General features: G+C 37.6%; 98 protein-coding genes, 2 tRNA genes, 1 rRNA gene, 1 pseudogene and 1 other annotated feature. Of the genes and pseudogenes, 83 read left to right on the top strand and 19 right to left on the bottom strand.

Features of this window, described 5'->3' with window-relative positions:
* Positions 1 to 73 (top strand): 5S ribosomal RNA (gene rrf, locus K4422_RS13665); the annotation flags it as partial.
* 72 nt (positions 74 to 145) lie between these two features.
* Here rrf and K4422_RS12830 read toward each other — a convergent pair.
* The 3 genes from K4422_RS12830 to K4422_RS12820 form a co-directional block, all read right to left on the bottom strand.
* The gene (locus tag K4422_RS12830; RefSeq protein ID WP_230711398.1) at positions 146 to 1,621 is read right to left on the bottom strand and encodes a C69 family dipeptidase; all 1,476 of its coding nucleotides are present in this window, start codon (positions 1,619 to 1,621) and stop codon (positions 146 to 148) included.
* Between the two features lie 304 nt (positions 1,622 to 1,925).
* Positions 1,926 to 1,998 (bottom strand) — tRNA-Thr (locus K4422_RS12825).
* A gap of 204 nt (positions 1,999 to 2,202) precedes the next feature.
* A complete protein-coding gene (locus K4422_RS12820) occupies positions 2,203 to 3,423 on the bottom strand; it encodes a serine hydrolase domain-containing protein (RefSeq protein WP_230711397.1) in 1,221 nt (406 codons plus the stop codon).
* 133 nt (positions 3,424 to 3,556) lie between these two features.
* Between K4422_RS12820 and K4422_RS12815 the strand changes: the two genes are divergently transcribed.
* The 6 genes from K4422_RS12815 to K4422_RS12790 all read left to right on the top strand — a co-directional run bounded on the left by K4422_RS12815 (position 3,557) and on the right by K4422_RS12790 (position 9,241).
* A tRNA-Asn gene (locus K4422_RS12815) sits at positions 3,557 to 3,630 on the top strand.
* A 230-nt stretch (positions 3,631 to 3,860) separates the two neighbouring features.
* Positions 3,861 to 4,853: an acyltransferase family protein gene (locus K4422_RS12810; protein ID WP_230711394.1), complete on the top strand. Its 993-nt coding sequence runs from the start codon at positions 3,861 to 3,863 to the stop codon at positions 4,851 to 4,853.
* Between the two features lie 242 nt (positions 4,854 to 5,095).
* Positions 5,096 to 6,424 (top strand): aminopeptidase C, encoded by a 1,329-nt coding sequence (locus tag K4422_RS12805; RefSeq protein WP_230711390.1) that lies wholly within the window; start codon positions 5,096 to 5,098, stop codon positions 6,422 to 6,424.
* Between the two features lie 259 nt (positions 6,425 to 6,683).
* Positions 6,684 to 7,466 (top strand): tyrosine-protein phosphatase, encoded by a 783-nt coding sequence (locus K4422_RS12800; protein ID WP_230711388.1) that lies wholly within the window; start codon positions 6,684 to 6,686, stop codon positions 7,464 to 7,466.
* 16 nt (positions 7,467 to 7,482) lie between these two features.
* Positions 7,483 to 8,316, top strand: coding sequence for a fructosamine kinase family protein (locus K4422_RS12795; protein ID WP_206904329.1), 834 nt, complete (start codon positions 7,483 to 7,485; stop codon positions 8,314 to 8,316).
* A gap of 190 nt (positions 8,317 to 8,506) precedes the next feature.
* A complete protein-coding gene (locus tag K4422_RS12790) occupies positions 8,507 to 9,241 on the top strand; it encodes an acyl-ACP thioesterase domain-containing protein (protein ID WP_206904327.1) in 735 nt (244 codons plus the stop codon).
* A 128-nt stretch (positions 9,242 to 9,369) separates the two neighbouring features.
* Here K4422_RS12790 and K4422_RS12785 read toward each other — a convergent pair whose 3' ends face one another.
* Positions 9,370 to 10,338, bottom strand: coding sequence for an asparaginase (locus K4422_RS12785; protein WP_230711387.1), 969 nt, complete (start codon positions 10,336 to 10,338; stop codon positions 9,370 to 9,372).
* A gap of 168 nt (positions 10,339 to 10,506) precedes the next feature.
* On the opposite strand from K4422_RS12785, the gene K4422_RS12780 reads away from it, so the two are divergent.
* Both K4422_RS12780 and K4422_RS12775 read left to right on the top strand, forming a co-directional pair.
* Positions 10,507 to 11,346 (top strand): Cof-type HAD-IIB family hydrolase, encoded by an 840-nt coding sequence (locus K4422_RS12780; protein ID WP_230711386.1) that lies wholly within the window; start codon positions 10,507 to 10,509, stop codon positions 11,344 to 11,346.
* Between the two features lie 40 nt (positions 11,347 to 11,386).
* A complete protein-coding gene (locus tag K4422_RS12775) occupies positions 11,387 to 11,917 on the top strand; it encodes an HAD family hydrolase (RefSeq protein ID WP_230711385.1) in 531 nt (176 codons plus the stop codon).
* 28 nt (positions 11,918 to 11,945) lie between these two features.
* On the opposite strand, the gene K4422_RS12770 is transcribed toward K4422_RS12775, so the two are convergent.
* A complete protein-coding gene (locus tag K4422_RS12770; RefSeq protein WP_206904318.1) occupies positions 11,946 to 13,295 on the bottom strand; it encodes an aspartate kinase in 1,350 nt (449 codons plus the stop codon).
* 397 nt (positions 13,296 to 13,692) lie between these two features.
* On the opposite strand from K4422_RS12770, the gene ezrA reads away from it, so the two are divergent.
* Complete coding sequence (ezrA, locus tag K4422_RS12765; protein ID WP_230711384.1) at positions 13,693 to 15,417, top strand: septation ring formation regulator EzrA; 1,725 nt, start codon at positions 13,693 to 13,695, stop codon at positions 15,415 to 15,417.
* A gap of 195 nt (positions 15,418 to 15,612) precedes the next feature.
* Here ezrA and K4422_RS12760 read toward each other — a convergent pair whose 3' ends face one another.
* Complete coding sequence (locus K4422_RS12760; RefSeq protein ID WP_230711383.1) at positions 15,613 to 17,409, bottom strand: glycoside hydrolase family 2 protein; 1,797 nt, start codon at positions 17,407 to 17,409, stop codon at positions 15,613 to 15,615.
* 101 nt (positions 17,410 to 17,510) lie between these two features.
* Here K4422_RS12760 and K4422_RS12755 point away from each other — a divergent pair, with 101 nt between their 5' ends.
* The 11 genes from K4422_RS12755 to K4422_RS12705 all read left to right on the top strand — a co-directional run bounded on the left by K4422_RS12755 (position 17,511) and on the right by K4422_RS12705 (position 30,819).
* Positions 17,511 to 18,320 (top strand): AraC family transcriptional regulator, encoded by an 810-nt coding sequence (locus K4422_RS12755; RefSeq protein WP_230711381.1) that lies wholly within the window; start codon positions 17,511 to 17,513, stop codon positions 18,318 to 18,320.
* Positions 18,321 to 18,473: 153 nt separating this feature from the next.
* Positions 18,474 to 19,616 carry a cysteine desulfurase family protein gene (locus K4422_RS12750; RefSeq protein ID WP_230711379.1) on the top strand — a complete coding sequence of 381 codons (1,143 nt, stop codon included), beginning with the start codon at positions 18,474 to 18,476 and terminating at the stop codon, positions 19,614 to 19,616.
* Between the two features lie 18 nt (positions 19,617 to 19,634).
* Positions 19,635 to 20,846 carry a tRNA uracil 4-sulfurtransferase ThiI gene (thiI, locus tag K4422_RS12745; RefSeq protein ID WP_230711378.1) on the top strand — a complete coding sequence of 404 codons (1,212 nt, stop codon included), beginning with the start codon at positions 19,635 to 19,637 and terminating at the stop codon, positions 20,844 to 20,846.
* Between the two features lie 344 nt (positions 20,847 to 21,190).
* Complete coding sequence (locus tag K4422_RS12740; protein ID WP_230711377.1) at positions 21,191 to 22,783, top strand: SpaH/EbpB family LPXTG-anchored major pilin; 1,593 nt, start codon at positions 21,191 to 21,193, stop codon at positions 22,781 to 22,783.
* 250 nt (positions 22,784 to 23,033) lie between these two features.
* Positions 23,034 to 23,699, top strand: a complete 666-nt coding sequence (locus tag K4422_RS12735) for a redox-sensing transcriptional repressor Rex (RefSeq protein WP_230711402.1) — start codon at positions 23,034 to 23,036, stop codon at positions 23,697 to 23,699.
* Between the two features lie 84 nt (positions 23,700 to 23,783).
* Complete coding sequence (tpx, locus tag K4422_RS12730) at positions 23,784 to 24,275, top strand: thiol peroxidase (protein WP_230711373.1); 492 nt, start codon at positions 23,784 to 23,786, stop codon at positions 24,273 to 24,275.
* Between the two features lie 41 nt (positions 24,276 to 24,316).
* Positions 24,317 to 24,527 (top strand) — a binding site (T-box leader).
* A 238-nt stretch (positions 24,528 to 24,765) separates the two neighbouring features.
* Complete coding sequence (locus tag K4422_RS12725; RefSeq protein ID WP_230711372.1) at positions 24,766 to 27,405, top strand: valine--tRNA ligase; 2,640 nt, start codon at positions 24,766 to 24,768, stop codon at positions 27,403 to 27,405.
* Between the two features lie 361 nt (positions 27,406 to 27,766).
* Positions 27,767 to 29,086 carry a bifunctional folylpolyglutamate synthase/dihydrofolate synthase gene (locus K4422_RS12720; RefSeq protein WP_230711370.1) on the top strand — a complete coding sequence of 440 codons (1,320 nt, stop codon included), beginning with the start codon at positions 27,767 to 27,769 and terminating at the stop codon, positions 29,084 to 29,086.
* A complete protein-coding gene (locus tag K4422_RS12715; protein ID WP_206904292.1) occupies positions 29,076 to 29,732 on the top strand; it encodes an HAD family hydrolase in 657 nt (218 codons plus the stop codon). The genes K4422_RS12720 and K4422_RS12715 overlap by 11 nt, the downstream gene beginning before the upstream one ends.
* A 57-nt stretch (positions 29,733 to 29,789) precedes the next feature.
* A complete protein-coding gene (gene radC / locus K4422_RS12710) occupies positions 29,790 to 30,467 on the top strand; it encodes a RadC family protein (protein WP_206904289.1) in 678 nt (225 codons plus the stop codon).
* A 151-nt stretch (positions 30,468 to 30,618) separates the two neighbouring features.
* A complete protein-coding gene (locus tag K4422_RS12705) occupies positions 30,619 to 30,819 on the top strand; it encodes a cold-shock protein (RefSeq protein WP_016172708.1) in 201 nt (66 codons plus the stop codon).
* 200 nt (positions 30,820 to 31,019) lie between these two features.
* Here the strand turns inward: K4422_RS12705 and rnjA are convergent, their stop codons facing one another.
* The 3 genes from rnjA to K4422_RS12690 are packed head-to-tail and all read right to left on the bottom strand — an operon-like array spanning position 31,020 to position 33,181.
* Positions 31,020 to 32,696 carry a ribonuclease J1 gene (rnjA, locus tag K4422_RS12700; protein WP_206904288.1) on the bottom strand — a complete coding sequence of 559 codons (1,677 nt, stop codon included), beginning with the start codon at positions 32,694 to 32,696 and terminating at the stop codon, positions 31,020 to 31,022.
* Between the two features lies 1 nt (position 32,697).
* Positions 32,698 to 32,910, bottom strand: a complete 213-nt coding sequence (locus tag K4422_RS12695; RefSeq protein ID WP_206904283.1) for a DNA-directed RNA polymerase subunit epsilon — start codon at positions 32,908 to 32,910, stop codon at positions 32,698 to 32,700.
* A 19-nt stretch (positions 32,911 to 32,929) separates the two neighbouring features.
* Positions 32,930 to 33,181, bottom strand: coding sequence for a hypothetical protein (locus K4422_RS12690; RefSeq protein ID WP_206904280.1), 252 nt, complete (start codon positions 33,179 to 33,181; stop codon positions 32,930 to 32,932).
* A 268-nt stretch (positions 33,182 to 33,449) separates the two neighbouring features.
* Here K4422_RS12690 and K4422_RS12685 point away from each other — a divergent pair, with 268 nt between their 5' ends.
* The 4 genes from K4422_RS12685 to K4422_RS12670 all read left to right on the top strand — a co-directional run bounded on the left by K4422_RS12685 (position 33,450) and on the right by K4422_RS12670 (position 38,772).
* Complete coding sequence (locus tag K4422_RS12685) at positions 33,450 to 35,183, top strand: ABC transporter ATP-binding protein (RefSeq protein WP_206904277.1); 1,734 nt, start codon at positions 33,450 to 33,452, stop codon at positions 35,181 to 35,183.
* On the top strand, positions 35,180 to 36,943 hold the full coding sequence (locus K4422_RS12680) for an ABC transporter ATP-binding protein (RefSeq protein WP_230711369.1): 1,764 nt from the start codon (positions 35,180 to 35,182) through the stop codon (positions 36,941 to 36,943). Before K4422_RS12685 ends, K4422_RS12680 begins: the two co-directional genes overlap by 4 nt.
* 228 nt (positions 36,944 to 37,171) lie before the next feature.
* Positions 37,172 to 37,660: a gamma carbonic anhydrase family protein gene (locus K4422_RS12675; RefSeq protein ID WP_230711367.1), complete on the top strand. Its 489-nt coding sequence runs from the start codon at positions 37,172 to 37,174 to the stop codon at positions 37,658 to 37,660.
* 173 nt (positions 37,661 to 37,833) lie between these two features.
* Positions 37,834 to 38,772 carry an NADP-dependent oxidoreductase gene (locus tag K4422_RS12670; protein ID WP_230711365.1) on the top strand — a complete coding sequence of 313 codons (939 nt, stop codon included), beginning with the start codon at positions 37,834 to 37,836 and terminating at the stop codon, positions 38,770 to 38,772.
* Between the two features lie 134 nt (positions 38,773 to 38,906).
* Here K4422_RS12670 and clpP read toward each other — a convergent pair whose 3' ends face one another.
* Positions 38,907 to 39,488, bottom strand: a complete 582-nt coding sequence (clpP, locus tag K4422_RS12665; RefSeq protein WP_206904265.1) for an ATP-dependent Clp endopeptidase proteolytic subunit ClpP — start codon at positions 39,486 to 39,488, stop codon at positions 38,907 to 38,909.
* Positions 39,489 to 39,754: 266 nt separating this feature from the next.
* Here clpP and K4422_RS12660 point away from each other — a divergent pair, with 266 nt between their 5' ends.
* The 7 genes from K4422_RS12660 to glnA all read left to right on the top strand — a co-directional run bounded on the left by K4422_RS12660 (position 39,755) and on the right by glnA (position 46,518).
* On the top strand, positions 39,755 to 40,267 hold the full coding sequence (locus K4422_RS12660) for a hypothetical protein (protein ID WP_396140065.1): 513 nt from the start codon (positions 39,755 to 39,757) through the stop codon (positions 40,265 to 40,267).
* Between the two features lie 150 nt (positions 40,268 to 40,417).
* The gene (locus K4422_RS12655; RefSeq protein ID WP_230711363.1) at positions 40,418 to 41,164 is read left to right on the top strand and encodes a glycerophosphodiester phosphodiesterase family protein; all 747 of its coding nucleotides are present in this window, start codon (positions 40,418 to 40,420) and stop codon (positions 41,162 to 41,164) included.
* An 8-nt stretch (positions 41,165 to 41,172) separates the two neighbouring features.
* Positions 41,173 to 42,096 carry a tRNA (adenosine(37)-N6)-dimethylallyltransferase MiaA gene (gene miaA / locus K4422_RS12650; RefSeq protein WP_206904259.1) on the top strand — a complete coding sequence of 308 codons (924 nt, stop codon included), beginning with the start codon at positions 41,173 to 41,175 and terminating at the stop codon, positions 42,094 to 42,096.
* 1 nt (position 42,097) lies between these two features.
* Entirely contained in the window at positions 42,098 to 43,342 is a 1,245-nt protein-coding gene (hflX, locus tag K4422_RS12645) for a GTPase HflX (protein ID WP_230711362.1), read from the top strand.
* Positions 43,326 to 44,588, top strand: coding sequence for a methionine gamma-lyase family protein (locus tag K4422_RS12640; protein WP_230711357.1), 1,263 nt, complete (start codon positions 43,326 to 43,328; stop codon positions 44,586 to 44,588). Before hflX ends, K4422_RS12640 begins: the two co-directional genes overlap by 17 nt.
* Before the next feature lie 169 nt (positions 44,589 to 44,757).
* Positions 44,758 to 45,135 (top strand): MerR family transcriptional regulator, encoded by a 378-nt coding sequence (locus K4422_RS12635; RefSeq protein ID WP_016172695.1) that lies wholly within the window; start codon positions 44,758 to 44,760, stop codon positions 45,133 to 45,135.
* A 42-nt stretch (positions 45,136 to 45,177) separates the two neighbouring features.
* Complete coding sequence (glnA, locus tag K4422_RS12630; protein WP_206904245.1) at positions 45,178 to 46,518, top strand: type I glutamate--ammonia ligase; 1,341 nt, start codon at positions 45,178 to 45,180, stop codon at positions 46,516 to 46,518.
* A 98-nt stretch (positions 46,519 to 46,616) separates the two neighbouring features.
* On the opposite strand, the gene K4422_RS12625 is transcribed toward glnA, so the two are convergent.
* The 4 genes from K4422_RS12625 to K4422_RS12610 are packed head-to-tail and all read right to left on the bottom strand — an operon-like array spanning position 46,617 to position 48,895.
* Positions 46,617 to 47,747: a tyrosine-type recombinase/integrase gene (locus K4422_RS12625; RefSeq protein WP_230711356.1), complete on the bottom strand. Its 1,131-nt coding sequence runs from the start codon at positions 47,745 to 47,747 to the stop codon at positions 46,617 to 46,619.
* Between the two features lie 13 nt (positions 47,748 to 47,760).
* A complete protein-coding gene (locus K4422_RS12620) occupies positions 47,761 to 48,075 on the bottom strand; it encodes a hypothetical protein (RefSeq protein ID WP_230711355.1) in 315 nt (104 codons plus the stop codon).
* Between the two features lie 40 nt (positions 48,076 to 48,115).
* Positions 48,116 to 48,550, bottom strand: coding sequence for an ImmA/IrrE family metallo-endopeptidase (locus K4422_RS12615; protein WP_230711354.1), 435 nt, complete (start codon positions 48,548 to 48,550; stop codon positions 48,116 to 48,118).
* 6 nt (positions 48,551 to 48,556) lie between these two features.
* Positions 48,557 to 48,895: a helix-turn-helix domain-containing protein gene (locus tag K4422_RS12610; RefSeq protein ID WP_230711353.1), complete on the bottom strand. Its 339-nt coding sequence runs from the start codon at positions 48,893 to 48,895 to the stop codon at positions 48,557 to 48,559.
* Positions 48,896 to 49,170: 275 nt separating this feature from the next.
* Here K4422_RS12610 and K4422_RS12605 point away from each other — a divergent pair, with 275 nt between their 5' ends.
* The 15 genes from K4422_RS12605 (at position 49,171) to K4422_RS12540 (ending at position 56,417) form a co-directional block, all read left to right on the top strand.
* Complete coding sequence (locus K4422_RS12605) at positions 49,171 to 49,359, top strand: helix-turn-helix domain-containing protein (RefSeq protein ID WP_230711352.1); 189 nt, start codon at positions 49,171 to 49,173, stop codon at positions 49,357 to 49,359.
* Between the two features lie 384 nt (positions 49,360 to 49,743).
* Positions 49,744 to 49,935, top strand: coding sequence for a helix-turn-helix domain-containing protein (locus K4422_RS12600; protein WP_230711351.1), 192 nt, complete (start codon positions 49,744 to 49,746; stop codon positions 49,933 to 49,935).
* Positions 49,936 to 49,938: 3 nt separating this feature from the next.
* Complete coding sequence (locus K4422_RS12595; RefSeq protein WP_230711350.1) at positions 49,939 to 50,193, top strand: hypothetical protein; 255 nt, start codon at positions 49,939 to 49,941, stop codon at positions 50,191 to 50,193.
* A gap of 15 nt (positions 50,194 to 50,208) precedes the next feature.
* Positions 50,209 to 50,403, top strand: a complete 195-nt coding sequence (locus K4422_RS12590) for a hypothetical protein (protein WP_230711349.1) — start codon at positions 50,209 to 50,211, stop codon at positions 50,401 to 50,403.
* 14 nt (positions 50,404 to 50,417) lie between these two features.
* The gene (locus K4422_RS12585) at positions 50,418 to 51,125 is read left to right on the top strand and encodes a Rha family transcriptional regulator (protein ID WP_230711348.1); all 708 of its coding nucleotides are present in this window, start codon (positions 50,418 to 50,420) and stop codon (positions 51,123 to 51,125) included.
* Positions 51,118 to 51,246 (top strand): hypothetical protein, encoded by a 129-nt coding sequence (locus tag K4422_RS13595; RefSeq protein ID WP_268991046.1) that lies wholly within the window; start codon positions 51,118 to 51,120, stop codon positions 51,244 to 51,246. Before K4422_RS12585 ends, K4422_RS13595 begins: the two co-directional genes overlap by 8 nt.
* 38 nt (positions 51,247 to 51,284) lie before the next feature.
* On the top strand, positions 51,285 to 52,019 hold the full coding sequence (locus tag K4422_RS12580; protein ID WP_230711347.1) for an ERF family protein: 735 nt from the start codon (positions 51,285 to 51,287) through the stop codon (positions 52,017 to 52,019).
* Positions 52,016 to 52,993: a DUF1351 domain-containing protein gene (locus K4422_RS12575; protein WP_230711346.1), complete on the top strand. Its 978-nt coding sequence runs from the start codon at positions 52,016 to 52,018 to the stop codon at positions 52,991 to 52,993. Before K4422_RS12580 ends, K4422_RS12575 begins: the two co-directional genes overlap by 4 nt.
* Positions 52,990 to 53,634 (top strand): putative HNHc nuclease, encoded by a 645-nt coding sequence (locus K4422_RS12570; protein WP_230711345.1) that lies wholly within the window; start codon positions 52,990 to 52,992, stop codon positions 53,632 to 53,634. The genes K4422_RS12575 and K4422_RS12570 overlap by 4 nt, the downstream gene beginning before the upstream one ends.
* A gap of 38 nt (positions 53,635 to 53,672) precedes the next feature.
* Positions 53,673 to 54,482 (top strand): replisome organizer, encoded by an 810-nt coding sequence (locus K4422_RS12565; protein WP_230711400.1) that lies wholly within the window; start codon positions 53,673 to 53,675, stop codon positions 54,480 to 54,482.
* Complete coding sequence (gene ssb, locus K4422_RS12560) at positions 54,479 to 54,964, top strand: single-stranded DNA-binding protein (RefSeq protein WP_230711344.1); 486 nt, start codon at positions 54,479 to 54,481, stop codon at positions 54,962 to 54,964. Before K4422_RS12565 ends, ssb begins: the two co-directional genes overlap by 4 nt.
* Before the next feature lie 11 nt (positions 54,965 to 54,975).
* Positions 54,976 to 55,482, top strand: coding sequence for a hypothetical protein (locus K4422_RS12555; protein WP_230711343.1), 507 nt, complete (start codon positions 54,976 to 54,978; stop codon positions 55,480 to 55,482).
* Positions 55,483 to 55,545: 63 nt separating this feature from the next.
* Positions 55,546 to 55,773, top strand: coding sequence for a hypothetical protein (locus K4422_RS12550; protein ID WP_230711342.1), 228 nt, complete (start codon positions 55,546 to 55,548; stop codon positions 55,771 to 55,773).
* 132 nt (positions 55,774 to 55,905) lie between these two features.
* A complete protein-coding gene (locus K4422_RS12545; RefSeq protein ID WP_230711341.1) occupies positions 55,906 to 56,136 on the top strand; it encodes a hypothetical protein in 231 nt (76 codons plus the stop codon).
* A gap of 68 nt (positions 56,137 to 56,204) precedes the next feature.
* Positions 56,205 to 56,417, top strand: a complete 213-nt coding sequence (locus K4422_RS12540; protein WP_230711340.1) for a hypothetical protein — start codon at positions 56,205 to 56,207, stop codon at positions 56,415 to 56,417.
* A gap of 165 nt (positions 56,418 to 56,582) precedes the next feature.
* Here K4422_RS12540 and K4422_RS12535 read toward each other — a convergent pair whose 3' ends face one another.
* Positions 56,583 to 56,702: a DUF3955 domain-containing protein gene (locus K4422_RS12535; RefSeq protein WP_230711339.1), complete on the bottom strand. Its 120-nt coding sequence runs from the start codon at positions 56,700 to 56,702 to the stop codon at positions 56,583 to 56,585.
* Between the two features lie 236 nt (positions 56,703 to 56,938).
* Between K4422_RS12535 and K4422_RS12530 the strand changes: the two genes are divergently transcribed.
* The 7 genes from K4422_RS12530 to K4422_RS12500 all read left to right on the top strand — a co-directional run bounded on the left by K4422_RS12530 (position 56,939) and on the right by K4422_RS12500 (position 59,347).
* The gene (locus tag K4422_RS12530; protein ID WP_230711338.1) at positions 56,939 to 57,151 is read left to right on the top strand and encodes a hypothetical protein; all 213 of its coding nucleotides are present in this window, start codon (positions 56,939 to 56,941) and stop codon (positions 57,149 to 57,151) included.
* A gap of 10 nt (positions 57,152 to 57,161) precedes the next feature.
* Entirely contained in the window at positions 57,162 to 57,671 is a 510-nt protein-coding gene (locus K4422_RS12525; RefSeq protein ID WP_230711337.1) for a DUF1642 domain-containing protein, read from the top strand.
* Entirely contained in the window at positions 57,668 to 57,874 is a 207-nt protein-coding gene (locus tag K4422_RS12520) for a hypothetical protein (RefSeq protein ID WP_230711336.1), read from the top strand. The genes K4422_RS12525 and K4422_RS12520 overlap by 4 nt, the downstream gene beginning before the upstream one ends.
* The gene (locus tag K4422_RS12515) at positions 57,871 to 58,098 is read left to right on the top strand and encodes a hypothetical protein (RefSeq protein WP_230711335.1); all 228 of its coding nucleotides are present in this window, start codon (positions 57,871 to 57,873) and stop codon (positions 58,096 to 58,098) included. The genes K4422_RS12520 and K4422_RS12515 overlap by 4 nt, the downstream gene beginning before the upstream one ends.
* Positions 58,095 to 58,490 carry a hypothetical protein gene (locus K4422_RS12510; RefSeq protein ID WP_230711334.1) on the top strand — a complete coding sequence of 132 codons (396 nt, stop codon included), beginning with the start codon at positions 58,095 to 58,097 and terminating at the stop codon, positions 58,488 to 58,490. The genes K4422_RS12515 and K4422_RS12510 overlap by 4 nt, the downstream gene beginning before the upstream one ends.
* Positions 58,490 to 58,714, top strand: coding sequence for a hypothetical protein (locus K4422_RS12505; RefSeq protein WP_230711333.1), 225 nt, complete (start codon positions 58,490 to 58,492; stop codon positions 58,712 to 58,714). The genes K4422_RS12510 and K4422_RS12505 overlap by 1 nt, the downstream gene beginning before the upstream one ends.
* A gap of 120 nt (positions 58,715 to 58,834) precedes the next feature.
* On the top strand, positions 58,835 to 59,347 hold the full coding sequence (locus K4422_RS12500; protein ID WP_230711399.1) for a hypothetical protein: 513 nt from the start codon (positions 58,835 to 58,837) through the stop codon (positions 59,345 to 59,347).
* 147 nt (positions 59,348 to 59,494) lie between these two features.
* Here the strand turns inward: K4422_RS12500 and K4422_RS12495 are convergent, their stop codons facing one another.
* The gene (locus K4422_RS12495) at positions 59,495 to 59,722 is read right to left on the bottom strand and encodes a hypothetical protein (RefSeq protein ID WP_230711332.1); all 228 of its coding nucleotides are present in this window, start codon (positions 59,720 to 59,722) and stop codon (positions 59,495 to 59,497) included.
* 335 nt (positions 59,723 to 60,057) lie between these two features.
* Between K4422_RS12495 and K4422_RS12490 the strand changes: the two genes are divergently transcribed.
* The 24 genes and pseudogenes from K4422_RS12490 to K4422_RS12375 all read left to right on the top strand — a co-directional run bounded on the left by K4422_RS12490 (position 60,058) and on the right by K4422_RS12375 (position 82,084).
* The gene (locus K4422_RS12490; protein ID WP_230711331.1) at positions 60,058 to 60,642 is read left to right on the top strand and encodes a helix-turn-helix domain-containing protein; all 585 of its coding nucleotides are present in this window, start codon (positions 60,058 to 60,060) and stop codon (positions 60,640 to 60,642) included.
* Positions 60,635 to 62,023 carry a phage terminase large subunit gene (gene terL / locus K4422_RS12485; RefSeq protein ID WP_230711330.1) on the top strand — a complete coding sequence of 463 codons (1,389 nt, stop codon included), beginning with the start codon at positions 60,635 to 60,637 and terminating at the stop codon, positions 62,021 to 62,023. The genes K4422_RS12490 and terL overlap by 8 nt, the downstream gene beginning before the upstream one ends.
* Positions 62,024 to 62,034: 11 nt before the next feature.
* Positions 62,035 to 63,486: pseudogene (locus K4422_RS12480) on the top strand (phage portal protein); the annotation flags it as partial.
* A complete protein-coding gene (locus K4422_RS12475; RefSeq protein WP_230711328.1) occupies positions 63,482 to 65,365 on the top strand; it encodes a phage head morphogenesis protein in 1,884 nt (627 codons plus the stop codon). The pseudogene K4422_RS12480 and the gene K4422_RS12475, both read left to right, overlap by 5 nt.
* A gap of 13 nt (positions 65,366 to 65,378) precedes the next feature.
* Positions 65,379 to 65,591: a hypothetical protein gene (locus tag K4422_RS12470; protein WP_230711327.1), complete on the top strand. Its 213-nt coding sequence runs from the start codon at positions 65,379 to 65,381 to the stop codon at positions 65,589 to 65,591.
* A gap of 171 nt (positions 65,592 to 65,762) precedes the next feature.
* Positions 65,763 to 65,960 carry a hypothetical protein gene (locus tag K4422_RS12465; RefSeq protein WP_230711326.1) on the top strand — a complete coding sequence of 66 codons (198 nt, stop codon included), beginning with the start codon at positions 65,763 to 65,765 and terminating at the stop codon, positions 65,958 to 65,960.
* Positions 65,961 to 65,963: 3 nt separating this feature from the next.
* Positions 65,964 to 66,242 carry a hypothetical protein gene (locus tag K4422_RS12460; protein WP_230711325.1) on the top strand — a complete coding sequence of 93 codons (279 nt, stop codon included), beginning with the start codon at positions 65,964 to 65,966 and terminating at the stop codon, positions 66,240 to 66,242.
* On the top strand, positions 66,242 to 66,505 hold the full coding sequence (locus tag K4422_RS12455; RefSeq protein ID WP_230711324.1) for a DUF6275 family protein: 264 nt from the start codon (positions 66,242 to 66,244) through the stop codon (positions 66,503 to 66,505). Before K4422_RS12460 ends, K4422_RS12455 begins: the two co-directional genes overlap by 1 nt.
* A gap of 141 nt (positions 66,506 to 66,646) precedes the next feature.
* Entirely contained in the window at positions 66,647 to 67,261 is a 615-nt protein-coding gene (locus K4422_RS12450; protein ID WP_230711323.1) for a capsid assembly scaffolding protein Gp46 family protein, read from the top strand.
* Positions 67,262 to 67,275: 14 nt separating this feature from the next.
* Positions 67,276 to 68,169, top strand: a complete 894-nt coding sequence (locus tag K4422_RS12445) for an SU10 major capsid protein (protein ID WP_230711322.1) — start codon at positions 67,276 to 67,278, stop codon at positions 68,167 to 68,169.
* A gap of 46 nt (positions 68,170 to 68,215) precedes the next feature.
* Positions 68,216 to 68,464: a hypothetical protein gene (locus K4422_RS12440; RefSeq protein ID WP_230711321.1), complete on the top strand. Its 249-nt coding sequence runs from the start codon at positions 68,216 to 68,218 to the stop codon at positions 68,462 to 68,464.
* 10 nt (positions 68,465 to 68,474) lie between these two features.
* Positions 68,475 to 68,816, top strand: a complete 342-nt coding sequence (locus tag K4422_RS12435; protein WP_230711320.1) for a hypothetical protein — start codon at positions 68,475 to 68,477, stop codon at positions 68,814 to 68,816.
* On the top strand, positions 68,816 to 69,181 hold the full coding sequence (locus K4422_RS12430; protein WP_230711319.1) for a hypothetical protein: 366 nt from the start codon (positions 68,816 to 68,818) through the stop codon (positions 69,179 to 69,181). Before K4422_RS12435 ends, K4422_RS12430 begins: the two co-directional genes overlap by 1 nt.
* Entirely contained in the window at positions 69,174 to 69,572 is a 399-nt protein-coding gene (locus K4422_RS12425) for an HK97 gp10 family phage protein (protein WP_230711318.1), read from the top strand. Before K4422_RS12430 ends, K4422_RS12425 begins: the two co-directional genes overlap by 8 nt.
* Entirely contained in the window at positions 69,569 to 69,946 is a 378-nt protein-coding gene (locus tag K4422_RS12420; RefSeq protein ID WP_230711317.1) for a phage tail terminator family protein, read from the top strand. The genes K4422_RS12425 and K4422_RS12420 overlap by 4 nt, the downstream gene beginning before the upstream one ends.
* Positions 69,946 to 70,548 carry a major tail protein gene (locus K4422_RS12415; protein WP_230711316.1) on the top strand — a complete coding sequence of 201 codons (603 nt, stop codon included), beginning with the start codon at positions 69,946 to 69,948 and terminating at the stop codon, positions 70,546 to 70,548. The genes K4422_RS12420 and K4422_RS12415 overlap by 1 nt, the downstream gene beginning before the upstream one ends.
* Entirely contained in the window at positions 70,548 to 70,889 is a 342-nt protein-coding gene (gpG, locus tag K4422_RS12410) for a phage tail assembly chaperone G (protein WP_230711315.1), read from the top strand. Before K4422_RS12415 ends, gpG begins: the two co-directional genes overlap by 1 nt.
* Positions 70,890 to 71,104: 215 nt before the next feature.
* Positions 71,105 to 73,834, top strand: a complete 2,730-nt coding sequence (locus tag K4422_RS12405) for a phage tail protein (RefSeq protein ID WP_230711314.1) — start codon at positions 71,105 to 71,107, stop codon at positions 73,832 to 73,834.
* A complete protein-coding gene (locus tag K4422_RS12400; protein ID WP_230711313.1) occupies positions 73,834 to 74,574 on the top strand; it encodes a phage tail protein in 741 nt (246 codons plus the stop codon). The genes K4422_RS12405 and K4422_RS12400 overlap by 1 nt, the downstream gene beginning before the upstream one ends.
* A complete protein-coding gene (locus K4422_RS12395) occupies positions 74,571 to 77,384 on the top strand; it encodes a phage tail spike protein (protein WP_230711312.1) in 2,814 nt (937 codons plus the stop codon). The genes K4422_RS12400 and K4422_RS12395 overlap by 4 nt, the downstream gene beginning before the upstream one ends.
* On the top strand, positions 77,384 to 77,908 hold the full coding sequence (locus K4422_RS12390; protein WP_230711311.1) for a CHAP domain-containing protein: 525 nt from the start codon (positions 77,384 to 77,386) through the stop codon (positions 77,906 to 77,908). Before K4422_RS12395 ends, K4422_RS12390 begins: the two co-directional genes overlap by 1 nt.
* A gap of 6 nt (positions 77,909 to 77,914) precedes the next feature.
* Entirely contained in the window at positions 77,915 to 80,179 is a 2,265-nt protein-coding gene (locus tag K4422_RS12385) for a glycerophosphodiester phosphodiesterase (RefSeq protein WP_230711310.1), read from the top strand.
* Between the two features lie 290 nt (positions 80,180 to 80,469).
* A complete protein-coding gene (locus tag K4422_RS12380) occupies positions 80,470 to 80,856 on the top strand; it encodes a phage holin family protein (RefSeq protein ID WP_442896733.1) in 387 nt (128 codons plus the stop codon).
* Between the two features lie 61 nt (positions 80,857 to 80,917).
* Complete coding sequence (locus K4422_RS12375) at positions 80,918 to 82,084, top strand: SH3 domain-containing protein (RefSeq protein WP_230711308.1); 1,167 nt, start codon at positions 80,918 to 80,920, stop codon at positions 82,082 to 82,084.
* A 38-nt stretch (positions 82,085 to 82,122) separates the two neighbouring features.
* Here the strand turns inward: K4422_RS12375 and K4422_RS13640 are convergent, their stop codons facing one another.
* The 3 genes from K4422_RS13640 to K4422_RS12360 all read right to left on the bottom strand — a co-directional run bounded on the left by K4422_RS13640 (position 82,123) and on the right by K4422_RS12360 (position 84,328).
* Positions 82,123 to 83,337, bottom strand: coding sequence for a LysM peptidoglycan-binding domain-containing protein (locus K4422_RS13640; protein ID WP_230711307.1), 1,215 nt, complete (start codon positions 83,335 to 83,337; stop codon positions 82,123 to 82,125).
* Between the two features lie 356 nt (positions 83,338 to 83,693).
* Entirely contained in the window at positions 83,694 to 83,963 is a 270-nt protein-coding gene (locus K4422_RS12365; RefSeq protein ID WP_230711306.1) for a hypothetical protein, read from the bottom strand.
* A gap of 2 nt (positions 83,964 to 83,965) precedes the next feature.
* On the bottom strand, positions 83,966 to 84,328 hold the full coding sequence (locus K4422_RS12360) for a hypothetical protein (RefSeq protein WP_230711305.1): 363 nt from the start codon (positions 84,326 to 84,328) through the stop codon (positions 83,966 to 83,968).
* A 395-nt stretch (positions 84,329 to 84,723) separates the two neighbouring features.
* On the opposite strand from K4422_RS12360, the gene K4422_RS12355 reads away from it, so the two are divergent.
* The 5 genes from K4422_RS12355 to K4422_RS12335 all read left to right on the top strand — a co-directional run.
* Positions 84,724 to 86,466 carry a sensor histidine kinase gene (locus K4422_RS12355; protein ID WP_230711304.1) on the top strand — a complete coding sequence of 581 codons (1,743 nt, stop codon included), beginning with the start codon at positions 84,724 to 84,726 and terminating at the stop codon, positions 86,464 to 86,466.
* Positions 86,466 to 87,191 (top strand): LytR/AlgR family response regulator transcription factor, encoded by a 726-nt coding sequence (locus K4422_RS12350; RefSeq protein ID WP_206904235.1) that lies wholly within the window; start codon positions 86,466 to 86,468, stop codon positions 87,189 to 87,191. Before K4422_RS12355 ends, K4422_RS12350 begins: the two co-directional genes overlap by 1 nt.
* A 200-nt stretch (positions 87,192 to 87,391) precedes the next feature.
* Positions 87,392 to 87,811, top strand: coding sequence for an antiholin-like murein hydrolase modulator LrgA (gene lrgA, locus K4422_RS12345; protein ID WP_206904231.1), 420 nt, complete (start codon positions 87,392 to 87,394; stop codon positions 87,809 to 87,811).
* 1 nt (position 87,812) lies between these two features.
* Positions 87,813 to 88,499: an antiholin-like protein LrgB gene (gene lrgB / locus K4422_RS12340; protein ID WP_230711303.1), complete on the top strand. Its 687-nt coding sequence runs from the start codon at positions 87,813 to 87,815 to the stop codon at positions 88,497 to 88,499.
* A 20-nt stretch (positions 88,500 to 88,519) separates the two neighbouring features.
* Positions 88,520 to 89,052: pyruvate formate lyase family protein (locus tag K4422_RS12335; RefSeq protein ID WP_329957735.1), on the top strand; the 533-nt coding region annotated here is incomplete at its 3' end.

Raw genomic sequence — 89,052 nt, 5'->3', positions numbered from 1 at the left:
ACACAGAAGTTAAGCTTCTTAGCGCCGATTGTAGTGAAGGGTTTCCCTTTGTGAGAGTAGGACGTCGCCACGCAAATGTTAAGCCAAGTCAGTTTGACTTGGCTTTTTTTATAGTAAAATTGTAAATAGAAACAACTATCTGGCATTAGAGATTGTCATTGTGTTTTGTTGGGGTTAGTTCGGTCATTTTAACAAGTAGTTGTTTGTTTAATTCTTTGTATTTCTCCAAAGAGTACTTCGCAAATTTTTCAGTTTGCTCATTTAAATAAGTTGGAAGATTATCAGGAGTATCTTTTATAATTTGTTTAGCTTCTGTATCGATTTTTGCTACCTGTTTTGCCAAATAGTCACGTACTTCTTGGCGTAGCGGTAATGTTTCTTTTGTTTTAAATTCTTGATAGTTTGTTTTTGTTAAAATATTTGTTACGCGATAAGTCCAGTAAGCAGAATTTCCATCTGGAAGATCAGTCCCTGCTTGATAATAGGCAGGCGTTTTGGTAATACCACTATAAAATGGGACATAATTACTTGTATCTGTCACACCTAATGCCAACCAATGAATACCACTTAATTCTTCAGGAACGTCACTACGAAATTGTAAAATATGAGACTCCATCGTATTCGGTACTGAAATCGGCCGATATTTATCAGCTTTTGATCCTGTCATGGTGTCGTATTTTGTCCCGTTGAAATGAAGGGTTAGGATATATGCAACTTTTGCAAAAGATATTGGTTCATCTGGTTTCTCAAATAGATTGAAATCAGTATCGGTGATTTTTTTCTTTTTAGATGGTGTCAGCATCCGTTGTCCGTCCCACATTCGTGGTAAATTGTACTGGGCATCTTCTTTTGTATCTGCAAAAATATCCCGGACAGAGAATTTTTCGGAATTTTTTGCGAGTTTATTCGTCTCAACAAAGTTTTTTAAGCCGGTTGAAACTTGAACGTTTCCTTGATCTGTTGTATCGATGTCCCCAATCGTCAGGGTATTGGCAATGACAGCATACTGATTATCTGGTACGCGAACGGCTACCCAATGATGTCCAGAAACAATCTCCATATACCAAATTTCTTCTTTATTTGAAAAAATTACCCCATTTACCTCAGCAGCGCCTTTTTCTTCAACGATTTTCCCTAAGCGTGCAACACCTTCTTTAGGAGAAGTAATATAAGGCAAGACAACGGTTACAATTGAATCTTCTGCAATGCCGTTTTCAACTAACGGGTCTAGTTTTAATACTTTTTCTTTTGTGGTAGCAGATTCTGTACCACTCATGGCAACGTTCGCACTGTTAATTCCAGCTTCCTCGTAAAGGCCCTCACTAGTATCCCATTCTGGTGTGGCACTATATTTTAATTGTTTGCTTGGTAGTGTAAGGGCAAATTTATTTCCCTTAGAAACATAATTAGTCGGATTTGTGTTAGCTTGACGAATGACAAAGTGTTTGGCCCAAGCAGTCCCCATATCTTCATTGCGGGCGATCATTGTTGAGCCATCGTTACTGGCATCTTTTCCTACTAGCACCGTTGTACAAGCATTTGCTGTTGAAGAGATGGCTAAGGATGCGGCCGTTATTGCCAAAGTTATTCCCAATTTCTTCAACGATTTTGTTTTGAACATTTTTTTTCACTCCTCTTATTCTTTTTTACGAATTGAGCATAACAATAAATGTATACGCTTACAATTAAAATCGAGGCCTTTGTGAAAGAAAAAGCAAATAGATTAGCTGACAATGATTAGGCTTTATAATTGTAATAGTATTGTGAATATAGCGACAATTTAACTATATAAAAACTAAAAAAATTAAAAAGTTAACAGACTATATTTTTCTGCGGGATAAATTATTATTAGTTTATGTCATTTTATCTAGCTTGAAGGAATTGTAAATAAAAAAAGAACCTTGATATATCAAGGTTCTTAGAAGAGCCACCTGCCGGGCTTGAACCGGCGACCCCCACCTTACCATGGTGGTGCTCTACCAGCTGAGCTAAGGCGGCAAAATTGTTATTTCTTTCAAGCACAAGAAATATTATAGCTAAGCAAAATCATAAAGTCAATAATTTTTGCTGATAAATTAGTCACGCTACGTGATTGGGTATAATCGATAAAGTTTATTAAGTCATGACATGTTTCAAAATTAGAAAAGCTAACAGCAACTCATGCAGTAGAAGAGTTGCTGTTAGCTATTAAAAATAAGATTTTTAAAACTTAGCCGATACGCCGGTTAAGTCAGTGTAGAGGTTAGCGATCAAGGTTTGATAATTTGTTACATTCCCGTGATTGCTCAAAAGAAAAACGGCATCATTGCCATCTTTACTAATAAGTACCATGCAATGTTGGGAGGCGATCATGCCATTTGCTCGCAGGTACATGCCCTTATCATACTGTCCACCAGTATAAGTTGCTTTGGTTTCTCTCTGCCATGCTGCATTCAAAACATCTGGCGTTACTAAATTTCCGGATAGTAACTGATGATAGTACCAATATAAATCTCCAGCTGTCATGCCCAGATTACCTGTACCTAATTCGCGGACAAATTGCCCAGTCTTTTCTGTCACGATTTGATTATAATCAGCTGCATCTTTACCGCCATAAGAAACGGTATGATTAGCATTTTGATACCAGTTTGGATAGGTGACTAATTGTCTAAGGCCTAATTGACTCTTAAAAGTATTTTCAACAAGTTGTGCATAACTAGTATGGGTAATTTGGCGTAAAATACCAGCTAATAAGACATAATTGACCGGAGAATAGAAGAAACGGCCACTGTATTTTAACTGTGCATTATTGACAGCAAAATTTACAACTTCAGCTTCATTGGTCACAGTCAAAGGAATTTCTGACAATGTAAGTCCTGACGTCATATGTAGCATTTGACGAATTGTGATATTTTCACTGCCAAAAACCTGCGGGAAAAACTGACTTAAAGGTGTCTCTAGACTTAAGCGGCCCGCTTCAATTTGCTTATAAATCAGAGTAGCGGTAAAACTTTTTTGAACAGAACCAATTTGGTAAAGTGAGTGAATACTATTTCGTTTTTGTTCAGCAAAGTTTTGATAACCATATCCTTGGTGTAAGATAATCTGCCCATTTTTTACAATCAGCGCCGTCCCGACAAAGTTGCCCAGTTTTAAACTATTATCATAGTTATCGCTGCTGGCAAGTAAAACATCTTTATCTAGATTTTGATAATCATTCGCAGTAAGAGGCGTGGTGATAGTCGGATCATTTTCAGCGTCAGGCTGCTCGGTGTTGCTACTTTCAATTGTTGCTTCTTTACTAGCTTCAGTGGTACTAGCCGTAGCAAAAAAGAGATTGTGTCGATTGCCGTACAGCCAGTAGCTTAATAAAGTGAAGATTAACAAAAATAATATAGGATAAATCAATCTTTTTTTCTTATTCTTAAAATGACGTCCGCGCATAATTCAACCTCCAAAATTCAATTCATTTTACTCGTCTTTGAGCGAAAAGAAAAGTATTTTAAAAAAACTGGAGAAATTTTTTAAAATTATCTTGCGCAAATTTAAAAGTATTGCTATCATAATATTACATTATTCCGGCATAGCTCAGTTGGTAGTAGCGCATGACTGTTAATCATGATGTCGTAGGTTCGAGTCCTACTGCCGGAGTTTAACTCTCGATTTTTTAATCGAGAGTTTTTTTGTTCTTCATTGGCTAATTTCTGTCTGTTGGCACAGTTGAAAACATAGGTAAAGTATTTGTCTTTTTCGTAAAAAAGCTGTTAAGTAAATGATATTCAAATTGAAGGTAACTTTAAGTTTTCTCTGCTATCCTTTTAATTGCATCACAAATCAAGTTTTGATTACAATTAAGCTATGAAATAAAAAAGGAGAGCGTTATGAAGCAGCGTATGGCTTTTTTTGATAATGCGAAGTTTATCTTGATGGTTTTGGTGGTATTTAGCCATTTATTGGAACCTTTTATTGAAGATTGGCAAGGTTATCACAATCTGTACTATTTTATTTTTATGTTTCATATGCCTGCCTTTATTTTGATTGCGGGCTATTTTTCGAAAGGATTGCAAAAGGGAAAAGTAGGGAAAGTAATGAAAAAGACGTTACTCCCGTACCTGATTTTTCAATTGGTTTATTCCAGTTATTATGCCTTAATAGGATTAGAAAATCGTTTTTCCTGGGATGTTCTTGTCCCCAATTGGTCATTGTGGTTTTTAGTCAGCCTTTTTTGTTGGCAGTGTTCATTGGGATTGTTTAATAAAATGCCTCCTTGGTTGGCACTTACCATTGGTACCATACTTGCTTTAATTGTGGGATATTTACCATTTATTGATCGTAATCTTGCCATGCAGCGCACCTTTGTTTTTTTACCCTTCTTTTTAATTGGCCATTATTTCTCGTGGGAAAAACTAGTTGCAATTCGAAAACACCACCGCTATTCCATAGCTTTAATTGGTTTTGGGAGTATCTTTGCTTTTATCAATCAATTTGAAACCTTTAATAAGTATTTAGTTTTTGGTTCAAAACCTTATGAAGATTTTTTAAGTGCGCCACAACTGGGAGCTTTTGTTCGTTTATTAGTAATGATATTGGGATTTGTTGGGATTTTGTCTTTTCTCTTACTCGTGCCAAGACAAAGGACCTTTTATACGGATTTGGGGAAAAACACGTTAACTGTCTATTTATTACAAGGTTTTATCGTAAAAGGGCTGCGGGCACTAAATATTGCGGATATTAATTTAGGAATTATGGGTTTTATCGGGGTACTTCTTTTTAGTATCCTTTTAACGTTTTTACTTGCAGCTTCTAAATGGCAGCAGTTGTACCTTAAAGTTAAAGTAGGAATTCAAAAGAAGGCGTTAAAAAAATATGGCTAAAAGGTGCGAATAAAAAATAAGACAAAAGTTACCCTTCTACTTTGCAAAATACCAAAGTACTCTATGTACATGACCAAGATCGCGGGACTAAATTTGGTGTTTAATGAAGGGAGGTTGAAACTTTTGTCTTTTTTGTGTCATAAAAGTAAACTGATTTGTCAGAATTTTCACATCAGTTGTAATTTTCAATTGTCAGGGGTAGAATGAAAAAGTATGTTATTTCAATCGAGAGGATGAAGAAAATGTCAGCAATTAAAAAAGAATTGACAGCCAAATTTGCTGCTGCCTTTAAAGAAAATAATAAGCAAAACGCATTACAACGAGGTGTAGTAAAAAATGGGATCAGTGCCTCAGCAGAAAATATGAGCGCGCACGTAAATAACGTGCCAGTCTTTTCTGTTGATCTTGCCACTGGGAAAGTTGCAAATCAAATGCAATCAGGACGTTGCTGGATGTTTGCAGCACTAAACACTTTCCGCCATAAAATGTTGAATGCTTTTAATTTAAAAGATTTTGAATTATCCCAAAACTACACTTTTTTCTGGGATAAGTATGAAAAAGCAAACTATTTTTATGAAAATATTTTAGCGACTGCAACAGAAGAGTTAAATAGCCGTAAAGTGGCCTTTTTATTGCAAACACCACAACAAGATGGTGGGCAATGGGATATGATCGTTTCTATTTTTGAAAAATACGGCGTCGTTCCTAAAACAGCTATGCCTGAAAGTAGCAATTCTTCTAATTCTCGTGATTTGAACAATTATTTAAACAAAAAATTACGTAAAGATGCGGTGACGCTACGCAACTTGGTAGCCCAAGGAAAAGATGCAGCAGAAATTAAAAGTGTTAAAGAAAAAATGTTGGAAGAAGTTTATAACTTTTTGGCGATTTCTTTAGGAAATCCACCAGAAACATTTGATTTTGAATACCGTGATGAAGAAAAAAATTATCATCTGGATCAAAATTTAACGCCCCAAAGTTTTTATGAAAAATATGTTGGGGTTAACTTAAATGACTATGTCAGCATTATCAATGCACCAACTGCAGATAAACCTTACAATCAGTCGTATACGGTGGAAATGTTAGGAAACGTAGTGGCAGGCAAAGAAGTAAAATATTTAAACGTTGATATGGCTACTTTTAAAAAATTGGCAATTGCTCAATTAGAACAAGGAGAGTCTGTCTGGTTTGGCTGTGACGTAGGTCAATCTTCAACAAGAGATTCTGGAATTATGGCACTAGATGCCTATGATATGAATGATCTATTTGATATCGATTTTACTATGACAAAAGCCCAACGCCTAGATTATGGCGAAAGCTTAATGACGCATGCCATGGTTTTAACAGGTGTTGATTTAGTAGCTGGCCAATCAACAAAATGGAAAGTTGAAAATAGCTGGGGTGAAAAAGTTGGAACAAAGGGCTTTTTTGTAATGAGTGATGAATGGATGGACGAATACACGTATCAAATCGTCGTTCGTAAAGATTTATTATCACCAGAACAATTGGCCGCTTATGAAAAAGCACCAACTGTTTTGGCACCATGGGACCCAATGGGCGCTTTGGCATAAGCGTAATTTTCTTGCATAGAAGTGTTAAACAAAGACTAAGCTACGATTAGTGTAAAAGAGGACTTGTGATTGTGGACAATTGTTGGCAATCATAAGTCCTTTTTGTTATGAAAGCTAGAAGAAGGAACCTTTATTGCTTCTTTTATTGCAGAAGTTCTTTTACTGGAAAGGAAAATAAATACGCCACTTTGATTTTTCTGTTATACTTTTTATTAAATAGACGCAAGGGAAATCCCTGTCTTTAGAGGAGGCAGAAAAAATGGAACAGATTATTCAATTAGAAAAAGCAGCCAATGTCCGCGATTTAGGTGGCTATAAGGCTATTAATGGTATTGTCCGAATGAACAAGGTCATCAGAAGTGCAAGTTTATCTGAATTGTCATTCAACGATCAAGAAAAATTGCAACAATACGGCGTAAAAGATGTCGTGGATTTTCGCTCACCGAGTGAAGCCACAGAAGCACCGGATAAAACAATTCCCCAAGCAGCAGAATATTTTTTACCGGTTTTTGGTCATGATGAAACCAAAGTCTCCATTTCACCCAAAGAGTTATTAAAGCAATTGGAACAGGGAATGACCGCCAAAGCGCAAATGATTAAAGTTTATCGTCATTTTATTGAAGATGAGCATGCCCAAGCAGCATACCGCAAGTTTTTGCAAATTCTATTAGAAAACGACACAGAAAATACGAGTGTTTTGTTTCATTGTACTGCTGGTAAAGATCGGACGGGATTTGGTGCGGCATTAGTATTGGATTTATTAGAAGTAGATGCCCAGACAATTATGGCAGATTATTTAGCCACCAATCGCTATTTAAATGAGCGGATATCTGCTATGGTAAAAAAAGCCAAAGAACAAGGGGCGCCAGACTTATTAGTAGCTGGGATTAAAGACTTGATGAAAGCTGATGCTCTTTATTTAAAGGAAAGTTATACAGCTGCCAGAGAACATTACGGTAGTTTAAAAAATTACGTCAAAACAGGACTTGGTTTTACTGAAGGGGAAATAAAAGACTTACAAAAATTGTATTTAATCAAATAAAAAGGGGGCGATGAAGATGCTGCCAAAAGAAATCTTAGATTCCTTGGCTTTAGATGGTAAAGCGATTCCGATTGCCGGCGGGGATGTCAATCAATCATACCGGATTATTACTGCGGAAAATAATTACTTTTTAAAATTTCATCCTGGGGTTGACCAGTCTTTTTTTCAAGCAGAAGTCAATGGCTTAAAAGAACTCACAGACTTCATCCGTGTGCCGCAAGTGTACAATTGGGGACAGACGGCAGAAGGTTCTTATTTGGTCATGGAATGGATTGAACCAGGAGAAGGTACCCAAGAAGAATTAGCGGCTGCTTTAAGCATGATTCATCACCATACGCAAGAATTATTTGGTTTTTACGAAGATAATTATATTGGCGTCTTGCCACAAGTAAATGCCCAGACAAATAACTGGGTTGATTATTTTTTAACTTGTCGGTTAGATGTACAAGTAGAGTTGGCTAAATTGCACAATGTTTGGAATCTCAAACGAGAAGAGCATTACTTACGCCTAAAAGAACATATTTACCAGGCGTGGCAAAAACGCGAGGTTATGCCTAGTTTATTACATGGCGATTTTTGGAGTGGCAATTACTTTTTTGATACCACGGGTAAGCCGGTTTTTATTGATCCGGCAGTCTCTTATGGAGACAGGGAAATGGACATTGCTATGAGCCAGCTTTTTGGTGGTTTTCGTCAGGAGTTTATCGCGACGTATGAAGATTTATTTCCCTTAGAGGAGGGCTGGCAACAGCGACAGCCGATTTATCAACTATATTATTTACTCGTTCATTTAAATCAGTTTGGTGAAAGTTATGGTGAGCAAGTAGATGAAATTTTACAAGCTTTTTAAAACCGGAGAAAAAATTAATTTTGACTTAGAAGCTTCAACAATCAGGTACAAGTAATCGCGTAATCGCTGAATTTATATTTTTAAAGTTAGCGCTACTTTATAGAGGGAAAAGTTTTACTCCCTTTAGAAGATAACTTGGACTAAAATTTATCGCTTTTAAGGCTAGGTTTCAATTTAGGAGGAATTTTTTGTGGCAGTAAAATATACGCGCACTCATGAAGTCGCTTATTACGAGTGTGATGTAAATCAAACAATGACATTTCCCGCAATGATTGGGGTTGCGATTAAGACATCAGAAGAACAAAGTGATACATTGAATCGTAGTGCAGAATTTGTTCATCAATTTGGACTGACTTGGGTGATTACCAATTATCATTTTAAGATCAATCGGTTACCAAAGGTTGGAGAAGTTATTCAAATTGCGACACAGGCAATGGAGTATAACAAGTATTTTTGTTATCGAAATTTTTGGTTTTACGATGAAAAAGGCAACGAACTGTTAATGATTGAATCGGTATTTGTCTTAATGGATATAAAAAACCGTAAAATGGCTAGCGTGCCAGAAGAAATTATTGCCCCTTTTGAAAGTGAAAAAATTAAACGTATTAAACGATTCCCTGCTATTACAAAAGTAACGAATGGCCAGAGCCTGCCTTATCGAGTCAGATTTTACGACATCGATAGTAATCAACACGTGAATAACGCGATGTATTTTAACTGGATGATTGATGTATTGGGCTTTGATTTTTTGACTACCCATGTCCCACAAGTAGTAAATATCCGCTTTGACAAAGAAGTAGAATACGGCAATGAAGTCATGAGTCATTATGAAATTATTGCAGAAGACACAATTGAAAGTCGTCACGAAATTAAAATTGGTACACAACTTTATTGTGAAGCCAATATCAGTTGGATAGAAAAATAAAAGTAAAAAAAGACCTGTGGCAATAATTTTGTCACAGGTCTTATGTGTCTGTAAAAGTTAGGGTTAGTAAAATTTTATTTAAATGTACTGCTAGAATAAGTTTGACGTATTTTATTGCCTAAAGAGGATTAGTTTTCAATAAAATCTTTTAACTCGGCAGTGGTAAGCTGCCGGTTTTTGGCAATAAGTAATTTTAAGCGGGCTTTTTGCGAGTTGATACTATTCGCAAAAATAATGCCCATTTTTTGTAACTGAACGCCACCACCTTCATAATCATAAACCGCTTCGGCGATACCATTAAAGCAGCGGGAGACTAAAATAATTGGGATTGATTGCGCCAATAATTTTTTGAGGGGAGGAATCGTGTCGGGAGGCAAATTTCCTGCACCAAGAGCTTCAATGACTAAACCATCAATATTACTATGGGCCAATGCTTCAAATAAGTCACCGTGCATGCCGGCGTAAGCTTTAACAATTGGAATCATCCCCGTGACGCTGTCCACATCAATATGGGTGGCAGGTAAAACCTCTTGCATAAAAATAATCCGACTTTTTGTTACTAAACCGACAGGACCTAATGTTGGGGTTCGAAAAGTAGCGACATTGGTTGTATGTGTTTTTGTAACATAGCGAGCAGAATGAATTTCATCGTTCATCACCACTAGGACACCTTTTTCTTTAGCTTCTTTGCATGCGGCTACGCGAATAGCCGAAAAAAAATTATATAGGCCGTCGCTACCAAGTTCGTTACTAGAACGCATGGCACCCGTGATGACAATAGGTAGTAAATTTCCAATTGTGGTATCTAAGAAAAATGCCGTTTCCTCCAATGTATCTGTCCCATGGGTAATAACAATACCATCAAAACCGCTAAGTTTGGCATCTTGGATTCTTTCTTTTAGTTGCAACATTTCATTTGGTGTTACATGAGGGCTAGGTAAATTAAAGATATCTTCTACTACTAACTCTACGTCAGCAGGAATTTCTAAATTAGCATCCATTAAAGGATTCGCCACATCAGGACTAACGCCGCCCGTTAAATGGTCTTCTTTCATGGCAATGGTGCCACCTGTATGCAAAACAAGTAATTTCTTCATGATTTTTCCTTCCTTACTTTAAATAGTAATAAAAGATTTACAGTGTTTATTGTAGCTGATTGTTTTGAGATAAACTAGTCAGAAATTAGATTTTCCTCTTCTAAGAATTGGTGCAATTTTGAAGCAGTATGGTAAACTAAAACATAGTAAAATGAAAAGGAAAAAAAGATGATTAAAGCAATTTTTTTTGATATTGACGGAACACTATTAGCAGATAATGGAAAGGTTTTGGCTAGTAGTAAAGATGCGATAAAAAAAGCGCAAGAAAAAAATATATATGTTGGCGTAGCAACGGGACGTGATCCCGTAAAAGTCAAAGAATTATTAGGTGATGTTGGGTTAGATATGTTTGTCACCTATAATGGCCAATTAGTTTATACGCCGAAGCAAACCATTTATGCCCAGTCTTTTAAACCAGAAGTTTTAGAACAAGTGACGCGTTTTGCTGACACTCATAATCGTTCGATTAATTTTGGAACCCGCAATGTTGTATCTGGCAGTCGTCTTATGCGCTTGGGGCAGTCAGCTGTTGTTCAGCGCTTGGCGCGTTTTATTCCCAGCAAATTCCCCGTTAAAGCGATGCAAAATGTTATGCAGGTTTTAAGCTTTTATAAAAAAGATGATCACTATGAAAAAATGACAATCTTAAATCAGCCAATCTATCAATGTATGATGTTGAGTCCAGAATCTGAAACAGAACTTTTAAAAACAGAATTACCTGACTGTGGTTTTCACCGTTCCAATTCTTTTTCGGTTGATATTGTGCCAAAGGGTGGTTCAAAATTAAAAGGGATTGAAGTTTTCTTGCAGCATAAAGGCATTGCGCTTTCTGAAGCGATGGTTTTTGGTGATCATTACAACGATATTTCTATGATCAAAGGTGCAGGAGTCGGAGTTGCGATGGGCAATGCCAAGCGAATTACTAAAGAAGCTGCTAATTATGTGACTGATACGAATAATCACAATGGCATTGCGCAAGCATTGCGCTATTATCATATTATTTCGTAAGAAGATTTTTAATAGATAGCTAAAGTGAGGCAGACAAATTATGAAAAACCCCTATGAAATGGCAACGGAATTTCACCAAATTTTTGATCCCCGCATCCCCGCAAAACCGACGGCATTCACAGCGACGGAAGCAATTTTTCGCTCTGGTTTTAAAATAGAAGAATTAGTTGAATTTCTCTATGAAAGTACAAAGGATAATTCCAGTGACTTTGTAAATAGTATTGAGAAATTACATGAAGCCATTGATGCGGCACAAGAAAAAGTATTGCAAAAACGAGCTACTAAAACCCAAGCTGATTCAGATCCATTAGTAGGCCAGGTGGATGCATTGGTTGATTTACTTTATTTAACTTACGGCTCATTTGCTTTAATGAAAGTTGACCCGCAACCGATGATGGAAATTGTGCACGACGCCAATATGAATAAACTTTTTCCAGATGGCAAACCCCATTATGATCCCATCACCAACAAGGTATTAAAACCAGCAAGTTGGCAAGAAAATTATGCTCCAGAAGAAAAAATAAAAGCAGAACTGAAACGACAAAAAAACGTAACCCAAAGAGGAAGTTAATTCCTGTTGGGTTACGTTTTTTTATTTACTAATCAAAGAATGTGTAATAAAGGGTACGAATCGCTAATTTTTCTTGTTCTTTATGAATCCCAAACATAATGCTGACCTCAGAAGAACCTTGGTTAATCATTTCCAAGTTGATTTTTTTACGGGCTAAAGCAGCAGTGCTTTCTGCGGTACAACCAACTCGTTGACGCATGCCTTCACCGACTACCATAATCATCGAAAGATCATGGGTGATGCGCAGTTCATCGGGATCAATCTCATAGGCAAGTGTCCGTAAAAGTTCTTCTTCTAATGTTTTGTCTAGCTGATTAGCCCGTAGAACAATTGAAATATCGTCAATTCCAGAAGGCATATGTTCATAACTCAAGCCAAAGTCTTCCAAAATACTCAAGACGCGACGTGTAAAACCTATTTCTCTATTCATAAGGTACTTACTAATGTAAATCATAGTGAAACCTTCATCACTAGCAATTCCCACTACTGGTTCATCAACTGCATCCCGAGTAGTCGTAATTTTTGTTCCTTGGCAAAGAGGATTATTTGTATTTTTAATCACCACCGGAATTTTGGCACGGTAAGAAGGCATTAAGGCTTCATCATGGAAAACGGTAAAACCAGCATAGGCAAGTTCACGCATTTCACGATAAGTTAGCTCCTTGATAATTTCTGGTTTGTGAATATAACCTGGATGAGCGGCATAAATACCGTCGACGTCGGTGAAGTTTTCATATAACTCAGCTTTCACCCCAGCGGCAACGATGGAACCTGTAATGTCTGAACCTCCACGGGAAAAAGTACAAACTTGACCCCCTTCGGTATAACCAAAGAAACCAGGGATAATTAGAACTTCTTTTGTGTCAGCCCATTTTTTCATTTTTTGATAAGCCTTAAATAAAATTCGGGCATTGCCAGGTTCACTTGAGACAATGATGCCAAAGTCTTTGGGATTTACATAGCGCGCGTTTACACCTTGTGCTTGTAAAATACCAGCGACTAGTCTGGCGTTGTTATCTTCACCACTTGCCAAAATTTCATCTTTTAAAAAGTCGTTGCCCTCAACAGGAAGTATTGCTAGCTTTTGTAAGCGGGCGGTAATGTCTTCAATAATTTTGGCATCCACATTAAAGACTTTGGCAATAGCTGCATAACGTGCCGCAATGGTTGCAATTAACTCGCTAACATCTTGATCTTTTATTTTTGCTTCATAAAATGCAATCAGGTGATCAGTAACCTTTGTATCTTCTTTATCCCGTTTACCTGGGGCAGATACTACCACGAATTTTCTTTTTGGATCATCGGTAATGATATCGATGACTTTTTGAACTTGGGTTGCTGAAGCAAGAGAGCTTCCGCCAAACTTCACTACTTTCATAATAGTATCTCCTTTTTGCAATTTTCAGGCTGAAAAACCTACTTTTATTTTGTTACGCCGAGATTATTTCCTATAAGGGTACAAAAAACTGTAAAAAAAAGCAAGGGTTATTATTAAAAAAATCACAAAGTCAAAGCTGGTAAAAAGCTTTTTAAGAGTTTATAAAGAGTTTTTTTGATAGAGGCTTGTGAAAATAAGCTTCTGAAAAAAATTGTAAAGATTTTGCTATTCTTTAGTGCCAGTCTTTTTTCTTTGTGTTATAATCTAGCGTAGACGTCTTGTGGACCGATGGATAAATTTTAAATACTATAGAAGAAAAATAGTATTCAATGGATAAAAAAAGCTGCTAGACAGCATATTATACGGATATTTATTTTTGAAAGTGGAGGAACCATCAATGGGAAGTAGTAATGTAATCATTGGAATAGTCATCGCCATCATCGTTGTGGCAGCGATCTTGTATCTGATTAGTTATTTCATGAGAAAGAAAAATCAGGAAAGATTGCAAGCACTGGAAGACCGCAGGGAGCACTTGTTTGATTTGCCGGTCTTAGAAGAAGTTGATGATGTTAAGAAGATGCATTTGGTTGGTCAAAGCCAAAATACTTTCCGTGAGTGGAGCCAGAAATGGAATGACATCTCTACTTCTTCATTTGCCGAACTTGAAAGTCAAATTTTTGAAGTTGAAAGTTTAAATGAAACTTTCCGCTTTTTCAAAGCCAAAAATGCCATTGTTGATGCAGAACAAACTATGGATGCAATGGAAAAAGAAGTTGAAGAAATTCGCGCTGGTCTAAAAGAATTACGTGAAAGTGAAGAACGTAATTCACTCGAAGTTCAAAAGGCTTTAGACATCTATGAAGACTTGAAGAAAAAATTGCGGGAGCAAGGGGAAGAGTTTGGTCCAGCATATTCTGAGTTACAAAAGCAAATTAAAAACATTGAAATTGAATTTACTCAATTTGTTACCTTAAATACATCTGGTGATCCAGTTGAAGCCAGAGAAGTGCTGGAAAGTGCTGAACAACACACGTATGAATTAGATGACCGCATGAAACGTATTCCAGCAGCTTACGAAGAATTAAACAAAACTTTCCCAGATCAGTTAAAAGAAATCCAAGATGGCTATAAAAAACTTTTAGAAGACCATTACGTTTTCCCTGAAGAAAACTTCCAAGCTGAAATTGATCGTGTGAAAAAACGCGTTGAAACTTCAATGGGGGATTTGGAAAAAACAGAAGTGGATACAGTTGAAGTTGCCAATCGCGATACAGCTAGTGGGATTGATTCTTTATATGCAGTAATGGAAAGAGAAATCAATGCCCGTCGTTATGTCGTGAAAAACAAACCAGTGATTGCAGATTATATTACCCATGCTCATCGTAACAATCATCAATTGATGATTGAAATTGATCATACCGCACAAACGTATACTTTAAATCATAATGAACTAGGACGTGTCCGTGGCTTCCAAACTGAAATCGACGAATTGATTCGTCGTAACAAAGATTTGGAACCTAAAATGGAAGCTCATGAAATGCCATTTTCTGAAATTCAAGCCTTCTACAAAGATGCTTATAAAATTTTGGATGATTTGGAAAATCAACAAGTTGAAATTGACCATGAATTACGTGAATTGCGCAAAGGCGAGAAAGTTGCCCAAGAAAAAGTGGAACAATTTGAATTCCAATTACGCAATTTAAAACGCTTCGTAGAAAAACAACGCTTACCAGGTTTACCTAATGATTACTTGGAAGCTTTCTTCATGGCAACAGATCGGGTCGAAGATTTAGGCAAAGCGTTAAATAAAATCCGGGTGAACATGGAAGAAGTTAATAAAATCATGAAAAACTGTGAAGCCGATATTAAAGATTTGGATAGCTACACTCATGATTTAGTGGATGCAGCTGCTTTAACAGAACAAATGATGCAATACGCAAACAGATATCGTCATTCACATGCAGAAATTAAAGCTGCAATTGAAGGTGCTTTGGAATTGTTCAATAAAGAATATCGTTATCAAGATGCTTTAGATGAAATCGGGGCAGCCTTAGAACGAGTTGAGCCTGGTGCTTTTAAACGAATCGAAAACTTCTATTTTAAAAATCGTGATTTAGTCTAATAAAAATGCGAGTCTAAAAGTGACTCGCATTTTTTCTATTTAAAGAGCCAAGGAACATTTTCATTGTTCCTTGGCTCTTTTTGACAAATAAAATTAAATTCAAATCACCTGTCGCTTGTTTTTAGTCACTTTCAAATCTATTAGTAAAAAGTCTTTTAGTAAAATAGGAGAAAGCTACTGGTGTCATATAACAGCTCAGTCTTCAATTCTGGCGTGTTGGGAATTGATCTCTTTGAATTTTTGTACATCAAATTTTGGCTTTCGGTCGTAATAATAAAGTCCGTTACGTTCTTGTTCAACGTCGTAAAGTTGGGTATAACAAAAACCAAATATTTTTTCGTGTTGCAACAAAACATCGGTTAATCCGCGATAGCGTGCAAAAAATTCTTCTTCAGTTTGGGGAGCATCGCCATATCCCCAAGCGTTTTCTGGCTTATTATCTGGGTCCCATTTGATACCACCGTATTCACTTACGCAATAAGGCAGACCTTTTTGATAACTTTGACGCAGGTGATGCTCATCCCAAAACTCGCCATTTTCTTGTAGTGAACCAGTGAAATGTTCCTTAAATACTGCCGGGTCTTGGCAATAATCATGAAGGTCATAAATGTCGGTTACAACATGATAATTTCCACTGGTGTCAACGATTGGACGGGTAGAATCAAATTGTTTGGTCGTATGATAAATGAGTTCAACGATCTCGTCACGTTGTTTGCGCCCATTGACATCCCAAGTCTCATTCATAGGACACCAAGTTACAATAGCTGGATGATTAAAATCGCGCTGGAGTAATTCTTGCCATTCCGGTAAAAAGTGGAAAACAGCTTCAGACTCGGATAAATCTAATCCCCAATTGGCCATCTCACCCCAGACGAGATAACCGGCGCGATCACAATGATATAAAAAGCGCGATTCAAAAGCTTTCTCGTGCAGACGTGCGCCGTTGAAACCACAAGCAAGCGAAAGTTCAATGTCTTTTTTTAAATCCTCATCACTAGGAGCAGTATAAATTCCGGCTGGATAAAATCCTTGATCTAAGACAGTCCGCTGGAAAACAGAACGCCCGTTTAACAAAAAGCGATAGCCAGACATAGCAACTTCTCGCAGTCCAAAATAACTTTGTAAAATATCTTCTTCAAAAGTAAAAGTAATATCATATAACCGACCAGCTCCTAGTTCCCACAAGTGGGTTTTTGCTAAGGAAATTTCAAGCATGGTCTGATTACCTGTTAAAACGCTAGTAGCTTCTCCCATCTTTTCACCTTGATAAAAAGCAGTTGCGTTTAACTTGCCACTACCATTGGTAATGACTTCAATTGCAATTTTACCTTCAGCAATATTAGGAAAGTAGCGCAATGTTTTAATATGTTTTGGTGGCAAAAATTCGAGCCAGACCGTTTGCCAAATGCCAGTTGTACGGGTGTAATCACAGCCGCGGGAGTAAAAAAAGCGACTTTGTTTCCCAACCGGTTGACGATTTTCCTTCATATTGTCTTCAGCATAAACAACGATAGTATTTTTCCCAGCGTGCATCACTTTTGAAATATCAAAATAAAAAGAAGCGTAGCCGCCTTGATGGCTTCCAACTGAGTGTCCGTTAACGAATACTTCGCAAAAATAATCGACAGCACCAAAATGTAAATGACAGCATTTTGTGACTTCTTCTTTCGTTAAAATAATTTCTCGTTGGTACCAGCAAGCAGGAATAAAATCTGGGTAGCCAATGCCAGAAAGGCTACTTTCAGGGCAAAAAGGAACGGTAATCTGCTGCGTAAAAGGATTTTCATTTGGCGCACTTTGCCAATTCTCAAAAATATTTTCATTTGTATTTAAGACGGTATTTTTCGTATCATTAGTGACTTTGTGCCAATTACGATCGCGGCCACTGCGGCCAAAATCAAAGGCAAAATTCCAAGTTCCGTTTAGATTGCGCCAATTTTCCCGCATTTTTTGTGGATTGGGATGTTCTGGTCTAGGGATTGTTGTAGTCATTTTTTTCCTCCATTGACGATTTATTGTGTTATGTATAGTATACAATCATAAGGATTTGAAAAAATGCAGAATAGAGCTAATTAAGTGAGGAATACACGCAAATGAAAGAATATATTTTGAGCTTTTTACCCAGTCAGTTTTCCAACCCTGATCAATTTCGAGTTGAACTGGCGGGCATTACTTTTCCTTTTAAAGGCTATTTTGTGAATCGCGTTGATTCAAAACTCTATAGCTTGGAATATGTTATCGCCGGCAAGGGAATGATCGAAGTAGATGGGCTTTTACACGAAGTCAAAGCCGGGGATAGCTTTTTATTACCACTGGGGCACCAACATCGCTATTGGTCTGATGATAAGGAACCTTTTCATAAAATCTGGGTGAATGTTTCTGGAGCGTTGTGCCAGCAATTAATGCAAACCTATCAATTACAAAGACAATATGTTTTCTTTCAAACGGATACTTTTAATGTTTTGCAAAGAATGCTCACTGACTGCGAAAAAAAAGGTACGACACAAGAACGCAGTGATACATGCGCACTACTATTTCATGAAATTCTACTTATTTTAGCTGAAGGGCAACCACACCAACACCATTTGGTACCAAGCAACATACAAGCAGTCAAAGAATATTTAGATAATCATCTGCAAGAAAATGTTACCTTAGAAGAGTTAGCAAATGTAGCCAGTTTATCGCCATCACAGCTTACACGGCAATTTAAGCGCTACTTTCAGCAGACGCCGTATGCCTATTATCTAAGTAAAAAAATTGAGTCTGCGCAATTATTGCTAAAAGAAACACTATTAAGTGTCCAAGAAATTGCTGCGCGGTTAAATTTTTCTGATGAGCATTATTTTTCCAATGTATTCCGACAAAAAACGGGCATGACACCAACGGCTTGGCGCAAAAAGTAAGTTTTATCAGATATTTATAAAAAAGTAACGATTAAAAATGGCAACATGCACAGCGAAACTACTTTCTTTAGGAAAAGATAAAGTACGTTACCTTGAAACCAGACGAATGTCCGTTTATAATAGGAAAGAATTTGAGAAGGGAAGTTTTTTTTCATGATATATTTTGACAACAGTGCGACGACAGCCATCGCACCACTTGCGCTGGATGCCTATCTGAAGACGAGTCAACGGATTATTGGAAATCCTTCTAGTCTTCATGATTTAGGCAATCAGGCAAATCGTTTACTACAACAAGCTCGTAAGCAAATCGCTGAGCTACTAGCAGTGCAGGCTAATGAAATATATTTCACTTCTGGGGGAACAGAAGGAGATAATTGGGTTTTAAAAGGTACCGCTTTGGATAAAAAGGACTTTGGACGCCATATTATTATTTCCAGTGTTGAACATCCAGCTGTTAGTGAAACGGCCGCTCAATTAGCAGAAAATGGGTTTGAAGTTAGTGTAGCTCCTGTAGGAAAAGATGGACTAGTCGATGTTAGAAAATTAAAAGATTTAATCCGCAAAGATACAATTTTAGTTTCTGTTATGGCGGTTAATAATGAAGTTGGTGCCATACAGCCAATTCAAGCAATTAGTGAAGTTTTAAAAGATTATCCGAAAATTCACTTTCATGTAGATGCCGTGCAGGCTATTGGAAAAGTTTCTCAAGAAGAGTGGTTAACACCAAGAGTAGACTTCGCCACTTTTTCGGCACATAAATTTCACGGTCCTCGTGGCGTAGGTTTTATCTTTTGGCGCAAAGGTCGCAGAATCGCTCCACTATTAACAGGAGGCGGCCAAGAAAATAATCAACGGAGTGGTACAGAAAACGTGCCAGGAATTGTTGCGGCTTCAAAAGCATTGCGCTTAACATTGGAGCAAAAAGCTAAGCGGCCTGATCACGTGCCAACATTACGTAAATACTTATATGAAGCTTTAGTAAAATATGAGAAGGTGACGATTTTTAGTGGGGAAGAAAATTACGCGCCGCATATCTTATGTTTTGGAATTAAAGACATTCGTGGCGAAGTTTTAGTTCATGCTTTAGAAGAAAAACAAATTTTTGTTTCTACTACAAGTGCCTGCTCAAGTCGTAAACATGTTGAAAGCAGTACCTTACACGCGATGAATGTACCTGCTAATTTGGCAACTACTGCGATTCGCGTTAGTCTAGATGAAAGCAACACAATGGCTGAAGTGGAACAATTTTTAATTGTTTTCCATCAGCTTTATCAAAAATTCAGTAAAATCAATTAATAGAACAGGAGTTTTAAGGTGAACTACACAGAAATCATGGTGCGGTACGGGGAACTTTCCACAAAAGGGAAAAACCGCCGCAGCTTTATTCGGCAATTAGCAGACAATGTAAAAAGCGCACTGGCTGCTTATCCCAATTTAAAAATTGATGCCCAACGAGACCGGATGCACATTTTATTAAATGACGAAGATAGTCAACCTGTAATTGAGCGGTTGCAAAAAGTTTTTGGCATTCAAAATTTTTCACCGAGCTTGCGGGTGGAAAAAAATATCGCTGCAATTAAAGCAGGTATCGCGCAAATTATGGCCTATGCCTACACTGGCAGTGAAACTTTTAAAATTAACGCCAAACGTTCAGACCATGATTTTGAATTGACAAGTAATGAGTTAAATCAAACATTAGGGAGCTATGTTTTTTCATTATATCCGGATATTAAAGTCCAAATGAAAATGCCAGATATTAATTTGCGGGTGGAAATTCGCTTAGATGGTGTCTACTTGTCTTATGAAACCATAAAAGGTGCTGGCGGCTTACCGGTTGGAACCAGTGGCAAAGGAATGTTGATGCTTTCTGGCGGAATTGATTCACCAGTGGCGGGTTATCTAGCTATGAAACGCGGCGTTGAAATCGAAGCAGTACATTTTGCTAGTCCGCCTTATACAAGTGAGCAGGCATTACAAAAAGCCAAAGACTTAACCGAAAAATTGACACCTTATGTCGGCAATATTCAATTTATTGAAGTACCATTTACTGAAATTCAAGAAGAAATCAAGAAAAGAGTGCCACAAGGTTACTGGATGACTTTAACGCGGCGAATGATGTTACGCCTAACCGATGCAATTCGTGAGGCGCGTAAAGGGTTAGTCATTATAAATGGTGAATCACTGGGACAAGTTGCTTCTCAAACATTACAAAGTATGGTGGCTATTAATGAAGTCTCCACAACGCCGATTATTCGTCCAGTTGTTACAATGGATAAATTAGAGATCATTGAAATCGCACAAGCAATCGACACCTTTGAATTGGCGATTCAACCTTTTGAAGACTGCTGTACAATTTTTGCCCCACCCCAACCGAAAACACGTCCGAATTTAGACAAAGTTCATCATTATGAGAAAGCATTAGATATTGATGGTATGATTCTACGCGCATTAAACGGTCTTAAAATTGAAGAAATCACCCCTAATGCCACCAGTGAAAAAGAAGCAGAATTTGCTGATCTATTATAGGTAAAAAGTACGAAAAAGTGCGTTAATGCGTGATTTTTATTTGAAATAATAAAAAAATATATCAGCAAAAATGGCGTTATTTTCAATCAAAGTTAGAAATATTTTTCCTTGATTTTGCTTGAAATGATATTTATCTAAAATTAAATAACAATTAGAAAATGATGAAAGAGGCGTCCCGCCTCTTTTTTTCTTTGTAAAAAAACACGCAAGCGCTTAAAACAGTTGATGAATCACCATTTGGCTAAACTTTGCCCCCTATAAAATCCTCTGATATGATTAATTTAGGTTAGAAATCCAAAAAAAAATGATGAAGTCTAGCTAAAAGAAAGAGGGAGGGAAACAAAATGAAACACAAATCGAAGTTGTTTGGACTGTTGGCAATTATTACGATGTTAGTACCATTGTTTGTTGGCGGAATTGTTGGAGGGGCTGCAGAGGCGACCGGGACTGCTGATAATGAACCTGATACAATTAATATGGTTCTCCACAAAAAAGAATTTGACAAAATGCCAGAAATCCTAAAAGAAAATACTGGTGAATTAATGAATAATTTTGGTGGTAAGGGGTTAAATGGTGCAGGTTTTACGGTGTTTAACATCACTGATTTTGTTTATGGCTTAATTGAAAATAAGGTAGTTGCTGATGCAGCTGCAGCTATTGCAAAAGCACAAGAAGTTGCTGCAGGAATCGAAAAAGGTTCTAGCACAACAATTGGTGCAAAAGCCTATGAAAACTTTACTGACATGGGAGCGAAAGCTAAGGCTGAAGTTACTACTGCCAAAGACGGCGAAGATGGTGAAGATGGAATTGCGAAATTTAATGACTTAGCATACAAAACTAATGACAAGCATAGCGTGTATATGTTTATTGAAACTACAATTCCAGATAATGTGAGCACACATGCAGCACCATTAATTGTTTCACTACCATTGACAAATAGTGCTGGTAAATATTTAACAACTGCACATTTGTATCCAAAAGATGTAACATTTACAGATGGCAAGCACTTAGATACAGACGGATTGACTAAAGTTGATCTTACAGATGCTGATGAAACAAACCATATCTATGGTACGGAAGTAGGAAAAGTTCACGACTTTACTATTAACTTCACTATTCCAGCTAAAATCAAAGATAAAACTTCATATGGTTTTACTGATACACCAAGTAAAGGGTTAGAATTAGTTGTACCAACTGAAGGGATTAACTCAGCAGTAACAATTACATCTTCAACAGATGAGAAATTAACTGCAGGCACTCACTATACAATTACTCCAAATACTGACGATGGTGGCTTTACCGTTGACTTTAAAGTTGATCAAGCTGTTGTACAAGCATTAGCAGGAAAATCCTTTACTGCTTCTTACAAAATGGTAGTAACAGACGAAGCAGAAGAATATCAAGAGTTTGGAAATAAAGCAACTGTAAAAGTTGGGGACAAAAATTATCCTTATGAGACACCAAAATTAATTTATGGTGGCCATACATTTGTTAAGCAAGATCAAAACACAAAAGCAAAATTAGCTGGTGCAAAATTTGTTATTACTAAACGTGGAGAGGATACAACTAAAGCTTTAAAATTCACAAAAAAAGATGGCAAATATGTATTAGCTGCAAATGGCGCTACTGAATTAGAAACAGATGCAAATGGTTTGATTAATGTAGAAGGTTTAGATTATGGCGAGTATGACTTACATGAAACAGCTGCACCTAATGAGTATATTAAATTAGATGCTCCTGTACAATTTACAATCGCTCCTAATACAGCTGAAGGTGCAACAACGTTAATTCCATCAAAAACTATAGATAACGTTAAAAAAGGTCTTTTACCTTCAACTGGTGGCACTGGTATCATCGCATTCCTAGCAGTAGGTGCGGCATTGATGGCAGGTGCATTCATCTGGTACCGCAAATCTAAAGTGAACGAAGAAGTATAAAATTTAATACTTGAAAAAGGAAAGCTGCGGCTTTCCTTTTTTTGCGTAAAAAAGCCTTGCTGCGAGATTCTGGCAAAAATATGAGGCAAATTGAATTGATATTTTTTCAAATTTTGTGACCAACAGATAGATCTATCATTTTTTGTTATTAAAAAAATTTTGTGATATTGTTTTGCTATCAAAATAACTTGCGAGGATGTCTGTGGCATGATACACTGACTATGTGAAAAAACGAACAAAGGAGCCAATCATGGTCGAAGATAGTAAGTTAAAACAGATTCCTAAGGCAACGGCGAAACGTTTGCCTTTATATTTACGCTATTTAAATATGTTACAAGACTCCGGTATTAAACGAATTAAATCAAAAGAATTTGCAGAGATCACACAAGTTCCTTCTGCTACTATTCGACGCGATTTTTCCCATTTAGGGGAATTGGGTCGAAGTGGTTATGGCTATGATGTTAGTTATTTGATTGAGGTTTTTAATAGTATTTTAGATACCAATGAAGAAAAAAGAATTGCTTTAGTTGGCTTTGGAAATCTAGGGAAAGCATTAGCAAACAACAATTTTCGGCGTAACAGTAATTTGAATATTGTTGCGGTTTTTGATAATAATCCAGATTTAGTCGGAAAAGTGATTGATGGTCATGAAATTTATAGCATGGCTGATTTTGATACAGTTGCCAAAGATAAATGTGTCACAGTAGCAATTTCAACTGTGCCAAGTCAGTTCTCGCAAGAAGCAGTAAATGTGATTGTAAAAGCGGGGATTACGGCGATTTTAAATTTTGCACCAGACCGCGTGGACGTACCAGGAAATGTGCATGTGCAATACATTGACTTAACGACAGAATTACAGACGTTGATTTTCTTTGACCAAACGTATCAAGATAAAACAGCGGTGACAAATAGTTAAGCAGTATCTTTGGTTTTTTACCGATCCTTATCTATACTGAATGTAGCAAGATATTTTACAACATCAGTAAAAGGAGAAGATAAAATGGAATTAACAAAAAAAGGCCAACCCGTGACATTACCCGGTGAACAACCAGCCGTTGGTGAAAAAGCGCCAGCTTTTACTTTAGCAGATTTACAAGATGTTAAACATACGGTTACCGATTTTTTAGATAAACCAACAATTTTAAGTGTTGTGCCAGACATTGATACCCGTGTTTGTGCTATTCAAACCAAACGTTTTAATATGGAAGCAAGCCAAATAAAAGAGCTTAATTTTGCCACTATTTCAAATAATACCAAAGTAGAACAAGCTGCTTGGTGTGGGCAAGAAGGCGTAGAGATGTTAATGCTTCATGATCCGGATAATACGATGGATGAAAACTATCATTTATTAATTCCAGCAACTGATCACTATGCCCGCGTTATTTTTGTTTTGGATAAAGAAGGCGTGATTCAATATCGGGAAATTGTACCAGAAATTAGTCAAGAGCCAGATTATGAAAAAGCGCTAGCAGCGGCGAAAAGTTTAATTTAAAAATTCTGATTTGACACTTGGTATGCTTCATTGTAGAATAAGCCAAGACGTTGAACAAGAGGAGTAGCAGAAGACTGCGTTTGAGAGAGGAAATCACAGCTGAGAGATTTCCACGTAAGTTTTGTGAAGGTAGCTTGGGAGTCTTTGATTGGAAATTTTAGTAAAATCAAACGTTTCGTGACCGTTAACTCACGCTTAAGAGGTAGAGTGATCTACAAATTAGGTGGTACCGCGTAAATTTACGTCCTAAGATGCTTGGCATCTTAGGACTTTTTTTATTGTTAAACAGATTTAAGTTTTAAGAATAATTTTTATTGGTTTATTAAAGTAGCAAGGATTCATTTTATAGCGAAGATGTTTTAGCATGAAAAATTATTTTTCATACGAGAAATCAAGCGCGGAGTTTTTATTGTTTAGTTTACAGGCGGTTGAGATTGAAGTTTTGATTTGCAAAGGCTAGTTAATTTTTAAAATTTAAGGGGGCAAAAAAATGTCTGATAATTTATCAACAAAGTATAATCCACAAGAAGTGGAAGCAGGCCGTTATCAAAAATGGTTGGACGAAGATTTATTTAAACCAAGTGGGGATAAAAAAGCAAAACCTTATTCTATTGTGATCCCACCACCAAATGTTACCGGAAAATTACACTTAGGTCATGCTTGGGATACAACCTTGCAAGATATGATTATTCGCCAAAAACGGATGCAAGGTTTTGATACGTTATGGCTACCAGGAATGGATCATGCCGGTATTGCAACGCAGGCCAAAGTAGAAGAAAAATTGCGGGAACAAGGAATCTCTCGTTATGATTTGGGTCGGGAAAAATTTATTGATAACGTTTGGGAATGGAAAGATGAATATGCCGATCATATTCGTGAGCAATGGGCTAAAATGGGTCTTTCTTTAGATTATTCTCGGGAACGTTTTACTTTAGATGAAGGGTTGTCAGAAGCAGTCCGCAAAGTTTTTGTTACCTTATACGAAAAAGATTTGATTTATCGTGGTGAATATATTATCAACTGGGACCCGCAAGCCCGCACTGCCTTATCAGATATTGAAGTGATTCATAAAGATATTGAAGGTGCTTTTTATCATATGACGTATCCTTTAAGTGATGGAACAGGTGAGTTGGAAATTGCGACAACCCGTCCTGAAACTATGTTAGGAGACACTGCGGTTGCGGTTCACCCAGAAGATGAGCGGTACCAACAATATATTGGCAAAACCGTTATTTTGCCATTAGTGAATAAAGAAATTCCAATTATCGCCGATGAATATGTTGACCGTGAATTTGGAACTGGGGTTGTAAAAATTACGCCAGCTCATGATCCCAATGACTTTGAAGTAGGAAATCGTCACGACTTGCCACGGGTAAATGTCATGAACGATGACGGGACGATGAATGATTTAGCAGGAAAATATGCTGGTATGGATCGTTTTGCTGCTCGAAAATTAATCGTTTCAGATTTAGAAGAAATCGGTCGCTTGGTTAAAATTGAAAAAATGAACCATAATGTTGGGCATTCAGAACGGACCGGCGTAGTGGTGGAACCCCGCCTATCAACACAATGGTTTGTGAAGATGGCACCTCTTGCCAAAGAAGCAATTGAAAACCAAGCAACAGAAGATGCCGTTGAATTTTACCCACCACGCTTTAATCAAACATTCTTGCGTTGGATGGATAATGTTCATGACTGGGTAATTTCGCGCCAATTGTGGTGGGGACATCAAATCCCAGCCTGGTATCACAAAGAAACCGGAGAAATGTATGTCGGTATGCAAGAACCTAGCGATAGTGAAAACTGGGTTCAAGATCCAGATGTATTGGACACGTGGTTCTCTTCTGCTTTGTGGCCATTTTCAACTATGGGTTGGCCTAATACGGATAGTGAAGATTACAAGCGCTATTTCCCAACCAATACATTAGTTACCGGATATGATATTATCTTTTTCTGGGTTAGCCGGATGATTTTCCAAAGTTTGGAATTTACTGGTGAACGTCCATTTAACAACGTTTTAATTCATGGGCTAATTCGGGATGAACAAGGGCGGAAGATGAGTAAGTCGCTTGGTAACGGGATTGATCCAATGGATGTCATTGACAAATATGGGGCAGATGCCCTGCGTTGGTTCTTATCCAATGGTTCTGCTCCTGGTCAAGATGTGCGTTTTAGTTATGAAAAAATGGATGCTGCCTGGAATTTTATCAATAAAATTTGGAATGCTGCTCGTTTTGTTTTGATGAATGTCGAAGGCATGACCGCTGCAGATATTAATCTAAATGGGGAAAAAACAGTGGCAGACCGCTGGATTTTAACCCGTTTAAATGAGACAGTTGAAAAAGTAACCGACTTGTTTGATCGCTTTGAATTTGGTGAAGCTGGTCGTCAATTATACAATTTCATTTGGGATGATTTCTGTGATTGGTATATTGAAATGAGTAAAGAAGTTTTATACGGAGAAGATGAAGGTTCTAAACAAATGAACAAGAGTATTTTGGTCTACACACTAGATCAAATCTTGCGTTTGTTGCACCCAATCATGCCATTTGTAACAGAAGAGATTTGGAGCAAATTACCTCATGAAGGAGCGTCACTAGTAACAGCAGCTTATCCAGTTGTTCAACCAGAATTTAACGATGCAGCAGCTGTAAAAGGCATGGAATTCTTAATTGAATTGATTCGTGCGGTACGAAATATTCGTGCCGAGGTGAATACACCATTATCTAAACCAATTACTTTGTTAATTCATACCACAGATGCTGAAATTGATGAATTTCTAGTTGCTAATAAAAACTATATTGAACGCTTCTGCAACCCAGAAGAGTTGGTGATCTCAGGGGAAGTTGACGCGCCAGAACTTGCGATGTCTGCTATTTTAACGGGAGCAAAAATCTACTTGCCACTAACAGGTCTAATCAATATTGATGAAGAATTGCAACGTTTAGAAAAAGAATTGTCAAAATGGAACAATGAAGTAAAACGCGTCCAAGGTAAACTTGCTAACGAACGTTTTGTTTCAAATGCTCCTGAGGCTGTCGTAGCAGAAGAGCGGGCCAAAGAAGCCGATTATTTAGATAAACAAAAGGCAGTTAGTGAACGAATTGAACAATTGCGGACGATTAAGTAAAGTACTTGGTATTATCAAGCTAAATTAGAAATGAGTGTTTTGTTTTAGCAATAAAAAAGCTAAGGTGATTTTTATACCTATTTGAATAAATCGCTTATTTTTAAAAGAACGAAAAATATGGCCTCAAATAAATAAGAGAGTAAGGGCACAGGTCCTTACTCTCTTTTTATCGAGATTAAAAAGGAGTAGCACTATGGTTAATGAAAGTTCAGTGATGAAATTAGACAAAATAAGTGTTTGGTGATGCAATGGTTTTAGTTGTAAAAATGTGAGATGAAACTAAGCTGTATTTTCTAATGGCAACGATTTGTTTTTTTCTTTACCTAGGAGTTTGTTATAATGAAGCGGTGAGGTGGGAAAAATGGTAGAAACGGGAAGTAAAGCAATTGAATGGATTCACAGTCGCAGACCCTTTGGCCAAAGACCAGGGTTAGAGCGCGTTAAAGCATTATTAGCTTTAGTTGATCATCCTGAAAAAAAAGTACCAACAATTCATATTGCCGGCACCAATGGGAAAGGTTCAACTGTTAGCTATTTAAAAGAAATGTTACAAGAAGCAGGGATTGTCGTTGGCACTTTCACGTCACCTTATATTGAAAGTTTCCACGAAAGAATTGCCATTAATGGCAAATTTATCACGGATGAAGAATTGGTCACATTGGTAAATAAGTACCAACCATTAGTTGAAAAATTAGATCAGCAAGAAGCAGTTAGCGGCATTACGGAATTTGAAGTATTAACAGCGCTGGCTTTGGATTACTTTGTCGGTAAAGTCGATGTTGCAATTATTGAAGTAGGTCTAGGCGGATTGTTAGATTCTACCAATATCGTGGAGCCGATGTTGACTGGGATAACGACGATTGGTTATGACCATACCGAAATCCTAGGAGACACCTTAGAGGAGATTGCAGCGCAAAAAGCCGGGATTATTAAACCAAACATTCCAGTTGTAACGGGGAATATCGAAGATAATGCATTAGGTGTCATTATAGATACCGCCACAAAAAATAATGCCGAAATTTATCGCTTTGGTAAAGAATACGAGGTCACTTATTTGCATCCAGATGATAATTGGGGCGAGTGGTTTGATTTTCGTAATCAAAACGGAAAATTAAAAAATTTGAAAACAGCGCTAATTGGACGTCATCAGCCGGAAAATGCGGGGGTTGCAATTCAGTTATTTGAATTGTATTGTGCATTAAACAAGATTAATTGGCAGGAAAAAGAAATTAAAAAAGCTTTGCAACAGACGTTTTGGCCAGCTCGCATGGAGCGACTTAGCTCAGAACCATTAATTATTTTAGATGGCGCACATAATACCCATGCTATGAAGCGCTTAGTTGAATCCATGCAAGATGAATTCAAAGGTCGCAAATTGCATATTTTGTTTTCAGCTTTAGAGACAAAAAATGTCACTGAAATGCTACAAGAATTACTAAAACTAAAAAATGGTCATATTTATTTAACGACATTTGATTACCCCAGAGCAATCAAATTAGATGATGATTTTGTCAATATCGATGATAAGCGGGTGTCGATTGTTTCTTTATGGCAATTTGGCTTGGCCGAGATTTTAGAAAAAATGGATGATGAATCGTTGTTACTTGTAACTGGTTCATTGTATTTTGTTTCAGAGGTAAGAAGTTTATTGCTAGAAATGGGGGGCGCACATGCAAGTTAAAGGTGTTATCTTTGATATGGACGGATTAATTTTTGATACAGAGCAACTTTATTATGCCGGTGCCCAAAAAGCGGCTGATAAATTTGGCATTCCCTATGATAAAGACTTGTATCTAGATTTACTCGGCATTTCAGATGAAGAGGTAATAAAACGCTATCATGAAATGTTTGATCACAAATTTGGTAAAACAAAAGTGTCAGATTTTATTGCAGCTTCCTATGAGAATACGAAAATGATGTTTGCTAGTGGTCAGGCGGTTTTAAAACCGGGGGTCATGGAGCTGTTAGCTTATCTGCAAGCGGCAAAAATAGACTGGATCATCGCTTCTAGTAATCAACGTAAAGTAATCGATGAATTATTGTTTCGAGCCGATTTAAGCAAGCATTTTCCTAAGATTGTCTCGTGTGAAGATGTACTACGGGCTAAACCTGATCCGGCAATTTTTCTAGCAGCACAAGCTATTCTAGGGACCAAAAAGGCAGAAACACTAGTTTTAGAAGATTCACAAAATGGTGTTTTAGCTGCATTTCAAGCGAATATTCCGGTAATTATGATCCCGGATTTACTTCCTCCAGATGAAGTGTTAGCAGCAAAGACACGCGCTGTTTTACCTTCTTTACATGAAGTAAAAAACTATCTAAGTTAAAAATGAATGACAACTCCTTTGCGTATCTTATTTAAAAGAGTGCAAAGGAGTTTTTTGATGGGAAAAAAAGTATTACCACTTAGTATGCGTCCACGAGAACGTTTAAAGGAAAAAGGAGCAAAAGTGCTTTCAGAACAAGAATTATTAGCTATTATTTTGCGAACAGGTTATAAAGGAGCCACTGCAGGTGAGCTTGCGGCAGAAATATTGCATTACTTTGGTGATTTATATCAATTTAAAAGAGCAGAACTACAGGAATTAACTAAAATTTCAGGAATTGGAGAAGCAAAGGCGGCAGAATTACTGGCTGCAATTGAATTGGGACAGCGAATAGGAAAGGCGTCATGTCCTAAAATCGGGCATGTTTCTTCAAGTTATGAATTGGGTTGTATGTTAGCCGAGGAGATGAAAGATTATGAGCAGGAACACTTATTGTGTATTTATTTAAATACAAAAAATCAAATTTTACAAAAAAAGACAATTTTTATTGGCTCGTTAAATCAATCGATTGCTCATCCCCGTGAGATTTTTAAAATAGCAGTTAAAATTGCGGCTGCCCGGATAGTGATTTGCCACAATCATCCTTCTGGTAGTCCAACCCCTTCTCATAATGATATCGTTTTTACTAAAAGACTAAAGGAATGTGGTGAAATGATGGGGATTGAATTATTGGATCATTTGGTGATTGGTGGTAGCGAATACATTAGCTTGCGGGAAGAAGGTTTATGGAATTAACAGGCTTGCAAAAAAAATCGGGCAAGTGTAAAATATTAGTGTAATTTTGTTTAGCGGTTTAGCGATAGAAGTTGAAACATTTGGGTCACCTCTATTCTTTGCCAACAACGTTACACATCAATTCGTGCAAAGCACAAGGAGGTTTTCACCCATGGAACATGGTACAGTAAAATGGTTTAACGCAGAAAAAGGTTTTGGCTTCATTTCACGTGAAGATGGCAGCGATGTATTCGTACATTTCTCTGCAATCCAAGGCGACGGTTTCAAAACTTTAGAAGAAGGTCAAGCAGTGACTTTCGACGTTGAAGAATCAGACCGCGGTCCTCAAGCTACTAACGTAGAAAAAGCCTAAACTATTTTTAAATAGGCATTTTATCCTCAGAATTTATTCTGAGGATTTTTTTATTTAATAATGGTGAGTTGGAGCGCTTATTTTAAGGCTAAATAAAAATACCCCAGTACTAAAAGAAGAATAAGCTGTGTTAAGCTTTGCTCTTTCTTTTGTACTGGGGTATTTTAAATATTAAACTGTGCCGTAGTCATTACTTTAAATTAATTTTCCGGTGTCATAATCATGGATAAAATCATCGGATGACGCTCGGTTTTTTCAAATAAATAAGGTTGCAAAGCATTCGACATTGCTTCTCTTAATTTGAACTCATTACAATCAGGCTGATTCATGGCTTCTCTTAAGGCTTTGAAAAGCAGTGTTTGACCTTCGTTAATCATTTCACCGGATTCCCGCATATAAACAAAACCGCGGGATAAAATATCTGGACCAGCTAAAATTTCTTTTTTAGCAAGATCAACCGTTGCAACGGCTAAAACTAATCCTTCTTCTGATAAGATATGGCGATCGCGCAAGACAACATTTCCGATATCACCGATACCACTACCGTCAACATAGACATCTCCGGCGTTGAAATGACCACAAATACGGGCACTGTCTGCAGTTAAAGCTAGCATATCACCATTTTCCATTAAGAAACAATTTTCTTTTGGTACGCCAGTATCTTGAGCCAATTGCGTATGGATTTTTAACATCCGATACTCCCCATGAATAGGCATGAAGTATTTTGGCTTCATTAAACGTAACATTAATTTTTGTTCTTCTTGGCCGCCATGACCAGAAGTATGAATGTTGTTGATTTTACCATGAATTACTTCTGCGCCAGCTTCCATCAACAAGTTGATTAAGTGGTTAACACTCGTTGTATTTCCTGGAATTGGTGAACTTGAAAAAATCACGGTATCCTCTGGTTGAATTTGAATTTGTCGGTGAGTACCATTGGCAATGCGACTTAAAGCTGCCATGGGTTCACCTTGGGAGCCGGTACATAAAATTAAAACTTCATTTGCTGGCAAGCGATTAACTTCATGGGCATCAATAAAAGTGCCATCGGGAACTTTTATATAGCCTAATTTCTGACCGTTAATCATGGCATTTTCCATACTCCGACCAAAGACTGCAATTTTGCGTCCGGTTGCAACGGCAGCATCAGCAGCTTGTTGCAGTCGAAAAATGTTGGAAGCAAAAGAGGCGAAAATGATTCGTCCTTCAATTTTTTCGAAGATTTTTAAAATTGAAGTGCCAATAATTTTCTCTGATTTTGTAAAAGTTGGAATTTCAGCATTGGTACTATCAGATAAAAGGCATAAAACGCCTTCTTCCCCAATTCGTGCCATTTTGTGCAAGTTTGCAGGTTCTCCTACGGGTGTAAAGTCAAACTTAAAATCACCCGTTTGAACGATATTACCAGATGGTGTTTTCACCACAATCCCTAAAGCATCTGGAATGCTATGTGTCGTGCGGAAAAAACTAACGGAAGTTTTACGGAAACGAATGATCGTATCTTCATTAATTTCATGAAGTTTGGCATCACGCAGTAGTCCGTGTTCATCCAATTTGTTGGTAATTAAAGCTAAAGCAAGTGGGCCAGCGTATATTGGAATATTGGCTTGGCGCAATAAGTAGGGGATTCCCCCAATATGGTCTTCGTGACCGTGAGTAATTACAAGGGCTTTAACTTTTGGCAAGTTTTGCACGATGTAACTATAATCGGAAATGACATAGTCAATTCCAAGTAATTCATCTTCTGGAAATTTGATCCCAGCGTCAATGATGATGATTTCATCTTGGAATTGTACCCCATAACAGTTTTTTCCAATCTCACCGAGACCACCGATTCCGAAGACGCCGGTTTCGTTGTTCTTCAAAGAGACTTTCATTTTAAAACTCCGTCAATTTGAAGTCGGCATTTTCTTTTTCATAAGCTAAATGATTTTCGTCTAGCCCTTGAATAAATTCGATGTTGTATGGGGTATGTTCTTCAACTAATGCGCGGGCAGTGACTTCATCGGCTGCCTCTACGTAAATCGATAGGGTTTGTTCTCTTTTTGGATTGCGTACTTTTGTTTCTTGATAATAAATTTTGTAGATCATCTGTTTGACTCCTTTATTATTAATTAAACGGTATAAAAATGGCATCTAAATGATGGCAAATACGAGAATTATGGCAATCAAAAAATAAGGGAGCAACTTTTGAAAAAAATTTTTGCATAGATAAAGCAAATAACTTTTTATTGTCAGCAAATTCTCCGCTAAATTTTGGATGCTTTTTGAAAATCAGCTGATTTTCAAAAAGAGAAAGTCTCGTCTTTACTTTCCGCTTATTTTTTAATTCAACCGTTCCTTTGGCGTTTTTTGCGCCCAATTACTGATATTTTAGCATAGATTTTTCAATAAGTATAGAAAAGGCAAAGGGCATAAAGGGGTTACATTCAGTAAATTTCTGCTGATTTTATCTACAATTAAAAATTTCACTGTGGTATAGTGAAGGTAATGCGAAAATTTATTCATGCTTAGGTACACCCTTTGAGGTTTTTAAAAGGGGTGTCCATTTTTCTTTCATTAGCTATCTGTTTTAATTTTACGCGTTTACAGGCAGTGCCTGTCTTCATTTTAATAAAGGGGGAAAAGAAATGAAATTGATGTGGCATTATACAATGCGCTACAAAAAACTATTACTTTTTGATTTCATCTGTGTCTTTGGTTTTATTATCATTGAGTTGGGTTTACCAACTATTTTAGCGCGGATGATTGATGCAGCTATTCCAGCCAAAAGTTTTAGTCAAGTACAGCAGTTGGGGCTGTTAATGGTTATTATTACTGTGTTGGGAGTGGTGATGAATATTCTCTTGGGCTACTTCACGACCCGTATTACAACCAACATTACGGCGGATATTCGCGATGATCTATTTGAAAAAACACAAGGATATTCCCATTATGAATACGAACAAATCGGGGTGTCTTCTTTAATTACCAGAGTGACTAATGACGCTTATCAAATCATGTTATTCATGCAAAATATTTTGCGAACTGGTTTTATGACACCTATGATGTTTATTGTCAGTTTATATATGATTTTTCGAACGAGCCCATCTTTAAGCTGGTACGTGTTAGCGGCCTTACCGATTTTACTTTTAGCGGTGATTGCAATTGCCAAATTCTCTGATCCTTTATCGACAAAACAACAAGGGAATTTGGATAAAATCAACGCTATTTTACGAGAAAATTTATCTGGTTTGCGGGTAATTCGTGCTTTTGTTAATGAAAAATTTGAAGAAAATCGATTTGAAAAAGTAAATAAGGCTTATGCATCTAGCTCAAAAAGTTTGTTTCGCTTAATGGCAGTAGCACAACCAGGATTTTTCTTCTTATTTAATATCGTGATGGTTTTAATTATTTGGAATGGGACAATCAAAATTGACCAAGGCAGTCTGCAAATTGGGGACTTAATTGCTTTTATCGAATATATTTTCCATGCTTTATTTTCTTTCATGCTGTTTGCTTCTGTCTTTATGATGTATCCAAGAGCAGCTGTCTCTGCTCGCCGTATTCAAGAAGCGTTAGATGCAACTTCTGAAATTGTTGAAAAAGAAGATGGCGTCACTACAACAGCAACAAAGGGTTATGTCGAATTTAAAAATGTTACCTTTGCTTATCCGGGTCATGCCCAAAGCCCAGTGATTCGTAATGTGAGTTTTACCGCACAACCCGGTGAAACAGTCGCCTTTATCGGCAGTACTGGTTCTGGTAAATCCACTTTAATTCAATTAATTCCGCGCTTTTACGATGTAAGTGAAGGAGAAGTGGTCATTGATGGGGTCAATGTAAAAGATTACCGCTTAAAAAGTTTACGGCAAAAAATTGGTTACATTCCCCAAAAGGCGCTCTTATTTACTGGAACGATTGCTGAAAACTTACGTTATGGAAAATTAGACGCTACCCAAGCTGATATGCAGCGGGCAGTTGATATTGCGCAAGCTGCCGATTTTATTAGCCAAACACCAAAGGGCTTTGATGCCGAATTGTCAGAAGGCGGCACTAATTTTTCCGGTGGTCAAAAGCAACGTTTAGCGATTGCCCGCGCGATTATTCGCGATCCAGAAATTTATATTTTTGACGATAGTTTCTCGGCACTGGACTATCAAACAGATGCCAAATTACGGGCTCGTTTGAAAAAAGAAACGACCCACGCGACAGTTCTAATTGTTGCGCAACGAGTTGGGACAATTATGCATGCTGACAAAATCATTGTTTTAGATGAAGGCAATGTTGTTGGAATGGGAACGCACCAAGAACTTCTGAAAAATTGCAGTATTTATTATGATATTGCAGCTTCTCAGCTGTCAGAGGAGGAATTGGCACAATGAAATCATTCTCTTCTTTAAAACGTTTGGCTCGTTACTTGAGCCCTTATAAAATTACGGCTCTTTTAGTTTTATTTTTTGTCGTCTTGACGGTGGCCTTAAATGCGGCAATGCCCTATGTTGCAGGTTTGCCCACAACAGAAGTTGCTAAAAACATTGCAGAGGGACAAAAGATTAACTTTGATTATGTCTTTAAATGTTTGATTTGGATTACTGCAGTGGGGGTGGGCTATTGTATCGCCCAATTGCTGTCAGGATTGCTGATAACCAATGTGGTCCAAAGTGCAATGTATGACCTGCGGCAAGATATTGATGAAAAAATTAATCGTCTGCCAGTTTCATACTTTGATAAAAATCAACAAGGAAATATTTTATCCCGTGTAACCAATGACGTCGATGCGGTTAGTGGTGCGATGCAACAAGCCTTAATCGGAATTGTCAACGCGGTTTTGGGAATTATTATGGCACTTGCAATGATGTTTTACATCAACGTTCCAATGGCCTTGATATCGATTATTATGATTCCGGCTTCAATGCTGATTTCACGAGGAATTATTAAAATGTCCCAAAAATATTTCCAAGGAATGCAAAATGCTTTGGGAGATTTAAATGGTTACGTCCAAGAAAATATGACCGGTTTTAGTGTGCTAAAAGTCTACGGTCGGGAAAAAGAAACCTTAGACGGATTTAAAACGGTCAATCACCGATTAAAACATTTTGGGTTTAAAGCGTCCTTTATTTCGGGGCTTATGATGCCACTTGTTTCGCTGACTGCCTATATCACGTATATTGTAATGGCGGTCTTAGGGAGCTATTACGTTATTGGCGGTGTAATTGTTGTTGGACAACTGCAAGCCTTTATTCAATATATTTGGCAAATCAGTCAGCCTTTAGGTAATATCACACAGCTTTCTTCTGTTTTACAAAGCGCATCAGCTGCTTCAACCCGCGTTTTTGAAATTTTAGATGAAGCAGAAGAAGTATTAAATGATGCTGATATTCCTTTACCAGCAGTGGTAAAAGGTGATGTGGAATTTGACCATGTTTCATTTAGTTACGCTTTAGATAAACCGTTGATTAAAGATTTGAATTTTACTGTAAAAGCAGGGCAAACGGTGGCAATTGTTGGGCCAACCGGAGCTGGGAAAACAACGCTAATTAATTTATTGATGCGTTTTTATGATGTAAATGCTGGTGCCATCAAAATTGACGGTGTCGATACGCAAAAAATGAAGCGTAGCGATGTCCGTTCGGTTTTTGGGATGGTATTGCAAGATGCTTGGCTTTATGAAGGAACTATCGGGGAAAACATTCGTTTTGGGAAATTAGATGCAACGGATTATGAAATAGTGGATGCCGCTAAGACGGCTAACGTGGATCATTTTATCCGCACGATGCCAGACGGTTATGAAATGATGATTAATGCAGAAGGAAATAATGTTTCCTTGGGGCAAAAACAATTGTTGACCATCGCGCGGGCAGTTATTTCAGATCCGAAGATTTTAATTTTGGATGAAGCGACAAGTTCTGTCGATACTCGTTTGGAAGCTTTAATTCAAAAGGCAATGGACAAAGTCATGGAAGGGCGCACAAGTTTTGTTATTGCCCACCGTCTATCTACTATTCGTGATGCTGATTTAATTTTAGTGATGAACCAAGGTTCAATTATTGAAAAAGGTACCCATGAAAGCTTATTAGCTGAAGGTGGCTTTTATAGCAAGCTCTATCAAAGTCAGTTTGCTGAAGATGGAGATTACGATTAAGTAAAAAATGAGACCATGAAGTGAATGCTCATCGTTAGATCACTACCGACTGGAGAAATCCGGTCGGTATTTTTATAAAAAATGTATAGATTTTCACCGCGTCATTTGAAAAGTAAAGCAAGTAGACCTGCTCTTATTTTGGTTTATATAAGCTTTCATTATCTTTCGCGTTAGCTGGAGTTGCTTATGATATAATGTAGAAAAATTTTTGGAGATGACAAGAAAATTATGAAAAACTTTATCGCAAAAAATGCTGTTGTCATTGGGGATGTAACCTTGGGCAAAGATGTCACTGTTTGGTTTAACAGCGTGATTCGTGGGGATAGTAATTTTATCAAGATTGGTGATCGCACCAATATTCAAGACGGTACGATTATTCATGTTGACCATGACGCACCGACAGAAATTGCAAAGGATGTTACAGTGGGACATCAATGCATGCTTCATGGCTGCAAAATTGAGCAAGGCGCACTAATTGGCATGAGTTCGATTGTATTAAATCACGCCGTTATCGGTGAAAATAGTTTAATCGGCGCAGGTTCTTTGGTAACGCAAGGAACGGTTATCCCACCAAATGTTTTGGCTTTTGGACGACCAGCCAAAGTTATCCGCCCTTTAACACAAGCTGAAATTGCTAAAAATAAAGCCAATATCACCCACTATTGTCAATTGGGCCAAGAATTTCAAGCAGGAAAATATTCAGAGGTAAGTCAGTAAAGATAAGAGCTCTTTTAACAAAGTTTCGATATTTAAACGAAAGCTGAGATCTTATTGCAAGTTTGGAGATCAAATTTGACTCATCTTTTGTGAAAGCAGTTAAAGCGCAAATCGTTGCGCTTTTTTTCTTTCCTCGCTACACTTTAGACAAAGGTAAAAAGGAGGAATTTTTGATGAAACGTTTTGCTATAACTGGTTATGGAAAGCCCCATGATGTATTTGAGACGATTACAGACCAACCAAGAGAAATTACCCCAGGCCATATCCGAGTAGCAGTGCAGGCTTTTGCCGTTAATCCTTACGATATTTCTTTGCGAAGTGGGGCGCAGCAAGGATTTCGCAGTTTGAAATTTCCTTATGTAATGGGCAATGATGCGGCTGGAATCGTGACAGAAATTTTTCCTGGGGAAACAGATTTTGCTGTTGGCGATCGCGTAGTGATTCACCCAATTAGCGGAACCTATGGGCAAGAGGTCGTTTTGCCAAATAAAAAAGCGGCAAAAATCCCTGAGACAATGAGTTTTACCAAAGCGGCAAGCATAGTTACAACCGGAATCACAGCGTACAATTTACTTTTTGAACTCCTACAGGTTGACAGTAGTCAAACCGTGATGGTGTTAGGTGCTTCTGGTGGAGTGGGGTCTTTACTTGTACAAATGTTGCATCAAAATAAAAATCATATTCTAGCAAGTGCGGCCCAAAAAAATGAAGCGAAAATTAAAAACTGGGGAGCAGATGAGTTTGTTGCCTATGATACAGCGAGTCCGGCAAAAACATTTTTTGAACAGGCGGATATTGTAATTGACGCGACAAAAGGGAGTAAAAGTGCAGATCTTGGTCTGAAAATTTTAAAACCTGGCGGAACATACGTTGCTTTAAATGAACTGCCAAATCCAGCAGAACGTAAAGATGGGACGTATTTAAGTTTTTCCCCTAAAAAAGAATACCAGGACCAAACTGCTTTTGAATATTTGCTAAATGCTTATGGGGATGGCAAATTGGTCGTTAATATTGCAGAAGTTTTGCCTTTTGAATTGCGTAGCGTCATTTTGGCTCACGAAAAAATTGCGGGTCATCCAGCTGCTGGCAAAATTGTTATCGCCCAATCCTAAATGATAAAAGGGCACTCTTTTAATTAAAAAAGAAAGCAGCACAAGTAATCTAACAAATTGAATTTTTGGTGACTATAATAAAAGGTAAACAAAAAAAGAATTGAGACAAAAGTCTCAATTCTTTTTTTTATCAATTATTTTGTCACCATAATTTCGTCAATCAAACCGTATTCTTTCGCTTGTTCAGCGGTCATAAAGTTATCACGATCAGTATCTTTTTCAATGACTTCTAGTGGTTGACCTGTGCGTTCGGCTAAGATATGGTTCAAACGATCACGGGTTTGTAAGATGTGACGCGCTGCAATTTCGATTTCAGTTGCTTGGCCTTGTGCACCACCTAATGGTTGGTGAATCATGATTTCGGCATTTGGCAAAGCAAAACGTTTGCCTTTTTCGCCAGCTGTTAATAAAAATGAGCCCATTGAAGCAGCCATGCCCATTACAATTGTTTGCACATCGGCTTTAACAAAGTTCATTGTATCGTAAATTGCCATCCCAGCTGTTACGCTACCACCGGGTGAGTTGATGTATACATAGATATCTTTTTCAGAATCTTGTGCGTCCAAGAAAAGTAATTGGGCGATGATTGAGTTTGCTAAGTCGTCAGTAACTTGACCGCTTAGCATAATAATGCGGTCTTTTAATAAACGTGAGTAGATGTCATACGCTCTTTCGCCGCGGGATGATTGTTCAATGACTGTTGGAATTAAATTCATAATGTAAAGTCCTCCTTTAATCAAATCGACGTTAATTATTGTACGTCTCAAGTTTAGCACATTTAAGCGATAACCTCTAAAAAGAAGTATAACCAATAGGTCAAAATAGGTCAAATGAAAAACTCGGAGAATGAATATTTTTTTGCTAACAAAAATAGCAGATCAAAATAGATAACAAAAGGGTGGCTAAAAACAGTTAAAAAATGCGAATCCCACAGAAGTTATGCTAAAATAAAAGACAAGAGAATTTAAGGAGGAAAAATATGATAGCAGTAGCAGCAGCCGGTTTTTTTGGTGTTTTGGTGGGTGCTTTAATCGTTACCATTGCTTTTAATTTACGTATTCGTTATGACGAGAAAAAAGAGCAAAAACGACGAACTTTGGAACACAAAGTAAAAGAAATTGAAACCTTAAACCAATTAAATAAAAAAATCAATGAAATTTTACAAAAGCGTAGCGTCTTAATGGAAGAATATGTCAGCTTTGATGCCTTTGATGATTGTTATATCACAATTGATGACTATGCTTACTTGCAATCATTTGCAGCTCAAAATAATTTTTATTTACCAAACTACATTTTAGAAGAATTTTTCAAAAATATTGCGCAACGAAAAGTTATTTTGTCACCAGATGAAACGATTAAAGTTGGAGGTTACGCTTATAAGGGTGGTCGTGTGATTATGGAGCATTTTTCCGACGATTTAACAGAATTGATCAATGAAAGAAAAACAGAGTTAAAGCGACTTTCAGATAGTACGTTGACCTATTTTAGCGCGTAATAATTTTAAAAAAAGATGAGAAGCTGATGCAAGGTGTCTTCTCATCTTTTTTGCGGTATTTATTTCATGTTAGAGTATCTGTCTGGTACATAAAATACAGATAGAAGTGGTACAATTACTAATGAAGAAAAAGATAAGGAGGCAACGGTGATGACACAAATTGTAGCCCATCGCGGTGCCAGTGGTAGCCGACCGGAAAATACACTACCTTCTTTTGCCGAAGCAGTGCGGGCAGATAGTGACGTGATTGAGTTAGATGTTCATTTGTCAAAAGACGGTCACCTAATTGTGATGCATGATGAAGACGTTGAGCGAACGACAAATGGAAAAGGCTTGATTCGAGAAAAAAACCTGGCTGAAATAAAAAAATTAAATGCCGGTAGTTGGTTTTCTGAAAGCTATCAAAATACTAAAGTACCAACCTTAAAAGAAGTGTTGGGTTTATTAGTCATGCGCAATTTCCGAGGAGTATTGTTAATTGAACTAAAAACCGATCACTACCATTATCCTGAAATCGAAATGAAAACAGCTACTTTAATGACAAGTCGTCTTTGGCCTTTTAAACATTGGTATTGTAGTTTTAATATTGATTCCTTAGATATTATTCATAAATTAGAACCTGACACACAACTAGATTTGATTTTAAGCACCAGTGATAAAAAGGTACTTCAAGCACTGGACCGGCCATATATTGAAGGTATCCATCCTAAAATCGACTGGGTTTTGAAAAATAAAGCAACATTACCTGATTTACCATTAGCTGTGCGTCCTTGGACGATTGATGATGAAACCCTAGTGAAAGAATGTGTTGCGTTAAATACGGCAGGAATTATTACCAATTTCCCAGAAAAAGTACAGCAATATGTAAAAAATGCACGAAATAAGCCAAATAAATGAGGATAAAAATGAAAGTATTAGTGATTGCAGGGCCAACTGGTGTGGGAAAAACAGCACTAAGTATTAAGCTAGCCCAAAAATTCAATGGTGAGATTATTAGCGGGGATTCATTACAAGTTTATCGTCAATTGGATATTGGGACAGCCAAAGTAACCAAAAAAGAAGCCGCGGACATTCCCCATCACCTGATTGATATTTGTGATTTTACGGCAGCGTATTCAGCTGCTGATTTTCAAAAACAAGCGCGAGCAAAAATTGCGGCAATCTCAGCCAAAGGTAAACTGCCAATTGTTGTTGGCGGAACAGGTCTTTATATCCAGGCACTACTTTATGATTATAAATTAGGCGCGTCAGAAGATTTCGGGCAACAAGGGGAGCATTTGCGACAAAAATATCAAGCTTACGCCCAAAAAGAGGGGAGAGTGGCTTTGTGGCAGCTGCTTTTAAAAAAAGATCCACTAGCCGCTGAAAAAATTCATTTTAATAATGAGCGAAAAGTCATCCGTGCATTAGAAGTCTTTGATTTAACCGGTCATAGCATTACAAAACCTAAAGATGAACCGCAAAAGCTTTACGATGATTTTTTAATCGCTTTAACCACAGAGCGAGAGGTGCTTTATGAGCGTATTAATCAGCGGGTAGAGTTGATGTTTGCTGCTGGGTTAGCAAAAGAAGCAACCCTTTTAGAAGATTATGAAGATGTCCAAGCGGCAAAAGGGATTGGTTACCGCGAATTTTTCCCTTATTTTAAAGGTGAAATTAGTCTTGATGAGGTGAAAGAGGCAATTAAATTAGATTCAAGACGTTACGCAAAACGACAATTAACGTGGTTTCGTAACCGAATGGAAGTGACAACTTGGGTCGATTTGATTACGCAACCTGAAGCAATTGAAGCTTTGCAGCAGAAAATACAAGCGTGGTTGGAGGAGTAGCATGGAACAAGAAAAAGTTATTTTAGTCGGGGTAGAAACCGAAGAGACTTGGAAAAATTTTGGTGAATCTATGCAAGAATTAAAAGGTTTGACCAAAACGGCTAAAGGAGAAGTTTGTTTTTCGTTAATTCAAAAAAGGCCCCAAGTGGATCGTCAAACAATTATCGGAAAAGGAAAATTGACGGAATTAAAAAATTTAGTCGAAAGTTATGAAGCAGATTTGGTAATTTTCAACCATGAACTGACACCACGTCAAAGCCAAACTATTGCCGATTTTGTGGCAGTGCCAGTTATTGACCGCGTGCAGTTAATTTTAGATATTTTTGCTTTGCGGGCACGGTCTAAGGCGGGAAAACTGCAAGTAGAATTAGCGCAATTAGAATATTTGTTGCCCCGTTTAGTGGGCCAAGGTAAATATTTATCTCGCTTAGGTGGAGGGATTGGTACAAGAGGGCCTGGTGAAACCAAGTTAGAAACAGATCGACGCCATATTCGTAATAAGATAACAGCGATTAAGCGAGAATTAAAAGACGTAGCGGCTCATCGGGAACGTACGCGTCAAAGAAGAAAAAACAATCGCTTTCAAATTGGTTTAATTGGTTATACCAACGCTGGCAAGTCCACGATTATGAATGTATTAACAGAAGCAAAAACTTATGAACAAGATGAACTTTTTGCAACATTAGATCCTTTGACAAAACGCTGGAAATTGCCGGAAGGTTTTGAGGTTACGTTAACGGATACGGTCGGTTTTATTCAAGATTTACCAACGCAGTTGATTGATGCTTTTCACTCTACGTTAGAGGAAAGTCGCGATATGGACTTGTTGTTGCATGTTGTTGATGCCAGTTCACCTGATCGTACCCAACAAGAGCAGACGGTTTTAGAGCTGATGAAAGAATTGGATTTTGATAAAACCCCGATTTTAACGGTCTACAATAAGGCTGACAAAATTGATAAAGCACAATTTGTGCCAACCCTATTTCCCAACGTATTAATTTCAGCTAAGAGTAGCCGCAGTAAAGCTGAATTGACTTCGGCTGTGCGCTTGCAACTGATGGAAAACTTAGAACCTTACAATGTTTATTTAAAACAAAATGAAGGGAAATTACTGGCACAACTGAAAAGTGAAACGTTACTGGTGCACGAAGAGTTTTTGCCAGAATCAGAAAAATACTTGGTCAAAGGTTTTGCATTACCTGAAGCCAGTGTGATAAGGAGAATGGAAGATGAATTGGACAGATGAATTTGATCCGTCTTTGGTAGCCGCAATTGAGCGAGTCGAGCAAAAAATTGCGCCACGACAAGAAGAGTTACGGCAAATTGCTTTGAGCAATCAAAATAAAGTTTTACGCGCATTTTCAAATCAGCATATTTCAGAAACGCATTTTTTACCTTCAACAGGATATGGAAATGATGATATGGGACGGGATGCTTTAGAAGCCGTTTATGCAGAAACGTTTGGTACACAGGCAGCATTAGTGCGCCCACAAATTGTTTCGGGAACCCACGCAATTGCTACGGCTTTATTTGGGGTGTTACGTCCTGGGGATGAACTACTTTATATTACGGGGACACCTTATGATACCTTGCTTGAGGTAATCGGTTTAGCCGGAAATGGAATTGGTTCAATGAAAGAGTATGACATTTCATACCGTCAAGCTGATTTGGCAGACTCAGGGGAAGTCGACTTTGATGCTGTAAAAGCAAAAATTAATCAAAAAACCAAAGTGGTTGCTATTCAGCGTTCCCGTGGCTATGCTGCCAGACCTTCATTTACCATTGCAAAAATTAAGGAAATGTGTGATTTTGTTAAAACAATTGCGCCAGATGTCACTATCTTTGTTGATAATTGTTATGGCGAATTTGCTGAATTATTAGAACCAACACAAGTAGGAGCTGATTTAATGGCAGGCTCTTTGATTAAAAATCCTGGCGGTGGTATTGCCAAAACGGGTGGCTACTTAGTTGGGAAAAAAGATTTAATTGAAAAGTGTGCTTATCGTTTAACTACACCAGGTGTAGGGGCAGAAGGCGGCGCCATGTTAGGCAATGTATACGATATGCTCCAAGGGTTTTTCTTAGCCCCTCATGTCGTTAGCCAGGCTATTCAAGGTGCAGTTTTCACATCAGCGTTATTAGCAGAATATGCTATTGCGTCAACCCCTAAGTGGGACGATCCTAGAACAGATTTGATTCAATTAGTCGAACTTAAAGAAAAAGATGCGATGATTACCTTCGCACAAGCTATTCAACGTTTTTCACCAGTAGATGCCTTTGTTGCCCCGGTACCTTCTTATATGCCTGGTTATGAAGACGATATTATTATGGCAGCAGGAACTTTTGTTCAAGGTGCGAGTATTGAGTTAAGTGCAGATGGTCCCTTGCGGGAACCGTTTTCATTGTACGTTCAAGGTGGTCTAACTTATGAACATGTTAAAATTGCAGTCGCTAACGCAGTAAATGCTGTTTTTCATCAAAATAAAAAATAATTTTAGTTTTTTTAATTTCAACTGAACCTTGTTAATTCAAGGTTCTTTTTATTTGTCAGAAAATTTTTTATTATTTATGTCAGAAAAGCTAACATATAGCCTTGACTTTCAAAAATGTGATTGGTATAGTTATCCCAAGTTAAAAAACCAACCGGAAAGGAGTAGTTTCATGCGAGAAAAAGAGTTGCGCCGATCAATGTCAGTTTTTCCGATTGGGACGGTGATGAAGCTAACAGATCTTACTGCGCGACAAATTCGTTATTACGAAGAGCAAGATTTAATTCATCCCGAAAGAAGTGAAGGCAATCGTCGTATGTATTCTTTGAATGATATTGATATTTTACTTGAAATCAAGGATTACTTGTCTGAAGGTTTAAATATGGCAGGGATCAAACATGCCTATGAAATGCAAAAGCAGCAGGAAAAAATTGCAAAAAATAAAAAACCGCTGACTGACCAAGATGTTCGACAAATTTTTTATGATGAACTACTAAGCCAAGGTGGTTTAACACAACAAAATCCATTTAAGCAGGGTCCACGAATGTAGGCGTTGTTTGAAAATAAAAAAACTAATTAAGGGTGGGATTATATGCCTCGCGTAAATTACACAGCAACAGATATCAAACGTATTGTCGAAGAAGAAAATGTTCGTTTCTTACGTCTAATGTTCACAGACATTATGGGAACAATCAAAAATGTTGAAGTTCCAGTAAGTCAATTGGAAAAAGTTTTGGATAACAAAATGATGTTTGATGGTTCTTCGATTGAAGGTTTTGTCCGCATCGAAGAAAGCGATATGTATTTGTATCCAGATTTATCTACTTGGATGATCTTCCCTTGGGAAAGTGAACATGGTAAAGTCGCACGTTTGATTTGTGATATTTATAATCCTGATGGTACACCGTTTGCTGGCGATCCCCGTGGTAACTTGAAGCGCGCTATGGAAAACATGAGACAATTAGGTTTCACTTCGTTTAATTTAGGGCCAGAGCCAGAATTCTTCTTATTCAAACTAGATGAAGATGGTGAAATTACAACGGAGTTAAATGATGCTGGTGGTTATTTTGATTTTGCCCCGACAGACTTAGGTGAAAATTGCCGCCGGGATATTGTGTTGGAATTAGAAAGTCTAGGCTTTGAAGTGGAAGCATCTCACCATGAAGTGGCTCCTGGACAACATGAAATCGACTTTAAATATGCCGACGTTGTCGATGCCTGTGATAATATCCAAACCTTTAAATTAGTAGTAAAAACAATTGCCCGCAAACACGGTCTACACGCGACCTTCATGCCAAAACCATTATTTGGGATTAATGGTTCAGGGATGCACTGTAATATGTCCTTATTTAAAGGCAAAGAAAATGCTTTTTATGATGAAGCAGGAGAAATGGGCTTGAGCCAAACTGCATATCATTTCTTAGGCGGATTAATTGAACATGCCCGGGCCTATACAGCTGTCTGCAATCCAATCGTCAATTCATACAAACGCCTTGTTCCCGGCTATGAAGCTCCGGTTTACGTAGCTTGGTCTGGTCGCAATCGTTCACCGTTAATTCGTGTGCCAGAATCTCGTGGTCTATCAACACGTTTGGAGTTACGTTCAGTTGATCCGTCAGCTAATCCATATTTAGCAATGGCAGTATTATTAGAAGCCGGTCTTGACGGTATTCGTCGTGAATTGACACCGCCACCAGCAGTTGATCGCAATATTTATGTCATGAATGAAACAGAAAGAGAAGAAGCGCAAATTAAAGATTTACCTTCAACATTACACAATGCGATTAAAGCGCTACGCAAAGATGAAGTAATGGTTGATGCTTTAGGGAATCATATCTACCAAAATTTTGTGGAAGCAAAACGTTTGGAATGGGCATCGTTCCGTCAAACCGTTTCTGAATGGGAAAGAGAACAATATTTAGAGTTGTATTAAAAACAGGAATTAACCGCTACATATCAGTATATGTGGCGGTTTTTTATTTGCTTGATATTTAAAAAGGGCACAAAAGGGGCAAATTTAGTTAAAAAAAATTAGTATTCTATAGTATCGAGTTTTTCTAAGAGCGAATCTTTCATTTTGTTTGTTACATGAGTATACACTTGCAAAGTAGTTGACGCATCAGTGTGGCCAACGCGTTCCATTACAATTTTTATTGGGACATTTAATTCTGCTAAAAAGGATATATGAGTATGGCGTAAATAGTGAGACGTTACGGGCTTATCAATACCAGCCTTAGCAGCGGCGCTTTTTAGCGTTGGGGCAAATGTCCGATAATCGATTGGAAGTCCTTTACCATTTGTAAAAATATACCCTAGATCACCATATTTTTTAGTGCTTTTGAGAAGCCTGTTTTCTTGAAGAACCTTAAATAATATTTCAATTGCTCTATTTGACAAAGTAATATTTCGATTAGCGGATAAGGTTTTAGGAGTAGTCCTAATTACATCTGAGTAATGACCACTTCTAAAATCAATTGTACCAGTTACTTTAATATAGCCTTCGTACAAATCTTCTTCACGCAAAGCAATCAATTCACCATATCTTAATCCAGTTAAAGCCATGAATTCTACCATATCTGCTTTTCTGGTATTTTTTGCATATGAGTTTAATTGTTTAATTATGGCACGTAACTCCTCTTTTTCGAGGTATTTTTCAGGTTTTTTTGTTTGGCGTAATGTTAAATTGAGTTTAAAAGGCAAAAGATTAATTTCATAACCGTCTTCCTTAGCATGATTTAAAATCATAAAAATAAATGCCTTAACTTTCTTCACGTAATTGAATGAATATTTTTGAGAATAATACATATCTTCCAATCGCTTTTTTAAATATTGATTATCTATATTTTTTATCAACGTGTCAGAACCAACCGTTTTTATAATTGCCTTTTCTGATGATTTATAAGATACGAAAGAAGAATCTTTCACTCTTTTTTTGTAATTTGGTACAAATTTGTTAAGCGCATCTAAAAAAGTGATACTAGATTTTTTAGGAGAGTTAACCATTTTGCTGATTTTTTCCTGCAATTCCATTGAAGCTTGTTTCTTTGCTTGATTGGATTTTGAATTTAAAGTAATCGATACTCGTCTATATTTTTCTGTATAAGGATCTTTATAGCGTTCGTTGTACTTGAATTTCCCGTTTGACAATTGCTCAACCCACATTAACAATCACCTCCTACTCAAACTCTAGCTCGCCCATGCTGTCATCGAAGTTTTCCAAAAACTGAATTTCATTTAAAAAGTCTAACCAAATTTGGTACCCATTATATTTTGGAACGCTTTTTTCAGCTTTGATTTTTTCATAGGCATTTTTCGCAACGTCATTCCACATACTCTCCGCAGCACGTTCCATTTTTAAGTCAGTCCATTTTTTTGTTTTTCCGGTACGTTTTTTATTTCGCGCATACTGCAACTCTAAAGCCTTGTTATAAAACAGCTCATATCCTCGTGCGTTTTTTTCTAACCAGTCTTTAAATTCTTGATAAGTCATTATTTTTCCTCCTTTTAACAAACGTATGTTCGTTTTTGTGTTAAAAAAATATATTGTCAGCTTTAAGGCCAACGAGATATTTCGTCATAAACTCTTTTACCACAGGCTCGTACCTTGTTTCAATTTCGTAACTCTCTAAAAAGTTTATGTAATTAAAAGAACTAGGTTCGAAGTCTGGATCATTTAGTTTTGCTTCTAGCATTTTTTCAATCATGAATTCTTCAGCTTCGTTTTCCATTTGAGAACGAAGAGAATAGGCAAGGTTGTATAATTTATAGTTATTACGTTGTTTGGCGAGATGCCCCAACTCATGCAGTAAATCTTTTTGTTGTTCCCATTCAGGATTGCATGAGTTGATTACTATTAAATTTAAATTTGGAAAACAATAAGCATTTTTTGTAAGTTCGTTATCATAAACTACTGTTACTTGTAATATTTCAATAATCTTTTTTATTAAATTGTCCAAATAAATCACCACCAACTATTTTCCGTCTAAAAACGCCTCGATAATTCTTTCGAGCACAGGAATATCTTCTTTAGCAATTTCTTTTCCATCTTTACCCATAGCGGATTTTAAAGCTTCTTCAATAGTCATTTTACGTTGTTCGTCTGAAAGACCAGCATATTTATTTTCGGTTCGTCCTAAAAGATAATCGGTAGAGACGTCGAAGTAGTCGGCGACTTTTTGTACTTTTTCAACCGAAGGAATAGTTTTATTCCATCTCGACATACTACCATTACTGAAATTCATTTTTCTTTCTAATTCAGCTAGAGTCATAGAGCGCTCATTCAGCAATATTTTTATACGATCTAATAGCATAAAGATAGCATCCTTTCTAAAGATGCATACAAAATAGAAAAAACTTCAATCAATCTATTTACAAATAGATTATATTCAGTTATACTCTTTTTGTAAGCAAGTTATTTACGGCATACAAAAAGCACAAGCATTAACTAAACAGTCCGCCAAGACACTCAGTAAGCTATGTTTATTGTGTGCTGTATTTCTTATGCTTACATAATAGCATATATACAGTAATAGTCAATGGAAAAATGTAAATAATATGCGTAAATAATCTATTGGAGGTGATGACAATGAACTCTGCACTGAAAGAGTTCAGAAAATCAAAAAAACTTAGACAGTCAGAAATGGCTGAGAAGCTTCAAGTCTCATATTCGCATTATGTGAAGCTTGAGAATGGTTTTGTTAAACCTAGTTTTGAACTGCTGAAACGGATTAAGGAAGAATTTAGCGAGTTGGATATGAACCAGTTATTCAAATAAAAAAACCTGCTACGTTCGACACCGTAACAGGTTGTGAAATTTTTAAAGTCTACAGACAGTTGTCGACCTGTCTTCAACACTTCACTGGTATCACGTCCAGCACTGCTGTTGAAATAATTTCCAATCTCTACAATCTAGTGATCTGACATTTTATCTGATATTTGCGAGAGTACCCATCATTTAACCCATCAGTCACATAACTATTTTATAGATGCTAGACATCTGCGGGTCACGAAAGTAATGACCAATGGAGATAACCAAATTATCGAGACGCAGCTGAGTTCAAAAAGGCTTCCAAAAACATCAGCCCCTTTCAGTAGTTTGAACTACGGGTAGATTATACCAAAACATTCTCTATCAAGGAATAGAAAGTAGGTGAAAAAGGTGTCTTTAAAAGATGAAGTGAAAATCGCCCTTATTAAAAAAGGCTGGAGTCAACGTGAACTGGCCCGTCAGATGAATATCACAATGAGTTATCTAGCTGATATTTTGAAGGAAAATCGAAAACCGAAAGAACGATTGAAGCAAATTGAAAAGCTTCTTGATATTAAGTTTGATGAAAAACAGGAGGTTTAAACTATGGCACAGATTACCTTAGCTAGAACAGTTGAGTTAGAACAAGCGTGGATGGCAAAAGACGAAGCGATTGTTTACTTTGGCTATCAAAATCACAAACCCTTATTTCAAAAATTGCTCAAAGAATTTAAAGAGCATGATGAATTTAAAGAAGGTTATAGATTACCAACTTATGGATTATCAATTATTAATGTCCAATTATTCGATGAATTTCTAACATGGAGAGACAAAAACAAATTTAAGAGAAATAAAAACTAGAAGTAGGGTGAAAAAATGTCAAAACACAAATGTTCAATGCTAATGCTGTTCACTGTCATCGTATCGACGGTTACAGCGCTTTTCGCTTGGATGGGAAGTATTAATTTAAGTATCACGCTAATAGTGATTTCAGCGGTTGCTGTCATAATTGTATCAGCTTTGATTGGCTATCGTATGCACATTAGCGATGTAGAAAAAGGGATTTATTAGAAAGGAGTAATTAGATGGATTTAGTAATCATGAAGGATCGTCAAGCGGTCACAACAAGTCTGAACTTGGCAGAAAGTTTTGAGAAAGAGCATAAAAATGTAATTCAGGTCATTGAATCCAAAATTCAATCGGCTGAAAATTCAGCTCATTACAAAAAGATGTTTGCGCTAGGTTCTTATAAGGATTCTCGAGGGAGAGAACAAAAAATGTATTTCATGAATCGTGACGGTTGGACGTTTATCGCAGTGGGTTTTACTGGAAAGAAAGCCGATTCGTTCAAACTGAAATACATCGATGCTTTTAACGAGATGGAACAAGTTATTCGTCGTTCAACTGTACCAACGACAATCGAAGATATGATGATCTATCAATTAGAAGAAATGAAAGAAGTTAAAACGGATGTATCGATGTTAAAAGATACGATGCGTATTAGTGGTCAACAAGAATATGAAATAAATCAAAAAGGAAAGTTAAAAGTTGTTGATGTTTTAGGTGGTAAGGAATCTGCTGCTTATTCAAGAATTGGGAAAAAAGTATTTTCTAGATTCTGGTCTGAATTTAAACGTCATTTTATGGTTCCCCGTTATGGAGAATTGCCACGTCTAAAATTTGATGATGCGATTGAATTTATTGATTTATGGTTACCTTCAACAGAATTGAGACTAGAAATAAAACAATTGAATCGTCAGCAAAAACTTTTTGAAGGTGATTTTAATGAATAGAGCAGAAGCATTAAAAATCGGGAAAATTATCGCAGACAGATGGTGGCGAGCAAACTATTTAACGATTAAAACGCGTCAGAATATCGAGCGCATGAAAAAAGCGACTTCAACCGGCAAGTAGAAAGTCGCAAACAAAAATACCTATAAGGAGATTATAGCATGGATGATGTCAAAAACGAAGTAAGTAAAAATAGCGTCACGAAAAATCTAATACAAAAGTTAGCAGAAATTACAAATGAAATTGAAAGAATTCCCAAAAATGGGCATAACGATTTCCATAATTATGACTACGCTTTGGAAAGTGATATTAAAGATGTTGTTCGACCTTTACTAGTTGCACAGAATCTTTTTATGTTATCTGATGAAAAATCGCGATCTGTAACAGAAATCAAGACACAAAAAGGTACACAGCAATTAGTTACCCTTGAAATCGAATATACGATATTTGATGGTGACGCAGGGGAGACAATAAAATTTACTGGATTTGGTGATGGGCAAGATGCTGGTGATAAAGCAGTGTACAAAGCTAAAACTGGCGCACTTAAATACGCATTGACTTCTCTGTTTCTAATTCCGACAGGAGATGACCCAGAAACCGAAGGAAAGAAGCCGTTACAGCCACCTAAAACTATTGATGAAGAACAAATAAAAACATTAGAAGATTTAATTCACACTGTAGCAACAATGTCTAATTCTAATCCGGCTCAAGTTTTAGGTCAATTAAAAGCTGAATCTGGATTTACTAAGACGATTAACAAAATGACGGAAACTGATTTTGGTGTAGCTTTACAAATTTTACAAAAATGGAAAAAGGCTTATGCCAAGCGCCTTCAAAACGTAACGCAACCAAAACAAGAAAATATAAATTCAATTCCATGGGGGCAAAAACAATGACAGAAAATCCATTAGCATTGCAAGATATGCAATTTGAGGTGAGTTACACACCTTCAAAAATCACAATTGAAAACGAAGAACTATTGGATCGTTTAATTGAACAAACGACTGACCATTACAACAATCAAGTTTTTAAATTTGATGAAGAAAATGTCGCAGAGGCAAAACAAGCCAAAGCCGATTTAAATAAAATTGCCAAATTGATTGATGACCGTAGAAAAGAAATTAAAGCTGATTATTCGCAGCCTTTGAATATCTTTGAAGAAAAAATGAAGCGTTATGTTGAACGTATCAAAGTAGTATCTGATGACATCAATTCAGGTATCAAACTTTTTGACGAATCGGAAAAAGCAGTTCGACTAGAAAAAGTAAAAAATGAGATGGTAAAAATTGCTGAACCATTAAACATTGAACCTGACACCATCGAAATTAGTACGACATGGTTAAATAAATCATCGTTCACCACAAAAGGTGAAGTTAAAGGGAAAATTCTTGATGAAATTCATGACAAGATGAAGATTGTTGCAATGCAAAGAAGTCAGATAGCTGCTGATAAAGCAACTATTACAGATTATGCTGAAATCGCTGGATTAGATCCATATGCATGGTCAGGTTTGATTGACCAAGGATGGTCCGTAGCAGATATTCGTGAAAAGATTAAACAAGCGGTGGAAGATAAACGTCTAAAGGAACAAGCCGAATTGGAAGCGCAACAAAAGAAGGCAGAGTATGAAGCTGCTATGGAAAAAATGCAACGAGAGCAAGCCTTAGAAACTGATAACGGACTGGTCGACCCAGAAACTGGCGAGATAATAATTGGTAATGAACCAGAGCCAGAGAAGTCGCAAAATGTTTATTTTGATGATAGTCCAACAATGACCGTTACGTTGCAGCTAACAGGTACGCAAAACCAATTGAGTGCGTTGAATAATTATCTTATCGAAAATGGTATTGAAGTGGTGCCGGTGCAATGATGGGGAAATTGCTGTCTTCGGATGGCAGAAAAATAACAATAGAGCTTGAAGAAGCCTTCAATAAAGAATATCTCCAATTAATTGCGAATGGTGAAGAAAACTTTTTAGAAGTTATGCCACTTGATAATAGAGGTATATCAGCTAAGCAAAATGCTTTATCGCATGCATTAATAGCTGACGTTGCCAATTGGCAAGGAGAATCAGACCCAACACTTACAAAATCAGCATTAAAGATAGAGTATTTTAGAAGAGTTGGCATTTACTTTAAACATCGGAAAGCAACAAAATCCGATGCAAAAAAATGGATTGAATTTCTAATCGAGTTTGTTCTTTCAAATAACGTGCCACTTCCTAAAGTATACAACTATTTATTAGATGAAAATTCATGGTTTTATCAATGCTTAAAATATCGTCGTTGCTGCATTTGTATGGAACAAGCAGATATTGCGCATGTAGATGCAGTCGGTATGGGTAGAAACAGGAAAAAAATTAACCATTCTGATTTTAGATTTATGGCGTTATGCCGGTGCCATCATACAGAGCAGCACACAATTGGGTTAACTGAATTCTTTAAAAAATATCGCATTATTCTCGTGAAGTTGAATGATGAAGAAAGAAAAAAATTAAGGATAGGTGGATAAAAAAGAGAGAAAGGAGGGATAACGTGGCAGAACGTAGAATGTTCGCAAAAACAATAATAGACAGCGACGCCTTTCTGGATATGCCGCTTTCATCACAAGCCTTATACTTTCATCTTTCTATGAGAGCAGATGATGAGGGATTTATAAATAATCCCCGAAAAATACAGCGCATGATTGGCTCGTCAGATGACGATTTGCGAATTTTAATGGCTAAGAATTTTATTTTAGCTTTTGAAAGTGGCGTGATTGTAATAAAGCATTGGAAAATTCATAACTACATCCGAAACGACAGATTTAAACCTACGATGTATCAAGACGAAAAGGCGCTACTAAGCGAAAAAGATAACAAATCATACTCTCTAGATGATGTTGGTATACCAAACGACAACCAACTGTCATACCAAATGGATACACAGGTTAGGTTAGGTAAGGATAGGTTAGGTAAGGTTAGAGATAGAAAAGATGTTACGCCTTCGGAGAACACTCCGAAAGCTAAACCTATTCGCCATAAATATGGGGCATATAAAAATGTCTTATTAAGTGACGAAGATATGGCGAAAGTAAAAAACGAATTTTCAAGTGACTACGAAGACAGAATAGAGCGACTTTCTGAATATATGGCATCGACAGGTAAAGGTTACAAGAATCATTTGGCAACAATCAGAAACTGGTCTAAAAGAGATCGTGCTCAACCGGCTGCACCTAAGAAGAGCTGGCAAGCGCCAGTGAAGCAAGAAACAATGCCAAATTGGCAAGAACAACAACCGAAGAGTGACCCATCAAGAAAATCTGAAATAGAAAAAATGATGGAAGAATTCTTTACAGATAACGAGGAGGAAAACAGATGATTAATAATACAGTTTTGGTTGGGCGTCTAACTAAAGACCCTGACCTCAAATATACAGCAAACGGTCAAGCAGTCGCGACCTTTACTTTAGCAGTAAATCGTAATTTCACGAACCAAAGCGGTGAGCGCGAAGCTGATTTTATCAATTGCGTAATCTGGCGTAAACCAGCCGAAACATTAGCGAATTATGCCCGCAAAGGAACGCTGCTAGGTGTTACCGGACGCATTCAAACGCGGAATTATGAAAATCAACAAGGACAACGCGTGTACGTTACAGAAGTGGTTGCCGAGAATTTCCAACTGTTAGAGAGCAAAAATAGCAATTCTAGCCAAAATACGAGCAATATGAGCGTTCCGAAAGTGCAGACGAATAATTACACTCAAAACCAACAGAACGCTTCACAGGCTAATTTAGGGCTAAATCCTATGGATGATTTTAGTGGTACGACAATCGACATCAGCGATGACGATTTGCCATTCTGAGGTGGCAGCATATGACAATTACTGAACAAAAACGACAGATAGCCATTACGCAAGGGCAGGTTTTGGATAGTGATTTGACCGAAGAAGAGAAAGAAATAAAGCTTCGGGCGCTAACAAATGAGTTCAATCGTCTTAAACGGATAAGTGAGAAGTCAAAAAAATCAAAAGATAACACAGATATACACGTAAGCGACAAAGTATCAATGTCTGTGCGATTAACAGATATCGATACAGGAAACGAATATTTTTTCAATACAAAAGCGAATGCAGCGTTATTTGTGGGAATGAGTCCAAGTAAATTTTATAAACAAGGGACAAAAAAAGATATCGTTGCCGGATACAAAGTTGAACAACGAGATAGAAAATATCGTTACCAAAGAAAAGATATTTGTGTTGAGGGAACAATTCATGAAATTGCAAAACAGATAGGTGTTAGCGAGAACTATCTTTACACGGTTCGCAGTAAACCGGAAGGTAATGTAAAGCTAGTTGAAATTAACCGTTGGGAGGTTGAGTGAATGTTTGAAGTCGATAAAGTTTACAAATTAACAGACGCACACCCGCCCGCATTTGGAAAAGCTGTGAAAGTGACTACACATGATATCTGGAATGAGATTTGGGAAGACGATGAAAAAGTCACGCTTGCATGGGGTGACTGGTACCAATGGAATGACACGGATGTCTATTGCATTCATAGTGTCGGCTTCGAAACACGCAGACTAGTTCCGGCGACACAAGAAGAAATTGAGATATACGAAAAGAAAGTCATGGAGTATCAATCGGAGGTGCCAAATGATACCGAAGTTTAGAGCGTGGGATAAAGAGCAAGAAATTTGGATTAATATCGCTAACTTAAATTTTGACGAATTTAAAGAATTCACTGCTCAACCATACGACGTACACATTAGGAAATTGCAAAGTAACCGCAAAGGAGTGAGAAAATGGCACAAAGACAAAAAGCAAAAAGTGATGAATGGTATACGCCAGAATATGCAGTTATTCCAATTTTGGAGTATTTAAAACCTAATTCAACAATATGGTGCCCATTCGATTTACCACATTCTAACTATGTAAAAGTCTTGAATGAGGGGGGCATAAGGTTATCCATTCTCATATCTTTGAAGGAAAAGATTTTTTTAATACAGATATACCTAATTGCGATTACATCATAAGTAATCCACCGTATAGCACTAAAGATGATGTTTTAGAAAGGCTAATTAATATTGGCAAACCATTTGCAATGTTGATGAACGTTTCTGGTTTGTACGATAGCAAAAAGCGTTTTGAACTTCTAAAAGATTTTCCAATTGAAGTTTTATATCTCTATCCAAGAGTTGATTTTTTTACAAATGATGACCGAGATAAGAAATCAAATCCTACGTATCAGAGCAGCTATGTCTGCAAAGATATCTTACCGACGCAAATTGCTGCAGCTAAAATAAAAAAAAGTTAGCAACAATTAGAGGCAGCAGACCACTCGCTGCCTCACAGTGAACAATGTGCTTGTTTTCCGCCAAACACAGCTAAATTGTAGCAGGATTTTGAGAGATTGACTATTTAATGAGCTGAAAACAGATAAAACTGGATTATATGAAAAAACGACCTTTCGGCCGTTCGTTTAACTAGCTTTATTCAATTTTGATTTTTTTCGTAATAAATAATAGATTGCTGTGAAGAATGAAGTACCGAATGATAAATAACCAAGCGGAATGCAGAAAAATGCCGGTTCAACCAACATACCATTTGCGTCAAGATGAGAACCAACAATCGCGGAAGTATGAAGAAAGCCACGCCTATAATAAAAAATAAAATAGAAATGCTATATTTTTTCATAAGTATTTCCTCCTTGTTTTTGTATTATAGATGAAAAATTTTAAGAAAGAGTAATGTTATGAAAAATTTAGAAACTGGGGCAAACAATTATTCGCGTGAACAGTTTCCGTTTTGGAAAATACTAGGAGGAGGAAAAGCAGCATGGATAAACTAGAAGAATTGATTGAAAAAGTCAGTATAGATATTGAATTTAAAATGAAAAATAATCAAATGCAACCGATTGATGAATCCGTACTTTCCTATATTTCAGTGTATCGAAGAGGGTCGAAACTTGCATCTAAGATAGCTAAGCAATGGCTAAAACTATTTTTCGTAAATGCTGGTTATGTTGAAAGGTTAAGAGATTTGAAATAGGAGGAAAACAATGAATAAACAAGAATTGATTGAAAGGATTGCATTACAACAACCTGCGGTTTGGCTTAACGATAGTTGGACACTAGGTTTCAACAGTATGAAAGAAATTGCGCTTGATTTAGCTAAAGAACTTGATGAACCTGTAAAACCAGAAGTTCCCCAGTTTGTGGCAGACTGGTTTGAATCAAACAAGGATGATTTAGAACAAGCGTTGTATGAAACAACAATTGAAATTTCAGAGAAAGGTACAAAGAACGAATTTGAGGATTGGTTTATTGACGGTTCAACTGATTCATACGAAATTCTAACTCGAATGAAATACGGCTACACCGTCAAGCAGGAACCAAAGTGGATAGTTAAAACGAGCGACGGATATTGGGTTAATAGTATTACATCGAATCTACACAATAGTAAGGTGATAGATTTTAGTGATAACAAACGACCATCATTGATTTTCCTAGATAAAAAAACAGCAGAAGCGGTAGCCACATTGATTGATGGTGAGGTGGAGGAGGTATGACATATTATGCGCTGAAATCACATGTTGGTGCTTATATTAAAAGTGTTAAAGTCACAGGACACTTGCAACTTACTGAGAATCTGACAATTGACATCGTATCAGAACGCAGAGAGCTGCTAGACAAGTTAGCTCAAGTTTGGAATGAGAGCGCCAGATACCCTATTGAAGTAGTGGAAGTTGACTTAGAGGAGGTAGCGGAATGAGCGGTCGGCAACAAGTTATTAAAATCGGCAGATATTACTACGTTGAAGATTACAATGCCAAGACAAGTTTAGCTTTGAATTTAAATATTCAAAATGCAAGATGGTTTGATTCTTCTTTAAAGCATCACACAGATAAAATGGATAGTATCTGTTCGGATTATGGTGGTGTGATTTGTGATTTAATCGACGAATTACAGGGCAAAGCGATGGAGGACACTGAATGAAAGAGCAAGTCAAAGCATGGATCGAAGATAAGAGACTCACTGCTGATAGTTATGACAGCCTCATGATAGGTGTGATCTATAATTCTGGTCACCATATATTAGACGACCCAGACGTCAGAAAATGGATTGAGATGCACCCAGACGAACTTAGGGAAATGTTGCCGTTTAGGTTCAATGCGAATCAGCAGACAGTGCTGGAGTGGTTTAAAAATAGATACATTGACTACAACGAGCGCCTGTCGACTATCATATATTTTCTGACTGTCCATTACCCATACGGCACTGACGAGCATTTAAGTGTTAAGCGCATTTTCCGGAAATTAAGCAAACAGGAAGAAGCGCAAGTCCTACAAGCATTTGCTAATTGGGCTTTAGAACAGGAGGGAAAATGATGAGAGAAATAGTATTAAGCGACGCTGATATTCAAAGTATCATTAACGGACGTGATGTAATCAAACAAAGCGGTGAGACAAAAATAAAGATTCGCCAAAGCTATTTAAAGGATGCAGCAATGCCAGTAATTAAGGATAGATATAACATCGCTGATTCCGTGACGGAAGAACACTTAAAAAACTTTCGAGCAAGTATACAAAATACATTTAGACCGGGGGCTTAGTAATGATTATCAAAATGATAGTAGGAGCGTTGTTTTTCTTAATGACGTTATTATTAGGATATTTGTTAGGTGAGCGTTCGGCTAAAGAAGATAAATAGGAGCGGAGGCAGGTAATTGGAAGTGCAAATTAATGAATTGTCAGAAAAACAACTAGATGAATTAGCTCAAAAAATAGTGGTATCGATTCGCAAAGATAGAGAACAAGAAAAGAAACTATTTAAAAAAAGAGCTTTTCATAATGCGAAACTTCTAATGTCGAATTATCATAAGTTAAAAGCTCATAGTAGGGCTGTTGAAGAACATGTTGAAGAAGTGCAAGGTTCTTTCTGGGAACATAAGTGGTTAAACTTAGATATTCTTATGCAGAATAAAGCGAAATCGGTGAAATTGATGAAACATGTAGACATCTGCCTGAAAGCTTATGAGCAAATGTGCAAATCTTCAAATAAACCTGAAGACAGGAGAAAATGGCGAATCATTAACAAGAGGTATATTGACGTACCTTTATTAAGCGAAGATAAATTGGCAGAACAGCTTCATGTGGATCGTTCGACAGTAAATCGCAACTGTAATGAGGCGTTAACTGATTTATCCGTTATATTATTTGGCATTGATATGATTAATGATTGGTAACATATGCACAAAACGTGCACACATGTACCACAATTAAAGGTATATAATAGTATTATCAAAGAAGCGGGAAACAGACGGAACACTACTCACGTGGGATTTCCTCCTGAAATCAATTCTTAAATGATGGCGTCTGGTTTCCCGTTTTTGTCACTGTGGCGGAAGTAGAAGACGCATGAGAGTCCGGGGATATTGCTTATGCAATAACATATGGTGAAAGTCCATATCGGTTGATAGTAGACAGCCGCCACACGCCGGATCAAAACTATCGTGAGTGGGGCAGTGCCACTCCAGTGACATTGGGAGGACTTCACAGCATTGCGCAATGCGTGGAGTATCTGACCCAAATTGTGGGATTGATACGGTACTCTGAGCCATCAGGTGCTGAGCTTGTCTAGCAGGTACCGTCAGGACAAGTCAATCTCATAAAGTGGTGCCAAAGAAACATCGGGACATAAGCGCCCACAATAGCAACTGAGGGCGAGGTGTGGCGTCCGAAGTACAAGGACAAGGAGACAGCCCAGATCACGGCGATGTCTGTGTAGGTTGCTTAACATTAAGTTGGACTTGTCAGAGACACGGCAAGTTGCCTGCGTAAGGCTTTGTCACACGAGTTTGCCACGACTGGGGGCGGTAGTCTGGTCCAGTGTCTGTACATAGAGATCACTCATGATGAGTGGTCTTTTTAATTTGAAAAGAAAGCAGGTGAGATCGTGGCTAGGGGTAAATATCAAGAGTGGTTAACAGATGAAGGGTTAATAAAAATTGAAGGTTGGGCCCGTGACGGTCTCACTGATGAACAAATATCTGAAAATATGGGAATTGCACCTAAAACCTTGTATCGTTGGAAAGATAATTATAGTCAGATTTGTCAGGCCTTAAAAAAGGGGAAAGAAGTAGTAGACCGTCAAGTTGAAAATGCGCTTTTTAAAAGAGCAATCGGTTATGAATATACTGAGCGGACAGCGAAAGTTGTAGACAGAGACAGAGATGTAGTTGAAAGCGAGCGTCGAGAATTTGAAAATCGTTATAAACTTGATCACCCAGAAGCTGATTTGCAAGAAGTTAAAGATGCTGCAATAAAGGCGGTTCCTACACGTGAACGCATTGTATTTCTGGAGGTTGATAAACAAGTAGCGCCAGACACAGGAGCTGCTGCCTTTTGGCTTAAGAATCGAAAACCTGACGTGTGGCGTGATAAAAAGGAAACCGAACTTTCCGGGAATTTGGGAATAAGTAACCCATATGCTGGCCTAACCGAAGATGAACTCCGAAAGTTGGCTTCTAGAGATGGATAAGATTGCTTTAGGTGCAAAATTAGAATTATCACGCCGTTTCTTTTGGGACTACTGTCAGACTACAGCGGAAACGTTCTATAAGCCAAATCGTTTATTCCTAAAAGACCTATGTAATGAATTGCAAGGTTTCCTTTCAGATGATGAGCATGATGTACTTATTATTAATGAGCCACCGCGACATGGAAAATCAAGAACTGGCGGGAAGTTCGTTGAGTGGGTCTTAGGGAACGATCAGTCTAAAAAAATCATGACAGGGTCATACAACGAGACACTATCGACTACGTTTTCAAAAGGTGTTCGTAATGCAATTCAAGAAATTAAAGCAGATGAGAAACGAATCGTCTTTAGCGATATATTTCCCAACGTGACAATCAAGCAAGGTGACGGAGCCATGAATTTGTGGAGTCTCCAAAATGGCTATAATAATTATCTGGCCACATCTCCAACGGGTACCGCTACTGGTTTTGGTGCAGACATCATTGTGATTGATGATCTAATTAAAAACGCGGAAGAGGCTAATAACGCAATGGTACTGGAAAAACACTGGGATTGGTTTATCAACACAATGCTATCCAGACTTGAAACAGGTGGCAAAATTATTATTATCATGACTCGTTGGCATAGTGATGACTTAGCGGGAAGAGCATTGAGAGAGCTGCCATTGTCTGGGTATCGTGTCAAACATATTAATATGCAGGCTTATAACGAAGAATCAGACATAATGTTATGCGATGAAATTCTTTCGAAAAAAGAGTACCTTCGTAAAACAAAAACGATGGGTGCTGACATTGCTGCAGCAAACTATCAGCAAACACCCATCGACATCAAAGGGCGATTGTATCGAGAATTCCGAACCTATGACGGCCGCAGCGACTACCGGAAAATCTGGCAATACTGCGATACAGCAGATACTGGTGCCGATTATCTCTGTTCAGTTGTGTTTGGGGAATTGGCTGACGGAAGCGGTGATGTAGATGTGTTAGATGTCATCTATACACAGGAGCCAATGGAATACACGGAAGTGGCTGTAGCAAATCAAATAATTAATCAGAACGTCAACCATAGCCGCATTGAGCGGAATAATGGTGGGCGTTCTTTTGCTCGTGCCGTTAAAGATAAGATTGCTGGCAAGTGTGCAGCGGCTATTGAGGATTTTTATCAATCAGCAAACAAGCAAGCGCGGATATATTCTAATAGCGCTTGGATTGAGCAACATGTGAGAATGCCAGCAGATTGGCGTACACGGTGGCCGGAATATTACCAAGCGATGACCAGTTATCAGCGTGAAGGTAAAAACAAGCATGATGATGCACCGGATGCTACTACGGGTATTGCTGAGACCATAGCAAGTGGAGATGAGTTTGAATTTGTTGCTTATTAGGAGGTGTAATTTTGATTAATTCGGAAATATCGTTAAAAAAATATAAACGGTTGAGAGTAAAATATGCTACACAAATCAAAGATGATATGTTCAATCCCAATGGATTCGTTGAAGACATGAAGCCATTTTTTGATGATCGTGAAAGAAAGTATCTTGCTTACACTAGCGAGAAAAACGAAATTGACGACCGGAAAAAACCAGATACGAAAATCATCAAGGTGAATAATAAAATCCACGGTGGTATGTATAACATCGTAGTAGATCAAGCAGTGAACCATTTTGTCGGGATTCCTATCAAATGGGATTATGACGTGTCTGAGCAAAAACGAACCTTAGTTCAAAAATTGAGAGATAAATTGGTTGGCAATCAAATTTCTACACCATCTGTCCCAAAAGAATTTGACACGCTAGTCAATCAAATCAGCCAAATGAGATTTCCAATGCTCGACCCCGATACCGCTACTTTTCAAGGTGCCTGCGGTGTGGCGTTTCGACTATTGGAGCCTAGCAAACAAAAAGATAAATGGGAGCTGTGGGCATCTAACATAGAGCCGTGGAAAGCCGAGAAATATGAAAATGGTGCTGTGTATATCCAAGATAAATACGATAGCCTTCAAAAGAAATATTACGAAGAATTAAAGTTGGTGACAGAATCAAAGATTATTACCTACGCTAGATATGTTGATGGTGTGGCACAAGATTTTGGTAAGTTTAAGTTTTTAGATGAAGTGGGAAACCCGTTAGGAATCATTAATCTTTCGGAGTTTAAAAATAATACGAACCGTTATTGTGATTTTGAAGTTGCTGAGGAAATCAGTGATGCAATTGATCGTGTGCTATCTGATCAACAGAACGAAATTGAACAATTCAAGCTTGCATATATGCTGATTACTGGTGCAGATATTAATGAAGACAAAGCAAAACGCATGATGGAGCAATTAGGTATTATTAATCTACGTGATCCACAAGCGAAAGCTGGATATGTCACAAAAGACTTGCAAAAAGATTTTAACGAGTATCATTTTAACCTGTTGAAAAAACAGTTCTACACAATCTGTAAAGCAATCGATTTTAACGATGAGGTGTTTAAGTCTAATAGCTCTGGGGAGGCCAGAAAATGGCAAATTATCAGCTTGGAAGCCAAGACAAACACCAAAGAACAGTATTTTAGAGAAGGATTAAAAGAATGTGCTGAAACAATGGCAGCATTTATGAGATTCGCGGAAAAAGTCGATATCGATCCAAATAAAATCATATTTACATTCTCACGTTCTTTGCCAACGGATTTAGGCTATCTTGCCGAGGCATTGCCTAAACTAGCGCCTTATGTGTCTAAACGAACGATTCAAAGCCAAATTCCGTTTGTCAGTGATGTAGACTACGAAAATGAAATGATGGACGTAGAATCTAATCAGTCTTATCCGGATAGTGAGTATTCTGCTAAAGCCGGTGGTAGCGATGAGTAACTGGTCAATAAAATATTGGGAAAAACGTCGCGAATTAGAAGATTTAGCCAGGCTAAAAATGGAAAACGATACGACTAGACTTTTACAAGATATCTTTCCAGAAGCGTTAAAGAATATACAAGCCAAATTGCTATCTCAAGCCGATTTACATGATATGACGCAAGCGGAATTGTTAGCGGATTATAGCAAGCGAGATCAAGAAAAATACAGAAAGTATATTGATCAAAACTATCAAGAGTTGATGAGCTCAGATGCAAAATATCAAGAATTCATTGATGAATACTTCCCACCGTACGATTACGCTAAAGTCAACAGACTACTCCAAATGCGAACTGACATTTTTAACGAATTAGCTTCAGCTATGATTAAAAAAGATGCGACTGGTAAGTTTAATAATCGACTAGAAGATATTGTGAATCGAACTTACAACTCAAATGCAAATGCATTAGGCTATCTTTTAGGTGGAGATGTATCACCACTGCCAAAAGCAGAATTAGACGCAATTATGAACTATCCTTGGTCGGGTAAGACGTTTTCTAACCGACTGTGGGGTAATGTGTCTAAGTTGGAACAAAACCTTTCTAAAGCTGTAACGAACGCTATTGCGAGTGGCGAAGGATTAGCAGAGTCCCTCAAAACAACGCGAGGAAATTCTGAAATAGCAGATATGTTTAAACTAGAAAGTAGTAAGTTTGATAATGCTATTGAGAATTTAGTACGAACTGAATACTCTCATTTTGCTGTCGAAGGAATTAAAGCATCTTTTAAAGCAACCGGCGTTCCTGCTGGCCAAGTTTTTACCGCAGAAGATGAGCGTGTTTGTAGTATCTGTGGTAAAAAACACAAACAAGTTGTTGAGGAGGGGGATGAACCTCCCTATCATGGCCGTTGTCGCTGTACACTAATGCCTAAGATGCCAGAATTGGACAATGAAGCAATTGATGCTGAGTATGAAGCGTTGTTTGGTGATATGCTAGATGAATTCGCTAGTAATAAATGGGGCGTGAAACTTAACCGCCTCAAAAATGCAGATTCTGGTAAAACGGGGTATAATAAGAGTGAAGATAGTGCCAAAAATTATCAAAAAGTAGCACGTCTTTTGGAAAACGATGACGCTATACGTCAACGTGCAAAAGCCGAAATTCAGCTTAAAAGGCAATATGACGAAATGTATAATCAATACACGAAGATTAGAAAGTCTGGCAAATTTGATGAAACGCTTCGTGTTCAAATACAAGTTAAATATAAAGAGTTAGCTGAACTTCAAAAAAATAACGCTCACTTGAATGCCGCTGCAGTAAAAGAAATTCTTGGGCAATACAGATCGATGGGATTGAGAAATCTTGACATAAGTTCTCACTTTACTAAGCCAAAATCAAAATATGCAAAATTCATGAGAGATGTTTACGACCACTATCCTACTGATTGGATAAAGAATTCTATCGAATATGGTCAACTAGATGTAGGAAAAGCGAAACGTGGATATTATTTGCATTCAAAAGTCGGGCCAAGTGAGTTAAGACTGTCTAATAGTTCTGGCCAAAGAAATCAGTTTAGAACTGCTCTTCATGAAATGGCCCACCGTCAAGAACATATCAATAAATTATTATTAGACGCTGAAAAAGATTTCTACGAGATGAGAACAAAAGGCGAAGACTTGAAGCGTCTCAAAGATATTTTCCCAGGTATTGGCTATAGAGCTAGTGAAGTGACAAGAGTGGATAACTTTAATAGTCCTTATATGGGTAAAGATTACGGTGGAAGAGCTTATGAATTAATGTCAATGGGTCTAGATACTCTTTATACTCGGCCGTTAGATTTGATGAATGATAAAGAAATGTTTGAATGGGTTATTGAAATGTTGTTAACTAAATAAGGGGGTGATGATATTGGAAACGGGCAAAGAAAACTACATCAAAGCAGAAATGGCTTATTTAAAAAAGTTTGGTAATGATAGTTTGGATCGTGTGCTCTTATGTGATCCAGTCAACATCACTGATGAAGAACTTCAGGAAACTGCTGACATTCTAGAAAAAGCAATCAGAGAGGAACAACCCCTCGAACAGATTGAACCAGAAATCTGGAGTCAAATGGTTTTTTAAGCACTTAGTCATGAAAAAATGATTGAGTGCTATTTTTGTACCCAAAATCGAAGGGGGTCTAGATTATGTCAGAAAAACAGAATAGTCACTGGAACCCAATGACTCTTAAAGAGATTGTTGGGCTTTTTGTATTGCCAATAAAGAAACCACCAGACGTAAAGGAGTTTAAAAATGAATGCTTATAAGGTAACAGCCAGTCATGCTTTTGACCGTTGGCGTGATTTTACATTTGTTTATGCACAATCAAAACAGCAAGCACTATTACAAGCGCTAAACGAGTTTGATTTACCAGAATTAGCAAACGATAAAATTATTATCACAGTAAGCCAAGAAAGTTCTTGGTCCAAAAATAAAAAAAGTAGGAGGTAAGGTATGAAGGATTTTTGTGAAGCAGTATTAAGAATTCAAGTTTCTAGAGATGTAGTAGATGTCTATAAGCGAGCCCTTGAAACCGAGAATTATCCCACAGGATTACGTGACCAGTGGAATGGCGTGTATGTGTACGTAGATATTATGCAAGGTTCGAACAAAGAATCTATACTCATGATTCAACTGTTATCTCATACGCCTCATTGCTTGAAGCAAGTCGTTGAATGGTATGAACGGGTTGGATGTGAAGTTTTAAGGGTGGACTATAAGGAGGGAAAATAATGCAGCATGAGAAATTTATTGAAAAATGTGTAGAATTAGTTCTTGAACGTGAAAATCGTGGACGTAATCCTGAAGAATACACTATGACAAAAAAAGAGGATGTATTTGTTGTTTGGAGTTGTAAGGCACTACAAAATAGCAAAGCGATATTATCTACAAAATTAAAAGGTGCCTTAATGTACGAAATTACTTTGAATGGCGATAAAAAGGAAATCTATGTTGATGCTTATTCCAAGAAATTAAACGAATGCATTAAAGTCTAGAGTTACTAGGCTTTTTATTTTGTCCGAAATGACATAAAACTAGCGCAATGCCGGGCCTTTTGGAATGGCGGGGCGCAAACAATAAAACTCAAAGCAATGCGGGGCGCGTAAGCGAATCGTGGGGCGAAAGGAGAAATATTAATGCTAAACATGAATTTACAATTTTTTGCTGACGAAGGAAATGAAGGCGATCAAACGCCAAAGTTTTCATTTGATGATTTTAAAAGTTTTGCTGAATCGAATGAAGATGCACAGAAGTTTTTGCAGTCCCAAAGTCAGTCTGCTGCGGATAAGCAACTGGAATCATGGAAACAAAATAACCTTGATAAAATCAAACAGGACACGATCAAAGCATATGAAGAATCAAAAAAGAATAAATCACCAGAACAGCAGCAATTGGAAAAACTGCAAGCAGAATTTGAAGCTGAAAAAGCCTTGCGAGTAACTAGTGACAACAAAGCGTTTGTTGCTGAACAAATTGCTGGATTGGAACTTGAAGGCGATTTAAAAGAATCTGTGTCGCAGTTCATGCTGAATAATTTAGTTAGTGCAGATACGGACTTCACCAAAAAGGCTGTAGAAGGTTTTACCAGCGTTTTGAGTGCAATCAATGAAAAACATGCAGACGCGCTAAAAGAGCTCCAAATGAGCAACGCATACGGAGCGAAACAGCAGCAAGGAAATCAACAACAATCAGATACACAGACTAAAAATCCAGAAGAGTTATTGAGTCAGATTTTAAAACCACTTAATTAAATGGAGGAATCAAAATGAAGAAAACATCAGTTAACAATTTAGAGTATTTAGATATCTCACCAGCTATTAATGCTATGCAAGTACCAAACACGCCATTTTTAAGCTATCTATTGGGTGCGGGCAAAACTGCGCCAGCAGGATCAACAGAAATTAAATGGCGAGAATACGAAATCAACTCCGACGATTCTTCTGAACAATTAGAAGGCGGAGAATATAAAGATGCCGAATCAGGTCGTAATTGGATCAGCAATTACCAAGAAATCTTCCGGAAATCAACATCTGTCTCTGGAACATTAGATACAATCAACATTAATGGAATCGGTAGCGAATTAAATAATCAAGTTGCCTTGCGTGGTATGGAAATGAAAATCGATTTGAACCGCAAATTAATTACTGGTGTAAAAACAGATGAAGTTGGTTCGGTTGGTCGTAAAATGAATGGTATTTTGAACTTGATTAACGCGGGTAATAAAGTTGAAACGGCTGCTGCTGGTGCGGTAACGCGAAAAGATATTGATAATATGTTCCGCGTTATGTTCAACAAAGGATATATGGGCGAAAAACTTTGCTTAGTATCTCCGGATATGCAAGACTTGATGACCGATGAAGTTGATGGCAAATCTAATAAGATCGTTCAATTTGGCGAAACTGTTGCATTCGGCTTGCAATTAGGGAAAATCGTATCTAACTACGGTACTGGTATTGCTTTGATTGAACCAGCATTGCCGGTGGGTACTATTGCAGCAGTGGACACTAATTACGTGAAATTGCGTTCATTACGGGAATGGAGAGCTGAAGAGTTAGCGAAAACGACTGATTCTCGTCGTATTGGGCTGGTAGGCGAATATTCTCTTGAATACAACGCTTCTAACTCTGGCTCTATTTTAAATTTAAAAGCAGGGGAATAGAGATGGCTTAACTGCTGTCTCTATTTTTAATTTAGGAGGAATTTTTATGGCTAAAAAAGTTGAAGAAACAATTGAAAAGGAAGAAGTAAAAACGGTCGAAGAAGAATCTAAAAATGTACAAGAAGTAAGTAAAGTTGAATTTCGTGTAGCAAAAGATAAAAACTTTGTCGGTTTCGTCCATCCTAAAACACGTCGTTTTGTGACTGGCGATAAAGATGGAAAGTTTTTTATTAAAGATAATGATACTGATGCATTGAAGATTTTACGTGAAGCTGCTGACATTGTAGAGATTTAGGAGTGATCGTATGGACGATTCACTAAAAGAAAAAATTATTGCATCAGTTTCAGCCCAGCTGCCCGATGCGAATAAAGAACGCTTAGAAACTCTATTAGAATTAATCGTTTTAGAAGTTGAATCATATAATACTTGTGGAAATGATGTTCCTTGGGAAAAGCTACAGGGCGTGATTACAGAGGTTTTGTATCAATCGGCTAATGATGAGCTTAAAACGGTAGTAGCGTCTGTTAAACGAGGTGATACGACTATTAGCTACGCTTCTAAAACAAGTATGATTCAAGGGCTACTAGTGAACTATCTCGATTTAATCAAACGCACTATCGGGTGTGGCGGATTGGAGTTTTTCTGATGAATGAGGCGGATATTTTAGCAATGACATACGAAGACAGTTGCACGATCTCCCGTTTGCAAGATGTTGAGGATTCAGAAACAGGAATTACAGAGCAAGCTTATGTTCCCGTCCATACAGACATTCCTTGTGCGCTATCACAAGCACAGCAAGATGGATTAGCTGTGTTAGAAGGTGGCATGTTAAACGTGGCGACAGATGAATATAAGCTATTCATTCGTCCGGAGATTACCATTCAAAGGGGCGATAAGGTCGACACCTTTCAATCGGCTTCTGGAATCTCGTTTGAACTATATGCGACTAAACCATTCTACTACCCTAGCCATTGCGAAGTCGGCCTGACAGGACGTGAGCCAAATGGGTGACGTTAGATTTGAAAGTAATGCTAAAGAAGTTATAAAGCAATTTGAACAAATGACTAAACTTACTCAAAGAGAAGGCGAAGCATTTGTCAACGATTCGTTGAATAAGGTTTGGGAGCAAGCAGTGCCGTTAACCCCAATAAAGACCGGTAATTTAAGACGAGGTTATCGCGTAATGAAAGCGCGCAAACTATCCACCGGAAGAATTGTTGGGGCTTTGATTAATAACGAAAAATACTTTAAATATGTGAACGATGGTCACAGGACTAAAAACGGAGGGTTCGTTAAAGGTCGTTTTATGATACAACGTGCTACCAATTTAGCAAACATGACGTATATTCCGCGGCGATGGAAAGTTATGGCGATTAAAGTGCTGAAAGGAGCGAAGAAATGAAATCAAAAATAATGCGTGCAATTACACAAAAATTAAAGCAAATTGAACCAGCTGCGGCAATCTACGAGGATAGTGTCATGCAGTCTTCAAAAGATTTTTACTTTGTTCTTTCGGTTGAGCCAGCGGGAACGGAGAATGTGGGCATTAATGTTCAAAATAAAGCGTTTTTAGTTGATATTGCTTTAGTTGATAATAAACCTAACAAAAATCTAATAAACGAAAAAGTCTCACAATGTGAGGCTTTTTTTAATGTTATTGAAATTGATAACAATCAAATATTTCCGGAAGACTATATGCCGGATAAAACAGACGGAGTGCAGCATATCCGATTCACCGTTGCATTTCCACAATATATCGAATGGAGTGAAAGTTAATGGGAGAAAAGAAAAGTAAAACAGGAATTATCTCAGTTGAAAAACCAACATGGTTTCCTTTAGTAGATGATTTATCTGACCAACCAACTTATGGTCCAGCGCTAACAATGGGAACTGCGGTTAGTATTAAACCGACTGCAAATTATGAAACGAATCAGGATTTTGGAGATGGAGTTGTACAAGATCAATTTACAGCATTTGGTGGTGCAGAAGTTGAACTTGAATCTAACGGCTACACGCATAAAGTGTTATCAGAAATCACTGGAGGAAAATTATTAAAAGGTGGAGCATTACGTTCTGGTGAAGATATTGCGCAAGATGGCGCTTTTGCTTATCGTCGTAAAAAATCAAATGGCAAGTATCGCTACACCGTTTTTTACAAAGGTCAATTCGCATTGGATTCTGATGAAACTTCAACGTTAGAAGGTAGCAAGGTCACCTTTACGCACCCAACGTGGAAAGGGACATTTGTTGATATTCCTGGCTTGGGTTATATGTATTCGGTCGATGAAGATGACGAAGAGGTTGATAAAGATATGATTAAAAACTGGTTTACTACACCGGCCAATCCATTAGTGACTGAAGCAGGAGGAAATGAATAATGTCAAAATTACAAACAAAAATCAAAATTATGCAAAAAGACTCAGAAGGTAAATTCAAATCAAAACAATATACATCTGCTGAATTCTTACCGGGACCAGTTGTTGAGCAAGCGGCAGAAATAATGGAAGAAATGTATGAAGCAGACGGTGGTGAAGAAACGACTAGCGCTCTCAAAAAAGCATACGGATTTATTGCTGATACTATTTTTGAAGGTCAATTCACTGGTGAAGAATTTCGACAAGGTGTTGATGCGCGCGAAATTGCGTCTTTGACCGGAAAATTACTAAAATCTGTGACTGCTGGCTTTAATGAAACATATGGCGATACGAAAAAAAAGTAACAGACTATCTAAAAGATCCTATGTTTAAATACACATCGACATATCAAGAAATGGATTTGAAGACGCAACTGCTAGAAGCAGGATGGACTCTCCCAGAAATTGAGAGAACTGATCTGGATGAGCTAGTGCGTCTTTTTGCGTTTAGAGATGCAGTCAGTGAGCATGAGGAACTTGAATACTTCGACGAATACACGATGTTCTAAGGGGGTGGCACTTTGAACAATGACGACTTAGTCTTAAAAATGATATTAGACGAATCAGGCTTTACGGCTGGCATGAATAATGCTGTCAAAAAATTAGGAACATTTGATGGCACTATAAAACAGACTGGCGATAAAGGTGGAAAGTCGCTTGGAAGTATGTGGAAAGTCTTTGCTGGGAGTTTTTTAGCCAGCGGTGCCACTCGCATCGTGGGTGCTGGTTTTGATTTAATTAAGGGCTCAATTAGTGGAGCAATTGATCGCGTTGATACGATGAATAATGCTGTTCGCAACTTCCAAAATATGGGTTTTGAAAAGTCAGAAATTAATAGAACGATTGGCAAAAATGGCACGCTATCGAAAGGAATTCAAGGACTTCCAACAGCGTTGAATGACGCAATAAGTCACGTACAATTACTTGCATCGTCTACAGGAGATTTAGGTCGCTCTGATAAAATATTCCGTGCTTTAAATGATGGGATACTAGGTTTTGGAGGAACAACTGATCAAGTTAATGAAGCCGTAATTCAACTTTCACAAAGCTTTTCAAATGGAAAAGTTGATGCTCAAACATGGAATTCAATGATTAATGCACAGATGGGGCCCACTTTATCAGCTATTGCTAAAAAAATGGGAATAACGATGGGCCAATTGAAATCCGGATTATCAGAAGGGAAAATATCAGTTAAAACATTTCAAGACCAATTAATTGAAATGGACACTAAGGGTGGTGGTGGCTTAAAATCTCTAAACCAAATCGCAAAAGATTCGACTAAAGGTATAAAGACGTCTATTCAAAATGCGAGAACAGCTGTCACCCGTGGAGTTGGTGAAATCATAGAAAGTCTAAATAAGGCATTGGTTGATGCTGATTTAGGTGGATTTAAAGGTATTATCGATAAATTTGGCGGAGCAATGGAATCATTTTTAAAAGTCTTGGCTGCGAATATTCCGAAAGCCGTCACATTTTTAGGCAATCTTTTTCGTGTATTAGAAAATTTTGCATCGGGATTAAAAGTTGTGTTACCCTTCCTAATTCCTTTTGCAACAGCGTTTGGTGCATTTATGTTTCAACTAAAGGGTATTCCTACAATTATTAAATCTTTTAACAATTTAAAGATGGCGATTACTGGCATAGGGAACTCACTCAAAATAATGGGAGCTGTTGCAGCTGCTAATCCATTTGTTCTGATAATTGGAGCAGTTGTTGGAGCTATTGCTGTTTTTGGTTATTTTATGGCTACAAATGAAGATTTTAGAAATAAAGTAATTAATATATGGAATTCCGTCAAAGATACAGTCGTTGGCGTTTTGCAAGGAATTAAGCAGTGGGGAATTGATACTTGGAATTCTATTAAAGACACTTGGTCGAATGCAAAACAATGGTTTTCAGATTTATGGTCTGAAATAAAAAATACAGCAAATGATCTATGGCAAGGTACGATTGATTCCGCGAAATCTGCTGTACAAGGAATAAAAGATGCTTGGTCTGATACAAAGCAGTGGTTGGGGGATTTGTGGCAATCCATTAAGGACACAGCAAGTAAATTATGGTCGAATTTTTCCGAAGCTATCATGCCTTATATCAGCCCAATTGTTGATGGAATAACAAACGCTTTTTCAAATGTGAAAGAAGGATTATCCACAATTTTCACAGAAATTGGTGAAATTGCCGCTAACGCTTTTGAAATCTTAAAAAATATTATTCTTACACCCGTACTTTTTGTGACCTCAATGATTTCGGGTGGCTGGGTTGAAGCCAAAAATAATATGATTGGTATTTGGAATAATATATCGGAAGCGGCAGGAAATATTTGGCTCTCTATCAAAACAATTATTTCAACATATTTTACGATGTTGGTTGACTCGGTAATCGGATTGGCAACTGGTTGGTATCATACACTAGTTAATATTTTTGTTGGCATTAAAGATGGGGCGATTTCAAAAATCAGCGAAATGGTTGCGGGTGTCAAAAATTGGTGGAGTAATTTAGTGACAAGCGTTAAAACATTTGCTACTGATTTGAAAAACTCTGCTATCCAAGCTTTTGAAAATATGAAAGCGGGAGCTATACAACGAGTAAAAGATTTGAAAAACAATGCGATTAATACATGGCAGACATTAAAGAACAACGTAGTTAATACGGCGAATAAACTAGTCGTAGGTGCCGAAAATGCTTGGGAAAATCTAAAAAGAGGAGTATCTGACGCTGTTAACCGTGTTAAAAATATTTTTGATGATTTAAAGAATATTAATCTATTTGAAATTGGAAAAAACATCATCGATGGATTGATTAACGGTATTCAAGAAAAGTTTGGGAACTTAAAGAAAAAAGTCAGCGATATAGCTGGAACAATTACTGGTGGACTTAAAAATTTACTGAATATCCACTCTCCTTCTCGATTAATGCGTGATCTAATTGGGAAAAATGTTGTTTTAGGTATCGTTGAAGGGATTGACGAAACTAGTCCTAAACTAAAAAAATCTTTAGATAATTTACCTTTTGAAAATACTGAATTACCAACTGTTAGTTTGAAGGCTAAAACAGAAACAAGTAATTCAGCCAATGAGACAAAAACTAAGAGCTCGGATTCAGGTAATCACACAAGTCAAGAAATTCATTTACATTTAACGGTTTATGGAGATATGCCAGATTCAGTAATTCGTCAAATGGCGAAGAAAATGAAGCTGGAGCTTACCCGTTTAATGCAAAATGACGCTGATGCAGTAGGAGGGATGATTTAATGCAATTCAAAAGAGGACAATTTTTAATTAATGGTAAGTATTCTGAAGAGTTCAATGTTTTTATTCGAAATCGTCCTATTTCTACTTCAGCTAGTCGTGTGGTTGAGTTGCGTGAGAGGGAAGGCGGAGATTCGATTGTTATTGACAAAGCCTACCACAAGAACACATCTAAAAAGATAGAATGCTACTATAAAGCGCCAAGTTTGGAAGATGTACAAGAATACGAAGACAGAATCACCGCTTGGTTAGATATGGGGAACTATAGTGATTTTGTCGTCTATTATGACCCCCATTATATTTATCAAGCAATTGTTACCGAAGCGCCAGAATTTAAAGGGACACGTAAAACAGGAAATATTGTGCCATTTGAATTCACGGTTAGCTTACGACCGTTTAAAGAAAATCGTTCGGGAAGAGATTCCAAAGTGCGAACTGTGCCATTTGCTTTAATAAACACTGAGAAGTATGCGTCTAAACCGCTCATTAAATTGACTGGTTCGGGCGATGCTTCTTTTTTTATTAACGATAAAGAATTCAAACTTAAACAACTTGATCGTGAATTAATTATTGATTCAAAAATTGAAGAATCTTATCGGGCTTTAGATGGGGCATTAGAACATCAAGATCTCGTTACAGCATTTTTAGATTTTCCTGAATTAGTGCCTGGCAGAAACGATTTCCGCTGGACGAGCAATATTAAAACTTTTGAAATTACTCCAAGGTGGTGTCGAAAAGTATGAAACCAAGAATTTATGCGCCGAGTGAAACAGATTTTTCTACTAACGGACTTGGAATTTTAAGAGATTGCTCTTACGTTGAAATCACAGAAGAGGCAAACGGGAAATATGAATTGGAGTTAGAATATCCGCTTGGAACACGATTTGATGAATATTTTGAAGATGACTATCAAATCAAAGCAAAACCAAATGACCAAGAAGACTATCATATATTCTATATTGACGATAAAGACGTCGATACCTTTATGGATACAGTCACAGTCTATGCTAAATCTCGCACGTATCGTCTTGGTAGACGTGCTGTAACAAAAGTAGAAGTTGATTCTCAAACAGCTCAAAATGCAATGAAGCTCATTGAAAACGGCATGGATAAGTCATCTGATATTCTGTTGTATTCAGATATTCCAACGACTTCTAGCACGACATTTGAGGCACGAAATGTTTTAAATTGTATAGCCGGTGAACAAGGTTCTTTGCTGCAATATTGGGGCGGAGAAATCAAACGTGAACCATTCAGACTATCGCTTTTAAAACGTCGTGGGCGCGATAATATTGGGACTATTCGTTATGGAAAAGATTTAGCAGGTTTAAAAATCAAGCTTGATTGGTCGGGAATGAAGACGCGCATTATTCCCTACGTTGATGCACAAGGTGCGGAAGGTACCTCTAATCGCATCTACGGGAATGTTGTGAATAGTCCTCTGGTTGATAAGTATCCAGACGTGCGTACTGAATTCGTACAGTTTACGGAAGACCAAGGTGTAAAAGATTTAAACTCCTTAAACAAGGTTGCAACCAACTATTTTAAATCTATCAACCCTGGTTGTGATAAACCAAAGATTTCAATCACAATTGAATTTGATAAGTTGACAGATAGTGAAGAAGCAAAGGAGTTTGCACGAATTCGAAACTATGGACTTTTTGATACTTTCCACGTTTATCACAAAAAATATGATATTTATTTAGAATCAAAAGTTACTGGTATTGTCTACGATACGTTGAACGAAAAAACTAAAACTTTAGTTGCTGGTGATACGCAAGTTGCTTTTTACCAGCAACAAACAAATCAATTTCAAGAGAAATTAAAAGAGTATGCTACTAACAGTTATATGAGTGGGTTTACAGACTATGTATCAGCCATGATTACTGGTGGAGGGCAAGCAGGAGGACATGTTGTATTGTGGCCAAAAACACAGCCGTCCAATATTTTGATTATGGATACTCCTGATATTAATACCGCAAAACATGTGATTCGCTTAAACAAAAACGGCATTGCATTTTCTAAGAACGGCTGGAATGGTCCCTTTAATTCAGCGTGGACGATTGATAGTGTGTTTAATGCTGATTTTATTTTGACCGGTAAAATTATTGCTGAAGTTTTCGAGACGTCGTTTAATGCACTAGGAGACCAGCTTAAGTTAGTTGCCGGTGCTCTTCAAGCGTGGAATAATGGCAAGAAAATCATGGAAATGACCAAAAAAGGCATGGAATTTTGGAGTGGCAATAAATCAATCGGTACAATTGGTACTGAAGGAAATCCTTTTCCAGAATTAGTCGTTGGTGCAGATTCTGATGGCAATCCTATTTTCGCTGATTTTGATGGTAAAGCGTTACAAATTAATCTTGATTCAAACGGCGAAGCTGCTCTTATTAGTTCAAAAAAAGGTGCTGGGATTATCGTCGGCAATAACGATATTTATCTAATAAATAAAAAAGTCCATATTATAGCAGATACAACAGACGTTAATGGAAAGCTGTTATTAAATGGTCGTGAAGTTTATCCAGGCCAAGGCGGTGGGCCCAGTGGCAATCCCGGCGATTGGGATGGAACGTATCCGACTGGTATCACGAGTTCTGCTGACAAATTTGCATGGCAATGGTGGGTATATTTAATTGCCCGTGGTTTTAGTAAAGCAGCCACTGCAGGAATCCTTGGTAATATTCGAGGCGAAGTTGGTCCTGAGATGAATCCTAACACTGAACAAGTAGGTGGTCCCGGGTTCGGCGGTGTACAGTGGGATGGTTCTTCCTATCCGCTAGTCGGTGCACCAACGTGGAATGGTCGTGAATATGTTCAACGCTTAATGGCCGAAGCTGGTATAACGGACGACTACACGGGGACAAAAGCACAATCAGCTTTAATTGATTGGTGTATGTATAATGGGCAATGGCTTGGCAAAGTTAGCCCAACATCAGTTTCTGGATTTAAATCCATGTCTGATCCTAAAGCTGCAGCTTATACATTCGAAGAGAATTTTGAGAGACCGGCAACTGCGCACCCAGAACGTCAAGGATGGGCACAGACGTGGTATGACAAGTTTAAAAATCTTGAAATCACACGACCAAACAGTGATATAGTGTCCATCGCCAAAGGATGGCTTGGCTGGTTTTACTATTTAATGGTTCACCCTTCCTCAGATCTGGGTGATTTAAATAATCCGAATAAATCTGGTGGTACAGATTGTTCAGGTTTTGTATGGCTAGTCTTGAATAAGGCGGGCTATCGTGTACCAGCTAACATGCAATGGTACACCGGCTCTATGACATCGGATGCGCGAGGGAGTCGAAATTGGCTAACGGAGATCAGTCAAAGTCAGTCACGAGCTGGCGATATTGTGATTTACAATTTAGTTGGCGGTGCTGGGAGCAATGGTCATACTGCTATTTTGTTAGAACCATACAAAGGCGATAGTACCCAGATAATTCAAATGGGCGGAGATAGCCGATACAGCGGTGTTAATATCTCAACAATCGGTTACTCGTTTGGGTCTCTTTTGAGCGGGGATAGATGTTTAGCAAGGGCGGTTAAATGATGTTTTATGAAAAAGGATTGAATCATTTGAAAAGATTAGTCGGACAATCGACAGGAAATGCACAGTGTTATGCAGTAGCAGCCGTCTATAGCGGCGTGATGCGAGGACCTGACCTTGGTGCGGGCACGTACTACAACGAGATGGACCCAATCGAGGGGCAGGATGTCTATTCCGCCTCTGAGATTGGACATGCGTACCATTGGGATAAATACGGCTGGGAGGTCATTGATAATCCAGAATACAGCCAGCTTAAAACGGGCGCTATTGTTTGTTTTGAGCGCTCTTTGGCTTTGACCAATACATTTATCACGCATGAGTATTACGGGCACTGTGCCGTGGTAAGTGGCTTAGAAAACGGCCTGATACAGACCTATGAGCAAAAAGGGGAACTAGGCGAAATCGTTGCAGAATATGAGCGAGAATATCTCGGAACCACATCAATCGTTTCGATGATTATTCCGCCTTTTTTTGATGGCGAACCTACAGAGTTCATTCACGGACAAGCAATAATTGAGGAGGAATGATGATTTTTGGAATTAAATCAATTTAGAGATGTGGATTTGGTGATTGATAAGGCCAATGACAACTTTATTCAGCGCCAGTTTGCCAGTCAGGGCGACTATCGAGGACGCACTATGACCGTCCAAGTAACGGACAACGGGCTAATCGGTAAAGTCCCTGGATTAATGCTTAATCTGCGCTGGCGAAATCAAGCGAGTGGATTAGCTGATTTATCCGCTTTTGAGTGTATCGATGTGGAAAATAGCTTGTTTAGGATTGAGTATCCCGTCCGCATGATGACGCCAGGAAAAGTAGTGGCTAATATCCAAGTCATCCAAAACGGGCAAGCTACACATCTTAAAACATTTGAGATGACCGTCCAAGCGTTGGCCGGGGAAATGACCGGAATCGTTAGTCAAGCGGAATATGGCGCTTTAGTGGCTGTTTTAGCGGATGCCAACAAATTTCGGACAGATATTGAAATCTTGGGAGACGAAAAAGCCGATAAGAAAGCTTTAGCTGAAACAGACGCAGAAGTAGCGGAACTTGACAGTACTAAAGCAGACAAAGTGGCTTTAGCCAATACAAATCAACAAGTATCCGGATTAGCAACTGGTAAGGTTGATAAGGGCGGCGCTAGCCAAGTTACGATGGGCATGCTGTCGCAAGAAGTCAAAACTGCAATGACGGGTGGTAGTGTAGCTGTTGTCGGAAAAGACGCGGTTAGTACGACTAATATAGTTGATAGATCAGTGACGGATACTAAAGTAGCAGCGCCAGTTCTTAAAGCAACGCTAATAATATCAGTTACTCCACCGAATTATGATAGAGCTAAAAAAACTTTCAAGTTTAATGGTGTTAATGGAGCCCAAGATCTTTTGATTTGGGGTAACGGGACAGCAACAAATCAATACTTGATACCAGCCGGTTTAGAAGTTGTGAATCAAATTACTGGAAGTTCTGCTTTTAAGTTGGTTTTTGATGTTACCTCCAAAACTTTCTCTTGGAAGTCATGGGTAACATCTTTGACCGCTAATGAAATTTTAGTGACATCGTTTCGAATTGGAACGGGGAATAAGCACATTTTTATTTCAGATTTTCCGATTTATATTGATGGGTTTCCAGCTGTAGATTACGCTCCCAGAATGCCTACAGTGCAGATTCTTGGTGGAGGATCTCCCGGAAGAATATATCCATTAATTTCCACGAAAAATAAGACACTTACATTTCCTTCCGGATTTGACTGGATATTCAGCGTTGACGGAGAACGATACTCTGGCGCAATCCCAACAACTGGATTAACAATTGACCTTGCTCAACTAACCGGTACCTCTGCTCATTATTTACTTTTTAAAACAGATACTTTAGAAATATTTGCTATTCCGTGGTCAGAATTACCCAAATACGCTTTAGGGCATGCTTTGCTTGGAACAATCAGAAATCAAGGTTCTACTTATAGCATATTTTTACCATTTCCATATCTGTTAGACGGAAAACTTTTTGGATATGATGGCGGTGAAGGAAATGTTAATGTCTCGCTTGACGCACCAGTGAAGTGTATTCATCATCGAGGCTTCTCGCGAAGTTATCCTGAGAATACAGAAGCTGCGTACAAGGGTAGTAAAAAAATTGGCGTCAATGAAGTGGAAATGGATTTAGTATTCACATCTGATAATGTACCTGTTAATTTGCATGATTTAACTATCAATCGAACTGCCAGGAATGCTGATGGGAGTAAAATCGATGAAGAAAAATATATTGAACAAATCACATACGCAGAAGCAGCTCAATATGATTATGGTTTGTGGAAAGGAGCAGAATTTAAAGGCCAGAAGTTAATGACGTTTGAGGACGCGCTTTTGATTTGTAAAAAATTAGATATGCGACTGCATATTGATCGAGCTAGCGCACACACAGTTGATCGCTTAAACATTGTAAAAAGTATAATGGAAAAGCACAACTTTCTTAACGTTATCCACTATGGGTACGACACGACAGGAATTGATAGAATCAGAAGCGTATTCCCTAAATCTGACATTCTTTATCTACTTTCATCGACAGATGTTACACAAGAAGTTGTCGATTTTTGCGAATCCAAAAATAAAGATGCTTTTTGTGGAATAACAGCATATGCACCGCTTTTAACGGAAGTTGGAACTAAACTGGCAACGTCAAAAGGTGTAGAAGTGTACGTTTGGGGAGCTGATAGCCTAGATAGAGAAAGTTTAGTTGACTGGGGTGTAACTGGTATCTCAACTGACTTTGCAAACATCCAACAAGAATTATTGGTGTAAAATAAAAAATTAATCAATATTTGATTGACAATCGAAATTTAAAAGGTTGAGTTCATCTTGGAAACGGGGTGAATTCAATTAATATTCAATATATTTCAAAAAATGGTTCTACATTTACTTTAAAAATGAAAACATCATTCTTAATTTTCTTGATTAGCTTACTCAAACGTTAATGTAGAACAAAAAAAGATTTAAAAGACAATCGGTTTTATTACCAATTGTCTTTTAATTTGTAGAAAGTGAAGGTATTTTGGATGAAACTTGTGGTTTTAATAGGAGGTACACAAATAATGGACTATCTATTTGGAGGTGGAGTGCCAGTTATGGCAGTCTACCTTATTTTTGTGGCGCTAGATATCGTAACAGGATATATCAAAGCGCTCAAAAGTCATAGTTGGAAATCGGCAATCAATTTGGAGGGATTACTTTATAAGTTCATGGCATTTGCCACAATCATAGCAGCTGCAGGATTAGACAAATTATCACCGCTTTTAGATATTAGTTTACCAATCAATGTCGCTCTTATCTGGACGGTGCTTTTATGCCTGTATGAATTTGGGAGCATTTTGGAAAATGCACATGCGGTAGGTTTAAAGATTGCATGGCTGCAAAAGTGGTTAGACGTCTTTGAGGATAATGCTGAAAGTAAAGGACCTGGCGACAAAGAAACTAAATAAGTTAATTAGTAGCTCTCATTGCGAGGGCTATTTTTTATAAATAAAATTGGGAGGTTTGTATATGAAAAAGCTAAAAAGTGTTTTAATGTCACTCATTATTGTGGTGACGATTGCAGTACCAAGTTTGGGGATTGGGTTATCAGCTAACGCCTACACAGTCGAAAAAGACTATATTGGCAACGGTGCACCAGCAGGCTACACGGTATCAAATGACTATATCATTCTACACGAAGCTGGAAACCCAAGTAACACTGGAGCTGATTCACTAGATCGAGAAGTTAGTTACATGAAGCGTAACTGGCAAAACGCATTCGTGAATTATTTTGTCGGTGGCGGTGGCCGGGTTATTAAATTAGCACAAGACGGAGCATATCAGTATGGTGCGGGAGCTTATGCGAATGGACGGGCATACGCTCAAATTGAACTAGCTCGCACTAACAATAAAGCTACTTTCCAAAAAGATTATAAGTCATACGTCAATTTAGCTCGTGATTTAGCTAAACGTGGTGGGATTCCAAAAACGCTTGATGGTACTGGAAAAGGTATTAAGTCGCATCAGTGGATATCATTAAATATCTGGGGAGATCACATGGACCCATATAGCTATTTAGCGAGTTGGGGCATTAGCAAAACGCAACTGGCAAAAGATTTGCAATCTGGTTTTACCATTCCTGTTAAACCAGACGTTGACCCAGAAACTCCTAAGCCTGGCACAGATACGCCAAAACCAGAAAAACCAAGTGTAAACTATGAAGCTAAAAACGGAACTTATGTATTTAGCACAGAAACTAAGATTCGTAGCGGGTTAGGGCTTAACGGCTACTATTCTGGCGTAAATTATAAAGTTGGTCAGTCAGTCAATTATGACCGTATTTATCGCAACGTTGACGGCTACGATTGGCTAAGCTACGTCAGCTATTCTGGTCAACGGCGTTGGGTAGCGATGATTGACGGGAATACTGAGCCACCCGTAACAGATAGTGGTTGGACTGAAGAATATGCCACATTTACAGCAGGGACGACTATAAATGTTAGAAGCGCAGCTACAACTGCAGCTAGTGTTGTAGCGCAATATAGCGCTGGCCAAGCAGTAACATATGAGGCTAAAAAGACAAGCGGTGGTTACGTTTGGATTCGTTATACTTCATATTCTGGCCAAAAACGATATATGGCGGTACGAACATATAGTAATGGAGTTCGTGGTAATTTATGGGGTACAATTAAATAAAATTAAAACCCCGATCTCGTTTTGAGGTCGGGGCTATTTTATTTGATTCGTAATTGCATTCCTGGGTACAGCAAAAAGTTATTTGGATCGATACCATTTAATTCATATAATTGATCCACGGAAATTCCTGCTCGTGCTGCAATTTGATTAGGTCCTTCACCGTTCTGCGCCGTTATATATTGCTCTTCGGCGGGTTCCGGAGATTGTGTTTGACGCGTTGGTTCATTTTCAGCTGCTTCTTGATTCTGCTGTTGGGTGGATTGACTAGGTTCTGTTTGATTTTCAACTTCGGGAGTCTGATAGCTTTCCTCTGAGTAAGCAGGTTCATTACTTTGAACATCTTCGGAAGAACTTGATTCATTTTTCTTAGTAGTATCAAACGGAGGTTCAGTTAGTTTTAATGAAGCAGCATCAGTATATTTTTCGACGAGTTTTTGATCAAAATCACCATTAAATTGCATTAGCACTAAATTGTCTTCATCGGCTGCGGTATATGAAAAAAGCATGGCTGAGCCTTTTCCTAAATCGTCATAATATTTCTTTGTTTCTTTAAGGTCCTTTAAATTATCAAATACGAAAATGCGAGCATTTTTTTGATCGTCTTCATTGTCTGTATTAATAAGCGAGAACATGGCGGCGTCTTTTGCCGTCATTGGAGCCATACCAAAATCATCTTTCGACATTTTTTTCTCGTTATGAACTACTAAAGACTTATTTTTGAACTTTTTAATATATTCGTTAATAGAGGCAACTTCTTTTTCTTTAGTTGATGTGGCAGTCGTACTAGACGACGCTGTTTTTGATTTCTTATAAGGCTTGAGAATCATTTTCTTTCCTTGGTCAGGATCGTCATTTTTTTCTTTATCTGGTGTGAAAATAATGTTCTTATCTTCTTTAGTTACTTTATAATAAGCCTCTTTATCAGTATCTTCTGTGAGTTGGAGTTTAATTTCATCCTTATTCAATTCATATTCGTAAGTAATATTCATTTGACCGGCAATTTGTTTTCCAAGTTCTTCACCAAAGCTCTCCCAATCGTTTTTAGCGCTAGACTTCATGCTAGAAGTATCAGCTTTCAAAGTCATAACATGATCTGAAAAAGTAGCTATTACGTCAAATGGTTCTTTGTCGTCTTTATTGGCCGCTTCAATAATCCAATCATTTGCTTTTAAATCGTCGGTAGTAACGCTTGATGAACACCCTGCGATTGTTAAACTTATAAATATAAAAAACGCCCCTAACACTTTTTTCACTTAAATCCCCACCTTCATTTTTACATAACTATATTATATCAGACACAAATAAAAAACCTACCCCAAAAAGGAGTAGGCGCGTGGCCAAGTTTAGAAAAAAGGAGTCACTAAGGGATTGACCACATACTTAGTTTGACATGGTTTTTGTCATTAATCAGTATATCTTTTGCAATATTTGAAATAACAATATACTATGATGCTGTTAGCAACAATATACTCCATAAAAAGAGTAGCACACTTAGTCAGCTTGGGGAAGATTTCTAGGTGAAGTGCTACTCTTTTAATTTGGGAAAATATTCCCGATTAAAGGATATCATTTAAGCTGAGAGTTGTCATTTTAATATGGCGAATAGTTGTTATTTGTTTCTTTTCGGATAAACACTTTTCTCAAATTCAATCACGATTTGAGGTTTGCCTAAGACGCTGTATTTTCTTACAACAAATTGTTTACGAGCATTATAATGACCAGCAATGCTGATTGTGCTATTAACAGTAACGTCAGCTAAAAAATTTAGTGCGTGGGTAGCGATTAAGCAGTGGTGCTCATTCAATTGAAAGTAGATTAGGGGATGATCAGACATTTTTAACACTTTGATTTGAGAAACAGTACCTTTTAAATTAATCATCATTATTCCTCCAATGCAGACCATTTTGCGACTTCAATAAATTCAACATTTCGTATTTCATCATAATCAACTTTTTGATTGGCAATATAGATCCCTAATTCATCGTAGCCTTGTATTTTACCGACAATGTCAGGCGAATAGTGGTTATCAGCATCTACTTCTTCTTTTTGAATTGCAATACTGCGATCTTTTAATCGAGCTTCATATAGTGTGCGATCTATTTCATCGGACGTCATTAGCTCTTTTTCCGGAACAATAAAATTTGTTTCTGTTTTTTCTTTAGATAGCTGTTTAGTATGTTCAGATAAAAAGAAACCATTCCACTTTAATAATTTTCGATCTTGATAAGGTGGTGGGATACGCATAAAATCACTTCCAAGTTTTTGATGCTTTAATTATACGAACGTACGTTTGTTTTTGTAAAGCGAACAGATTGTTAAGAATGAATTTTCAAGGGGCATAAAAGGGGCATATGCTATATAGGGTTATACAAAGATGAAATTAAATAAGGGACTTGAAATGCCTATATAGCAATGTTTATATGTTGATGTATAACAAGCCGCCTCCCAAGTAGACAATATTTAGAGTTGTATTAAAAACAGGAAAACAAACCGCTTTGAGCTACGGCTTAGGGCGGTTTGTTTTGTGTTTTTCTAAAATTGATGCGAGCTAATGGGCTATTTTTATTTTATTGAAAATTGACAATCAGGGTCCTTCACCACTACTATTAGGAAAATGGAAAATAAAAGAGGGCATACATATGTTGGATTTATTTATTTTGATGATGGAGCGAGTAGGCTTAATTATTTTATTAGCCTTTTTATTAGTAAATGTCTCCTATTTTAAGCGCGTACTAGAAAATCGGGAACAGTTTTCTTCTAAAGTCATTTTGATTGTTGTTTTCGGGCTGTTTGCCATTTTAACGAATTTTACCGGAATTGAAATTGCGGGTAATAAGATTGTACCAAGCAATTTTTTAACCCATATTTCAGAGAACACCTCCATCGCCAACGCCCGTACGCTAGTGATCAGTGTTGCCGGTTTAGTGGGCGGCCCAAGTGTTGGCGCAACCGTGGGTGGGATTGCAGGGATTCATCGCTTTTTCCAAGGTAGCGGGCAAGGTAGCTTTTATATCTTTTCTTCTTTTTTGATTGGTCTTGTTTCAGGCTTAATCCGATTACTACTAATTAAAAAGCAGTGGCAAAATAAAGCTTGGGTCTATGCGCTGGTGGGTATTTTGATGGAATCCATTCAAATGGTCTTCGTGGCTTTTTTTAGCGGACCAGCATTAGCGCAAATGATTGCTGGACCAATGATTATGATTAATGGCATTGGGACGTTTATTTTCATGTCCATTATTAATATCACTCTAAAACAAGAAGAACAAGCCAAAGCGGTTCAAACGCATGATGTATTAAATTTAGCAGCTCAAACTTTACCGTATTTTCGGGCAGGGTTAAAGCGGGAGTCCAGCCAAGCAGCAGCAGAAATTATTCAACGCTATACCAAATTAGCCGCAATCAGTATTACCGATAAACATCAAATTCTAGCCCATGTGGGGGCAGGCAGCGATCACCATATTCCAGAAATTGAAGTGATTACTGAACTTTCTAAAAAAGTTTTGCAATCTGGAAGTATGCTAATTGCCCATAGTAAAGAACAAATTGGGTGTAAAAATCCTAATTGTCCTTTGGCTGCTGCGATTGTTATTCCACTTTTTGCTCATGAAAAAGTTGTGGGTACTCTGAAAATGTACTTTACCGATGAAACAAAATTGACTTATGTGGAAGAAGAGCTGGCAGAGGGACTAGCAACGATTTTTTCTTCTCAAATCGAGCTAGGGGAAGCAGAAGAAAGAAGTCAACTGTTAAAGGATGCCGAAATTAAATCGCTACAAGCTCAAGTAAATCCCCACTTTTTCTTTAACGCCATTAATACAATTTCCGCTTTAATGCGCCGTGATACCAATCAGGCTCGCAGTTTATTATTACAGTTAAGTACGTATTTTCGGGGGAATTTGACTGGTGCCCGCCAAACAAAGCTACTTTTAAGCCAAGAATTGCAACATTTAGCAGCCTATTTACAATTAGAACAAGCTCGATTTCCTAATCGTTACCAAATCGATGTGAAAATAAAAGACGAGCTTCAATCAGCTTTGATTCCGTCATATGCTGTCCAGATTTTGGTTGAAAATGCGATTAAACATGCTTTTTCTAATCGTAAAGAAAATAATCATGTTCACGTAACCATTACCAGTAAAAAAGATGTTTTAATTTTACAAGTGGAAGACAATGGTGTGGGAATAAAAGCTGCGTTATTGTCGCAATTAGGCAAACAAGCTGTTGTTTCTGAAAAAGGAACGGGGACAGCGTTGGAAAATTTGAATCGACGTTTACACAGCTTATATGGCGATGCTGGTCAGTTAAAAGCGGAAAATAAAGCAGCTGGTGGTGCGGTCTTTACCATTAGCCTACCATTGGAGCTTGAAGGAGGAAATGAATAATGCATGTGCTTTTAGTTGATGATGAACCCTTAGCAAGAGAAGAGTTAAATTATTTGGTCAGTCAACATCCTGCTGTGACCAGTGTGGCGCAGGCAGAAAGTGTGTTAGAGGCGATGACTAAAATGATGGAACAAAAACCAGATATTCTATTTTTAGATATTCATTTAACTGATGAAAGTGGTTTTGAATTAGCAGAAAAACTCGTCACCCTCAGTGATCCACCTTACTTGGTTTTTGCCACAGCCTATGATGATTACGCATTGCAGGCGTTTCAAGTCAACGCGAGTGACTATTTATTAAAGCCCTTTGAAGAAAAAAGAGTGATGGAAATTATTGATAAAGCAAAAAAACAGGTGAATAAAAACCAAAGAACAACAACCAAAAGCGTAGAACAATTTTCAACGTTTCCCATTCATAGCGACGATCGTATTTTTTTAATTAATCCTGAAACGGTTCAAATGGTTTCAGTGGATGAACGCAGTCTTAGCATTTTTACCGATGAAAAACAGTACGTGACAACAGGAACCTTAAGTGGGATTGAACAAAAATTACCGCCAGCCCTTTTTATTAAAACGCAGCGTAGTTTTATTATTAATGTGACAAAGGTAAAGGAAATCCAGCCTTGGTTTAATCATACATTGCAAGTTACGATGGAAAATGGGGAAAAAGTTCCCGTTAGCCGCTCCTATTTAAAAGCGTTTAAAGAGCGGTTAAATTTAGAATAAATAGGTGTGAAAAATCGCGATAAAAGGTTGTAGAAACTGATGAAACGCAGTGCATTTGTAAAGAGGACACATGACGGTGTAAGTCATGTGCCTTTTTTTGCATTTCATGATTCAAATGACGCAACTTATGAAGAAAGCGGTAACAAAGTTGGGAATTCTCGTATACTAAGCATGTAAACAAAACAAAGGAGCGAAAAAACATGGAAAAAAAAGTTTATTCATTCTTACAACAGGCTTTCGTATTTGCACTAATTATGCTCATTTCAAATGGTATTGCTAAAGTATTACCTCTTGCAATTCCACCTTCATTAATCGGGATGCTACTTTTATTTGGTGCTTTATGTACGGGCATTGTTAAATTAGAACAAATTGAAGGATTAGCTAACAGCTTATCAAGTGTGATTACTTTCTTATTTGTGCCATCAGGTATTTCGCTTGTTAATTCATTAGGGATTATGAAAAGCTCTGGCATCCAAATTCTAGTGGTTATTCTCATTGCAACTTTAGCTTTAATGGCAGCGACAGGTTGGGGCTCAAGTTTGTTATTGGGTATTAAAGATCGCCATGCACAAGCAGATGAAGAAAAATCACTTAACAAAGGTTTAAAGGAGGTTTCTTAATATGACACCATATGTTGGTATTATCATTTCTCTAGTCGTTTTTGGTATCGGTACATTTTTATTTAAAAAAAGCAAAGGCTTCTTCTTATTTACTCCGTTGTTTGTCGCGATGATATTAGGTGTTATAGTTCTAGAAATCACAGGTATCAGCTATGACGACTACAATGAAGGTGGCAAAATTATCATGTTCTTTTTAGAACCTGCCACAATCGCCTTTGCCATTCCCTTATATAAAAAAAGCGATATCTTAAAAAAATACTTTATGGAAATTATGGTAGCCATTACAATTGGGTCGGTCGTTTCAGCCGGTTCTGTGGTTTTAGCTGGTTACATAATTAAGATGCATCCCCAACTCATTGCCTCTTTACTTCCCCAGGCGGCAACAACAGCAATTGCGGTTCCTGTTGCTACTTCAGTTGGTGGTATCGCTTCTATCGCAGCCTTTTCGGTTATCTTTAATGGTGTTTTAGTTTATGCATTAGGTGCTATTGCTTTGAAATGGTTTAAAGTTAAAAATCCAATTGCTAAAGGCTTAGCACTCGGTGCGGCGGGTCATGCTTTAGGGGTTGCCGTTAGTATGGAGATGGGGGAAACAGAAACAGCGATGGCAAGTATTTCCGTTGTCGTTGTCGGAATTACAACAGCCGTGGTAGTTCCAATTGTCGCAAGTGTAATGGGAATTATTTAAAAATAAAGGAGTATTGACAAATGCAAAAGACAGTAGATTTACAGACAAACGCTTGGCAAGGATTTAAAGGAAAACAATGGCAAGGAGAAATTAACGTACGTGATTTTATCCAAGCAAACTACACACAATTTGACGGCACAGATGAATTTCTAGCTGGCCCAACAGAAGCTACCACAAAACTTTGGGATCAAGTAATGGAATTAAACAAACAAGAACGCGACAACGGTGGCGTTTTAGACATGGACACAAAAGTAGTTTCAACGATTACTTCTCATGGTCCTGGTTATTTAAATAAAGATTTAGAAACGGTGGTTGGTTTCCAAACAGACAAACCTTTCAAACGTGGTTTACAACCATTTGGTGGAATTCGTATGTCTGAACAAGCCGCTGAAGAATACGGTTTTGAAATCGATCCTGAAATTTCACATATCTTCCGCGACTACCGCAAAACCCATAACCAAGGGGTCTTTGATGCGTATACACCAGAAATGCGCGCAGCACGTCGCTCAGGTGTCATTACTGGTTTACCAGATGCCTATGGCCGTGGCCGTAT

The organism is Enterococcus sp. SMC-9, assembly GCF_021011285.1.
Classification (GTDB): Bacteria; Bacillota; Bacilli; order Lactobacillales; family Enterococcaceae; genus Enterococcus_C; species Enterococcus_C montenegrensis.
Note: the sequence above shows the minus strand (reverse complement) of the source record. Positions and strands in the feature narration are given on the sequence as shown.

Coding starts and splice junctions, on each gene's coding strand:
- K4422_RS12760 (WP_230711383.1), bottom strand. CDS start 17,409: ATGACTACAACAATCCCTAGACCAGAACATCCCAATCCACAAAAAATG.
- K4422_RS12505 (WP_230711333.1), top strand. CDS start 58,490: ATGAGAGAAATAGTATTAAGCGACGCTGATATTCAAAGTATCATTAAC.
- K4422_RS12740 (WP_230711377.1), top strand. CDS start 21,191: ATGAAACACAAATCGAAGTTGTTTGGACTGTTGGCAATTATTACGATG.
- K4422_RS12430 (WP_230711319.1), top strand. CDS start 68,816: ATGAATGAGGCGGATATTTTAGCAATGACATACGAAGACAGTTGCACG.
- K4422_RS12415 (WP_230711316.1), top strand. CDS start 69,946: ATGGGAGAAAAGAAAAGTAAAACAGGAATTATCTCAGTTGAAAAACCA.
- K4422_RS12355 (WP_230711304.1), top strand. CDS start 84,724: ATGTTGGATTTATTTATTTTGATGATGGAGCGAGTAGGCTTAATTATT.
- ssb (WP_230711344.1), top strand. CDS start 54,479: ATGATTAATAATACAGTTTTGGTTGGGCGTCTAACTAAAGACCCTGAC.
- K4422_RS12495 (WP_230711332.1), bottom strand. CDS start 59,722: ATGGCTCAGAGTACCGTATCAATCCCACAATTTGGGTCAGATACTCCA.
- K4422_RS12830 (WP_230711398.1), bottom strand. CDS start 1,621: ATGTTCAAAACAAAATCGTTGAAGAAATTGGGAATAACTTTGGCAATA.
- K4422_RS12525 (WP_230711337.1), top strand. CDS start 57,162: ATGAATAAACAAGAATTGATTGAAAGGATTGCATTACAACAACCTGCG.
- K4422_RS12450 (WP_230711323.1), top strand. CDS start 66,647: ATGCTAAACATGAATTTACAATTTTTTGCTGACGAAGGAAATGAAGGC.
- K4422_RS12810 (WP_230711394.1), top strand. CDS start 3,861: ATGAAGCAGCGTATGGCTTTTTTTGATAATGCGAAGTTTATCTTGATG.
- glnA (WP_206904245.1), top strand. CDS start 45,178: ATGCCTCGCGTAAATTACACAGCAACAGATATCAAACGTATTGTCGAA.
- radC (WP_206904289.1), top strand. CDS start 29,790: ATGGGAAAAAAAGTATTACCACTTAGTATGCGTCCACGAGAACGTTTA.
- K4422_RS12670 (WP_230711365.1), top strand. CDS start 37,834: ATGAAACGTTTTGCTATAACTGGTTATGGAAAGCCCCATGATGTATTT.
- K4422_RS13595 (WP_268991046.1), top strand. CDS start 51,118: ATGAATAGAGCAGAAGCATTAAAAATCGGGAAAATTATCGCAGACAGA.
- K4422_RS12800 (WP_230711388.1), top strand. CDS start 6,684: ATGGAACAGATTATTCAATTAGAAAAAGCAGCCAATGTCCGCGATTTA.
- K4422_RS12580 (WP_230711347.1), top strand. CDS start 51,285: ATGGATGATGTCAAAAACGAAGTAAGTAAAAATAGCGTCACGAAAAAT.
- K4422_RS12595 (WP_230711350.1), top strand. CDS start 49,939: ATGGCACAGATTACCTTAGCTAGAACAGTTGAGTTAGAACAAGCGTGG.
- terL (WP_230711330.1), top strand. CDS start 60,635: ATGGATAAGATTGCTTTAGGTGCAAAATTAGAATTATCACGCCGTTTC.
- lrgB (WP_230711303.1), top strand. CDS start 87,813: ATGACACCATATGTTGGTATTATCATTTCTCTAGTCGTTTTTGGTATC.
- K4422_RS12750 (WP_230711379.1), top strand. CDS start 18,474: ATGATATATTTTGACAACAGTGCGACGACAGCCATCGCACCACTTGCG.
- K4422_RS12360 (WP_230711305.1), bottom strand. CDS start 84,328: ATGCGTATCCCACCACCTTATCAAGATCGAAAATTATTAAAGTGGAAT.
- K4422_RS12590 (WP_230711349.1), top strand. CDS start 50,209: ATGTCAAAACACAAATGTTCAATGCTAATGCTGTTCACTGTCATCGTA.
- K4422_RS12770 (WP_206904318.1), bottom strand. CDS start 13,295: ATGAAAGTAGTGAAGTTTGGCGGAAGCTCTCTTGCTTCAGCAACCCAA.
- K4422_RS12475 (WP_230711328.1), top strand. CDS start 63,482: ATGAGTAACTGGTCAATAAAATATTGGGAAAAACGTCGCGAATTAGAA.
- K4422_RS12515 (WP_230711335.1), top strand. CDS start 57,871: ATGAGCGGTCGGCAACAAGTTATTAAAATCGGCAGATATTACTACGTT.
- tpx (WP_230711373.1), top strand. CDS start 23,784: ATGGAATTAACAAAAAAAGGCCAACCCGTGACATTACCCGGTGAACAA.
- miaA (WP_206904259.1), top strand. CDS start 41,173: ATGAAAGTATTAGTGATTGCAGGGCCAACTGGTGTGGGAAAAACAGCA.
- rnjA (WP_206904288.1), bottom strand. CDS start 32,696: ATGAAAGTCTCTTTGAAGAACAACGAAACCGGCGTCTTCGGAATCGGT.
- K4422_RS12720 (WP_230711370.1), top strand. CDS start 27,767: ATGGTAGAAACGGGAAGTAAAGCAATTGAATGGATTCACAGTCGCAGA.
- lrgA (WP_206904231.1), top strand. CDS start 87,392: ATGGAAAAAAAAGTTTATTCATTCTTACAACAGGCTTTCGTATTTGCA.
- K4422_RS12715 (WP_206904292.1), top strand. CDS start 29,076: ATGCAAGTTAAAGGTGTTATCTTTGATATGGACGGATTAATTTTTGAT.
- K4422_RS12420 (WP_230711317.1), top strand. CDS start 69,569: ATGAAATCAAAAATAATGCGTGCAATTACACAAAAATTAAAGCAAATT.
- K4422_RS12555 (WP_230711343.1), top strand. CDS start 54,976: ATGACAATTACTGAACAAAAACGACAGATAGCCATTACGCAAGGGCAG.
- K4422_RS12510 (WP_230711334.1), top strand. CDS start 58,095: ATGAAAGAGCAAGTCAAAGCATGGATCGAAGATAAGAGACTCACTGCT.
- K4422_RS12455 (WP_230711324.1), top strand. CDS start 66,242: ATGCAGCATGAGAAATTTATTGAAAAATGTGTAGAATTAGTTCTTGAA.
- K4422_RS12695 (WP_206904283.1), bottom strand. CDS start 32,910: ATGATCTACAAAATTTATTATCAAGAAACAAAAGTACGCAATCCAAAA.
- K4422_RS12445 (WP_230711322.1), top strand. CDS start 67,276: ATGAAGAAAACATCAGTTAACAATTTAGAGTATTTAGATATCTCACCA.
- K4422_RS12675 (WP_230711367.1), top strand. CDS start 37,172: ATGAAAAACTTTATCGCAAAAAATGCTGTTGTCATTGGGGATGTAACC.
- K4422_RS12685 (WP_206904277.1), top strand. CDS start 33,450: ATGAAATTGATGTGGCATTATACAATGCGCTACAAAAAACTATTACTT.
- K4422_RS12380 (WP_442896733.1), top strand. CDS start 80,470: ATGGACTATCTATTTGGAGGTGGAGTGCCAGTTATGGCAGTCTACCTT.
- K4422_RS12425 (WP_230711318.1), top strand. CDS start 69,174: ATGGGTGACGTTAGATTTGAAAGTAATGCTAAAGAAGTTATAAAGCAA.
- K4422_RS12785 (WP_230711387.1), bottom strand. CDS start 10,338: ATGAAGAAATTACTTGTTTTGCATACAGGTGGCACCATTGCCATGAAA.
- K4422_RS12795 (WP_206904329.1), top strand. CDS start 7,483: ATGCTGCCAAAAGAAATCTTAGATTCCTTGGCTTTAGATGGTAAAGCG.
- K4422_RS12705 (WP_016172708.1), top strand. CDS start 30,619: ATGGAACATGGTACAGTAAAATGGTTTAACGCAGAAAAAGGTTTTGGC.
- K4422_RS12820 (WP_230711397.1), bottom strand. CDS start 3,423: ATGCGCGGACGTCATTTTAAGAATAAGAAAAAAAGATTGATTTATCCT.
- clpP (WP_206904265.1), bottom strand. CDS start 39,488: ATGAATTTAATTCCAACAGTCATTGAACAATCATCCCGCGGCGAAAGA.
- K4422_RS12655 (WP_230711363.1), top strand. CDS start 40,418: ATGACACAAATTGTAGCCCATCGCGGTGCCAGTGGTAGCCGACCGGAA.
- K4422_RS12400 (WP_230711313.1), top strand. CDS start 73,834: ATGCAATTCAAAAGAGGACAATTTTTAATTAATGGTAAGTATTCTGAA.
- K4422_RS12585 (WP_230711348.1), top strand. CDS start 50,418: ATGGATTTAGTAATCATGAAGGATCGTCAAGCGGTCACAACAAGTCTG.
- K4422_RS12465 (WP_230711326.1), top strand. CDS start 65,763: ATGAATGCTTATAAGGTAACAGCCAGTCATGCTTTTGACCGTTGGCGT.
- K4422_RS12680 (WP_230711369.1), top strand. CDS start 35,180: ATGAAATCATTCTCTTCTTTAAAACGTTTGGCTCGTTACTTGAGCCCT.
- K4422_RS12530 (WP_230711338.1), top strand. CDS start 56,939: ATGGATAAACTAGAAGAATTGATTGAAAAAGTCAGTATAGATATTGAA.
- K4422_RS12395 (WP_230711312.1), top strand. CDS start 74,571: ATGAAACCAAGAATTTATGCGCCGAGTGAAACAGATTTTTCTACTAAC.
- K4422_RS12755 (WP_230711381.1), top strand. CDS start 17,511: ATGAAAGAATATATTTTGAGCTTTTTACCCAGTCAGTTTTCCAACCCT.
- K4422_RS12780 (WP_230711386.1), top strand. CDS start 10,507: ATGATTAAAGCAATTTTTTTTGATATTGACGGAACACTATTAGCAGAT.
- K4422_RS12570 (WP_230711345.1), top strand. CDS start 52,990: ATGATGGGGAAATTGCTGTCTTCGGATGGCAGAAAAATAACAATAGAG.
- K4422_RS12735 (WP_230711402.1), top strand. CDS start 23,034: ATGGTCGAAGATAGTAAGTTAAAACAGATTCCTAAGGCAACGGCGAAA.
- K4422_RS12725 (WP_230711372.1), top strand. CDS start 24,766: ATGTCTGATAATTTATCAACAAAGTATAATCCACAAGAAGTGGAAGCA.
- K4422_RS12460 (WP_230711325.1), top strand. CDS start 65,964: ATGAAGGATTTTTGTGAAGCAGTATTAAGAATTCAAGTTTCTAGAGAT.
- K4422_RS12350 (WP_206904235.1), top strand. CDS start 86,466: ATGCATGTGCTTTTAGTTGATGATGAACCCTTAGCAAGAGAAGAGTTA.
- K4422_RS12390 (WP_230711311.1), top strand. CDS start 77,384: ATGTTTTATGAAAAAGGATTGAATCATTTGAAAAGATTAGTCGGACAA.
- K4422_RS12540 (WP_230711340.1), top strand. CDS start 56,205: ATGTTGATGAACGTTTCTGGTTTGTACGATAGCAAAAAGCGTTTTGAA.
- K4422_RS12635 (WP_016172695.1), top strand. CDS start 44,758: ATGCGAGAAAAAGAGTTGCGCCGATCAATGTCAGTTTTTCCGATTGGG.
- hflX (WP_230711362.1), top strand. CDS start 42,098: ATGGAACAAGAAAAAGTTATTTTAGTCGGGGTAGAAACCGAAGAGACT.
- K4422_RS12775 (WP_230711385.1), top strand. CDS start 11,387: ATGAAAAACCCCTATGAAATGGCAACGGAATTTCACCAAATTTTTGAT.
- gpG (WP_230711315.1), top strand. CDS start 70,548: ATGTCAAAATTACAAACAAAAATCAAAATTATGCAAAAAGACTCAGAA.
- K4422_RS12375 (WP_230711308.1), top strand. CDS start 80,918: ATGAAAAAGCTAAAAAGTGTTTTAATGTCACTCATTATTGTGGTGACG.
- K4422_RS12435 (WP_230711320.1), top strand. CDS start 68,475: ATGGACGATTCACTAAAAGAAAAAATTATTGCATCAGTTTCAGCCCAG.
- K4422_RS12520 (WP_230711336.1), top strand. CDS start 57,668: ATGACATATTATGCGCTGAAATCACATGTTGGTGCTTATATTAAAAGT.
- K4422_RS12610 (WP_230711353.1), bottom strand. CDS start 48,895: ATGCTATTAGATCGTATAAAAATATTGCTGAATGAGCGCTCTATGACT.
- K4422_RS12440 (WP_230711321.1), top strand. CDS start 68,216: ATGGCTAAAAAAGTTGAAGAAACAATTGAAAAGGAAGAAGTAAAAACG.
- K4422_RS12620 (WP_230711355.1), bottom strand. CDS start 48,075: ATGACTTATCAAGAATTTAAAGACTGGTTAGAAAAAAACGCACGAGGA.
- ezrA (WP_230711384.1), top strand. CDS start 13,693: ATGGGAAGTAGTAATGTAATCATTGGAATAGTCATCGCCATCATCGTT.
- K4422_RS12575 (WP_230711346.1), top strand. CDS start 52,016: ATGACAGAAAATCCATTAGCATTGCAAGATATGCAATTTGAGGTGAGT.
- K4422_RS12545 (WP_230711341.1), top strand. CDS start 55,906: ATGGCACAAAGACAAAAAGCAAAAAGTGATGAATGGTATACGCCAGAA.
- K4422_RS12565 (WP_230711400.1), top strand. CDS start 53,673: ATGTTCGCAAAAACAATAATAGACAGCGACGCCTTTCTGGATATGCCG.
- K4422_RS12805 (WP_230711390.1), top strand. CDS start 5,096: ATGTCAGCAATTAAAAAAGAATTGACAGCCAAATTTGCTGCTGCCTTT.
- K4422_RS12605 (WP_230711352.1), top strand. CDS start 49,171: ATGAACTCTGCACTGAAAGAGTTCAGAAAATCAAAAAAACTTAGACAG.
- K4422_RS12640 (WP_230711357.1), top strand. CDS start 43,326: ATGAATTGGACAGATGAATTTGATCCGTCTTTGGTAGCCGCAATTGAG.
- K4422_RS12625 (WP_230711356.1), bottom strand. CDS start 47,747: ATGTGGGTTGAGCAATTGTCAAACGGGAAATTCAAGTACAACGAACGC.
- K4422_RS12365 (WP_230711306.1), bottom strand. CDS start 83,963: ATGATTAATTTAAAAGGTACTGTTTCTCAAATCAAAGTGTTAAAAATG.
- K4422_RS12535 (WP_230711339.1), bottom strand. CDS start 56,702: ATGTTGGTTGAACCGGCATTTTTCTGCATTCCGCTTGGTTATTTATCA.